The organism is Janthinobacterium sp. SUN211 (assembly GCF_030587315.1).
GTDB lineage: Bacteria > Pseudomonadota > Gammaproteobacteria > Burkholderiales > Burkholderiaceae_D > Janthinobacterium > Janthinobacterium kumbetense.
This window is the reverse complement of sequence record NZ_JAPWIC010000010.1, coordinates 57496-169910: the sequence shown is the minus strand read 5'-3', so window position 1 is coordinate 169910 and position 112415 is coordinate 57496. Positions and strand designations below refer to the sequence as shown.

The window sequence follows — 112415 nt, the reverse complement described above, 5'->3', positions numbered from 1 at the left end:
ATTTAACGCCATTTTGCCGCAAATTGCCTGAATCATGCTCACTCTTGCGTGTTGTCAGTACGCGACGCGGTTTCATGGCCTAAGCTGAAGTTTCTGTTGTACAACGCACGGATGGCTGGACAAAAAGCGAGGATAAGGTAACACTAAGATCAGACACACAGCGCATGTCCTGATCAATACCGGGAAGTTTCAATTCACGTTACCGAGATATTTATCATGCAGACCTCGTATTTTGCGCTTGCTGTGATAGGGATGGGGCCGTGGATGCTTTTTGCACCGGCCCAGGCTGCCGATGGCGCAGGCAGTGCCGCATCCACTAACGTTGCCGTGTACGGCGTGCTCGACGCGGGCATCGTGGCCGAGCGGGGCTGCGCCGCCAATTGCGCCAACACCAAGGTGTCCGGCGGCGTGGCGTCCGGCTCGCGCCTGGGCGTGCAGGGCCGCGAAGCGCTGGGCAATGACGTGTCCGCCGTATTTACCCTGGAAGCGGGCGTGCAGAACGACACGGGCCAGTCGGAAGAGGGCCGTTTGTTCGGCCGCCAGGCCTACGTGGGCCTCGACAGCCGCCTGGGCGCGCTGACCCTGGGGCGCCAGTACAATCCGCACTACCTGGCCCTGACCGACGTGGCCGACCCGTTCAAGGGCGGCATGGCCGGCAGCGCGAGCAATTTGGCCGGCTACAGCGTGAAACGCTACGACAATACCGTCAAGTACGTGACGCCCGCCTTGCGCGGCGTGACTGCCAGCGCCATCTACAGCTTTGGCGAGTCGCCGTACAGCAACGCCAGCAACCGCGCGTATGGCGCCACGCTCGGCTATTCGGCCGGCGCCGTGAATGTCAGTGTGTCGCACCAGCGCAAGAATAACCTCATCCTCGCTTCCGGCACCTTGCCCGCCATCGACATGTCGGCCCGCAACACCCTGATCGCGGCGAATGTCGACCTGAAAGTGGCCACCGTCTTTGCCGCCGTGGGCGTGAACAAGGGCTATGGCAGCTCGCCGTGGGACCCGAACAACGCCTACAGTGCGTTGGCCCTGTCGATGTCGTCGTCGGACAGCCGCGACACCTTGCTGGGCGTGTCCGTGCCCGTGGGCGGCTTCAAGCTGCTGGCGTCCTGGGTGCGCAAGGATGACCGCGACCTGGCCAACCGCGACGCCAGCCAGATGGCCGTCGGCCTCACGTATTCCCTGTCAAAGCGCAGCGATTTCTACGCGTCCTACGCGAAGATCCACAACAAGAACGGCGCCCGCTACACGGTGGGCAATGCCAGCGACAGCGGCCGCGGCGATGCGGCCTTCAACCTGGGCTTCCGTCACGGTTTCTGAATTGATGCCGCGGCAGGGGCCGGGGCAGGGCAGCTGGCGCCCAGCCACTTGCCGCTGCTCGTCACATTCACCTGTTCCGGCGCGCCGCGCGCGCTGGTCGTCACGGCCAGTTGCATGTTGAAAGCCTGGTCGCCCGTGAACATGACCTTGCCTTCGCCGCTCGATTTCGGGTTGGCGCAAGTGAACGATACCTGCATGCCGCCCGCGATGTCCGTGTTTTTCGACTTGCAATCACCGGGCTGGCCTGTGGGAATCTGCTTGCGCGCCGCCATGTCCGGCGTCACGCACGCCGTCACGCGCACGGCGCCGTCGGCGCCCACGGTGGGCATGGCCATGCCGCGGCTGGCCGCCATGCTTTCCAGCTGCTTGCGTTGATCGGGAGGAAGGTTGCCCAGTTGTTGCAGCACCATGGACATGGCGTTGTCGGTGGCGGCGTCCGGCGACGCCATCTTGCTGTCGACTTGCCACAGGCCCGGCTTGATGGTGGGCGATGGCGCGGCGGCGTGGGCGCCGGCGTGGCTGCCTAAGGCGGCGCAAGCCAGCAGGGTCAGGCGTAGCAGGGATTTTTTCATCGTGGGGTCTCCGGTATGGGCAGACCCCAGCATACGGCATGGCAAGCGGGGCACGCTTGCCATTGTGTTACAAACTGTGATCGGGCTCGATGCGGCGCACGTCCACGCAGGCGATGCGGCGCTCGTCGGCCTCGATGATTTCGTAGCGCAAATCATCGAGTTCCAGCACTTCGCCCACGGCCGGCATGTTTTCGAAATGCGCCAGCAGGAAGCCGGCCAGCGAGTTGTATTCGCCATCTTCGCTGACCAGGGTTTCCGTCTCGAACACTTGCTCCAGGTAATGCAGGTCCGTCGCGCCATCGATGCGCCAGTGGCCGGGGCCCAGCACTTCCACGTCCGGCTGCTCGTCCTCGTCGGGGAATTCGCCGGCGATGGCTTCCAGGATGTCGATGGGCGTGAGCACACCCTGCACGGTGCCGAACTCGTCGACCACCAGCACCAGCTGGCCGCGCGAGCGCTTTAACGTTTCCATGGCTTTCAGCACGCCGGCCGCTTCCGGCACGACGACGGCTTCGCGCATGCTGTCCGGGTCGATCTTGCCGCGCGACACCAGGTCCTCGATCAGGTCCTTGCTGCGCGCGATGCCGACCACGTTATCCAGGTCGTCATTGCAGACAGGAATCATGCTGTGCGGCGTTTCGCGCAGCAATTGCAGCATCTTTTCGCTGCTGTCGTTCAGGTTGACCCACGACACGTCGCCGCGCGGCGTCATGACGGAGCGGATCGAGCGTTCGGCCAGGGTCAGCACGCCGCTGACCATGTTGCGCTCTTCCACGCCGAAGGCGGAAACGTCGGGCAGTTCCTTGACTTCGTGCTCTTCCACGGCTTCGCGGCCCTTGCGTCCGCCCAGCAGGCTCAGCACGGCTTGCGCCGTGCGGTCGCGCAGCGGGGCGTTCGACTGCAGCTTGAGGAAGTTGCGGCGCGCCAGCTGATTGAAGAATTCGATGACAATCGAGAAACCGATAGCGGCGTACAAATATCCTTTCGGAATGTGGAAGCCCAGGCCTTCGGCTACCAGCGACAGGCCGATCATCAGCAGGAAGCTCAGGCACAGCACGACGACGGTGGGGTGGGCGTTGACGAAGCGCGTCAGCACTTTCGACGCCAGCATCATGACGACGATGGAAATGACGACGGCCGCCATCATCACGTACAGGTTTTCCACCATGCCGACGGCCGTGATGACGGCGTCGAGCGAAAAGACGGCGTCGAGCACGACGATCTGCGCCACCACGAGGCCGAAGCCGGCGTAGACTTTCGGGCCCGTCTGGGCGTGCGTGACCCCTTCGAGGCGCTCGTGCAGCTCGCTGGTGGCCTTGAACAGCAGGAACAGGCCACCGACGAGCAGGATCAGGTCGCGTCCCGAAAACGAGAATGTCAGTATGGAAAACAATGGCGTGGTCAGGGTGACCAGCCAGGAAATCAGCGAGAGCAGGCCCAGGCGCATGACGAGGGCCAGGGTCAGGCCCAGCACCCTGGCCTTGTCGCGCTGGTGCGGCGGCAATTTCTCGGCCAGGATGGCGATGAAAATCAGGTTGTCGATCCCCAGTACGATTTCTAGTACGACCAGCGTCAGCAGGCCGACCCAGATTGTCGGGTCAAATAACCATTCCATGTGTATAACCTTGTAAAGTCGATCAGTGTAAAGCGTGCCTGGTGGCTAAAGCCCCGGGCGCGTGGGTGCAGCATGCATGTCTTCAGGGGCGGACGCGCGGCGGCCGGGTGGCCAGCCGCACGTCCGCTTCGGCAAGTGCGCCCGGTCCCGCTTGCCAAATGATGGCGCAAAACGGCGCCCCCTGGCGCGAGGTCGGGTACAGCGTGATGGGGTCGTTGTCGCATTCTTCAGTATCGCAGCTGTCGCCAGGCTGGCCCGCATGGAGGCTGGCGTCGGCACAATCGATGCCGAAGGCGGGCGTGGCGGCAGCGCCGGCCGCGATTGCATGCTGGAATGGGGAAGGACTGGCGTAGGCCATGCTGGCGAACGCCTGGGGTAACGCGATGAAAACAAAAAGGCAGAGCAGGACGAGAGCTCGTCTCATATACAGGCAGATAGTTCTGGAACCATGGAGTATAACACGGGCACATAACAGCTCGATGACAGGACTTGCGTAAGTGATAAGTATGCCGTAAATTGCGAGAGCAATGATTTCCCTGGGCGGCGAAGACGCAGCGCGGGTCCATGGCAATTCTTGCGTTTGTATTCCATGGCGCCGCTTTTGCGCTTGTCTAAAACGTAGTGTTACCAGGACTCTGCCTTGAAACCCATTACCGCCCTCCTGCTTGCCGCCGGCATCCTCTCGCCTTCGTTCATCCTTGCCGCCACCCCGGTGGAAGCGGCGCCGACCCAGAAAGCCGGCAAGGCTGCGCCCAGCCGCGCCGCCGTCAAAGTCACGTCCGTCGAAGGCATCACGGAATACCGCCTGTCCAACGGCTTGCGCGTGCTGCTGTTCCCCGACGCCAGCAAGCCCACTTTGACCACCAACATCGTCTACCTGGTCGGTTCGCGCCATGAAAACTATGGCGAAACGGGCATGGCCCACTTGCTCGAGCACTTGCTGTTCAAGCCCAGCGCCAATTTCGGCGTCAAGAAGGGGACCAAGACCCCCGTTGAGATCCTGAACTCGACGGGCGCCCAGTTCAACGGCACCACCTGGTACGACCGCACCAATTACTACGCCACCTTCCCCGCCAACGATGACAACCTGCGCCAGATGCTGGCCATGGAAGCGGACCGCATGGTGAACGCGGCCATCGACCAGAACGACCTGTGGAATCCGAAGACGCAGAAGGGCGAAATGACCGTCGTGCGCAACGAGTTCGAAATGGGCGAAAGCGACCCGATCGGCGTGACGAGCGAACGCATCCAGGCCGTCGCCTACGACTGGCACAACTATGGCAAGTCGACCATCGGCGCCCGTTCCGACATCGAACAGGTGAATATTCCCCGCCTGCGCGCGTTTTACCATAAATATTATCAACCGGATAACGCCGTGCTGATGGTGGCGGGCCGCTTCGACGAAGCCAAGGTCTTGAAGCAGATCAATGAGCTGTTCGGCAAGATCCCGAAACCGACGCGCGTGATCGAGCCGACCTACACGGCCGAACCCGTGCAAGATGGCGAGCGCGCCGTGACGGTGCGCCGCAGCGGCGGCACGCAGTTCGTCGGCGCCGGCTACCACGTGGCGCCGTCCGGCAACCCGGACGCCGTCGCCATCGAGGTGCTGGGCCACGTGCTGACGGACGCGCCGGCCGGCCGCCTGCACAAGGCGCTGGTGGAAACCAAGCTGGCCAGCAAGATCGAATACAACTCCGTGAGCAACCTGGAGCCCGGTTACAACCTGTTCGGCGCGCTGGTGCCCGTCGATGGCAACCTTGATGCGGCGCAAGCGGCCATGCTGAAAGTGCTGGAAGACTTGAAATCGCAGCCGGTCACGGACGCGGAAGTGGCGCGCGTGAAACAGCAGCTGAACAAGCAGATCGAACTGGCCACCTCGAATACGGCGAGCCTGACGATCGCCCTGACGGAATCGCTGGCGGCCGGCGACTGGCGTTTGTTCTTCCTGCAGCGCGACCAGCTCGACAAGCTGACGACGGCGCAAGTGCAGGCGGCGGCCGAGAAATACCTGAAGAGCTCGAACCGCACCCTGGGCCGTTTCATCCCGACCGATACGCCGGACCGCACCGTCGTGCCGGCCTACGCCGACGTGGCGCCGCAACTGGCCGGCTACACGGGTCGCGCCGTCGTGGCGCAGGGCGAAGCGTTCGACCCCAGCCCCGACAATATCGAAGCGCGCACCACGCGCTTCACCTTGCCGAACGGCTTGAAGGGCGCCTTGCTGCCGAAGAAAACCAAGGGCAGCACCGTCAGCGTCGTGTTGAAACTGCGGATCGGCAGCGAAGAGAGCTTGCGTGGCAAGGGGCAAGTGGGCAGCTACACGGCGAATCTGTTGTCGCGCGGCACGGACAAACTGTCGCGCCAGGAAGTGAAGGACAAGTTCGACCAGCTGGGCATGCAGGTCGCCATCACGGGCGGCGCAGAGGGCGTCACCGCCATGCTGACGGGCAAGCGCGAAAACTTGCCGGCTGCCATGGACTTGCTGGCGCAAGTGCTGCAAAAGCCGGCCTTGAACGAGACGGAATTCCTGGAATTGCAGCGCGAGCGCGTCGGCCGCGCGGAGCAGGAGCTGCCTGAACCGCAACCGCTGGCCGTGAACGCCTTCCGCCGCCTGCTCGACGCCACGCCGGAAGGCCATGTGCGCCACGTGGCCACCTTGCCGGCCGAGCTGGCGCAATGGAAAGCCATCCAGGTGGCCGACGTGAAAGCCTTCCATGGCGCCTACTATGGCGCGTCGAACGCGACTTTCGCTGCCGTGGGCGACTTCGACCCGGCCGCGCTGAAGGCGCAAGTGGCCAGCCTGTACGGCAGCTGGAAGGCGCAGCAGCCGTATGTGCGCATTCTTGACACCGTCAAGCCCGTCAGCGGCGAGAAAGTCACATTGGAAACGCCGGACAAGGCGAACAGCGTGCTGTTCGCCATCCAGCCGATCCCCCTCAAGGATGATGCCGCCAGCTATCCCGCCTTGCTGATCGCCAATCACATGCTCGGCGGCGGCGCCTTGCGCAGCCGCCTGGCCGACCGCATCCGCCAGAAGGAAGGCCTGTCGTACGGCGTCGGCTCGCAAGTGAGCATTCCGTCGCGCGAACCGGCCGGTTACTGGATGGCGTATGCCATCAGCGCGCCGCAAAACACGGTCAAGGTGGAAGCGGCCCTGCGCGAGGAAATCGCCAAGGTGCTGGCCGACGGTTTCACGCAAGACGAATTGACGGAAGCGAAAAAGGGCTGGCTGCAATCGGAAGAAGTGGAGCGCACGCAGGATGCGGGCCTGGCGCGCGAACTGGCCGGCTACCTGGCGCAAGACCGCACCATGGCTTACAACAAGGACCTGGAAGCCAAAGTGGCCGCCTTGACCCTGGCGCAAGTAAACCAGGGCTTGCGCGACTACCTGAAGCCTTCGGCCGTGTCGATCGTGACGGCGGGCGACTTCGCCAAGGTGGCGAAAGAGGGTGAAAGCGGCGCCAAGGCAACGACGTCGAAATAAGCCGTTTTAAATAAAGAAGCCCGCTGGCAAGTTAGCTTGCCAGCGGGCTTTTTTTATGGCGATTTCCCGGTCTTAGCGGGGAGCGAGCTCTGCTACGTAGATTTCCACGCGGCGATTGCGTGCGCGTCCCGAGGCATCCGCATTCGAGGCGATCGGCTCGCGGGCGCCGCGGCCTTCCGTGACGACGCGGGTCGGCGAGACGCCGCGCATGGACAGGTAGTCGCGCGTGTGGGCCGCGCGTTCCACCGACAGCGGTTCATTGATGGAGTCGCTGCCCGTGCTGTCCGTATGGCCGATGATGCTGACCGTCGTGTTCGGGTTTTCATTCAGGGTGGCGGCAAAGCGGTCGAGAATCGGGCGGAAGTTGCCCTTGATGTCGGCGCGGTTGGTGTCGAAGGAAATATCGCTTGGAATTTCCATTTTCAGGCGGTTATCGGCCGTCTGCGACACTTGCACACCAGTACCCTGTGTCGCCTGTTCCATCGCGCGCTTCTGGTTTTCCATGCGGTTCGACCAGATATTGCCGACCACGGCGCCAGCTGCCGCACCCAGCAGGGCGCCGCCGGCCGTGCGGCCGCTGCTGCCGCCACCGGTGGTGCCGCCGATCAAGGCGCCCAGGCCCGCGCCGATGCCGGCGCCCGTGGCCGTGCCACGTTGCGTCGAGGACATGTCCGCGCAGCCGGTGGCGGCCAATGCGATCACCAGCATGCCGATCAGGGATTTGGCGCCAGGGCCTTTTTTGAATGTTTCTTTCATGGATTTTCTCCTTGTTTTGTTATGGGGACATACCCAGGACTACCCGTACACGTTACTGCAAAACGACGCCGCTTGCCAGTGCGCGCACACCGTGCGAAAAATACGGCAAAAGGCGACGCCCGTTTGCACGCGCGCCGCTCTTGTCAGACCCGGCTAAGGGCCTGGGCTATAAGCCGCGCCCGCTGATCAGGCGCAGCAGCACCATGATCACGGCGACCACCAGCAGGATGTGGATGAAGCCGCCAATGGTATAGGAAGTTACCAGGCCCAGCAGCCAAAGAATGATGAGTACGACGGCGATTGTATACAGCATGATGTGTCCTCCGAGAGTAATGTGTGGATGACGGCGACTGCCGTGGCCTTGCAGGCGCTGGCGCGTGGCGCCGTCATCGGTTCTTGTCATTGCGCGGCGACCGGGTCGCTGAACGCTGATGCCATGACTAAGTGTCTACTTTGTTTCCTATGCGTTCTGTACGCTGTCGTACACAAGGCTCAACTATCGGGGGCGGTCCGCGTGTTCGTCGGCCATGCCCGGCACCCACGCCAGCATGCCGGCCATGCCGACTGCGCCAGCCAGGCAGCTGACCATGCCGCCCGTGAGCAGCAGCATGACGCCGAATACGGGGCTGCCCGCCGGCGGCGCCAGGTCCAGCGCGCAAAAGCCCAGCGCGGTGGCCAGCAAGCCGCCGCCAATAAAGCCCAGCCAGATCCTGTTGCTGCCTGTCTTGTCGTCTTCCATGGCGTCTCCTTTGACATTCCGTTGAACTTTCCTGAATGCATCATCTCGCGGGACTGCAAGCTCATCTGTACGCCAGCGAACATTGCCAAAAAGAAAACGCCCGGACTAGCCGGGCGTGTGTTTAATTTGCAACTAATCGCGGCAGCGGCGCCGCCGCGGTTCGCTTAGCCCATGGCGCGCAAGCCGCCGTTGACGACGCGCACGCGGTCGCCCTGGCGCCAGTTCGGCGCGGCGCTCTGGTGCACGGTGCGCGTCTTGCCGTTATCGAGGCGCACGACGATGTTGTAGCTGCGCGTGGCGCGCACGCTGCCTTCGATCTGGTTGCCGGCCACGGCGCCGCCGACGGCGCCCAGCACGGTGGCCAATTGCCTGCCGTGGCCGCCGCCCACCTGGTTGCCCAGCAAGCCGCCGACGACGGCGCCGCCGGCCGCACCCACGCCGCTGCCTTCGGCGCGCGTATTGACTTCATGGATGGCTTCGATCACGCCGCAATTGGCGCATACCTGCGGCGCCGGGGCGGCCGCGTATTGCGGCTGCGGCTGGCGCACGGGTTGCTGCTGTGGCTGCTGCTGCTGCGGTGGCAGGGCGGCCAGCGGCAAGGCGCCGGCAGGCTGCAGGTTCGCTGGCGGCTGGTTCGCCTGCAGGTTGGCCATCTGCTCGGCCGAGGTGCTGGCCGCCAGCGGCTGGGTATCGCCCTGGGAAGAAGGCAACCAGCCCATCAGGGCAGCCGTGCCCACGCCGCAAAACAGCAGGACGGCGACGGCGGCGGCAAGCACCAGCGGATGGAGGGATTTGGTGGTGGTAGTCATGGAAGGCTCCTTGGTTTTTTTAAAATAGTAAAAAGGGTAGTGCGTGTTCTGCGTGTTATGTGCGTCTGTTGCCAGTGTGCTGTGCCGCTTGCTTCGCTTCCGTGCGTCACCGTACATACAGGGCCGGTACTGCACCGTAGGCTAGGTAAAAATTATGTCGAGTTGTAACGACGCCGAGGAAAAGCAATGCCACCAACGACTGCCAGCATGACCCTGCCCCGCGATGCAGGCCGATCCGGCCTGGGTTTGCCCGTGGGTGCGCCAGACGCCGGCAACCGCTTGCTGGCCAGCCTGCCCGAGCACGACTTGCGGCACCTGACGGCGCTGTTCGATACCGTCACGGTCGAGGTGGGCGAGGTGCTGTACGAACCGGGCCAGCCTATCGGCCACATCTATTTCCCCGGCGATTGCCTGATCTCGCTGCTGGCCGTGGCGGAAGGGCGGATGACCCTGGAAGTGGGCTCCGTCGGCCGCGAAGGCGTGCTGGGCGCGTCCGTCGCGCTCGGTCATGACCTGGCGCAAGTACGTGCCGTGGTGCAACGTTCCGGTACGGCCAGCCGCATCGCGCGCGCGGAGTTCTGCGCCGAGTTCGCCCAGCTCGAATCCCTGCAGCGTTTGCTGTACCGCTACACGGACACCTTGCTGGCGCAAGCCATCCAGATTGCCGTGTGCAGCCGCTTCCACGTGCTCGAGGCGCGCCTGGCCCGTTCGCTGCTGATCACGCGCGACCGCCTGCAGTCGGAAAAATTTCACCTCACGCATGAATTCCTTGCCCACACCCTGGGCGTGCGGCGGGTCGGCGTGACCAAGGCGGCCAGCGCGCTGCAACAGCAAAAACTCATCACCTATAGCCGCGGCAATATCGAGATCCTCGATTCGGCGGGCCTGGAAGCCGTTTCCTGCCGCTGCTACGAGCTGGTCAAGGATAGCGGCGCCATCGGCATGGCCAACGTCTTCGTCTGATTTCCTCGGAGTAACTTTTCAATTTCATCAACGGAAGCCGGACGCAAAAAAGCGGGGCGGGCGCCTGGGCACCCACCCCGCTTTTTCGATCAACGTTTACTTCGGCTTGACCTGGTTGCCGATCACGCCGCCGACGGCGGCGCCGCCGACTGCGCCGACAGCGCTGCCGCCCGTCAGCACGGAGCCGGCAACGGCGCCGATGCCGGCGCCGATGGCCGTGTTCTTATCCTGGCCGGACATGTTGGCGCAAGCCGTCAGGCTCAGCAGCAGGGCGGCAACGGAAGTGGTGGCGGCGATTTTTTTAATGATTTGCATGATAGTTCTCCTATGAATTCGGACCTCGTGGCGCCGGCATGGTATGGGCCGGTGGGATTTCGTATCGCCACGTCTTGGGTGTTTCAGGCACGATCACAGAATAGATTTGCGGCAAGGCAGGGTCTGTTCGGCAACGCACATAGGGGTGTAACAATTGTAAAAGCACACACGCCGCGCTTAACGGGCCTTGCGCACGGGCTTGCCCGGCTTGGGCGCCACCGGTTTCACGCGCGCCTGGGCCAGCAAGGCCGCGCATTCGCTATCCTCGACGGGGCCGGTGTTGACCAGCGGCAGCAGCGCCGCCACGGGCGCCACCACGGCCAGCGCCAGGGCGCCGCCAGCGCGCAGGGCCAGCACGCCCTTGTCGACGCTCACGTCGGGCTTGCTGAAAGTGCCATGCACATACAGGGGCGAGCGCAGCGAAAAGATGCGTAAGCCCTTGCTGTCCGGCCGCAGGGTGAGGTCCAGCCGTTCATCGGCCAGGTTCACCGTGCCATCGATATGCAGGATGGCGTCATCCGTGTCGACGATGAACTGGCGCGTGCGCATCAGCCCCTTGGTGACGGCGAAGTCGGCCGCCATGCAGTTCAGCTTGACCTGCTTGTCGCCTGCCAGCTTGGCCAGCACGATACTGCCGATATTCAAGCCCATTTCTTCCAGTAACAGCTTGCTGATGCTGCCCCGGTTGATCAGCGCGCGCACTTCGCCGTTCGAGCTGCCCAACAGGGTGGCGACGGAATTGCCCGTGGCCGACAGCGACGCATCGCCATTGATTTCGCCCACGCTCGCTTGCAGGGCCGGCAGGCGGGGGAACAGTTGCTGGATGTGCAGATGGCGGGCGCTGGCCTTGAGTTCGGCCGCGATGCCGTTGGCGATGACCTTGCCGCTGCCGTCGAGCTTGATCTGCGACGTCAGGGTGCCTCCCGCCACGTTGAAGTTGAGCGGCGTCAAGGACAGCACGCCATCCGTCAGCACGACATGCGTGTCGAGCTTGCTGATCGGCAACTCGGCATCGCGCGTGATTTTATCCGCCGTGTAGCGCACGTCGGCGTCCAGGCTGGTCCAGCGCTCCGTCTTGAAGGTTTCCACCGGCAAGACCCGGCCGGCCGGCTGCGTCGACGGCACGCCCCGTTCCTTCTTGCTGGCGCTGGAATCGGCGCCCACCAGCGGACCCAGGTCGGAAAATTGCAGCAGGCGCGAGTGGACTTCGCCCGTCAGCCGCTTGCGCGGCGTGCTGGCGGAAAAGGCCAGCTTGCCGTTGATGTCGCTGGACCCCACCTTGCCGCTGAACTGGTCGTACACCCATTCACCGCCGCGCGGCGCCAGGGTGCCCGTCAAATGGCCTTCCGTGCTGAAGTGCGGCGTTTCCGGCAGCAACACGCCCGTCAACGGATACAGGCGCGCCATGCTGGGTCCGGATAGCTTCAGGCGCACGTCGAGCGCGGCCAAGTCTGTCGGGCGGGTCAGTGTGCCTTCGATGGCCACGCTGCTGCCGCTCACGCGCATGTCGGCCTGGATGGGGAAGGGCGTGCCTTGCCGCTGCAACGACAGCACGCCGCCCGCCTTGCCGCCGCCCTTGACGGTTTCGCCGCGGTAAGTGCCGGACAGTGTCCACGCGATGCCGTAGCGCGCATCGTCTGCGATGGTGTCGACATCGGCGCGCATCGCCGTCTTGCTGACGCCATCGTCCAGGGTCACGGTGCCCTTGCTGAAGACCACGCTTTGCAATTCCAGCTGCCATGGCGATGGCTGGTCCTGCTTGTCGAAGGTCCAGTTGTTCTTGCCATCCTTGCTGCGCAGCAAGCGCACTTGCGGCGTGTCAAAGCGCAATTGCGGGATGATGATTTTCTTGTCCAGCAGGGCCAGCGGATTGAGCGAGAACGCCAGCTGGCTCACGGTGGCCAGTTGCGCCTTCTCACCCGTGTCCGCCATGGCGTTCGGGTTGCCCAGGCGCACGTCCTTTGCCTGCAGGTGCGGCCAGGGCAGATAGTCGCGCCAGGTTTTTCGCTCCGCGGTGGCTGGCTGCTGCCACGTCAGCGCCAGGTCGCCCTCGATGGCAAACGGCCGCCCCAGCGCGTCGCTGGCGCGCGCATTGAGCCAGGGCTTGGCGCGGTTCCAGTCCATGTTCAACAGGACGACGGCGGCCGTGACGGGCAGGGCGATCAGCACGGCGGTACTGGCGAGGGCGATTTTTTGACGGCGGGAGAGCGGCATGAGCTGATTCTTTCTGGACAAGTAGTCACGATGCTACAGGAATCGCTCCAAAGCCGGGCCTGTTTCAGGTTTTGCTGGCGGACACGTGCGCTGGCGCACGTTGCCCATGCAAGTATTGTCGATTTCCTACCCTATGTGCGGCACCGAACGGATATGCGGGGATGCGGGGCCTATAACGTCATACATCAAACGCAGTTCCTGATTCGTTCCATGTATGACTCATATCGTTACCTCACTCTCCAGGAGAAGAAAAATGACAAACCGAGATTCCATCAAAACCCCCTTGACCGCCCTGGCTGCCTGCATCAGCGCCGTTGTCCTGATGACGGGCTGTTCCAGCCTGAAAACGCCAGCCACGGCCGATGTCGCCGTGTCGCGCGCCGCCGTCGATAACGCCGCCAGCGCCGGCGCCGCCGACCTGGCTCCCGATGAAATGCGTTCGGCCCGCGAAAAAATGCGCATGGCTAACCAGGCCTTGAAAGACCGCGACTACAAGACGGCGCGCGACCTGGCCGACCAGGCGCAAGCGGACGCCAAGCTGGCGCAAAGCAAGGCCAACTCGGCCAAGGCGACATCGGCCGCCGATGAAATCAACGAGAACATCCGCGTCATGCGCGAAGAGCTCGACCGTGCCAATCAGCAAGCCCCAAAACAATAAGCAACAACAATAACAGGACCCCATCATGAAAAAAGCTACCTACACCACCATTCCCGGCCTGCTGGCCATGGCCGCTCTGGTTGCCGCCTGCAGCTCCGCACCGACCACCACCAGCCTGCTCGACCAGACGCGCGGCGACTACATGGCGGCGCAATCGAATCCGATCGTGTCGACCTATGCGCCACGCGAATTCCGTGAAGCGAGCGCGGCCCTGGAAGCGGCAAACGCGGCCGCCACGCGCCAGGAAGACAGCGAAAAAGTCGACAAACTGGCCTACCTGGCCAAGCAAAAGATAGCCACGGCGCAAGAAGTTGCCAAGCAAAAGGCAGCGGAAGCCGATATCGCCAACGCCGGCAAGCAGCGCGACCAGTTGCGCCTCGATGCGCGCACGCAGCAGGCTGACCAGGCCACGGCCCGCGCCCAGTCGGCGCAAGCGGATGCGGAAGCGGCCAAGGCCCAGGCGCAAGCGGCTGAAGCGTCGGCCCGCGATGCGCAAGCGCGCGCCGCCGGTCTGGAAGCGCAGCTGGCCGACCTGGCCGCCAAGAAAACGGAACGCGGCATGGTCATTACCCTGGGCGACGTGCTGTTTGGCACGGACAAGGCGAACTTGACGGCCGATGGCGCGAATACGGCGCGCAAGCTGGCCGACGTGCTGAAAAACAACCCGCAGCGCACCGTGCTGATCGAAGGCTTTACGGATAGCACGGGCGGTTCCGCGCACAACCTGGAATTGTCGCAACGCCGCGCCGAGTCCGTGCGCAATGCGCTGCTGGAGCAAGGCATCAGCCGCGACCGCATCGCCACGAAAGGCTACGGCGCCGCTTACCCGGCCGCCGGCAACGATACGGCGGCGAACCGCCAGCTGAATCGCCGGGTGGAAATTGTCTTGTCGGAAGATAACACGGCCATTCCCGCCCGCCGTTAAGCCGCGCTGACTGGCGCGGCAATAAAAAGGCAGCACCGGCCGAATGTTGGCCGGTGGATACCCATGCAAGACTTGAAAGGAAACATCATGACCCAAACATCTGTTGAGATTCCAGCTGGCATCGATACGGCCGCCATCCGTGCCGCCGCGAAAAACCTGGACGACGGCGCCGTCACGGCCGGCTATCAGGGCGACCGCCAGGAGTTGATCACCCTGTTGAATGGGGCGCTGGCCACCGAACTGGTGTGTATTGCGCGCTATAAACGCCATTACTACACGGTGAGCGGACGCGACAACGGCACCATCAAGGCCGAGTTCCTGGAACATGCGCAGCAGGAGCAGGAACATGCCGACTGGCTGGCCGAGCGCATCGTGCAATTGAATGGCAAGCCAGATTTTAATCCTGCAACATTGCTTGCGCGTAGCCATGCCGAGTATGATGACTCCGAAGACGTGCAAAGCATGGTGCGTGCCAATCTGATCGCGGAACGGGTGGCGATCGAGTCGTATCGCCAGATGATCGTGAAAATCGGCGACAAAGACCCGACCACACGCCATTTGTTGATCAAAATCATGGCTGTCGAGGAAGAGCACGCCGATGATATGCGCGATCTAATGGAATAGTGTTTTTGAGTAAAGTAGGTATAGTAACTACATTCATCCACAGCTAAGGAGCTAAACCATGTTGGAAAACAATATCACCACCGTCAATAACGATGTCAAAACCCTGGTCAAGGACGCCCAGGCCCTGTTCAGCGCTGCTGCCGCCCTGACCGGCGAAAAAGCCGACGAAGTGCGCGTCAAGGGCATGAAAACCCTGGATGCCGCGCTGGCCAAGGCACATGAAGCGCAAGCGTCGGCCATCGTCGCCACCAAGCAGATGGCTGCCCAGGCAGACGGTTATGTCAAGGAAAACCCATGGCGCACCGTGGCCGTCGCCGCTGGCGTTGGCGTGCTGGTTGGCTTCATCCTGGGCCGCAAGTAATCCACTGTCAGGAGCGATATGGACAAGTCTGCTTCGTCTCACCAGGGGCCGGGATTGATCGGCTCGGTCGCCGGCCTGGCCAAAAACGCCGTCGGACTGATGTTGTCGCGGCTGGAACTGGCCACCATCGAACTGTCGGAAGTGCGCAATCACATGCTGCAGCTGATTGTCATTTTCGCGTTGGCGACCGTGGCGGGCTTGTTTGCCATCGCTTACGGCAGCGTGCTGGTCGTCTTCCTGGCCTGGGATAGCCTGGGCTGGAAGATCCTGGCGATCATGACGGTCGTGTTCGTACTGCTGGCGATTGCCCTGGTCATGTATGCGCGCGCCATGTTGCGTCAAGGAAAGCTGTCCATGCCGGCCACCATGGCGGAATTGAAGGCCGACCGCGACATGCTGATGTAAGCGGCCTTACGAGGAGAATTCATGTCGGAAAACGACAAACTGGCGGCGCAAGCCGCCCGCAAGCGCCTGCTGATCGCCCAGGGTGAAATGTACCGCGTGGGCATCGTGCATGCGCGCGCCAACGTGGGCTACGCATTGCGTCCCGAATCGATGCTGCAGGGCGTGGTCGAAACGGCCGTCGGCTTTGCCGGCCACCGCGTCGAATCCCTGCTGGCGCCGGGCGGCATGCGTTTGCAAGGCGCCATGCCTTACGTGCTGACGGCGCTGTCCTTTATCGGACGCAAGAAGTTGGTCAAGCCGGCCCTGGTCCTCGTGGCCGTGGCCGCCGTTGCCGCCAGCTGGCTGCGCCGCAAGCGCTGAACGCCAGCCGTGTTGCACAGGAACGCCGTCATCGACGGCGTTTTTTTTGCCCGTACCCAACGTCCGGCACGTGCCGGCGCAATCCCTTACAATGATTCACGCCGCACCCGCGCGGCGGACAGAGGGCCATCTCGATGACGAATTCAAAGACACCGATCAATCAGTTAAATCCCTCGCGCCTGCGCATCGTGCTGGTGCTGCAAGGCGGCGGCGCACTGGGCGCCTACCAGGCTGGCGTCTACCACGCGCTGCACGAACATGGCCTGGCGCCCGACTGGGTGGTGGGCACCTCGATCGGCGCCATCAATGCCGCCATTCTTGCCGGCAACAAGCACGAAGACCGGCTCGTGCGCTTGAAACAGTTCTGGCAGCGCGTGGCGCACCGCGACAGCATCGACATGAACCTGGTATCGGACCAGCAACGCCGCTCGAACATCTGGCTGGCCACGCTCGATACGGTGCTGCGGGGCGTGCCCGGCTTCTTCAAGCCGCGTTCGTTCAGCATGTTTCCGGCAGGAATCGCCGTCAAGCCGGAAGAGGCCAGCTTCTATGACACCAGCGAACTGGCCGGCACCCTCGGGGATCTGGTCGATTTCGATTACCTGAACCAGCCCGGCGGCATGCGCCTGACGGTCAACGCCCTGCGCGTCAAATGCGGCAGCCTCACCAGTTTCGACAGCCAGCAGCAACCCCTGACGGCGGACCATATCCGCGCCAGCGGCGCCTTGCCGCCCGGCTTTGCCGGCGTGCGCGTCGATGGCGACTTATATTGGGATGGCGGCCTGTACTCGAACACGCCGCTGGAAACCGTGCTCGACGACACGCCCCACGTGGACACCCTCGTCTTCATGGTTGACCTGTGGAGCTCGGAAGGGCCGGAACCGACCACCCTCGACGAAGTGCAGACGCGGCAAAAGGATGTCACCTTCGCGTCGCGCTCGAAGCGGCATATCGCCGATTATGTCAATACGCATACCTTGCAGCGCAAGTTGCGCGAACTGTACGCCGGGCTGCCCGATACCAAGCACAACCGCCAGCAGACGGAAGAGCTGGTCGCGCTGGGCTGCGACAGCACCATGCACATCGTGCGCCTGCCGTACGCGGGGCGCGACTGGCACATGGCGGCCAAGGACATCAATTTTTCCAAGGGCTCCATCGAGTGGCGCTGGGAGCAGGGCTACCAGGATGGCTTGCGCGCGATCAAGGCGGCCGGCTGGCTCGCCTATGTCACGGAAGACACGCCGCTCGTGGTGCACGAACTGCCCCCTTACGAGCGCGACGCCGCCTGATTAGGCCGAGTCGCAAGAGTACGCTTCACTATTGCGGATGGGCTGCTTCGCGCAGTTTTTCCGCGTTCGCCATGTCTTGCCGGTAAGTGTCTTGCGCCTCCTTCAGGCAGGTGGCGCGCGCCGCGGAAGGTTCCGAGCGGCAGGCTTTTTTGGCTTCGGCCAGGGCGGCGGCGATTTCCTTGCGCAGGGTGCGCAGCTGGGCTTGCGCCGTGCTGTCTTCCTGATACCAGCGTTGCGGGTCGCCCGGCTGCGGCGCGGCCGTCTGGGCCAGTGCCAGCGGCGCCAGGCTGCAGGCGAACAGGGTGGCCAACAGTGTGTTGTGGATAGTCATGATATTTCCTCCTTGAAATAAAAAAGGCGCCGTAGCGCCTTTTTTTACAACCTGCCCGTCAGTAATAGCAGGATCAGTATCACTACGACGAGGCCGGCGATGCCGCTGGGGCCGTAACCCCAGTTGCGGCTATGCGGCCAGGTAGGCAGGACGCCGACCAGGGCCAGGATCAAGATGATCAGAATGATGGTGCCCATGGTATCTCCTAGTTGGTGCATGGTCCGGCGCAGGCTTGCGGGCAAGCCCGGCCAGGGGATTAATAGCGGTAGACGCGGCCGTCAACGATGCGCACGCGATTGCCGGGGCGCAAGTCATTCGCGTTGTCCTGCACCACGGTGCGGTATTCGCCGTTATCGAGGCGCACGCTGATCTGGTAGCCCTGCGCTTGCTGCCTGCGGCCTTCCACTTGGTTGCCCACGACGCCGCCGGCGACGGCGCCCGCTACAGTGGCGGCCGTGCGTCCGCCGCCCGAGCCGATGGTGTTGCCCAGCAGGGCGCCCGCGATGCCGCCCACGACGGCGCCGGCGCCGCTGGTCTGTCCGCCGCCCTGCACAAGCTGGATGGAATCGACGGTGCCGTACATGGCGGACTCAGGCTGGTTGGCTGGATAGTATGGTTGTTGTGACTGGTAAGAAGGGCCGGTGGCGCAACCGCTCAGTACGGCGGTGGCGGCGAGCATCAGTGCAGCCATGGTGGCGTTGGTTTTCATTTTATTCTCCTGACGAGGTGAGGGTGTAGTGCCATCTTAGTCATGCCCCCGTCCTCGGTCTGTACGCTGCCGCACGTACTTATTTCATGTCGAAATGGTATTTTTTACCACGGCGATTCCGCAAAACGTTGTTATTTCTCCCTGTCTGCCTCCCGCTTTCAAAATAAATTACTTGTGTACGGCAGCGTACAGAAGAGAGGCGGCGATCCACGTAAAACGGTAGTCATGCCAAGCAGACATGCTTGCTACCACCAGGGAGAAATACATGAACAAGAATAAGCTTTTCACCGCCATCGTCGTCAGCCTGGCGTGCGCCGCCTGGGGCGGCAAGGCAGTGGCTGCCACGCCGGAAGCGAAAGCAGCTTACAAGGCGGCCAACGAGCAGGCGGGCTTGAATTACAAGCTGGCGCATGCGGAATGCGAAAAAATCACGGGCAACCCGAAGGATGTCTGCATCGCCGAAGCGAAGGCCGTGCGCGCCTACGATGAAGCCGTGGCCCAGGCGCAATACACGAATACCCTGCGTGCCTACACCAAGGCGCGCATCAAGATTGCCGATGCCAACTACGACGTCGACCTGGCGCGCTGCAATGCGCTGACGGGCAACGACAAGGATGTCTGCGTCAAGCTGGCCAAGTCCACCAAGGTGGCGGCCCTGGCCGACGCCAAGGCAGACAAGAAAGTCATCGAAGCGCGCAGCGATGCGCGCGAAGCAAAAAGAAAAGCCGAGTACAAGGTCGCGACAGAAAAATGCGATGCATTAGCCGGCGCAGCCAAGGATGACTGTATCAAGGCTGCAAAAACCCAGTTCGGCTACTGAGCTCCCTCCGGGGCGCAGTCACCAGACTGGTATAAGAAGCTCATTGTGAGCACATTGATTGACCACTCCTAAGGAAACCACCATGAAATTCACTAAATCTATCGCTACTGGCCTTTTCGTCGCTTCCCTGTTCGCCGTTGCAGGTTGCGCTTCGACCCCAACCAAGGAAGGCACGGGCGAGTACATCGACGACGCGGCCATCACCACCAAGGTGAAAGCCAGCATCTTCAACGAGCCTACCCTGAAATCGACGGAAATCAACGTTGAAACCTTCAAGGGCGTGGTTCAGCTGAGCGGCTTCGTGGCCCAGCCGTCGGATGCCGCCAAAGCAGGCGAAGTCGCCCGTGGCGTCAAGGGCGTGAAGTCGGTGAAGAACGACATCCGCGTCAAGTAATGGCCTGACCTGCCGCAGCGGCCCGCCCCACGGCTGGCCCTGCGGCCCACCACCGACCGTCGCGGGAATCGCATGCATATCCAGCCTACAGATACCCCGCCCGAGCCGGTGGCGGCCGCCTCCACCGAGCCTGCCGGGCCACTTCCCGGCGCGCCCGTGGAGAATCCGGACGCATCCCTGCGTTTACCGCTGCATGTCAATGCGCGCGGCATGGCGCTGGGCATCATCGCCACCGTCAGCTTCATTTATGCGCTGCAGTGGGCACAGAAATTCCTCATTCCCGTCATCTTCGGCATTTTCATTGCCTACACCCTCAATCCCGTCGTCGCCTGGCTGGAAAAGCTGCGCCTGCCGCGCGCCATCGCCGCCACGGCCGTGACGGCCCTGATCCTGTTCGGCTCCATCGTCGTCGTCGAGCGCGTGCAGGGCGAATTCGAATCCATCGTGGAAGAATTGCCGGCCGCCACGCATAAACTGTCGCGCCTGATCGCCGCCAATACGGGCGGCAAGAACAGCACCTTCCAGAAGATGCAGGCCGTGGCCAATGAAATCGAGCAAGTGGCCGCCGGCGCCGAAGCGCGCCGCAACAACCGCCGCGCCGCCGCGGCCGAGGCGCCCAACTTCAAGATCATGGACTGGGTCTGGGCCGGCTCGCTGGGCCTGGTGGGCTTCCTCAGCCAGGCCACCATGGTCATCTTCCTCGTGTTTTTCCTGCTGCTGTCGGGCGATACCTTCAAGCGCAAGCTCGTCAAGCTGACGGGGCCGTCGCTGAGCCGCAAGAAAGTCACCGTGCACATCCTGGAAGACATCAATACCTCGATCCAGAACTATATGTTCATGCTGCTCGTCACGAATGGCTTGCTGGCCGTCCTGATGTGGATCGCTCTGCGCGTGATCGGCCTGGAAAACGCGGGCGCCTGGGCCATCGTGGCCGGCTTGCTGCACATCATGCCGTATTTCGGCCCCTTGCTCATCACCATCGCCACGGGCCTGGTGGCTTTTTTGCAGTTCGAATCGCTGGAAATGGTCTTGCTGGTAACGGGCACGTCGATGGCGATTGCCACCCTGGTGGGCACCTTTGTCACCACCTGGATGACGGGGCGCATCGCCCGCATGAATCCCACGGCCGTGTTCATCAGCCTGCTGTTCTGGGGCTGGCTGTGGGGCGTATGGGGCTTGCTGCTGGGCGTGCCCATCATCGTCATCGTGAAAGTCGTGGCCGAGCGCGTGCAGGGCATGGAAGTGGTGGCCGAGCTGCTGGGCGAATAGTTTGCGGTAACTCAAGAAAAACGGCGCCCGCGGGCGCCGTTTTGACTTGCCGCAGCCGGCTCAGGATTGGTGGCGTTTCAATATCTTGATTTGCACGTCGCCATCGTCCGTCTTCGGCATATCCTTCATGCTGCCTAGCTGCAGGGCGAACTGGCGCGTGAATTCGGCGCCCAGGAAGAAGATTTGCGCCGAGTAATACACCCACAGCAGCAGGGCCACGAGCGAACCGGCCGCGCCATAGCTGCTGGCCACGCCGCTATTGCCGATATACACGCCAATTGCATATTTCCCCAGGGAAAACATGAAGGCCGTGCCCACGGCGCCGATCACCACGTCGCGCCAGGACAGGCGCACGCGCGGCAGCATTTTATAGATGACGGCAAACAGGCTGGCGATGACGGCAAAGCCGATCAGGTTCGATAGGATGGTAAACAGCACGGCCGTGTCTTTCCACACGCCTTCCCAGAAATTGGCGAGGATGGCCATGGCCGCATTGACCACCAGCGACACCATCAGCAGGAAGGCCAGCACCAGCACCAGGCCGAAGGACAGCAAGCGCGTGCGCAGCATGTCCCAGGCGCCCGCTTCCTTCAAGGGCGGCACTTGCCAGATTTCATCCAGGCTGGCTTTCAGTTCGGCAAACACGCTGGTGGCGCCGAACAGCAGCAGGGCGCTGGCGATGAGGGTGGCGATGCGGCCCTGCTCATGATTCTTCGCGCCGGCCAGCACCAGCTGGATGGCTTCGGCGCCCTGCGTGCCCAGCAAGCCCTGCAATTGCCCCATCAGCTCGCCGCGCGCGGCGGCCGGGCCATAGAAAAAGCCCGCGATGGCGATCACCAGCACGAGGATGGGGGCGATGGAAAACAGGGTGTAATAGGCGAGGGCGGCGCCCTTGCTCGAGGCGCGGTGTTCCAGCCATTCGGTGACGGAACAGACGATGACGCTGCGCATCTGCTTGCTGAACGGCGCCAGGCCGGCCAGTCTGGGATAGCGGGGGAAAATATTCATGATGGCTTTCAATGCAAAAAAGGGGCGCGAGCCCCTTTTTCTATTCACGAGTGGCGTACCACTGTTGAGCTTACTGCACGCGGCGTTCGATGGTGATCTGTTCCACTTCAACGCGGCGGTTTGGTTCCAGGCACTTGATCAGGTCGGCACGCTTCTTGTTATCGCAGGTGACGACAGGATTGGTGGAGCCCTTGCCTTCGGCCGTCAGGCGGTTGGCGGCGACACCGTGAGCGACCAGGTATTCCTTGACTGCATCAGCGCGCTGCTGCGACAGTTTCAGGTTGTACTTGGGCGAACCGATGCGGTCGGCATAACCGCTGATGACGACGTTGTTGACGTCCGGCGCTGCGTTCAGCACGCGGGCGATTTCGTCGAGCTTGGTCTGTGTCGGACCCAGCTTGGCGCTGTCGAACGCGAACAGTTCCGTTGCCGCCATCGTCACTTTTTCAAAGCGTGGCGGCGGTGGTGGTGGCGGTGGCGGCACGACCACGACGACTTCTTCACGCACTGGCGGCGGTGGCGGTGGTGGTGGCGGTGCAGGCGGTTTGTCGAACGCGTAGTTCAGGCCCACGGTGACGTAGTAGTTGTTGGACTTGCTGCTCGGGTCGAAGGTGTTGCCACGCAGGAAGCCGTGCACATTGCGCACGTCAGCCTGGAGGGACAACTGGTCCGTGATGCTGGACTGGAAACCCAGGCCCACGCTGGCGTACGGCGAGCTCTTGCTGCGTTCACCGAAGGCGAAGCTGGTGTCCTTGTCGCGCTGCATGCCGGCACCGACCAGCAGGAAGGGGCGGAAGGCTTTGCGCGAGAACATGTACAGGCCGTCTACGCCCAGCGTATTTTGCTGGTAGCGCTGACCGCCATCCTTGGAGCGGGCATACGTGGTGCCCAGCTGGATATCCCAGTCCGGCGAAACGGGTTTACCGAAACGCAAGCCCGCGCCATAGCCGGTTTTATCCGTGGCGAAGTCGGAATCTGGCTTGAGTGCGTTGATGCTAGGTTGAATGTACCAGGAGGGATTGATTTCCTGGGCCTGTGCGCCGAGGGCGGAGCACAGTACTGCGGCGGCGACGGCGATTTTTTTTAGATTATTCACAAGTAACTCCCAACGTTGATAAGAGATTTTCTCTACTGCATCAATGCGACAACTGCCAGACATGCTATTGCTAGAGGTAGACAACAATTCCAGGTGCGCTTTCTTGCGATAAATGCACTGCTGTTGGACTAGAGAATACGGTTGCAGGTTCAACTGGTCGGTGCGTTGGCGCACAAAGCATTGTTGTATATCAATGGTGTTGCAGATTCACGACAAAGACTTCGGTGTTGAAAAAAACTAATTCGCCTCGGGAAACTTTTGCAATCACGGCCACTTCCTGGCGCCGCGACCAGAGGCAATCGTACGACTTGTTACCAGCGTGCCACTGTATATTAGCAACAATGATGAGCTTGATAACTAATATTACATTGATGTTGTATTCCTGCCGCGTTCTGTTGCCTTGCCGGGCTTCTTCCAGGCAACTTTTACGCGCCGCAGCCAGCTCCGCCACTTTTCATCAAGGAGTCACCCGTGCCTGATCACCCCCGTGTTGTTTCCTCCCCGCTGTCTGGCAAACTGGGTTCGCTATGTCTGCTGGGCCTGTTGCTGTCGCCGGGTCTGGCCATGCCGGCCTGGGCCGATAGCGGCGTGTCCCTGTTTTCGCCCAGTGGCACGGTCAAGGCCGTGCGCCAGGTGCGGGCCCAGTTCGCCACGCCGATGGTGCCGTTCGGCGACATGGGCTTGCCCGCGCCGTTCGCCATCGATTGCGGCAAGGCCGAGCCTGCCGTCGTGGCGGGCGCGGGACGCTGGGCCGACGAGCGCAACTGGAACTACGATTTCGAGCGCGACTTGCCGGCCGGCGTGGCCTGCAGCTTTACCTTGAAAGCGGGGTTGAAGGACGTGGCGGGCCAGGTCTTGCAGGGCACTGGCGCTTACCGCTTTTCCACGGGCGGGCCGGCCATCGTCGAGGCCGTACCATATGACGGCCAGCCGTATATCGATGAAAACCAGGTCTTCGTGCTGGGCCTGGACGCCGCGCCGAACGAGGCCAGCGTGGCCGCCAACGCGTATTGCCGCGCCGATGGCATCAATGAAAAGATTCCCGTGCGCTTGCTCAAAGGCAAGGAATTGGAGCAGGTATTGACCCTGCGCAAGAGTTTTCTCGACCGCTACCTGACCGTGTATTTCAAGAAGCGGGGCACGCTGTGGAAGGTGGGCATGCCCGTCGCCAGCAAGGGCGCGCCGCCGCTGCCCGTCACCGTGCTGCAATGCAAGCGCAGTTTCCCTGCCAACGCCAAGGTGTCGCTCGTGTGGGGCGAGGGCATTGCCAGCGCCAGCGGCATCGCCACGGACAAGGCGCAAACCCTGCAGTTCAAGACGCGGCCCGATTTCACGGCCAAGTTCAGCTGCGAGCGCAGCAATCCCAAGGAGCAGTGCATTCCCTTCCTGCCCATGCGCGTGCAGTTTTCCGCGCCCGTGAGCGCGGCGCAAGTGCGCGCCATGACCCTGAGGGGGGGCGGCAAGACGTATGCGCCGACGATATCAAAAGACGAGGAAAAGGCGGAATTCCTGTACGGCGCCACCTTCAACGGTCCGTTTCCCGTGCAAGCCAGCTTCGTGCTGAATTTGCCGCCGAAATTGACGGATGACGCGGGCCGCGCCTTGCTCAACCGCGCGCGCTTCCCCATGACGGTGCGCACGGGCGAACAGCCGCCGCTGCTCAAGTTCCCGGCCCCGTTCGGCATCATCGAAGCGAAGGGCGACGGCTTGCTGCCCGTGACGGTGCGCAATATCGAGCCCGTGCTGTCTGGCAAGGAAATCGCCCAGCCAGCCGCCGCCACGGGCGCCACCTTGCGCGTGCCCGACAATGACGACAAGTTCATCATCGAGTGGATGCAGCGCCTGGCCGGCAATGGCGACGGGGGAGAGTACTGGCAGCCGTACGCCCAATATGCGGGCAACATGAGCAAATCCGTGCTGGCGGACGCGGCCGGCACGCGCCCCCTCAGCCTGCCACGCCCCGATGGCAAGAAAACCTTTGAAGTGATCGGCATCCCGTTGCAGAAACCGGGCTTTTACGTGGTCGAGCTGGCCAGCCCCATCCTGGGCAAAGTGCTGCTGGGCAAACCGACGACGGCCTACATCCGCACGGCCGCGCTGGTGACCAACCTGGCGGCCCACTTCAAGCATGGCGCGCAATCGTCGCTCGTGTGGGTGACGTCGCTGGACAAGGGCGCGCCTGTTGCGAAAGCGCAAGTGGCCGTGCGCGACTGCGCCGGCAAGCTGCTGTGGCAAGGCGCCACGGGCGCGGACGGCGTGGCGCACATTTCCGGCGAGCTGGCCAATTCCAGCTGCAAGAACAATGGCCGCTATTTTATCAGTGCGCGCAGCGGCGGCGACATGACGTTCACCCTGTCGGACTGGGTGGGCGGCATCGAAGCCTGGCGCTTCAATTTGCCCACGGACGACACGCGCGCCGACAACACCTTGCTGGCCACGGTATTCGACCGCACCTTGCTGCGCGCCGGTGAAACCGTGCACATGAAGCATTTCATCCGCAAGCACACGGGCGAAGGCATGAGCCTGGTCGACAAGAACAACGGCCCCGGCAGCGCGACGTCCATCGTCATCACGCACCAGGGCCGCGACCAGAACTACCAGTTGCCCCTGCGCTGGTCGGTCAGCGGCACGGCGGAAAGCGACTGGGTCATTCCCGCCGACGCCAAGCAGGGAGAGTACAGCGTGACGATGGCGGGCCGTCCTTCCGGCAGTTTCCGCGTAGAAGCGTTCCGCGTGCCGACCATGAAAGCCGTGCTGCAGGGACCGAAAGCCCCCGCCGTGCAGGCGAAGCAGCTGGCCCTGGATGCGCAAATCACCTATTTGGCCGGCGGTGCCGCCACGAATGCGCCCGTCAAGCTGCGCACGGTGCTGCAAGACAAGAGCGTGACGTTTGCCGACTATCCCGACTATAGCTTCAGCAATGGCGACGTAAAGGAAGGCCTGGTGAAACAGGGCACGGGCTATGACGACGATGAGGGCGAATGGCAGGACGAAGGCCATGGCGCGGCCGGCGCCGGCGCGGCGGCTGCGCGCACGCAAAGCTTGACCCTGGACAAGGCGGGCGGCGCACGCATCGTCATCGACCAGCTGCCGCAGCTGTCCACGCCGCGCGACCTGGTGGCGGAAATGGCTTTCCAGGATGCGAATGGCGAGACAGCCTCGGTGGCTGCACGGGTGCCGTTGTGGCCGTCCAACTATGTGATCGGCATCAAGCCCGACGCCTGGGCCCTGAGCAAGGATGCGTTCAAGTTCACGGTGGCCGTGCTGGGCACCAATGGCAAGCCCGTGGCGAACGCCCCGGTCGCCGTGGATTTCTTCCAGCGCAACAGCTATTCGCACCGCCGGCGCCTGATCGGCGGCTTCTATGCATATGAAAACAGCAGCGAAGTGGTCAGGCTGGGCCCCGCGTGCTCGGGCAAGACGGACAACAAGGGCCTCTTGATCTGCGACGTGAAGGCGCCCGCCAGCGGCAATCTGATACTGCGCGCCCGCACGCAGGATGGTGCCGGCAATGCGGCCGTCGCCAACCGCGAAACGTGGGTGGCCGGCAGCGGCGACTGGTGGTTCAACGCCAGCGACAATGACCGCATCGACGTCTTGCCTGAAAAGAAACGCTATGAGCCGGGCCAGGAAGCGAGCTTGCAGGTGCGCATGCCCTTCCGCTCGGGCACGGCCCTGATCACGGTCGAGCGTGAAGGCATCCTCGACACCTATGTGCGCCAGCTCAATGGCCGGGAACCGGTGGTGGCTATCCCTGTCAAACCGAACTACGCGCCGAATGTGTATGTATCCGTGTTTGTCGTGCGGGGCAGGGTGGACGGCGTGCAGCCGACGGCCCTGGTCGACCTGGGCAAGCCAGCTTACAAGATGGGCATCGCACCGCTGAACGTGGGCTGGCAGGCGCATGAACTGAACGTGATGGTCGTGTCCGACAAGGAGGTGTATAAAACGCGCGACAAGGCGGAAGTGTCCGTGCGCGTGCGCCGCGCCGACGGTAAAGCCTTGCCGGCCGGCGCGGAAGTGGCGCTGGCGGCCGTCGACACGGGGCTGCTGGAATTGATGCCCAACGATAGCTGGAAGTTGCTCGATACCATGATGGCGCAGCGCAGCCTGCAGGTGGAAACGGCAACGGCGCAGATGCAGGTGATCGGCAAGCGCCACTTCGGCCGCAAGGCGTTCCCGGCCGGCGGTGGCGGCGGCAAGGGCGCCAGCCGCGAGCTGTTCGACACCCTGCTGTTCTGGAAGGGCACCGTCAAGCTCGACGCCAAGGGCGAAGCGACCGTGCAAGTGCCGCTCAACGATTCGCTGACGGGCTTCCGCATCGTTGCCATCGCCAGTGCCGGCAAGGAATTGTTTGGCACGGGCAGCACGGACATCCGCAGCTCGCAAGACTTGATCCTGCTGTCGGGCTTGCCGACCCTCGTACGCGAAGGCGATCAGTTGCGCGCCGGCTTTACGGTGCGCAACACCTCGGCCGCATCCTTGAGCGTGGATCTCAATGCCACGGCGGCCGGCAAGGCCTTGCCGCGCCAGAGTGTGACCCTGGCGGCGGGCGAGGCGCGCGAAGTGGGCTGGGATTACCAGGTGCCGCTCGGCGCGGCCAGCATTGTGTGGGAGATCGGCGCGAAAGCAGGAAACCATACGGACAAGCTGAAAATCACGCAAAAAGTGGGCCAGGCCACGCCCGTGCGCACGTATCAAGCCACCTTGCAGCAAATCGACAAGCCCGTCAATATGTCCGTGCAAATGCCGGCCGGCGCCTTGCCGGGCCGGGGCGGCATCCAGACGAGCTTTGTCGCCAAACTGGGCGGCGAACTGCCCGGCGTGCGCGAGTACATGGCTGCGTATCCGTACACCTGCTTCGAGCAAAACACGTCGAAAGCCATCGCCCTGCAAGACCAGGAGGCGTGGAACAAGCTGGCCGCCAGCCTGCCCGCCTACCTGGACAGCGATGGCATGCTGAAATACTTCCCCATCATGGAGCAGGGCAGCGACAGCTTGACGGCATATGTGCTGTCTGCAACGAGGGAGGCGGGCTATGCGATTCCCGAACAGACGAAGAACCGCATGGAAGAAGCCTTGACGGCCTTCGTGCAGGGCCGCATCGTGCGCCGTTCCGCGCTGGACACGACCGACTTGGCCGTGCGCAAGCTGGCCGCGCTGGAAGCGCTGTCGCGTTCGAACAAGGTGCCGCCCGACGCCTTGGAGAGCATCAGCATCAATCCGAACCTGTGGCCGACGTCCGCCGTCATCGACTGGAGCTTGTTGCTGCAACGCACGCCAAGCCTGGCGCGCCGCGATGCATTGCTGGCCGAGGCGCAGCAGATCCTGCGTTCGCGCCTGAACTTCCAGGGCACGACCATGGGCTTTTCCACCGAGCGCAAGGATAACTGGTGGTGGCTGATGGTGTCCGGCGACGTCAATGCCAACCGCCTGCTGCTGGCCGTGATGGACAATCCGGCGTGGAAGGACGACATCGGCCGCCTCGTGCGCGGCAGCATGGGCCGCCAGAAGAAGGGCCGCTGGGATACCACGGTGGCCAACGCCTGGGGCACCCTGGCGATTGCCAAGTTCTCGGCCAAATTCGAATCCACCCCCGTGACGGGCGCCAGCGCCGTCAAGCTGGGCGGCGATACGCAAGCGCTCGTGTGGAATGGCGCGGCGAAAGTGGGCCCCGTGCTGCAAGCGTGGCCGAAGGGTACGGACACCCTGGGCCTGGCGCACAGCGGCACGGGCAAGCCGTGGGCCACCGTGCAAAGCCTGGCCGCCATCCCGCTCAAGGCGCCCGTGTCCAGCGGCTACACGATCAAGAAAACCATTACGCCAGTGGAACAGAAGACAGCGGGCGCCTGGTCGCGCGGCGACGTCTACCGCGTGCGCCTGGACTTGTCCGCGCAGGCGGACATGAGCTGGGTGGTGGTCGACGACCCGATCCCCGCCAGCGCCACGGTGCTGGGCAATGGCCTGGGCCGCGATTCGCAGCTGCTGACGGCCGGCGAAAAATCCACGGGCTGGGTCTGGCCCACGTTCGAGGAGCGGGCCTTCGACGCCTTCCGCGCCTATTACGCCTTCGTGCCGAAGGGTAACTGGAGCGTGGAATACACGGTGCGCCTGAACAATGCCGGGGATTTCAGCCTGCCCGCCACGCGTATCGAAGCGATGTATTCGCCGGAAATGTTTGGCGAGTCGCCGAACGCGAATGTGAAGGTGGGGCAGTGAAGAGTTTGATTTTTGTCACGGGTTGCCTGTTGGCCGGCCAGGTTTTCGCCGAGGTGGTCCTGACCCCGGCCCAGGTGCAGGCCGCCTACCGCAGTTCGGAAGCGCAATTGCTGGACCGCAGCGGCGCGCCCCTGCAATCCTTGCGCGTGGACATGAAGGTGCGGCGTTTGCCGTGGGTGCCGCTGGCCGACATCTCGCCCGCCGTGCAGCAAGCCGTGCTGCTGGCGGAAGACCAGCGCTTCATGCGCCACGGCGGCGTGGATGTGTCCGCGCTGGCCACGGCCGCCTGGGACAATCTGTTTTCCAAGAAACCCCGGGGCGCTTCCACCATCACCATGCAGCTGGCGGGCCAGCTGGATGCGGACTTGCAGGCGTCCTCGGGCGGACGCAGCCTGCGCCAGAAGTGGGACCAGATGCGCGCGGCCCAGGCCATCGAGGATAGCTGGAGCAAGGCGCAGATTTTCGAAGCGTATCTGAACCTCGTGTCGTTCCGCGGCGAATTGCAAGGCATCGCGTCCGCTTCGTACAGCTTGTTCGGCAAGGCGCCGTCGGGCCTGAACCAGACGGATGGCATCATTTTGGCCAGCCTCGTGCGGGCGCCGAACGCGCCGCCGGCCACCGTCACGCGCCGCGCCTGCGCGCTGGCGAAGGAATGGCGCATGGACAGCAGTTGCCAGCTGATCGGCCAGCGCGTGCAGACGGCCTTGCAGCGCAACGCGCTGTACGCGGACCTGGCGCCGGCGCCGCAAGTGGCGCAGCAACTGTTGAAACAGCCGGGCGCGCAAGTGGCCAGCACCCTCGACGGTCCCTTGCAGCGTTTCGCGCAGGAAAACCTGCGCCAGCAACTGGCATCCTTGCGCGAGCGCAATGTCAACGATGGCGCCATCATCGTGCTCGACAACCGCAGCGGAGACATTCTCGCCTATGTCGGCAATGCGGGCGGCAGCCACGTCGATGGCGTGGCGGCCCTGCGCCAGGCTGGTTCCACCTTGAAACCATTCTTGTATGAACTGGCCATCGAGCGCCGGCTGATGACGGCCGCGTCCGTCATGGACGACTCGCCGCTCGACGTCGCCACGGCGTCCGGCATGTATGCGCCGCAAAACTATGACCGCAATTTCAAGGGCTACGTCAGCGCCCGCACCAGCCTGGCCAGTTCGCTCAATATTCCCGCCGTGCGCACGGTGCTGCTGACGGGGCAGGATGGCTTCTACAACCGTCTGAAGGACGTGGGCCTGTCCAGCCTGACGGAACCGGCCGAATACTACGGCCCTTCGCTGGCGCTGGGCTCGTCCGAAGTGACCTTGCTGGAACTGGCCAACGCCTACCGCGCGCTGGCGAATGGCGGGCTGTACAGCACGGCCAGCCTGCAGCCGGGCCAGGCGGGCAAGGACAAACGCCGCGTGATGGAATCGGGCGCCGCCTTCATCGTGGGCGACATCCTGGCCGACCGCGCCGCGCGCAGCATGACCTTTGGCTTGCGCAACGAACTGGGGACGAATTTCTGGAGCGCCGTCAAGACGGGCACGAGCAAGGACATGCGCGACAACTGGTGCATGGGCTACTCGGCGCGCTACACGGTGGGCGTGTGGGTGGGCAACTTCGACGGCAAGCCCATGTGGGACGTGTCGGGCGTGACGGGCGCCGCGCCCGTGTGGCGCGACGTCATGGATTACCTGCACAAGAACGTGCCCAGCCATGCCCCGAAAGCGCCGCCCGGCGTGCTGCAGCAAATGGTGGCGTACCAGCCCGCGCTGGAAGCGCCGCGCCGCGAATGGTTTATCGCGGGCACGGAAAGCCCCGTCATCGCCGTCGTGGGCGACACCGTGAAGCCGCCCACCATCGTGTATCCGGCCGACGACAGCATCCTCGCCATCGATCCCGACATCCCGCCCGCCCTGCAGCGCGTGTTCTTCCAGGCCCAGGGCAGCCACGTCTTGCGCTGGGTGCTCGACGGCAAGGACCTGGGCGGCGCGGCGGAGAGCATCAGCTGGCGCCCCGTGCCCGGCAAGCACGCGCTGGCCCTCGTCGACGACGCAGGCAAGACGGTGGCGCAGGTGGCGTTCCAGGTGCGGGGGAATGCGCTGGCGCAGCTTGCCGCACAGGGTAAGTAATCAGTTCGATGGATAGTTCGCCGGGTCGATGGCTGGCGTGACGTAATGTCGCAGCACATCGCCGCCGTGCGGGTGTTTTTGCGTGCGGCGTTTTTCGTCCGATGGCGGACTGACCAGCACGATGGTCGCTTCTTCCGGATTGCGCAAATTCACCACGGCGCTGACGCCGCCGTCGCGGTAGCTGCCCATCACGCCGACGGCCATTTGCACGAACAGAGTGGCCGCGCCCGTGTTGCCCAGGCGCTGGTCCGTATCGATCCACTGCTGCGGCTTGCCGCTGTCGAGTTCCGTGCCGCCATCTTCCGCATGCTTGAGCAAGGTTTTGTGTAGCGCCACCAACTGTGCCTGATTGCCGCCCGTGGCGGCGACCAGGCGCGCCGGCGCGGCGGGACGTTCGCTTTCCGGCAAGCTGCGCAGGGCCTCCTGCCAGCCCGCCTGCAAGGCCTGTTCGCGCTGGTCGCGGCGCGTGAGCGGCTTGCCGTGTTTATCCGTCATCCTGACGAACGTGGGCCTGTGGATGAAGCCGAAGGTCGGCAGGCGGTCCAGTTGCGCCAACTGTTCCTTGTTGAAGGGCACAGGAAACCAGGGCGTGGGCTGCCACTCTTTCGGCGGGTGATAGGTCTTGTGCTGGAGCCTGTCGAGCATGCTGAAGCTGCCCGTGCCACGGATGTCGGGACGCCGGGCGAATTGTGCGGCGACGGGCAGCCATTCGGCGATTGAGGGCTGGCGCTGGGTGAATGCGCTCGGGTCTTCTTTTTTGTCTGGATGGGGTACTGCCCGCTTCAATTCGTCATACGCCAGATACAGGCGCCGCGCCACGCCGTAGGTATTCAAGTCATCGACGCTATCCTCGGGCGGTGCATCGTCGTAGGCGAACTTTCGCACGGCATCGATGCGTTCGCGCCGGGCCAGCACGAACAGGGCCGAGGCGTCGGGCATTTCGGGAATGTAGCGGCCGTCATGTGTGAGCGGCGGAGAGTTGTCCGGGCTGTACAGGTTGCGCGTGGGCATGCTGTCTTCGGAATTGAGCACGATGTAAGGCACGTCGGGATGGGCATCGAAAAAGGCGAACACGTCTTCCAGGATGCGGTCCGGATGTTCGCTCAGGCGGCGTGGACCACTGGCGAACAGATGCCAGTGCAGACCGGATGACGCGGCGCCACCGGCCAGGCCTATGGCTGGCGAGTCGGGGCTGTCCAGCATGCGCGAATTAAAGATTGGTGGCTCAGCATTGAAAACGGGGACGCCAAAATACATGGGAGTATCCCTCGCCCCATTCTCCAGTGTGTCGCCACCGCGGCCACCTGCCATTCCCGCTCGCTCCATGGCATTCCAGGCGTATTTTTCCTTGTCCTGTTCACGGATGCTGGCATAGGCATTTCCCTGCTGCAGGGCTTCCCACAACTTGCCCTGCCGGTATTTGTCCAGGGTGACGCCGAGACCGATCACTTCCAGCACATATTCCCGTTTTTCCTGTTCGGTAGGCGCCGCCAGTTGCACTTGCGGCGTTACGACGGCCACGGGCTTGGACGCATGCAGCCAGCGCGAGCCAAGCAATGTGGCCGCCACAATGGGCGGGATCAGCAACAGCCATTGCAGATGTTTCCATATATTGCTGCGCATTGCGGACTCCAATAAGAAAGGTGATGGACTGGTCAGCAAGGATCCAAGCAGTGCCAGCACGAGGAGGGCTGCACCGAGTGGATATCGCAAGCGTGGAAATGAGCTTTTCATTTTGGGATATCGTCGCTTGGCTTGTGGACGACTGGCGTGACGACCGATTCGGTACGCCTGCCGTTGACTGTTTCACACACAACAGTGGATGGTAGACCCGCCTGCAAGGCAGGTAGGAAGGCTGGCAACACTCCCGAGCTGTAATAGTCGGCGTTGCCTTTGATAATGAGCTGGCGCTGCGCCGGTTCTGCCTCCAGGTAGATTGCAAATTTTTTCTTGAAGTCATTCCATCGGGGGATGGATGGTCGCACTGGATTACGGATATCGCCTTGTAATCGCCAGTCGGCAACGGCGCACAAATATTCATAAAATCTCGGATCACTGCTCGCCTTCCCGCTGCCGATGGCCACGTCATACGCCGTCACGTTGCGGTGGTTTTCCGCGTTGCCGATGATGGCGCCGTGGAAGGATTTGGGGCTGACCTCGTTCTGCCAGCGCTGGCGCGCCTCGTTCGGGGTTTCTTCGCGGTCCACGCGCAGCCTGTCGCCGCCGCCCGGGTGGCGCGAGACGCGGTCGAGCTTGCATTGGTCGCCCGCTTCCTTGTCCAGGTTCAGGGCCTTTTCCACTTGCTCGCGCTCGCCCGCGCCGAACATGCCGGCGCCGTACTCGGGAATGCGGTGTTTTAGCGGGCGCGGGTCGGCGATGATTTCCTGCTTGCGCATGCGCAAACCTTGCTTGCTGGTCACCGCGATGGCCGCGTCGATCGGGTCGACTTCCTCGCACGGTCCTTGCTGGTCGCGCGGCAGCCTGGCCTGGTCGGAATCCTTCGGGAATTGCCCAGGGCGGATCTCGCCGCCGTCCAACACGGCCTTCGTGGGTACGCGCAGCGCTTCGCCATTGATCGTGCGCAAGCCGTCGCGCCTTCCCGCTGCCGTGGAAAAGACATTCCATTTGCTGGGCTTGACGGGCGGCCAGGGCGCTTCGTCATGGCTGGCGCGGTGACCCCGGTTGGCGCCCGCCACGTGGGCATGGTCATCCTCGCCTTCCACGCGCAGGGCGAAGTCGTGCGGCGGCAGGCCCACCGGCACCGGCCCGCGGTTCTTGCCGGCCGCATCGGGGCGTTGTTTGTTGGTAAATACGCGCTGGTAAAACCCTTTGCCCAGTTCCGCCAGCGGCTGGCGGCGCTGGAATTCCTTTTCCCAGTAGGTGGGGCCGTCGCCCCAGATGCTTTTGTTCGTCTTGCCCCTGGTTTTGGACAGGCCATGGCCATCGATGTGGTCGGGTATGCCTTGCCAGCCTATGCCCTGCATATTATCCAGCGCCACAGTCATGTCTTCGGGGCAAAAGTACAGGTAAACCTTGCCCCGGTTGTCGCGGTCCGCCTCCGCGCGCCATGCGGCGCCCGCCATGCCATGGCAGATAGTGTGATCCTTGATGTGCGCAAAGGCGGGCGTGGCGTGCTTTTTTGCCACCACGCCCTGCACGATCTGTACGAGGGTTTGCAGGCGTGCATGCAGGGTCTGGCGGTTGTCGATGGCGTCGTACTGGCTTTCCATCGCAGCATCGCGGCCGCCGCCGAAGATGCGGCTCGCCTCCGCCGCGCCGAAAAACATCGTCGTGTCTTCCACCAGGCTGTAGGGCGGATGCGTGAGGATCAGGGTGTCGGCGGGGCGCTTGCCCTCATCGAGCAGGAAGGCTTGCGCCAGCAGCGAGATCAGACAGCCCTGGCTGTGCGCGACGATGGATACCACGTCGTCGCTGTCGTAGTCGCGGATCATGGCGATCAGCGCGGCCAGGCGCTTGGCCGCCAGCACCATGTACATGCGGCCCGGCGCCGTCATCAGCGGACGCACGGGGTCGCCGCCCACATCGTAGGGTGAAAACAGCCCCTTGTTCCACATGTCGGGCAGGGTGTTGGTGGCATTGCCGAACGGACCGCCGTTCTTCGACATGTCCTTGTCCAGGCGGTTGCCGTAGCGGTCAGTGTTTTGGCCGTTGATCACTTTGCTGGCGTTGCCGCGTTCGCGAAAGCCCCAGTAAAACGGAATGACGGGGCTGTACGTCGCCTCATCAGGCTTGCGCTTGAAATACACATCGTCCGGGTCGGCGATGGTTTCACGCTTGTCGGCCTCTTGCGGCAGGCGGTAGGCGGCTGGGGTGAAAACGTGGCCGCCGCCGTACATGCGCGCGTCGAGTCCCTGGCACAGCCCCTTTTCCACGGCACTGAAACTCGTGCCCACGTCATTGACGCCATGGATGACGATGACGTTGCCCGGCAGTTCGGGGCGGATGCGCACGATGGCTTCCTGCGTGCGGTCGCAGTGCAGCAGGGCGGTGCTCTTGCCGCTGATATACGGAAGTTTGGGATACGCCATCGCCGCTCCAGGCTGACCAGACAGGTCAGTGTAGAGGGGCGGGATGACTGATTAATTGCGTTTCCGCAAGCATTGCGGAAAAGAAGGCGTCCTTAGGGCGCGCTGATGATCTTCGTCAGCGCGATGCGGTACGCGGGCTGCACGTCGCCATCCTTGTCCAGCTTGTCCGTCATGATCGCGCCATAACCTTGCGCGTACCATACGTATTCACCGCTTTTACCACGGCTTTTGCCGCCCACGTCGCGCAGTTCGAACTTGCAGGCGTCGGGGAAGCGGCGGCCGCCCAGTTCCAGGCGTTCCCAGCCGAGGAAGGTGATGGAGAAATCGCGTTTATCCGTGCGCGTGGAGGTGGTGATCTTGTCGGACAGGCCCGCCAGCGGGTAGTGGGTGCTCGTTTGCGTGTCCGTGAACTGCACGCGCACTTCCTGGCCCGGGCGCATGTTGGCGGGGATGGCGGACTGCGGCGTGTAGACGTTCTTGCTGCGCACGGTGCCGTCTTCGTTGTAGTGGATGGCGCCCGTCAGGAAGACCTGGCCGTCGCGGATATCCTGGTAGGACGTGGCCAGCAGCACGCCGCCGTCGAGGATCAGCTGCGTGCCCTTTTGTTTCTTGCCTTCGAACATCTCTTCGACGTTGACTTGCGCATCGCCATTGTTCTTGCTGAACTTGATGCCTGTCGTCAATTCCATGCATTCGCCCACCGTGGGCGCCGCCTGTACGCTCGCGGCCGCGAATACGCTGGCCGCCGCCATTCCACACCATGCTGCTTTCATTGTCATCCTGAATATATTGCAAAGGCGCGATGATAACGTGCCTTGGAGCAATGTGGCGCAGCGCTGGAGGCAGACTTAGCGGGCCGGCGCGACTGGCGTCGCTGGCGGCGCGGTGGCCGGTCCGCTGGCGGCCGGGGTGCCCTGCGTGGCCACGGGCTTGCCGCGCCGCGTGCGCTTGTCCGTGCGCGTCTTGGCGGGCTTGGCGTCGTGGATCGGCTTGCCCTTGTTATCGAGCTTGTCGGACTGGTCCGATTGCTGGCCCGGATCCCTGGCATTGTTGGTGTGGTTGCCCGTCTGGTTCACATTCGTCGTCGACTGGGCTTGCACCCAGGCGCCGCCGACGGTCATCAGGGTGGCGGCCAGCAAGAGAGCGGCGGTTTTCATGGCGGTATCCTGTGAGAAATGAGGTTGAGCCTGCATTCTCACACAGGAGTCCGCCCGCACGGGTAGGACGCCGCCTCATGGCCGTGTCGGCTATTTGCTTCAGATCAACGGAACTGTTCCGTCGAGATATCGAAGCGCTTGAGCTTGTCGTACAGGGTTTTCTTCGGGATATTCAGGCTGGCAGCCGCGTCGATGACGTTGCCGTTGTGGCGGCGCAAGGCTTCTTCGATGATGGAAATCTCGAAAGTGTCCACTTGTTCGGCCAAGGATGCTTCGCGGCAGCCGGCCGGGCTCAGCGTGTCGTCGAGCAGGCCCAGCACGAAGCGGTCGGCCACATTGTGCAGCTCGCGCACATTGCCGGCCCAGCGCTGCGCCATCAGCGAGGCGATCAGCTCGCCGCTGACGAGGGCGGCCGGCTGGCCATAGCGCAAGGCTGCCTGCAGCACGAAGAATTCGAACAGCAGGGGAATATCCTCGCGCCGGTTGCGCAGCGCGGGCAAGGTCAGGCTGGCCACGTTCAGGCGGTAATACAGGTCGGGCCGGAATTTCCCTTGTTCGGCCAGCACATTCAAGTCTTCCTTGGCGGCGGCGATCACGCGGAAATTGACGGAAATTAATTTGTTGGAACCGAGCCGTTCCACTTGCCGCTCCTGCAGCACGCGCAGCAGCTTGACTTGCAGGGCCAGCGGCATGCTTTCGATTTCATCGAGGAACAAGGTGCCGCCGTTCGCATATTCGATCTTGCCGATGCGCTGGCGCTGCGCGCCCGTGAATGCGCCTTCTTCGTGGCCGAACAGTTCCGATTCGAAGATCGATTCGGGCAGGGCGCCGCAGTTGATGGCCACGAACGGGTGGTCGCGCCGCTCGCTGAAATCGTGCAGGCAGCGGGCGATGAGTTCCTTGCCGGTCCCCGTTTCGCCGAGGATGATGATGTCGGCCGACTTGGGCGCCAGGTTCAGCACCAGCTGGCGAACCTTGGCCATGGCCGCGCTGCGGCCCACGATGCGCGCCTCGATGCCGACCCGCTGTTCGAGCTGGCGGCGCAAGTTCATGTTTTCCAGCACCAAATGGCGTTTATCCAGGGCGCGGCGGCACACTTCCACCAGCAAGTCGGCGGAAAACGGTTTTTCGATGAAATCGTAGGCGCCACGGCGCATGGCGCCCACGGCCATCGACACGTCGCCGTGGCCCGTGACGAGGATGACGGGCAGGCTGGCATCCTGCGCCACGGCGATATCGAGCAGTTTCAAGCCATCCATGCCGGGCAGCTTGATATCGCTCAATAAAATGCCCGCAAATTCCGGCACCAGGTAGGGCAGTGCTTCCTCGGCCGTGGCGACGGCCGTCACTTGCAAGCCCGCCAGCTCCAGCGATTGCCGCGCGCCCTTGCGCACGACGGCGTCGTCTTCCACCAGCAGCACTTGCATGCCTTCAAAATTATTCTCGTGCATCGGGTGTTTCCTCTGTCTCTTTATTCTTTTCCCCCGGGGCGCAGCTGAGGGTGATGGTAAATTGCGCGCCGCCCCCTTCCTGCGCGCTGCGGTTGCGCACGGCCAATGCGCTGCCGGCCGCGCGCAGTATGCCAGCGCTGATCGACAATCCCAAGCCCAGCCCGTGTTCCTTGGTGGTATAGAAGGGGTCGAAAATCTTGTCCAGCGAAGCGAGCGGGATGCCGGGGCCATTATCGGTGATATGCAGCACGGCGAGGTCGCCTTCGCGGCGCACCTGGAACCAGATCTGCACGGGCTCGTTTTCCGGCACGGCATCCATGGCGTTCGTGATCAGATTGGTAAACACCTGTTCCAGGCCGATGGCGTTGCACAGGACGATGATGTCGTCCTCCAGCCAGCTTTCATGCAGGGTCAGGCGCTGCGAATGCTTGCGCGTGCGGATTTGCAGCATGGTTTGCGCAAACGCCTGGCGCACGCTGACGGGTTTGCGGGCATCGTCGCTGCGCCGCGCAAAGCCTTTCAATTGCGACGTGACGTAGCCGAGACGCTTGACGAGGTCGGAAATGGTCGACAGGTTGTCGAGCGCGTCGTCGATGCGCCCGCGCGCCAGGAACACCTTGGCATTGTCGGAAAAGGTCTGCAGGGCGGCCAGCGGCTGGTTCAGCTCGTGCGTGACGCCGGCCGCCATCTGGCCGATGGCCGCCAGCTTGCCGCTTTGCACCAATTCCGCCTGGGCATAGCGCAGGGTCTGCTCGGCCCGCTCGCGCTCGGCCACTTCCGCCTGCAGGCGGCCATTCGCATGCACGAGGTCTGCCGTGCGCTGCTCGACCTTGATTTCCAGCTGTTCATAGGCGCGTGCCAGCGTCTGTTGCGCATTGAGCTTGTCGGCGATGCGGCGCCGGCGCTGGCGCGCATACATCAGGGCCAGCAGCAGCAAGGCCCAGCCCAGCGCGGCGGCGATGGCAGCGTTGCGCGCCGCCTCGTCGACCTGGTCGAGCTCGGCCAGCACGGTGATCTGCCATTGCAGCGGGCCCAGCGCGCGGTTCACGGCCAGATAGTCGGCGCTGCCGGACAGGGCGGGCGTATCGCCCGTCTGCGGACGTTCCAGTGTCATCACGCTGGCGCCATCGGCGAACTGGCGCCGCAGCCGGTGCGGCAAGATGGGCAGATTTTCCTGCAGGAACTGGCGCTGCGCGCTGATATCGTTCTTCGCGGCCGGCGACAGGGGCGCCAGGGTCTTGAACTTGAAGGCGGGCGTGGTGGCCAGGATCAGCACGCCATTTGCATCCTTGACCCAGATCTGTTCGCCCGCGCCGGGCGTGCGCCACGATTGCTCGATCCAGTCCAGGTTGACCTTGGCGGCGACGATGCCGATGATGCGCCCGTTGCGCTGCACGGGCTGCGAAATGAAATAGCCGGCCTCGAAGGTGGAGGCGCCGATGCCGTAGAAGCGGCCGATGCCGCCCGCGATCGCATCCTTGAAGTAGGGCCGGAAACCGTAGTTGACGCCCACATACGAGCTGCGGTCTTGCCAGTTGCTCGACGCCAGAGTCGTGCCCTTGTCGTCGAGCACGTAGACGGCAAAGGCGCCCGCGCGGCGGTTCATGTCGACCAGGTAGGCGTTGATCTGCGTGACCTTGTCGGCGCTGGGCTGCTCCAGCAATTGCGCTACGGCATCGCTCTGGGCCACGGCCAGGGGCAGGAATTCGTACTTGTTGAGGGCGCCGCCGATGGACGCCGCATACAGTTCCGCGCGTGAATCGAGGGTGCGGTGCAATTCATCGAGCTGGCGCTGCTTGACCCAGGCATACGACGCCCACGTCAGCACGACCAGCGATCCCACGGCCAGCAGGGGGCCGAGCGCGGGTCTCAGGGTCCATTTGCCGAATGCCATGGTGCTCCGTGTGTCGGGTTGATGGGGCAGGCCAGACGGCACTGCCCCGGTGCTAACTAATCAGACATACTATCAGTCTGCAGTACTTGCCATGGTCTCGGCGTTATGGTGCCTTTGCTGCTCTTCCATCACCATCTCGCCCAGCATGCGCTTCAGGCGGTTGAACTCCGGGTCGCTCGGGTCGCGCGGGCGGGGCAGTTCGATGGCCACGTCGCGCTTGATGGTGCCGGGACGGTAGGTCATGACGATGGTGCGGTCGGCCAGGTAGATCGATTCCTCGATCGAGTGCGTGACGAACACGATGGTGGTGCCGAAGACTTTCCAGATTTTCAGCAATTCATCTTGCAGGTTGCGCCGCGTCAAGGCGTCCAGCGCGCCGAACGGTTCATCCATCAGCATGATCGGCGAATCGAGGGCCAGCACGCGGGCAATCGCCACGCGCTGGCGCATGCCGCCCGACAAGTCTTTCGGGTAGCGGGCACGGAATTCCGTCAAGCCCAGCATGCTCAGCAGCATGTCGACCCGTTCCTTGATTTCGGCTGGCGTCTTGCCGGCGATTTCCAGGCCGAAAGCGATATTGCTTTCGATGGTCATCCATGGGAACAGCGCGTATTCCTGGAACACCATGCCGCGGTCCGGTCCGGGTTCGGTGATCAGCTTGCCGCCGGCCAGGATCTGGCCCGAGGTCGGTTGCGAAAAGCCGGCGATGGCGTTGAGCAGGGTCGACTTGCCGCAGCCGGACGGTCCCAGCAGGCAGATGAACTCGCCGCTGGCGATTTCCAGGTTGATATCCTTCAGGGCGATGACGTCCGCGCCGCCCGTGGTGAAGATTTTATTGACTGCATTGATATTGATCGTGGTCATGGCCGTTCCTCTCAGTGTTCCAGGCCGCGATGCCACTGCAGCAAATGATTATTCAGGGCATTCATGGCCATGTCGATGGCCAGGCCGAACAGGCCGATGGTGAACATGCCGGCGATAATCTTGTCAGACCAGAAATATTCGCGCGCTTCCAGGATGCGGAAACCCAGGCCGCTATTGACGGCAATCATCTCCGCCACGATCACGACGATGAAGGCCGTGCCCATGCCGATGCGCGCACCGGCCAGGATGTAGGGCGTGGCGGCCGGCAAAATGACGCGGCGGAACATCGTCATCTGGCTGGCGCCCAGGTTGCGCGCGGCGCGGATGTAGATGCCGTCGACCTGGCGCACGCCGGCGATGGTATTCATCAGTACGGGGAAGAAGGAACCAATGCTGATCAGGAAGAAGGCGGGCGGGTTGCCCAGGCCGAACCACAGAATCGCCAGCGGAATGTAGGCGATCGGCGGAATCGGACGCAGCACCTGCACCAGCGGGTCGAACAGTTTATAGATGGTCTTGTTGGTGCCCATCAGCAAGCCCAGCGGCAATGCCAGGCCGGCGCCGATGGCGAAGCCGCCCAGCACGCGCGACAGGCTGGCCCAGGCGTCATGCGGCAACTCGCCGGAGAACATCCACACCAGGTAATTGCCCGTTTCGGGCGTGTAGGCTTCCATCGGCACCAGGTATTCATACCATTTCACCAGTACGGCCACGGGCGAGGGCAGGATTTGCGGGTTGATCCAGCCGAACGTCGACATGGCTTGCCACAGCAGCAGCACGGCCACGGGCACGGCGGCACCATGCGCGAAGCGTTTCATCATTTGAATATTCATCGTGATACTTTCAGATTAGCGTGGTCATGGTTAGCGTGGAACATAGGACTTCTTGGCTTTTTCCAGCAGGTCCAGCTTGACCCAATCCTGTGCTGCAGGCGGTTTGGCCATGCGGCCCACGCCGAATTTCACCATGTAATCGGTGGTCAGCTGCACGTGGCTTTGCGTGATGTCTTCCGTGAAGATGGCGTTGTCGATGGCGTCGCGGTAATCCTCGGTCGTGATCTGGTTCTTGAACATCGATTCGCGCACGTATTTTTCCGCCAGTTTCGGGTCGGCCAGGAAGGCGCGCGTGGCGGCGACGAAGCAATCCATGAAGCGCTGGGCCACGGCAGGTTTCTCTTTGTACATCTTTTCCGTCATCACGAGGGCGCGCACGGGCTCGCCCAGCGGCGTGTCGTAAGGCTTGATGATGGCCGCGCCGTATTTCTTGTGGATGGCCTGGGTCGAGTACGGCTCGGACTGACTCATGACGTCGATATCCTTGGTCAGCAGCGCCTGGTTCAAGTCCGGGTAGCCCATGTACAGGATCTGCACGTCCTTGCCCGGCTTGTCGGACCAGGTCAGCTTGGCCTTGGTGAGTTCGGCAAACAGCAGGATTTCCTGCGGGCCGCCGCGCGTGACGCCGACTTTCTTGCCTTTCAGGTCGGCGATGCCCTTGATGTTCAGGTCGGGACGGCCGACGATCTGCACGCCGCCCTTGGCGAAGCCGCCCACCAGGTACACGGGCAAGCCCGTGGCGCGGCCCGTGATGGCCGCTTCCAGCGCGCTGGCGGACACATCGATTTCACCGGCGATCATGGCCGGCACGATGTCGAGGCCCTTGGCGAAGATGCGCTCTTCAATTTTCAAGTCGTATTTGGGCGCGATTTCCTTCATGTAGGCGACGGCGCCGTAATGGGCGAATTTCAGGTTGCCCAGGCGGACCAGGTCGGCTGCATGGACGGCCAGCGGGAATTGCGCGGCCAGTGCGACGGCGACGGTCAGTGCCTTGGTGTTCAGGAAGGACGAGATGCGGAAGGTGCGTGCCATGCTGTTGTCTCCAAAAGGTAGATGGTTTTATATAGTGGGTCGGGCTGCCGCTCTGACGGCGGTTATGAAAATATAAAAGCATCTTCCGTGCCAGTGGAGCGCATTTTGACGTTTATTGCAAGTGATTGTTTATAAAGGTTTAATTTGAATCTAGTGAAAATGGGAAATGGCGAGATTCCGTCTTTCCGCACGACGAGGGGAAAGGCTGTGCGGATTGCCGCATTTTCGGGGCGGCCTGCCGGTGAACCTTCAGGGCGTGGCCGACTCCAATCGTAAAAAAACGCGTTGCAAACAGGCTGGCAACGCGTAACTCCCCCGTGGAGTAGGGATGGCGCCGCGCGGGCGCCCGTCTGAGGCCGTGCCGGCCTCGACTGTAGGCTTTACTTCGGCGCCGTGGCCGGCGGCAGGGCGGGCGCGGTGGCGGGATCGGTCAGCGGCGCAGGCGGCGTCGTGCTGCCGGCACCCGCTTCCGGCATGGCTGGCGCGACGGGGGCAGGCATCACTTGTGGGGTGGAAGCGGGATTGGGCGCCGTTTCGGGCAGGGGCGGCTCGGCCGGTTTTTTACAGGCGGACAGGGTGACAAGCAAGGCGGCGGCCAACAGGGCGGGCATTTTCATGATATTTCCTTTGCAAGAGTCGAAGATTCGCGATGCGGGCGGCAGGCGCCGCGCGCGAAGCTTGAATTTATTGCAATGGCGTTTCCGCTTCTGTTCGCTATTTCACTTTGCGCCACGAATGGCGGCACAGGCTCGTCATGCCGGTTTTTTAGATGTCTTTTTTAGATGCCACGAGAGAAAGAATTCAGTGGGGCAATATTTTTCACTTTCTTGCTTCTAATGTTCGTTAACGCACAGACCGCAGCCGCCGACACGGGCATTCTGTGCCCAGACGCTCAGGATTCGTGGTGTTCTGGTATAAAAATTGCCAAGAACTTAACAATCCGGGCTACCGGCAATCGTTTAAAAGGAGTATTCAAATGCATGCAATGACTCAGTCTCACGTGAAGAGCGAATTAAAGGCAGCGCACCAGGAACTTCGTAGCCCCGAAAAAGGCTCGCAAATGGTAGAACGCGCAGCACCGATCCCCCCGGAACGCATGAATCCCATTTCCATGGCACCGATCGAGCGCGTGCGTTCGACGTCGGCCACCCTGCGCCGCATCGAAAACATGCAAAAGCTGATCGGCGAATTGTCGCTGCACGAGATGCTGGCCGACGAAATCGCCTGGTTCCTCAAGTTTTCGCCATCGGGCGCCCGCAAATACATCCGCGACCTGCGCGAAGCGGGCGTGATCGAACTGGCCCGCTACATCGAAGGCACCGCCACCTACCTGGGCAAGGCAGTGTACCAGCTGACGCCAGACCCTGAGCGCGTGCGCGCCTTCCTGGCCGCCATCGTCCAGCCAAAACGCGAAGGCGCGCCACCGCGCAAGGATCGTCCAGGCTTGCGCGAGCAAAGCATGGCAGGCAGCGGCCGTCACTTCCACATCCTGGCCGATGACACGCATTACGCCATCCGCGTCAACCGTGGTCCCGTGACGCGCGATCCGCTGGTGGCAGCCCTGTTTGGTGCGCCGCAGCAGAAAGCTGCCGAGTAATAGTTACGGCGCCTGAACGGCCGCCTGGCGGCTGGCGGGCGTAATACTTGTGGTTCGTATTATCAGACGCATGTCGAAAGCCGGGTTGCGACCCGGCTTTTGGCGTTGCGCCGAACCATCCGAGGTGAGTCGATTGAACGTGGTCTGATTGAAAAGACTGCAAGCATCCCCATGTGGGCTGGACTGCTGCCCGCGCCGTGCGGGTTCACTTGAAGGAGCTTGTCCTTGTCTGCCTACGCCGTGTTCTCCTGCATCGCTCTCATTGTCCTGAAACGGGCCGCCGCATGAACCCGCTGCTGTGGATCGCCCTCGTCACGGCGGCCATCGTCTTTTCGCTGTGGTTCCCCCGCTGGCGTTTGAAGCGGGCCCTGGCGAAACCCTTGCCGGCAGAAGGCTTGGCCGTGCTGGAAAACAATATCCCCGTCTATCAGCATATGCCGGCGCCGCTGCAGGAGCAGTTGCGCCGCCTCGTCGTGCAATTCCTGTATCAAAAGAAATTCGTCGGCTGCGGCGGTCTGGAAATCACGGACGAGATGCGCTATACGATTGCCGGCCAGGCTTGCTTGCTGCTGCTGAACCGCCAGACGCAGGTGTATCCCGAACTCGACACCATCCTCGTGTATCCCACGGAATTCATCGTCACGCGCAATGAAGTGGGGCCGGGCGGCGTGGTGACGCCGTCGGCGAATGGCTTGCTGGGCGAATCCTGGGGCGATGGCCGCGTGGTGCTGGCCTGGGACCACGTGCAGCGGGGCGCGGCCGACTGGAGCGACGGCCACAATGTCGTGCTGCATGAATTCGCCCACCAGCTCGACAGCGAATCGGGCGCCGCGAATGGCGCGCCGTATTTGCCCAGCGTGTCGAGCTACCGCAGCTGGGCCACCGTGCTGTCGCGCGACTTCGACAACCTGCGCCACGACGCCATGTACCAGCAGCAAAGCGTGATGGACCATTACGGCGCCACCAATCCCGCCGAATTCTTTGCCGTGGCCACGGAAACCTTCTTTGAAAAGCCGTACCAGATGGCCGAACACCATGAAGAACTGTATGCGCAATTCTTGCAGTACTACAAGGTCGACCCGCGCGACTGGATGGCGTCGCCCGTGGAACCCGAACACATGACCTCGCCATTCCCCAATTACGCACCGCACTGGTAAGCGGGGACGTCAGCCCAGCAACCGATGTTTCAGCGCGGGATAGCTGCTGCGCGACACGGGGATGCCCGTGCTCGTCTGCGTGTCGAGCGCGTATTTGCCGCCCGCGCCGATCTGCAGCCGCTTGAAGCCCAGGCTGTTGACGATGTAGGAGCGGTGCACGCGCAGGAAGTGGGGCGGCAGCAGGGCCATGAGCTTGTCGATAGGCAAGTCGTGAAAGCATTGCTCGCCGCTGCACAACACGATATTGCTGTAGTGGCCATCGGCTTGCACGTGGTCGATGTCGGCCATGGCGATCCATTCCAGCGCCCCCCGTTTCTTGACGGACAGCGAAGCCGCTTCCGTGTGCCGCCCCGTATAGCGTTGCAGCGCCTTGTGCAGGCGTTCGCGGCTGAAAGGCTTGGCGACGAAGTCGAGCACGCCGAATTCGAAGGCCGTGATCGAGCGTTCCGCGTGGGCCGAGACGATGATGGTCTGGAAGCGCGCATCGGCGGCCAGACGCAGCAAATCATAGCCGTCCGCGCCGTGCAGGTGCAAATCCAGCAGCAGCAAGTCGATCTGCTCCTGCCCTTGCTCCTGCGCCAGGGCGGCCAGCGCTTGCGGCACATTGTCATGCAGTACGAGATTGCTGAGGCGCGCGCCGAAATGCGCGCGCACTTCGCGTTCGAGGCCTTGCGCGATCAGCGGTTCATCTTCCAGTATCAACACATTCATGGCGCCGCCGGCAAGGTAAAGGTGAGGCGCCAGCCTGCCGGATGCTGTGTGCAGGCATAGTTGGCCGCATCGCCAAACACGGCGTGCAGGCTGGCGCGGATGTACTGTTCGCCCACGCCGCTGCCCGCATGGGGGCGCGCTTCGCCTTCGGGCAGCAGCAAGGTAAGTATTTGCGTTTGCGCATGTTTTTTGATGCGCAGGATAAAGGACGCGCCGTGGCGGTAGCGGTTGTGGCTGAACGCATTTTCCAGCGCCGTCAGCAACAGGGCGGGCGGCACGGTGATGCCCGCCGCCTCGCCGTCGAGCTGCAGGCGGCACGGCTGCTGCAGCCGCGTGCCCATGATGCTCAGGTAATTCTCACACAGGGCCAGTTCCTGCGTCAGGGCAATGCTGGGTTGCTGCGCGAATTCGTTGAGCATGCGTAATTCGGCCCCCAGCGCCTCGATGAAGGTTTCGGCCGCCTGCGGCGATTGCGCGTTGAGTTCGCTGATCAGGCTGAGGGAATTCATCAGGAAGTGCGGTTGCATGCTTTTGCGCAAGAGCTGGTTTTCCAGCTGCTGGGCGCGCGCCGCCTTGCTGCGTTCGCGCAATAGCTGCGCCAGCAATTGCGCGCATACAGGCAGCAGCAGGAAGCACACGACGAGGGCGAAGCCGCCTTCGGCAAACTGGCTGCCCGTCAGCAGGAACAGGGCGCACGACGCCAGCGCGATCAAGGTGCCGCCGCGGCTGCCCGGCAGGCGGCGCCACAGTGCGCCCAGGTTGAGCGCCAAGCTCGCCGCCAGGCCCGTCAGAAACATCAGCCAGCAGCGCGCGTCGAAATGCGTGGGCAGCGCGCCGGCCAGCGCGATGCCCGCCAGCAGCACCGCCGCCGCCAGCGGCCAGCGGGGCAGGCGGTAAGCCGTATAAAAATACAGGGGCAGCAAGGCGGAAAACAGCCACGTCAGGGCGCTGACGGCGTACAGGCGCGGCATGTGCGAGGGATAGGCATAGCCGGCAAAGCTGCGCCACAGTTCCGCCACCAGCAGCAGCGCCGCCGCCAGGCACAGCGCCGCAAACATGGCCCAGTGCCGCTGCCCCTGGTACAGTACCGTCAAGGCGAGAAACAGCAGGGCGACGGCGCCCAGCGCCCCGGCCAGCAGCAGTGGCGGCAACCGGTACCAGGCCAGCGCCGCGCGGTAATCTTGCCGGTCGACCAGGTACAGCGCATAGAATGGCGATGCCAGGTGGGCCGGCACCTGCTGCGTCGACAGCAGCAGGCGCAGGTGGTGCGTGCCCATGGCCAATTGCTGCGGCCTCAGGTGGAGGGCGAAATCGACGTCGCCCGCGCGTTCCCCGCTGGCCTGGCGAGCCGGCTGGCCATTGCTGCCGATCAAGACCCCATCGAGCCACAGCTCGCTGGAAGCCAGCGCCGACAGCACCAGCAATTGCGTCGACGACGGCGTGGCGGGCAGGGCGACATCGCGCTCGACGCACAGCAGCTGGCCCGGCCGGACCAGCCGCTGCAGCGAGGCGGGCGCGGAAGCCGTGTTGCCGCAGGTGCGCCAGCCGTCGTCCAGCGAGAGCGGATGCATGGCGCAGGCGAAAGAGGGCAAGGCCAGGCAGCACAGCAACAGGTAGCGGAAGAGGGAGGGCATGGCGGGCATTGTAGCTGCTCATGTGCTACTCCTTTGCAACATTTTCATCGACGCCGGTGCCGTTCGTGCGGGCCACGTGCATTTCGTGCACGGCCCGCCAACGGCGTGTGAAAGACACATACCATGCATCAGCGCCGTGCTGTGCACACGGCCCTCACCATGGAATCATGACTATGCAAAGCAGCAAATACTACGGTTTCGCCGGCGCGCTGGCGCTGTGCTGCGGCGTGGCGCAGGCCGCCTCCGCCCCATCCTCTGTTTCACCCGCTGCTCCGTCCGCCGCGCTGGCCGCGCGTCTGGCCGATTTCGACGGCTGGGCGGCCCGGCGCATGGGCGCGGAGCGCATCCCGGGCGTGACCGTCGGTTTCAGCCAGGGCGACGTGGAATGGGTAAAAGGCTACGGCTATGCGGACCTGGAAAACCGCGTGCCGGCCACGGCCCAGTCCAGCTACCGGCTGGCGTCCGTCACCAAGCCCATGACGGCGGTGGCCATTTTGCAACTGGTCGAACAGGGCAAGATCGACCTGGATGCGCCCGTGCAAACCTATGTGCCGTATTTTCCCGTCAAGCCGTTTCCCGTGACGGTGCGCCAGCTGCTGGGCCACTTGGGCGGTATCGACGCCTACCGCGACAGCAGGGTGGAACAGCATTTCAAGGAGCACAAGGATACGCGCCAGTCGATCGCCGTCTTCGAGCAGTTCGACCTGATCGCCGAACCGGGCACGCGCTTCCGCTATACCAGCTATGGCTACAACTTGCTGGGCGCCGTCATCGAGGCCGCCTCGGGCGAAAGCTATGGCGGCTACATGCGGCGCCACGTGTGGGGGCCGCTGGGCATGGACGCCACCGTGATGGACGACCCGGACGCCGTGATCGCGCACCGCGTGCGCGGCTACCGGCTGGCCGGAAAGGAGTTGAAGAATTCGGAATTCGTCGACATCAGCAGCCGCTTTTCAGCCGGCGGCACGCGCGCCAGCGTGCCCGACATGCTGGCCTTTGGCCGGGGCGTTCACGCAGGCAAGATCTTGTCGGCGGCCAGCGTGGCCGTCATGGTGCAGCCGATGGCCACGCGCGCGGGCCGCTTGACGAATTACGGCATGGGCTGGGAAATCCTGCCGACGGGCGGGCGCTACGCCATCGCCCACAGCGGCCAGCAGCCGGAAACCGTTACCTACCTGTACAGCTTTCCTTCGCGCAAGCTCACCATTGCCGTCGCCGCCAATCTCGAGCGCGTCAATCCCGAAGCTTTCGTGCAGCGCCTGTTCGAAGTGGTCACGGGCGAACCGTGGCAGCTGAACACGTATATCGCCGACGCGGGCGCGCAGCGCGCCTACCAGGTGGCGCAAGGCCTGTTCGAGGAGGGCCGCGCCTACGCCGAACGCACGGATCAGGCGTATGCCGATGCGGCCGCCACGCGCGCAGCCTTCACGCACATCAACCGCCAGGCGCTGGCGCCCGACGCCCAGGCGGCGCGCGCCTACATCGAGGCGGCCCGCCATCCCGCGGGCGGCCGCGTGTTTCTCGTGGCCGGCGCCAGCATGGCCTGGGCATTGCGCGAATCGGGCGTCGACTTGAATACCTACTCGCGCGGCGGCGCGCTGGCGTTTGCGCGCGACTATATCCGCTTGTCGCAAGATGCAAAGGCCGGCACCGTGCCCCGTTTCGACCCCGCCTTCGAGCAAGCCATCGTGGCCCTGGCCGCCAGCTGGGACCGCACGGCCGCCATCGCCTGGCCGGCCGCGCCCGCCTCGGCATCCATCGCCGCCCTGGATAGCCAGTTGCGCACGGCCTTCCGCGGCCAGCGCGCCTATCCCGATTTCGTGCCCGAGCTGCTTGATCTGGCGCAAGCGTCGGCCGCGCGCGGCGAGGCGGATTCGGCGCTGGCGGCCAGCCGCCTGGCCGTGGAACTGTATCCGCTCAGCGACCGCGCGCATGCGCTGCACGGCTTGACCTTGTTGCGCGCCGGAAAGACGGAACCCGCCCTCGCGGCCCTGCGCCTGGCGCTGGCCCGCGACCCGCTGGGCGCGGCCAGTCCGGCGGCGCTGAACGGGGAAGCGTACCGCTTGAAAGGCGGCGGCGCCGTGGCGCAAGGCATGGCCGTGCTGCAGGCGGCCGCCAGCCTGTATCCGCGCGACGCGAATCTGCAGGATAGCCTGGCCGAGTTTTATGTGGAGCAAGGCTTGCGCCCGCAAGCGCTCGAGGCGTACAGGCAGGCGCTGCAGCTCGACCCCCGCTATCCGGGCGCCGTGGGAGCCAGGGCGGCGATCATCCGCCTCGGCGGCGAGACGAAGGCGCTGGCGCCTTAGATGACGCCTTACAACACCTAACAAAACCGTAGCGAGCGGAAGGAAGGCTCGGCGCCCCCGTTGGCTTGAGAAGCGCAACTGTACGAAGGTACGGGGGCGCCGAGCCAGTGAGCATCGCAGACCGCAAATTACGACGCGCAGTAGGTTTTGATAGGTGTTCTTAGATGAATTCTGCATAAGCAAGGGTGAAAAGATTCCTTTTTGGAAATAAGAGCGCTGCGGTCTAATGGCGGCATTCATTGTCCACCAGAGGAATTTCATGCAGACCCGCCTACACTTCGCCGCGCTTCTTTTCACCTCCATCGCCTTCACGCAGGTGGCGCAAGCGGACCAGCTGGCCGCCATCAAGGCGAAGGGCGAGCTGGTCTGCGGCACCCTGGGCACGGACGAGCCGAACAGTTTCATCGACGCCAAGTCGCGCCAGCTGGTCGGCTATGAAGTGGACCTGTGCCGCGCCATCGCCCAGGGCCTGGGCGTCAAGCCGGTGATCAAGCAGCTGGCCGTGGCCGCCCGCATTCCCGAACTGCAGCAGGGCCGCATCGATATCCTGACGGCGTCCTTGACGCACAACAAGGAACGCGAAGCGCTGGTCGATTTTTCCCTGTCCACGTTTTACACGGGCCAGCGCGTGCTGGTGAAAAAAAGCAGCAATATCACGACGGTCGCTGGCCTGGCCGGCAAGAAAGTGCTGACTGTCAAGGGCGGCACGCAGGAACCGAATATCCGCAAGGCCGTGCCCGGCGTGGACGTGGTGACGTTCGAGACGGCGGGCCAGGCCTATCTCGGCTTGCAGCAAGGCAAGGGCGTCGGCTATGTCGACGATGAAGTCTCGCTGCTCAACAACTACGCCAAACTGGGCGCTGCGCAAAAGGATTACATTGTGCTGCCGCAAAATATCAGCCAGGAAGTGTTTGCCTTCGGCATCCGCAAGGGCGAGACGGGCGTGAAAACCGCCGTCGACAAGGTGCTGCGGGAGCTGGAAAAGTCGGGCGAGGCGGAAAAACTGTTCTTCAAATGGTATGGCCCGACGAGCAATGTGAAATTCCAGAAACGCACATTTAAAATTGAATCGGACAAGATCGACGCCTGAACCTTGCCTGACTCTTCCGCATGTTTGATCTGAATTTTTTGCTGGCCGGCGACTACCGCGACTGGTTGCTGTCCGGCTTGCTGCTGTCATTGCAACTGATGGGCATCACCTTGCTCTTGTCGCTGCCGCTGGCGTGCGGCGTGGCCATGCTGCGCCTGGCGCCGTCGCGCCTGCTCAACGGGCTGGGCGCCGCGTATGTCGAGCTGATCCGCAACGTGCCCTTGCTGGCCCACTTCCTGTTCTGGTATTTCGGCGCGCCCGAACTGCTGCCCGACGCCTGGAAGGAGCGCTTGTATGCCGGCAATATCGAAGCCGTCAGCGCCGTCACGGCCCTGACTTTATATACGGCCGCCTACATGGCGGAAGACATCCGCAGCGGCATCCGCGCCATTCCTGCCCAGCAATTCGAGGCGGGCCGGGCGCTGGGTTTCGGCTTTCTCGCCACCATGCGCCTGTGCATCGTGCCGCAAGCCTTGCGCCTGGCCGCGCCGCCGCTGCTGTCGCAAACCCTGAACCTGTGGCAAAACACCAGCATCGCCACCGTCATCGGCGTGGCCGAGCTGATGTACCAGACGCAGCGCGTGGAAGCGGCTTCGTTCCGCAGCGTGGAAGCGTTCGTCTTCGCCAGCGTGGCTTATCTGGCCGTTTCCCTGGTGATCGCCAGCCTGGCGGCCTTGCTGCAAAAGAAGGTGTCCTGATGCTGGAACTGATCCACGATTACTGGCTGTATTTCCTTGTGGGACGCTATCCCGAGGGGCCGCTGGGCGGCCTGGCGTTGACGGTGCTGCTGGCCAGCCTGGCGTTGGTGCTCAGCCTGCCATTCGGCTTGCTGCTGGGGCTGGCGCGCCTGAGTCCCTGGCGCCTGCTGCGCTGGCCCGTCGCCGCGCTGATCCACGTGGTGCGGGGCATCCCCTTGTTGCTCGTCATCTTCTGGGCGTATTTCTTCCTGCCCAGCCTCACCGGCCATGAAAGCGGGCAATTCGGCACCATGCTGGCAGCCCTCGTCATCTTCGACGGCATTTATCTGGCGGAAATCGTGCGCGCCGGCGTGCAAGCGGTGCCGCGCGGCCAGGTGGAGGCGGCCCGTTCGCTGGGCTTGAACTATCTGGACAGCATGCGCACGGTGGTGTTGCCGCAGGCGCTGCGCCACATGCTGCCCTCGCTGGTGAACCAGTTCGTCTCGACCATCAAGGAAACCTCGCTCGGCACCATCATCGGCCTGGCCGAAGTGTCGTTCATCGCCTCGCAAGTCAATGGCCTGGTGCTGACGAAACCCGTGCAAGTGTATTTCTTGCTGGGCATGACGTACTTTGTTTTATGTTTCAGCCTGTCGCGCGCCGCCTTCTGGCTCGAGCGGCGCCAGGCGCGACTCTTGAAAGCGGCTGCATGATTACCTTTGACAACGTCAACAAATACTATGGCGAGTATCACGCCTTGAGCGGCATCAATGAACACGTCGCCAAGGGCGAGGTGCTGGTGGTGTGCGGCCCGTCCGGTTCCGGCAAGTCCACCCTGATCCGCACCATCAACCGGCTGGAACCGATCGCCTCGGGCCGCATCACGGTGGCGGGCCAGGACATCCACGCGCCGGGGCTGGACGTGAACGCCTTCCGTTCGCATATCGGTTTTGTTTTCCAGCAATTCAACCTGTTTCCGCACCTTTCCGTGCTGGACAATTGCGCGCTGGCGCCGCAGCGCTTGCGCGGCCTGAGCCGCAAGGAAGCGGAAGAGCGGGCGCTGGCCCTGCTGGAACGGGTGGGCCTCGCGCACAAGGCGCGCGCCATGCCGGCGGCCCTGTCGGGCGGGCAGCAGCAGCGCGTGGCGATTGCCCGCGCGCTGGCCATGCAGCCGCCGCTGATGCTGTTCGATGAACCGACCAGCGCGCTGGACCCGGAAATGGTGGGCGAAGTGCTGCAAGTGATGCGCGACCTGGCGCAGGGCGGCATGACGATGGTGTGCGTGACGCATGAAATGGGCTTTGCGCGCGAAGTGGCGGACCGCGTGTGGTTCATGGATCACGGGCAAGTGCTGGAACGGGCCGCGCCCGAGGATTTCTTTGCGCGGCCTCAACATGCGCGCGCGCAACAATTCCTGTCGGATATCCGCAGCCCCTTCAGCGCGTCTGCTTGAGTGAGCATATGATTGGGCATGGGAGTAAGCGGCTGTGTGCGTAAGCGAACGGTATCCTGGCGTTGTCTGGCGCACGCTATCGAGGCGGCGCATGGTGCGCCAGCAGCCGACGAGGAGGGCCGTATCATGTCACGCATCATCGCAGGTCATTTTCAGTTGCAGGAACAGATCGACGTCGCGCGCGCCGCGCTGAACCAGGCGGGCTTTTCCGACAGCCGCATCAGCGCCTTTTTTGTCAACCAGCCGGGGCAGCATGATCTGCACGCGCTGGGCGGCGACCGCGACATGTCGCCGGGCGCGAAGGAAACACCGGAGGGCGTGGTGGAAGGCGTGGCCGTCGGGGCCGCCTTGGGCGCGGGCATCGGCGCGGCCACCGCCCTGGCGACAGGGCCGCTGGGTCCGGTCGTCGGGGCGCTGGTGGGCGCCCACGTGGGCTCGCTCTACAGTTTCAACAAGATGAAGGAAGCGGGCGAAGCCGAGAAGAATGGCGAAGACAACGGTGAAAACCGCCGCCAGCCACGCCATCCGGGCATGCTGATCGCCGTCGCGCTGGGCGGCCTCGACGAGCGCGAACGGGCGCTCGAGGCGCTGCACCGGCTGGGCGCCGAGCATATCGAGGAAGCGGAAGGCACGATCGCCAATGGCGACTGGCATGATTTCGATCCGCTCAGCATTCCCGTGCTGGTGGCGTGAATTGGCGCTTCTGTGGCGCAAGATGCATAAATTCCGCGCTGCATGAAATTTAGGTATGATCCTTGTTAGTATGAGTAATTATTGGTAAACAATGCCGACAGGGATAGTTTCCGCGCGCCCGGAGTGACACTGGACCAAGGTGACTGCCCGTAGTACTTGCCTCGCATGCTAACGAGTATGGATAGGAGGGCGCGTCATGACACAGGCATGGTTCATTCTGACACGGGCCGATGGGCGCGACATCTGCGCGCCCTCGCCGGCACAGCTGGCCGATGCGCTGGCCGAGGTGTACCGCGGCGGCGCCGTCACGCCGGACGGCAGCCCGGCCGCCGTCCTGTTGCGCTTTGGCTACGACGATGGCTTGATGTATCAGGTCGAGGTCGCTAGCGGAGGCGAAGTCACTTTCGAGGAATGGTCGGACCGCGATTGTGAAATCGCCCTGGCCACGCCGCGCCACATGTCGGCGCTGCCGCAGGACGCCGCCCTGCAGCTGTGGCAGTGGCTGGCGCAGCGCCAGGTGGCGAAGATCCGCAGCCAGCCCTGGCAGGGCGGCTAGTCCTGCCATCAGTCCGCCCGCCTAGTGCGCCATCAGCACGGGGATCGTCATGCTTTGCAAGATCGTGCGCGTGACGCCGCCCAGGATGGTTTCGCGCAGGCGCGAATGTCCATACGCTCCCATCACCAGCAAGTCGGCCGACAGGTCGGCCGCCTGCGACAGCAGCGCTTCGCCGATATCGCCGCGCCGCACGCCACCGCCATCGAGCAAATGCAGCCGCGCTTCCACGCCGTGGCGCGCCAGGTAGTGCGTCAGTTCCGCGCCCGGCTGTTCGCCGTGCTCGGCGGCATGCACCTGGGCGTCGAAGATGGCCACGTGGACTTGTCCGGCGCGCTGCAGCAGGGGCAGGGCGGCGCTCACGGCGCGGCTCGCTTCCTTGCTGGCGTTCCAGGAAATGAGCACATTGCGCGCGGCCGCCGGCGGCGCCAGCCGGGGCAGCGGCGGCGCATACGGCACGATCAGCACGGGGCGGCCCGAATGCAGCAGCACGTACGCGGGAAAGTCGCGCATCACGGACGGCGATTTATCGCTGGCATTGTATTGGCTGATGACGACCAGGTCCGCATAGCGGGCCAGCAGGCTGATGCCGCCCGCCGCCTCGTCGTCGAGCACGCGCTGTTCGAACGAAGCGACGCCGGCCGCGCGCACCTGCGCCTCGAAACCGTCGAGGGCGCGCGTCGCCCGCTCGCGCAGAAAATTGAGGTGCAAGCTCAGGTTCGGGTCCGCATCGAGGTCGGGCTGGTTCTGGTACAGCAGGCGCGACACGCCCGTCAGCGCCACGCCCGTCAGGTGGCCGCCGCACGCCTGGGCGATGCTGGCCGCCGCGTCGATACGTGCGGCGCGCCCGGCGCTGTCGTCGATGTGGAGCAATACGGTCTTGTAGGTCATGGCCTGTCCTCTCGCTGTGCAGTAGTGGCCATTCTGGCACAGTCCCGGGTGCCGGCCGCGCACGACTGCGGCCGGTGCTTGTTGCCTCAGCTCATGGCGATGATGATGATGTCGGCGTCGCAGTTGCGGTAATGAATCACGATGACGATGACGCGCCGCAATTGCGCCGCCTTTTGCGCCACCTCCAGCATGGCGCGGCTGGCGCGGTTCTTCATCGTCACCTGCACTTGCGAGGCATCGCTGACGGGGATGCCCATGGCTTTCAGCGCCGCTTTCGGGTTGGCCATTAGGGCCAGCGCATGCTGTGGATCGAGCTCCGCCTGATGCACGGATTCCACGTCGCTCATGCCGGGATTGATATCGTTGAACAAGTCCCTCAATGCTTCTGTGTCGTCCTGGATTTCCATCGCGTTCTCCCTGTGAATCTTACCGTCAAGCAAAGTCCGCACGACTTGCCTGTCGAGGTGCCATCACCTCTCCAGGGAGTATAATTTTGATAATTGTCTCTGCATGGATGCAGCGCAGACGGACGCTGCAATACGCAGGCTCAGCCTTTGATCTGGCGCAATGCCCGCTTCAAAAGTGCCACCTACACTTGATCCCACGCAGAACAACCATAACAAGCGGGGAGAGACAGCAATGAAGGAACAAAAGGTAGCACTGGTCACGGGCGGCATGGGCGGCCTGGGCACGGCCTTGTGCCGGCGCCTGCATGCGGCGGGCTTTGCCGTCGTGGCCGCGCATACGCCGGGCAATGCGCGGGTGGGCAGCTGGCTCGACGAGCAGCAGACGCAGCAGTATTATTTCCACCCGCTGGCCGTCGACGTGAGCGATTTCGATGCCTGCAGCAAGGCCGTGGCAAGCGTGCTGGCAAAGTTCGGCCGCATCGACGTGCTGGTCAACAACGCCGGCATCACGCGCGACCAGAGCATGCGCAAGATGGAATTGCCGCACTGGTCCGAGGTCATGCGCACCAATCTCGACAGCCTGTTCAACATGAGCAAGCAAGTGCTCGAACCGATGCTGGCCAACCGCTGGGGCCGCATCATCAATATCTCGTCCGTCAATGGGCAGAAGGGCGCGTTTGGCCAGTGCAACTATGCGGCCGCCAAGGCGGGCGTGCACGGCTTCAGCAAGGCGCTGGCGCTGGAAGTGGCGCGCCACGGCATCACCGTCAACACGGTCTCGCCCGGCTACCTGCGCACGCAGATGGTGACGGCCGTGCCGGCCGATATCCTGGAAACGAAGATCCTGCCGCAGATTCCCCTGGGCCGCCTGGGCGAGCCGGACGAGGTGGCGGCCCTGGTCGCTTACCTGGCGTCCGACGAGGCGGCCTTCGTCACGGGCGCGAATATCGCCATCAATGGCGGGCAGCACATGAGTTAGGCAAGCTGGCAGCTTGCAGGAGGGCAATGGCAGTAGAGGAGACCCGTCCACCCAGCCGGCGCACAGAAGCTGGCGGGGGACGCAAGGCAGCAGCAAGGAAGGAAAGCAGGGGGCAGGGCAGCGATGCCTTGCCCTTTGTCATGATGCAACGGCTGGTGACATGCGGCACCGCTGCCCGGCCTAGCGCTGGGCTTTTTCCAGCCGCGTCTGGCAATCGATGCACAGGCGCGCTTCGGGACGCGCATTCAGGCGCGACAGGCCGATGGCTTCGCCGCAGTTGTCGCACAGGCCGTAGCTGCCGTCGGCAAACTTGGCCAGCGCGTGCTTGATGATGGCCAGCTGCGCCACGTTGTGTTCGGCCGCTTCGCTGACGAGGGCGTTCAAGGTGCGCACGCTGGCGTTGTCGGCCGGCGAGGCTTCGATTTCATTGAGCAGCGAGGCGCGCGCGTCCGCTTCGGCCGCTTCATTCTCGATCTGTTCCAGCAACGCCAGCTTGCGTTGCTCCAGCACGCCCTGCAGGCGCTGCAGCTGGTCTTGCGGCAATCCATTCATGGCCATCACCCGTTAAGAGTCTGTCCTATATGGTAGTCCAGGATGGGCGACTCTGCTTGCGCTACCACCCGCGCCGCGTTTGACGCGGCGCAGGCTGGCAGCGGCCGTTCTATGCTGGTTCTTTCAGGCAGTTGATCATCCAGGCGACGCCGAACTGGTCTTTCAGCATGCCGAAGCGCTTGGCCCAGAATGTTTCCGCCAGGGGCATCTGGATGGTGCCGTCACGCGCCAGCGCGTCGAAGGCCCGTTCCGCCTCTTCCGGCGTGTCGACGGTCAGGCAGATCGCGCTGCCGCTCATGCCCTTGGCGCCCTCGTCGCAGCCGCCGTCCGAGCCCATCAGCATGGTCGGCCCCAGTTGCACGGAGCCGTGCATGATCTTGTCGTACCAGTCTTCCTTGACTTGCTCCTGGGCCGGCGAGCCCCGATACGGCATCAGGCACAGGTCGCTGCCATGCAGGTGCTGGCGGTAATATTCCAGCGCTTGCGCGCAGTTTCCATCGAATTGCAAATACGGTTCGATACGCATGTTGGTCTCCTCTGGTCATCGTCCCGCAGGCACGATTGCCAGGCGGGGACGTCCCAGTATAGGCGCTTGCCAGCCGATTTCAATCAGTCCGGCGCCATCTCTTGCAGCCGCTCACGCACCTTGCCCAGGGCGCCGAGGATGCGCTCGGGATTGCCGGCGAGGACGGCGCTGCCCAGGTGCAACAAGCTCGTCGCCAGGCTGATCCAGTGCCGCACGTCGTCGTTGCGGGCGATGCGCAGGCGCACCGTGTCGAGCAGGCCGCTGAGCTGGCGCTGCGCCGTTTCCAGGCCCGCCACCGTGTGCCCGGCCGCATCGGCATACAGCTGGTTGGCTTGCTGGCGCAAGGCCACTTCCAGGGCGAAGACGGCTTGCGCCTGGCTCAGGCTGATGCCGTTTCCCCCCTGGCTGGCGCGCTTGCGGATGGCGCGCATGACGGCGCCGTGCAAGGTGACGGCCGCCTGCGACAGGCTGTCGGCCAATTGCTCGACGCGCATGGCACTGCTGAGAGCCGCTTCGCGGCGTTCGCTGCCTACCGATCCGTCCATCTTGCCTCCGTGGTGGTGAGGGCGGCGGCGAGCTGGGCGTGTTCGCGCCCCAGTGCCGCCAGTTGCCGGCGCGCCAGGGTATGGCGCAGGCCAGCCAGGCGGTATTCCTCGATCTTGCTTTGCTGCATGTTTTTCGCCAGCACGGCCAGCAGGCGCTGCTGCGGCGTGTCCGCATACGCGATTTCCACGTCGAGCAAGCCGAGCACCATGTCGCGCTCGTTATCGCCGCTCTTGTCGTACAGCGCCAGCAAGCTGTCGAGCGCGGCCAGCAGGGCTTGCAGCGGCGCATCGCCCTCGTGCAGCACTTGCGCCAGGTGCGCCTGCTGGCTGGCCGCGCCGCCCAGGCGCGATAGTTGCTGCAGCAACAAGGTGTAGGCGCTGACATGGCGGTCGTCGATGCCGCTGCCCGGCCAGGCGCGGATGGCGGCGCCGGCGCCGGCCAGTTCGGACTGCACGTCATACGCATCGGCATCGGCCAGCCGGCCCAGCGCCTGCAGGTACAGGCGCACGGCTTGCGCCAAACGCGCCACGTCCGCCTGCGCGGCGCGGCGCTGCGCATCGAGCAGGCGCTCGCGCGCGTCTTCGGCCGGCGACAGATAGGGGCGGGCGCGCTGGTAAGTGTCCACGTGGCGCTGCGCCAGTTCGTTGAAGGCGGTCAAGGCATCGGTGCCGGCAGCCAGGGCGCGCACTTGCGCCAGCTCGGGGCGCGCGGTGGCGCAGCCGCACAGCGCGGCAGCCAGGAAGAGGCTCAGGCAAAGGGCGCGGCGATGGCGGGCGGGCAGGGTGGACACGGCACCTCTCGACAGGAAATACTGTATGGAAAGGTATTGTCGTGCCGGCTTGCGCCGGCCGCCTTGTGCGGGCGCAAGCGCGCTGCGATCAGGCGCCCGGCGTGCCCGCTGTGCCCGTCAATTGCTCGCGCCAGCCCAGTCCCGCGACGGTGTCGCTGGCGGGGCGGTATTCGCAGCCGACCCAGCCTGCGTAGCCGACCTGGTCCAGCAGTTTGAACAGATGGCGGTAGTTGATCTCGCCCGTGCCCGGTTCGTGGCGGCCCGGCGTGTCGGCGATCTGGATGTGGCGGATCAGGGGCAGCAGGGCGCGGATGGTGTTGCTCAGTTCACCCTCCATGCGCTGCATGTGATAAATGTCGTATTGCAGGAAGACATTGCCGCGCTGGCAGTCGGCGATGATGTCGGCCGCCTGCTGGCTATGGTTCAGGAAGTAACCGGGCATGTCGTAGCGGTTGATCGGCTCGATCAGCACGTTGATGCCATGCGGACGGCATGCGTCGGCCGCATATTGCAGGTTGCCGATCAGGCTTTGCCGCGCCCGCTCCAGGCTCATGCCGGGCGGCACGATGCCGGCCATGCAGTGCAACTGCTTCGCCCCCAGCGCCAGCGCGTAATTGAGCGCCAGTTGCACGTTGCCGCGAAATTCTTCGCCCCGGCGCGGATCGCAGGCGATACCCCGCTCGCCGTGTTCCCAGTCGCCGGGCGGAAAGTTGAAGAGGGCCAGATGCAGCTGGTGGCGTTCCAGCCGCATGGCGATCTGCCGCGCCTCGACGGCATAGGGGAACAGGAATTCGACGGCATCGAAGCCCGCTTCCCTGGCGGCGGCAAAGCGGTCCAGGAAGGGCAGTTCGGTAAACATCATGCTGAGATTGGCAGCGAAGTTCGGCATGGCAGCACGCAGGTGAGGATGATGGGCACTATCCTAGCCCAAATCGGCAAATGGTGGCGTGCATAAAAAAACCGTCCCAGGAGCAAGTCCTGGAACGGTTTTTAGCGTTGCGTTCAATACATGGTTGAAAACCGTAGCGAGCGGGAGTGATATCGGTTCGAGTAGCACAGCCGTACTGAAGTACGGCGCGCAACGGAGAATCGATAGCGCCCCGCGCAGTAGGTTTGCAACCGTGTATTAACGGCCGCGGCCGCCGGAGCGATGGTTCGCCGCCGAACGCGGCGCATTGCCCGAACGGTTGCCGCCGCCACCGCCGCCCGTTGGGCCGGCGCTGCGTGGCTTGGCGCCGCTGCCACCCGTTTTCACGCGCACCACGGCGCCCGCTGGCGCGCGGCTGTTGTTGCGGTGACCACCGGTGCCGCTGCGCAGTTGCACAGGCTGGGCGCGGGCGTTCAGGTCCGGCTCGAAGCCTTCGATGACTTCGCGCGGCAGGGTTTGCTTGATCAGCTTTTCGATGTCTTTCAACATTTCGTGCTCATCCACGCAGACCAGCGACACGGCTTCGCCCTTGGCGCCGGCACGGCCCGTGCGGCCGATACGGTGCACATAGTCTTCCGGAATGTTCGGCAAGTCGTAGTTGACGACGTGCGGCAACTGGTCGATATCGATACCGCGCGCGGCGATGTCGGTGGCGACCAGCACTTGCAGGGTGCCATCCTTGAACTCGGACAGCGCGCGCGTGCGTGCCGACTGGCTCTTGTTGCCGTGGATGGCCAGGGCGCCGATGCCGTCCGCGCCCAGTTGCTCGACCAGTTTATTCGCGCCATGCTTGGTGCGCGTAAATACCAGCACTTGCGTCCAGTTGTTCGACTTGATCAGGTAGGACAGCATCGGGTGCTTCTTGTCGCGGTCGACGGGATGGATCTTTTGCTTGATCACTTCCACGGTCGAATTGCGGCGCGCCACTTCGATCATGGCCGGCTTGTTCAGCAAGCCGTCCGCCAGGGCCTTGATCTCTTCCGAGAACGTGGCCGAGAACAGCAGGTTCTGGCGTTTTGGCGGCAGCACGGCCAGCACTTTCTTGATGTCGCGGATGAAGCCCATGTCCAGCATGCGGTCGGCTTCGTCCAGGATCAGGATTTCCACTTTCGACAGGTCGACGGTGCCCTGGCCCATGTGGTCCAGCAAGCGGCCCGGCGTGGCGACGAGGATGTCGACGCCGTGTTTCAGTTGCTTGATTTGCGGGTTGATGCCGACGCCGCCGAAGATCACGGCCGAGTTCAATTTCGTGTACTTGCTGTAGGCGCGCACGCTTTCCTCGACCTGCGCGGCGAGTTCGCGCGTCGGTGCCAGGATCAGGGCGCGGATCGGGCGCGTCGAAGTGTTGCTGGTGATGGCCGCGCCATTGGCGTCGGTCGACAGGCGGTGCAGCACGGGCAGGGTGAAGCCGGCCGTCTTGCCGGTACCGGTTTGTGCGCCGGCCAGCAAGTCGCCGCCAGCCAGCACGGCGGGAATCGCCTGCGACTGGATCGGGGTCGGCACGGTGTAGCCGTGTTCGGTAACGGCACGTACGATAGCGTCGGACAATCCGAGGGAGGAAAAGGACATGGTAACTTTATTGTGAGATCGGCCTGTCGCCATCGTGGGGCGCCAGTCGCAGGCAATCAGATTAGGGGTCGAAAGACAGCGGCAAGGGGACTGGTCATATGTGCCGCACACGCGAAGTATAACAGCATGGCAAAAACGCGCCTGTTTTGTTTCAGGTTTGCAATGCCGCAAGTAAAGAAATATGCGGCAAGGGGGCGCTGCCCCGGCGTAAATCTGGGTAGAATTCCCGCCTGCACCCCTTGCGCGGGGGGATCGCCGCGCTGCCGGGGTTCTTGTTCCTGGAGGATACCATGCGCATTGCCGACCTTCGCATCGCCACCCGCCTGTACGGCGGCTTCGGCGCCATTGTCTTGCTGCTGGCCGTCCTGGTCGCAGTAGCCACCTTGAATTTCTCGAAACTGGCCGACGCCAACGCCATCAATACCCACACCTACCAGGTGCTCGGTGAAAATGACGCCATCCTGGAAAGCCTGATCAATATGGAAACGGGGCAGCGCGGCTACGTGATCACGGGCGCGGAGGCGTCGCTGGAACCCTACACCGTGGGCAAGACTTCGTTTCGCAGCCACCTCGACAAGACGCGCGCCTTGACCAGCGACAATCCTGTCCAGCAGCAGCGCCTGGCGAAACTCGATGCCGCCCAGCAAGCCTGGCTGGCCGGCGCGCTCGACCCGGTGATCGCGCTGCGGCGCGCCGTGGCGCAGGGCACGGCCCCCATCGAGCCCGTGCTGGCGCTGGAAAAAGAGGGCCGGGGCAAGTAGGGCATGGACGCCATGCGCGCGCTGCTGAAGGAAGTGGGCGATGCGGAAACGGCGCTGCTGGCGCAGCGTTCGCAGGCGCTGGCGGGCTTGCAGGCGCAGACGCGCTGGGTCTTGCTGGGCGGCGGCGCGGTGGCCGTGTTGCTGGCCGGCATGATCGCCATGTGGCTGGCCAGGAATATCAGCCGGCCCCTGCGTTCAGCCATCGAGGTGGCCAGGCAGGTGGCGCAAGGCGACTTGACGGTGCCGGTGGCGGTGGGCTCGAAGGATGAGACGGGCGAGTTGATGCAGGCCTTGCAGGACATGACGGCCAGCCTGCTGCGCATCGTCACCGAGGTGCGCAGCGGCACGCAAACCATCGCCACGGCCTCGCGCCAGATCGCTTCGGGCAACCTCGACCTGTCGGCGCGCACGGAACAGCAAGCCAGTTCGCTGGAAGAGACGGCGTCGTCGATGGAAGAACTGACGGGCACGGTCCAGCAGAATGCGCAGAACGCCCACGAAGCCAATGGCCTGGCCGCGTCGGCCGAGTCCGTGGCGGGCAAGGGCGGCGCGGTGGTGGCGCAGGTGGTCGACACCATGGGCTCGATCAACGATTCCTCGCGCAAGATCGTCGACATCATCGGCGTGATCGACGGCATCGCCTTCCAGACGAATATCCTGGCCTTGAACGCGGCCGTGGAAGCGGCCCGGGCGGGCGAGCAGGGGCGCGGCTTTGCCGTCGTCGCCACGGAAGTGCGCAACCTGGCACAACGCTCGGCCAGTGCCGCCAGGGAAATCAAGGCCCTCATCAACGATTCCGTGGCGCAGGTGGAAAGCGGCGCGCGCCTGGTCGACGAGGCGGGCCGCACGATGCACGAGATCGTCGACAGCGTGCACAAGGTCAGCAGCATCGTCGGGCATATCTCGGCCGCCAGCGACGAGCAGCGCTCCGGCATTGAGCAAGTCAACCGGGCCATCGGCCAGATGGACCAGGTGACGCAGCAAAATGCTGCGCTGGTGGAAGAGGCGGCCGCGGCGGCCGAAGCCATGCAGGAGCAGGCGGCCCGCCTGGCCGACGCCGTGGCCGTGTTCAAGACGGCGCAGGCGGCCGCCACGCCGGCGCTGGCGTCCCGTCCCGCCGCGCGCCGTCCAGTGCCGCTCAAGGCGGCGCGCGCCGCCGTCCGCCTGCCCGCCAAGGGGGCGGCGCCCCGTGCGCCGCAAGTTTCAGCCAGGAAACAGCGTCCGGAGGACGATGCGTGGGACGAGTTCTAGGGCGAGCGCCGCAAGCCTAGTCGTCGATTTCCGCGACGGCGTAGTCCACGCCCTGCGCATCGAGCCAGGCGCGCACGGCGTCCAGGCCGTGCCACGGTTCCGGGCGCAGGTACTGGCATACATACAGGCCGGCCTCCGTCAGCCTGGCGTCCGTGCCGGGCATGCCGTCGGCCGCCTGCGGCAGCGCCGCCAGCAGTTGTTCGATGTGCTGGCGCTGGCCGGCCGTCAGGCTGGCCGCGATCCTGAATTCAAATCCCATGTTTCCTCCGTGCGATTGGTTGCGGTGTGCTTATTTTATATCATCGAAAAAATCGAATATAGCTTGGCATTCTTTCCGTTTTTGTTTTCCTTTTTGTGCGTGCATACTGCCTATCACTGACACGCAACATGGCAGCGCAAGAAGGAAAGCGCAAGATTGTGCGGGCCGGATACCACTACTTTGATATTCAATTATTTTCACTGAGGAAAACATCATGCCTATCGCTACCGCCCAAGCCGCCCAAAAACTGCTGACCCCGAACGACCATACCCTGATCATGATCGACCACCAGTCGCAGATGGCGTTCGCCACGCGCTCCATCGACCTGGCCTTGCTGCGCAACAATGCGGCCCTGGTCGCCAAGGCTGCGGCGGAATTCAAGGTGCCGACGATCCTGACGACGGTGGCGGCCAAATCGTTCTCCGGCCCTATTTTTGACGAAATCCAGTCCGTCTTCCCGGAGCAGGCGCCGATCGACCGCACCAGCATGAATACCTGGGAAGATGCGCGCATCGCCGACAAGGTGAATGGCTACGGCAAGGGCAAGATCGTGCTGGCCGGCCTGTGGACGTCCGTGTGCATCGTCGGCCCCGCGCTGTCGGCGCTGGAGCAGGGCTTTGACGTGTACGTGATCGCCGACGCCAGCGGCGACGTCTCCGACGAAGCCCATGCGATGGCCATGCAGCGCATGATACAGGCGGGCGCGCAGCCGATGACGTCCGTGCAATACTTGCTGGAACTGCAGCGCGACTGGGCACGCGGCGAGACCTACAACGAGACGGTGGCGACGGCCGTGGCGCACGGTGGCGGCTATGGCCTGGGCTTGATCTACGCCAAATCCATGTTCAATGCCAGCGAAGGCCATTGAGATTTTATTGATATCGCGCCACCGCCGCCCGCCGGCGGGGGCGTATCCTTCACCTGAATCGGGAGTTCCCATGCATGCACACACGATCTTGCTCAATGGCCGTTTCCACACGGTCGACAGGGCGCAGCCGCTGGCGTCCGCCGTCGCCATCGCCGATGGCAAATTTCTCGCCGTGGGCGACGTCGAGGACGTGATGCGTCATCGCGGCCCCGCCACGCAAGTGATCGACCTGGCTGGCCGCACCGTGATTCCCGGCCTGAACGACTCGCATTTGCACCTGATCCGCGGCGGCTTGAACTACAACCTGGAATTGCGCTGGGAAGGGGTACCCTCGCTGGCCGATGCCTTGCGCATGCTCAAGGAACAGGCGCTGCGCACGCCGAACCCGCAGTGGGTGCGCGTGGTGGGCGGCTGGACGGAATTCCAGTTCGCGGAAAAGCGCATGCCGACCCTCGATGAAATCAACGCGGCCGCGCCCGACACGCCCGTCTTCATCCTGCACCTGTACGACCGCGCCCTGCTGAACCGCGCCGCCCTGCGCGCCGTCGGCTACGACAAGAACACGCCGAACCCGCCCGGCGGCGAAATCGTGCGCGACGCTGCCGGCAACCCGACCGGCCTGCTGATCGCCCGGCCGAACGCCATGATCTTATATGCGACCCTGGCGAAAGGCCCGACCCTGCCGCGCGAATTGCAAGTGAACTCCACGCGCCAGTTCATGCGCGAACTCAACCGTCTGGGTATCACCAGCGCCATCGACGCGGGCGGCGGCTTCCAGAACTATCCCGAGGATTACGCCGTCGTCGACGAGCTGGCGCAAAAGGAGCAGCTGACCATCCGCATCGCCTACAACCTGTTCACGCAGAACAAGGGCGCCGAATTGCAGGACTTCCAGAAGTGGACGGGCATGGTCAAGCCCGGCGACGGCACGGACTTTTACCGCCACAACGGCGCCGGAGAGATGCTGGTGTTTTCCGCCGCCGACTTCGAGGATTTCCTCGAACCGCGCCCGGAGCTGGCGGCCGGCATGGAAGACGAGCTGGAAAAGGTCGTGCGCCACCTGGTCGAGCAGCGCTGGCCGTTCCGCCTGCACGCCACCTATGACGAATCGATCGGCCGCATGCTCGACGTGTTCGAAAAGGTCAACCGCGACACGCCGTTCGGCGGCTTGCACTGGCTGTTCGACCACGCGGAAACCATCAGCCCGAAAAATATCGACCGGGTCAAGGCGCTTGGCGGCGGCCTGGCCATCCAGCACCGCATGGCCTTCCAGGGCGAGTACTTCGTCGAGCGCTATGGGGCCGAGGCGGCGAAGGCCACGCCGCCCGTGCAGCGCATGCTGGACGCGGGCGTGCCCGTGGGCGGCGGCACGGACGCCACGCGCGTGGCCAGCTACAACCCGTGGACGGCGCTGTACTGGCTCGTCTCGGGGCGCACCGTGGGCGGCCTGGCCCTGACGGATGCGGCGGGGCGCCTGTCGCGCGACACGGCGCTGGAACTGTGGACGGCGGGCAGCGCCTGGTTTTCCAGCGAGCAAGGCAAGAAGGGGCGCATCCGCGAGGGCATGCTGGCCGACCTGTCCGTGCTGTCGGCCGATTATTTCACGGTGCCGGAAGAGGCGATCAAGTCCATCGAATCCGTGCTGACCATGGTGGGCGGCAGGGTCGTCTACGGCCAGGCGGAATTCACGACCCTGGCGCCGCCTCCGATTCCCGTGCTGCCCGAGTGGTCGCCCGTGCGCGCGGTGCCGGGCCATTACCGGCCCGTGGCCAGGCCGGCGCAGGCGGCCATGCCGCACCAGTGCGCGGGCGCCTGCGGCGTGCACGCCCACGCCCACGACCGGGCGCGCAAGTCGGCCGTGCCGATCAGCGATTTTTCCGGCTTCTGGGGCACGCTGGGTTGCAGCTGCTTCGCTTTCTAGTAGAGGACAGAGCCATGCGCTACAAGAAAGTCATCCTGGGCCTGCTGCTGGCCTTTGTCGTGGGATTCGTCTGCCAGCTGGCGCACATCCCCGTGCCGGCGCCGCCCGTGCTGGGCGCCGCGCTGCTGGTGTTCCTGACCAGCTGCGGCTACTGGCTCACGGGCCTGTATTTGCAGCGCCGTGAAACGCAAGGGGAGGCGCCATGAATGTCATGCTGGCAGGATCGGTACTGGGATTGCTGGTGGGGGCCGTGTGCCGCTGGTTCGACCTGCCGTCGCCCACGCCGCCCACGCCCACCGGCGCGGCGATGGTGGTGGCCATGACCCTGGGTTTTGTCGTGGCGGGGCAGTGGCAGGGTTAGGCGCTTATTTGGACAGGCGCAGAATGGCCGAGGCGAGCCGGGTGAAGCAGGGACTCAGGTCGCTGTCGCTGGCCGCATAGCAATACAGGCCCACGGGTTCGGCCGGCTTGCGGCAAGCCGCTTTCGCATCGGTGGTATTGGCCAGGCAGCGCAGCAAGTCTTCGCCCAGCTCGTTGTCCGGCCCTTCCTTGGTTTTCAGCGATGCGCCCATGCCCAGGGTAAAGACGAAAATGCCTTCCTGGCGCGCCTTGGCCGCCATCGCTTCGACCAGGTTGCGCGAGGCGCGGTGCACATTCGTCCATTGCGCCTGCGCCGTAGCGGTGGACGCGGTCACGACGCGGGGCGAGTTGGTGACGATGGGAAACTCACGCAGCGCCGCGTCATTCGTCGCGTTATACCATGCGGGAAGCGCGGTGATCTGGCTGGCGGCGCAATCGCCGTATTGGAGCGAGTCGCTCACTTTCATCCTGTACAGGCCCGCCAATGCCGGGTTTTGCAGTTTCGGAAAGGTGGCGAGGCCGCCTGCGTCCTTGCATTTGTTGTCCTTGTTGGGGAAGTACGAGGAAAACGCCGCCGGCGAACCGTCGGAGAAAAACACGATGACGCGCAGGCTGGAGCGGTCGACCTGCGCGATATCGTTCAGCTGCTTGCGCGCCTGGAACATGCCGGCGGACGAGTTGGTGCCGCCGACAAAGGCGAATTGATCGATCTTTCCACCTTTCATGGTCATGCCGCCGCGGTCGAAACCGCGGTCGATCTGCCTGATCGGGACGTCGATTTGCGCTTCCGAGGCGAAGTGCAGCAAGCCGACCCGGTCGACCGTGGCGTTGAACTTGTTCAGGAAGGACTTGCCCGCCGCCCGCACGGCGTCCGCATTGTGTTCCAGCGAACGCGACGTATCCATCACCAGCACCATGTCCAGGTCCTTGCGGATGGTTTGCGCGCTGGCGGCCACGTCCAGGGTCTTGAAGCCGAGTACGCCCATCAGCGAGACGGGCAGCGAGGCGCTGGCCGAGACGTCGATGGTGACGGTACCCTTGTCGAACGTGACGTCGACGGGATGGAGGGTCGGCGTCGACAGCAGGAAGTGGTCCGGATAATTGACGTCAAAAAAATCCTTTGCCGACTGGCGCGCCCTGGTCCGCTGTTCCTCTTCCGAGTTGCCCGCGGTGACGCCGCGCGCCGCCGCCAGGCTGGCCGAGTCGACGGCCGCGTTGAGCTTGGCCTTGACGAAGTAGCCGAGGGCCGAATCGATGGCCAGGCCCACGGAGGCGATCAGGACGACGGCCGACAGCGCCACCATGACCAGGACTTGCCCGCCTTGCCGCTTGTGTGGAATGCGCATCAGAATACCGTCATCGAAGTCAGGTTGGGCGCCAGCACGGGCGTCGTGCTGTTGCCAAATTTCAATGTGCCGAACAGCATGTCGAAATTGTAGAAAGTTTCCACGGCGTAAATCAGTTCGCCGTCGCCCAGCTGGTTCTGCAGCAATGACACCGTGGGGGCGTATTCGTCCTTGGCGATGCCGGTGCACGTGCCATCGCGCCAGCTGCCGCATTGCCACACCTGGCTGGCGGGCAGGTAGCCGCTGGCCTTCGCGCCGGCGTCCCAGCGGTATTGTTCCAGCACGATATTGCGCAAGCCGCTCTGCGCCGTGTAACCCATGATCTTGGTGATGTAGATCATGCCGCGCCCGTGCATGTCCAGCGGCGGCGTGCTGGCGGCCAGCGCATTCATGATGCCCTGGCTGGAGCCGCTCAGGTCGGACGTGGCGCGCGCGGACAGGTTGGCGCCTTCGCGGCTGATATTGAGCAGGATGGTCTTGGCCTGGATGGCGCGCGACAGGTCGGCCAGCATGAACAGCAGCAAGGCCAGCAAGGGCAGCACGATGGCAAATTCGATGGCGGCGATGCCGCGCGCGGCGCGGCGCGGAAAACGGGGAGTGGGCGCGCGCATCACAGGCCGCCAAAGCTTTCATTGCGCATGGTGGCCGCCACCACGAAATGCGCCTGGCCATCGCGGAACAGGGCACGGATCATGGGCGTGGCAAACGCCCAGCGGCAATCGACGGAAATGACGACGATATCGCCGGCCTGGCCGAACATGGCGGCGCCTACCGCATCGCTGCCGTTGACGGAGATCACGGGGCTGACCTTGTCATACATGCCCATGGAGCTGTCGCGTATTTTTTGCATGACGGCGTGGTAGCGCTGCTGGTTGGCGCTGTCGGGGTCGAGGTCCTTGGCCCCCGTGACGGCATAGCGCGCCCCTTCGCGCACCGCGTGCTGCATGGTCATATTGGCAAAATAAGCCATGCTCAATTCAATGATGCCGATTATCAGCATGAGAAAGACCGGTGTTATCAGGGCCAATTCGACCAGGGTGGCGCCACCCTGTCCGCTTTGCTTGCGGAATATGCGGGAATCGGCCTGTTTTAAGCGCATGGGAATAATCCGGTTAAGTTCCGCGATGACGAATGTCGGGCGGATGGCATTGCGCCATTTGACTGGCAATTATTCTATATCGATTTTCAAGGGTGTGTCCGCCATTTAAATTATTACAGGTCAAGATAATCACAATTAACTGCGTTATTTCAAACGTGCCGGCCCCGTCGCTACAGGGCCGGGAGTAATATGCGCGGGTATGAAAACAGGCCTGGTGTCAGGATTGTCCTGCGTGCAGGCAAGGACTTGTTTTGCAAGGTGATGCAACAAAAATGCTGCAATGTAAGCAACAGCAGCGGTGGCAGCAGCGATGGCGCGCCCGTGGCGCACCCGCCCTGGCCACGCTGCCCATCCATCGGCTCACGCCCGCTATGCGGCGACCGCTGCCCTGGGGCACGCACCGCGTTGGCGCGTGCCGGCCCAAGGCCTCTTCCTTTGTGCCCCCATGACTTCTTTCCCCCGCGTGCGGCAGCAGAAGGCGCGCGCGGACGAGGCAGGCAAGCCGATTCGGATCAACAGCATTCCCCGATGGGAGTGGGCTACAAGTAAAGAGGTAAAGCATGTCAACAAACAATGTCATACGCGTCATGCTGGTGTCGGACCACAAGACCTGGCTGTGGGGCCTGGAGCAGTTGCTCGCCGGCGCCCAGCCGCCGATGCAGGTGGTGGCCAGCTCCACCGAGATCGACAGCGCGCTGCTGCTGGCGCGCACCCTGTGTCCCGACGTCATCGTGCTCGACGCCGATCTTGGCTGCGGCGGCGCCTGCGCCATCGATTATCTGCCGCAGCTGCTGGGCAATGGCGTGTCGCGCGCATTGCTGTTCAGCGGCACGCAGGACCAGGCCGCCTGCGGGCGCGCCGTGCGCAGCGGCGCGCGCGCCGTGGTGGGCAAGGAAACGCCCGTCAAGCAAATGCTCGACGCCATCGCCCGCCTGCATCACGGCGAATTGTGCCTGGATCCGGCGCTGCTCGACAGCATGCTGGGCGTGCTGAACAAGCCGGAAGCGGCGCCCGACCCGGAAGAGCAGCGCATCGCCAGGCTGACGCTGAAGGAGCGCAAGATCGTGGCCATGATGGTGGAAGGAAATGGTGCGCTGAACCGTGCGATCGCCCAGCGCGCTTTTATCTCGGAGCAAACCTTGCGTAATCATTTGACATCGATCTACAGCAAGCTCGATGTCACCAACCGCCTGGAATTATATGTGTACGCCACCCGCAACCGGCTGGCCGAACCCGTCCATGCGGAGTGACAGTACATATGTCCTGATTATAGACAAAAAATTAAGATGGTTTGTACTGCGCATAAAATGACTTTTCTCTGATTCGATTTAATGTTTGTTTATATAAAATACACGCATCAGAAATTGGCAAATAAAAACAAAGAGAATGTTTTTATTTTCAGACTGTATTTTCAGTTTTTATCATGTTTAAAACTTGACCTGAAAGGGAATAATATGAATTTCATTAAAAACTTTATCGCCGAAGAAGATGGCGTGACGGCCATCGAATATGCGCTGATCGCTGCGCTGGTGGCTGCGGCGCTGGTCACGGCCGTCGGCTATTTCACCACCGGCCTCGATGGCGCCTTCAAGGCGATCGGCACCAAGCTGACGGGCGCGGCGATCTAAGGCGCCTGCCCACCGCGCTGCACCCCGACAGGCCGGCTGCCCCTGCGCACCGGCCTGTCGACTTCCCGCCCAACGATGCGCATGCCGTCATGCCATCGGCTTGCATCAGGTACACGATGGACCCTCATTCTTTCTGGACGTTCAGCCCCGCCTTAGTCTTGTGGGGGCTGCTTGCCGCGGCTGTCTGGCATGACGTGCGCCGCCGGCGCATTCCCAACCGGCTGGTGTTTTCCGGCGCCTTGCTTGGGGTGCTGCTCAACAGCGTGGCCTGGCCCGGAGCGGCGCCGGCCGGGCCGTGGCTGGCGCTGGGCGGCCTGGCCGTCGGCCTGGGCTTGCTGCTGCCCATGCATGCGATGAAGGCGCTGGGCGCGGGCGACGTCAAGCTGATGGCGATGGTGGGGGCTTTTCTTGGCCCGCGCCCCGCCGTGTTTGCCGTGCTGTGCAGCCTGCTGGCGGGCGGCGTGCTGGCGCTGGCCGTCGCCCTGTGCCAGGGCACGCTGCGCCAGGCGATGAGCAATGCCCGGCAATTGCTGCTGCAAGGCTGGCTGCGCGCCGCCGCAGGCGAAGTGCCGCGGGTCGATGCGCCCGCCGTGCCGGGCGGCAAACTGCCGTACGCGATCGCCATTGCCGCCGGCACCGCCATCTGGCTGGCCCTGGCGGCCGGCGGCTATGCATGATGTGCTTGTCCGGAAACCCAAGTTTTACCAAGAGGAAAAATCATGAGAAATAGCCGCGTTGCGATCGTGCTGCTGCTGGCGCTGCTGATGGCGGGGGGCGCCGTGCTGGCGGCGGCGCGCTGGATGTCGGGACAAGGCGCGCCGGCCAGCCAGACGGTGATGGTCGCGCTGGTCGATATCGGCGTGGGCGCGAAGGTGACGCCAGCCATGCTGCGCGGCATGGACTGGCCGGCGGGCGCCATGCCGCCGGGGGCGTTTGGCGAGGCCGGCGCGCTGGACGGGCGCATCACGCGCACGGCCGTCAGCAAGGGCGAGCCTGTGCTGGAAAGCAAGCTCGCGCCGCCCGGCGCCACCGGCGGCCTGTCGGCCATCGTGGCTGCTGGCAAGCGCGCCATGACCGTGCGCGTCAACGACGTGGTGGGCGTGGCCGGTTTCGCCCTGCCGGGCAACTTCGTCGACATTCTCGTGCATACGCAGGATGACCGCGCCAGGCCGGCGGGCGGCGGGCCGCTGGCCATTTCCAAGATCGTGCTGGAACGCATCCTGGTGCTGGCCGTGGCGCAAGAGTCCGGCCGCGACGACAACAAGCCCAAGGTGGTCAATGCCGTGACCCTGGAGCTGACGCCGGAGCAGGTGGAAAAGCTGGACCTGGCGCGCAGCGTGGGCAGTCTGTCGCTGGTGCTGCGCAACCAGGTCGATCCGGCGCCCGTCACCACGGGCGGCGCCACCAAGGAGTCGCTGCTGGAACTGAAGGCGCCGGCGGCCGCGCCGGTGCGCGCGGCGCGGCGCCAGGCGGCCTCCCCACGCGCTCCAGCGCGCGACAGCATCACCGTCATCAAGGGCATGGATACGAGCGTCCAGCAATTTTAAAAATCAGCAGGCAAGCGAGCAAGGATGATCGATGAACAAATTTCGTAAGCACGCCGCGAGTGCGGGCATGCGCCTGGCCCTGACGCTGGGCGGCGCGGCGGCAAGCCTGGCCTGGCCAAGCGGCGCCAGCGCGGCGGCGCCGGCCAGGCAGGCCGTCATGTCGCCCGTCGCGGCGCCGGCCATGTCGCTGGGCGCCGATATCGCCCGCCTGGGCGCGCCCGTGCGCATCGCCGTGGGCAAGTCCACCTTGCGCAGCCTGAGCCTGCCGGTGTCGCAGATCGCCGTCAACGATCCGCGGGTGGCCGGCGCCAGGATGCTGGGCTCGTCCAGCCAGCTGTTCGTCTGGGGCCTGGCCCCGGGCAGCACCAACCTGATCCTGTGGGACCGGCAGCAGCGCCCCGTGATCGTCGATATTGAAGTCGAGATCGATGTCGAGGGCTTGCAGGCGCAGCTGGCCTATGTCTTCCCTGGCGAGCGCGCCGTCAAGGCCGGCGCGGCCGGCGGCAGCATCGTGCTGTCGGGGCAGGTGAGCGACAGCGTCAAGGCCAGCCAGATCCTGGACATGGCGCAAGCCTATGCGCAGCGCGGCGCCGGCGAAGCGGCAGCGCCGGCCGACGGCGCCGCCAGCGCGGCCGGCGGCGTCAAGGTCATCAACATGCTGACGATCGCGGCGCCGCAACAGGTCATGCTGGAAGTGAAAATCGCCGAAGTGTCGAAGACGCTGGTCGACCAGCTGGGCGCCAGCGTGGGCATCAGCGGCACGCGCGGCAACTGGAGCTACGGCTTGCTGTCGAACCTGCTCAGCGGCAACCCCAGCCAGCTGGGCGCCGTGCACGGCAAGAATGGCAACGGGCTGACGCTCGACGCGCAAAAGCGCGACGGCCTGGTGAAGGTGCTGGCCGAACCGAACATCATGGCCATCAGTGGCCAGGAAGCCAGTTTCCTGGCGGGCGGCAAGATTTTCATTCCGGTCGCGCAAGACAGCACCACCAACAAGATCACGCTGGAGGAAAAGGAATTCGGCATCGCCGTCAAGTTCACGCCCACCGTGCTGGAGGGCGGGCGCATCAACCTGAAGGTGGCGCCGGAAGTGTCGGAGCTGAACCGCGAAGGCATCGGCATCACCACCGGCGGGGGCGCCGCCGCCAATGCCGTGCTGCCGGCCTTTACCACGCGGCGCACCACCACCACGGTGCAGCTGTTCGACGGCCAGAGTTTTGCCGTGGGCGGTTTGATCAAGAACAATGTGACGACCAATATCAAGGCGTTGCCCTTCCTGGGCGAGATTCCCGTGCTGGGCGCGCTGTTCCGCAGCAGCGATTTCCAGACGGACCGTACCGAGCTGGTGTTCATCATCACGCCGCACCTCGTCAAGCCGCTCGACGGCACGCTCGACGGCGATATCGTCTTGCCGACCGACGCCTATGTGGCGCCCAGCCGCGGCGAGTTCTTCTTGCAAGGAAAAATGGAAGGCGCTGGCGCGCCACGGCCACGGCAGGAAGCGGCCACGCAGACGGCGCCCGCCGGCCCGGACACTCACTAGGAGCATTTCATGCAGCATTCCCTTTCCCTCTCTGTGCTGCTGGCCGCCCTGGCCGCCAGCGGCTGCGCCGCTACGCCGAACCTGGACCGCCAGTTCGGCCACAGCGTCGAGCAGCTGCGCCTGCGGCAAGTGCTGTCGCCGCAGGCGGGCGCGAACCGCGATCCCGTGGCCGGCATGGACGGCAAGGCCGCCCAGGCCGCCTACGCGGCGTACCAGAAAAGCTTTGCCGCACCCGCGCCGCAAGGGGCCGCCTTCACCATCGGCGTCGGGGCGCGCCAGTGAAGCTGGCACCGTCACCACAGAACCAGCAAGGCATATCGTGAAAATCGCCATCCATTCCACGGATCAAAAAACCCTGTCCGAACTGGGGCGGCTGCTGCGCAGCCGCAACCGGCTCGACGAGATCAACGCGGGCGGCGAAACGCTGGAACCGCTGCAGGCGGCGCAATCGCTGCCCGACGTGCTGATCTTCGACCGCCCGTCGAACGACGGCGCCGACCTGGCCGCCATCGAGCGCCTCAGCAACCAGCATCCGCGCATGGCCTTCATCGTGCTGTGCCACCAGCAGGCGCCTGAATTCCTGCTGCAAGCCATGCGCGCGGGCGTGCGCGACGTGCTGCCGTTTCCCGCCGCGCCGGCCAGCCTGTATGCGGCGCTCGAACGCATCGAGGAAAAGCTGGAGCGGCGCGAGCATGGCAACGGCAAGGTGCTGGCCTTCATCTCCTGCAAGGGCGGCAGCGGCGCCACCTTCATCGCCAGCAACCTCGGTTATGCGCTGGCCGCCGGCGGCCAGCAGCGCGTTGCCCTGATCGACATGAACCTGCATTTTGGCGACGCCTCGCTCTTCGTGTCCGAGAACAAGCCGCTGGCCACGCTGTCCGACGTCACGCGCGATATCCACCGGCTCGACGCCTCGTTCCTGGCATCGAGCATGCTGCACATCCTGCCCAACTACAGCGTGCTGGCCGCGCCCGAGGATCCGGCGCACGCCAGCGAAGTGGCGCCCGAGCACATCGACGCCGTCATCCGGCAAGCCAGGCGCCAGTACGATTTCATCGTGCTCGACGTGGGCCGCAACCTCGACGCCGTCAGCGTGCGCGCGCTGGACCACGCCGACATGATCTTCCCCGTCCTGCAGGCGACCTTGCCGTATATCCGCGACGGCAAGCGCCTGCTGGGCATGTTCCGCTCGCTCGAATACGCGAAGGACAAGGTGCATATCATCGTCAACCGCCACGACAAGGGCGGCGAAATCCGCCTGCGCGACCTGGAAGCGGCGTACGGCACGGCGGTCTACCGCACCGTGCCGAATCACTACGCCTCGGCGGCCGCCTCGGTCAACCAGGGCGTGCCTATCCTGCAGCTCGACAAGGCCAGCCCAATCACCCGCTCGCTGCAGGAGTTCGCCGCCAGCCTGGCCGGCGGCGCGGCCAGCACGGCGCGCCAGGGTTGGCTCGGCCGCGTCCTGCGGCGCGCTTGATCCAGGCGCTTGCCCCCCATCCCAGAACAGGAGCATTTCATGGCTACTTCCCCCATCGCCGCCTTGTCCATCCGCGAACGGCTCGGCAGCGCCAAGATCGCCGCGCTCGCGCCGCAACGCATGGCCGTCATCGACAACCACGGCTACCGCGACCTCAAGCTGCGCATCCATGGGCTGCTGCTCGAACGGGTCGACCTGGAAAGCATGCAGCGCCTGTCGCAGGAGCGCATCCGCGAAGAATTGCGCGGCCTGGTCGAGCGCCTGCTGGACGAAGAGGCGGTGGTCATCAACGACGCCGAGCGCCGTAGCCTGACGCGCGACATCCAGCACGAGATGCTGGGCTTCGGGCCGCTTGAAACGCTGCTCGCCGATGCCAGTGTGTCGGACATCCTGGTCAACGGCCACAAGCAGGTGTATGTGGAGCGCGGCGGCCGCCTGGAGCTGACCGACGTCAGCTTCGACGACGATGCCCATCTGATGAAGATCATCGACAAGATCGTCTCGCGCGTGGGCCGCCGCATCGACGAATCGAGCCCCATGGTCGATGCGCGCCTGCCCGACGGTTCGCGCGTCAACGCCATCATCCCGCCGCTGGCCATCGACGGCCCCGTGATGTCGATCCGGCGGTTTTCCGTCGATCCCCTGCGCCTGGCCGACCTGGTCGCCTACCACAGCATGACGGCCGAGATGGCCGAGGTGCTGCAGGGCCTGGGCAAGGCGAAGATGAATATCCTCATTTCCGGCGGCACGGGCAGCGGCAAGACCACCATGCTGAACGTGATTTCCGGCTTTATCGGCCAGACGGAACGCATCGTCACGGTGGAAGATGCGGCCGAGCTGCAATTGCAGCAGCCGCACGTGGTGCGCCTGGAAACGCGGCCCGCGAACATCGAAGGCAAGGGGGAAGTGAGCCAGCGCGCGCTGGTGCGCAATGCGCTGCGCATGCGCCCGGACCGCATCATCCTGGGCGAGGTGCGCGGCGCCGAGGCGCTCGACATGCTGGGCGCCATGAACACGGGCCATGAAGGCTCGATGGCCACCATCCACGCCAATACGCCGCGCGACGCCATCACGCGGCTGGAAAACATGATCAGCATGGCGGCGGCCAACCTGCCCAGCAAGGCCATCCGGCAGCAGATCAGCTCGGCCGTGTCGGTGGTGGTGCAAGTGTCGCGCCTGATCGACGGCAAGCGCAAGGTCACGTCGATCCAGGAAATCACGGGCATGGAAGGGGAAGTCATCACGATGCAGGAAATTTTCAGTTTCCGGCAGACGGGCGTGGCCGAGGGCGGCGCGGTGGTCGGGCATTTCTCGGCCAGCGGCATCCGCCCGCGCTTCCTCGATCGCCTGAACAGCTTTGGCATCGGCGTGTCGGCCGCCCTGTTCGAACCCACCGCGGCGGGGCGCTGACCGGCCATGCTTTCCTACCTTGTCTATCTGTTCCTTTTCCTGGCCGTGCTGCTGCTGGTGGCTGGCGCCTGGCTGGCGTGGCAAGCGGCGCGGGGAGCGGGCGCGGCGCGGGTGGCGCGGCGCCTGCAAGCCATGTACACGGCCAGCGATGGCGAACAGGCGCTGTCGATCACCAAGCAGCGCCCGCTGAGCGCCCATCCCTTGCTGCACGGCGTGCTGGAAGGCTTGCCCGGCGCGCGGCGCCTCGACCAGCTGCTGTTGCAGGCGGGCATGCGCTGGTTCGTGGCCACTTTTCTGGGCTATTGCCTGCTGGGCGGGACGGCCGGCCTGCTGCTGGCCGGCGCGCTGCCGCTGCCATGGTATGTGCGCCTGGGCCTGGGCGCGGGCGGCGCCGCGCTGCCGTATCTGCTGGTGCGCCGCGCCAGGAGCAAGCGGCTGGTGCGCATCGAGCAGCAACTGCCGGACGCGCTCGACCTGATGAGCCGCGCCATGCGCGCCGGCCATGCCTTTCCCACCGCGCTGAAAATGGTGGGCGAGGAAATGACGGGACCGCTGGCCGACGAATTCCGCGCCGTGTTCGACGAAGTCAGTTTCGGTGTCGCCATGGCCGATGCGCTGGGCAACCTGGCCGCGCGCGTGCCCAGCACGGACTTGCGCTATTTCGTCATCGCCGTGCTGATCCAGCGCGAAACGGGCGGCAACCTGACTGAATTGCTGAGCAGCATCAGCGCCATCATCCGCGACCGCCTGAAATTGCTGGGCCAGGTGCGCGTGCTGTCGGCCGAAGGGCGCATGTCGGCCTGGGTCCTGGGTTTGTTGCCATTCGGCGCGGCGTTGATGATGCATTTGATGAATCCGCAGTTTATTGCCGTGCTGTACACGGATGGGGGCGGGCGCAAGATGGTTGGAGTATCGCTGGGCTTGCTGATGCTGGGTGTGATCTGCATCAGAAGAATTATCAATATCCGGGTGTAAGATGAAAGAACAGACACGATGAGCACGATGAGTACGGCGCAGCTGGCCTTGCTGGGCCTGCTGTTCCTGATTGTTTTCGCGCTGGCCTTGCTGGTGTTGCGCCTGTGCACGGGCAGTGCCGTGCAGGAGCGGCTGCAGGCGCTGGGCGATGCGGGCGCCGGCGGCGACAGCGGGCGCCATGCCAGGCGGCGCTGGCTGGCGCACGCCGTCAGCCTGACGCGCCCGCTGGCCAGGCTGTCGCTGCCGGACGAGGGCTGGGAAAGTTCGCCCATCCGCAGCCGCTTCGTCCATGCCGGCTGGCGCAGCCAGGCCGCGCCTGCGCTGTTTTACGCGGCCAAGACAGGCTTGTTCGTGGGCTTGCCGCTGCTGGCGTATTTTCTGCTGCGCCAGGGCGGACACAATATGCTGTTGTGGCTGGTCGCGGCCGCCGCCCTCGGTTACTACCTGCCCAATGCCTGGCTGTCGCACTGCCTGAAACAGCGTCAGCGCGAAGTGTTCGAAACCTTTCCCGATGCGCTGGACCTGATGACGGTGTGTGTCGAAGCGGGGCTGGCGATGGATGCGGCGCTGGCGCGCGTGGCGCAGGAAATCGGCTTGAAAAGCGCCGTCCTGGCCGAAGAGCTGCAACTGGTGACCTTGGAATTGCGCGCCGGCAGCGCCAAGGACAAGGCCTTGCGCAACCTGGCCCTGCGCACGGGAGTGGAAGACGTGGACGCGCTGGTGACACTGCTGATCCAGGCCGAGCGCTTCGGCACGAGCATCGCCGCGTCGCTGCGCGTGCAGTCCGACCAGCTGCGCACCAAGCGGCGCCAGCGGGCCGAGGAAACGGCGGCAAGGATCGCCCTCAAGCTGCTGTTTCCGTTGATCTTTTTCATCTTCCCGTCGCTGATGGTCGTGCTGATGGGGCCGGCGTTCCTGCAGATCTACCGCGTGCTGCTGCCGGCCATGCGCGGCAGCTGAAGACTGGCCGGGGCGAAAAAAAAGCTGCCGGAGTCGCCTCCGGCAGCTTTTTTACGTCAGACCGCGCCTGGCAATCAGGCGAATGGCGTCAGCAGGGTGATCATCTGGCCAAAGATCTTCGGGCTGGCGGCGATGACGTCGCCCTTGTACAGGTAGTCCGATTCGCCGGAAAATTCACCGACGATGCCGCCCGATTCCGTGATCATCAGGGCGCCTGCGGCGATATCCCAAGGCTTCAAGCCTTTTTCGTAGAAGCCGTCCAGGCGGCCGCAAGCGACGTAGGCCAGGTCCAGCGCGGCCGAGCCGGCGCGGCGCACGCCCTGGCTGCGTTCGCCCATGATCGCGTACATCTTCAGGTATTCGTCCAGCGCGCGGGCGCTGCCGGCCACGTAGCCGGTGCCCAGCAGGGCGTTCGAGATACGGTCCAGCTTGGTGACGCGGATGCGTTTTTCGTTCAGGTAGGCGCCGGCGCCCTTGGTGGCCGTGAACAGGTCGTTGCGGACCGGATCGTAGATGACGGCTTGCGTGACGACGCCGCGATGCGCGAGGGCGATCGAGATGCAGTATTGCGGGAAACCGTGGATGAAGTTGGTGGTGCCATCGATCGGGTCGATGATCCACTGATATTCATTCTCGTCGTGCGAGTTGGCGGAAGCTCCCGATTCCTCAGCCAGGAACGCGTGGTCCGGGTAGGCTTTGGACAGCACCTCGATGATGGCTTGTTCGGCCGCCTGGTCGACGTCGGTGACGAAATCGTTATGTTGTTTTTCCGTGACGACGACGCGGTCGAGGTCAAAAGAGGCGCGATTGATGACGGCGGCGCCGCGGCGGGCGGCTTTGATCGCCGTGTTGAGCATTGGGTGCATGTGAGCTTCCGTTAAAAGCACGCGACCGCCCAGCGTCGCCTTTCGGCGCCGGTACGATAGAGTGCAAGAATGAATTAAAGAGCGGAGCGGTGCCGAAGTGGTTAAAATCCCGGCCTGGAGTCAGCGTTTTGTGACTCCGTTTCCCGAAATTTCCTGTATCGATACCGCGCAATAGCGCTATTTTAAATGAATCTGCCCGAAATCAACACGTCTCTTTTCAAACGCCTGCGATTTATTCTTGTCGAAACTAGTCGATCCGGCAACATTGGCGCCGTCGCGCGGGCCATGAAAACGATGGGTTTTTCCGATCTGGTGCTGGTCAATCCCCGCTTTCCCGATGCCTTGACGGATGCGGAAGCGGTGGCTTTCGCCAGCGGCGCGCAGGATATTCTGTCCGGCGCGCGCATCGTCGGCTCCATCGCCGAGGCGCTCGAAGGCTGCAATTACGCGGCGGCCGTCTCGGCCCGGCTGCGCGAATTTTCGCCGCCCGTCACGGCACCGCGCGCCATCGCCGCGCAGCTGGCGGCCAGCGAGGACTTGCACGCGGCCGTCATCTTCGGCAACGAACGCTTCGGCTTGCCCAACGAGATCGTCGAGCAGTGCAATGTGCTGATCAACATTCCCGCCAATCCCGAGTATTCCTCGCTGAACCTGTCGCAGGCGGCGCAGGTCGTCGCCTACGAATGCCGCGTGGCGGCCCTCGGCGACGGGCAAATCGCCAGTCCCGTCGGTTTCCACGGCGACGCGGCCAGCCTGGCGCAGGTCGACGGCATGTACGCGCACCTGGAACAGGCGCTGGTGGCCATCGATTTCCTCGACGCCGACAACCCGAAAAAACTCATGCCAAGGCTGAAACGCCTGTTTTCGCGCACGGGGCTGGAAACGGAAGAAGTCAATATCCTGCGCGGTATCGCGCGGCATATCCTGGCGGTGGCGAAAAAAGGCCCATGATAGAAACCCGGCTGCTGCGCCAGTTCATTGCCGTCGCCGAGGAACTCAATTTCCGCCGCGCGGCCGAACGGCTGCACATGGCGCAGCCGCCGTTGTCGCAGGCGATATTGCGGCTGGAAGAAGCGCTCGGCTATCCCGTATTCGAGCGCACCAACCGCAAGGTCAGCCTGACGCCGGCCGGCACGGCTTTCCTGGCCACGGCCCGCCAGGTGCTGGCCAGCCTGGAAGAGGGCGTGGCCGCCACGCGCCGCGTGGCGCAGGGCATCGAGGGCCACTTGCGCCTCAGTTTCATCCACATCACCCCGTATGCCCACGTATTGACGGCATTGCGCGCGTTTCGCGCCGCCTCGCCCGCCGTGCAATTCACCTTGCGCGAAGCGTCGACGCAGCAGCAGGTCGAGTGGCTGGAACGGGGCGAGGTCGATGTCGCCCTGCTGCGCGCGCCGGGGCGCAGCACGCCGGGACTGCGCCTCGAGCGCCTGTCCGGCGAAGACATCGTCGTGGCGCTGCCGTTGAACCACCGCTGTGCGGGCCAGGCGCGGGTGGACCTGGCGGACCTGGCCGCTGACGATTTCGTCGCCTCGCCGCGCGAGCTGGGCCAGGGTTTCCACGACCAGCTGGCCAGCCTGTGCCTGCATGCGGGCTTCGTGCCGCAGGTGGCGCAGCAGGCGCGCCGTTTGCAGACGGTGCTGGGACTGGTGGCGGCCGGTTTTGGTGCGGCCCTGCTGCCGGCCAGCTTGGCGGCGTCCATGCCGGCGGGCGTCGTCATGCTGCCGCTGGCAAGCAGCGCGCCCGCGCCGCTGCGCCAGCTCGACCTGTACATGGCGTGGGACCCGCAGCGCACATCCCCCGTGCGCGAGCGGTTGCTGGCGCAATTGCGGCACTTTTCCCCGCATTGAGACTCTGAACGTCTCGTTTCAAGATAAATAAGATATTTTACAGATGGTCATCGCGGGGCCAGCATGGCGTTTTGATTGTCAGGAACTGCCATGTCCACCATGTCCTCGCGCACTGCGCTGCCGTCCGCCGCGCTGCCACTCTCCATTTATCTGCTTTCCCTGTGCAGCTTCGCCTTCGGCTTGTGCGAATTCATCGCCGCCGGCCTGTTGACGCCCATGGCGCGCGACTTGCACGCCAGCGTGGCGGCGGCCGGCGGCGCCATCGCCGCATATGCGCTGGGGGCTGCCATCGGCGCGCCCGTGCTGACGGCCCTGCTGGCGCGCCGGCCCGTGCGCCAGGTGCTGGTGGCCACCATGCTCGTGCTGGCGGCCGGCAGCGTGGCCATGGCGGCCGCGCCGGCGCTGGGCGCGCTGCTGGGGGTGCGCTTTGCCGTCGGCCTCGCGCATGGCGTGTTCATGGCCATCGCCTCGCATGCGGCCACCAGCCTGGTCGACCCGTCGCGCGCGGGCCGGGCGCTGTCCATCGTTTGGCTGGGCCTGACCCTGGCGCTGGCGGGCGGCGTGCCGCTGGGGACGTGGCTGGGCGCCGTCGCGTCGTGGCGCTGGGTATTTGCAGTGATCGGCGTGCTGGCTCTGTGCGGCGGCGCGGGCTTGCGCCTGGCCATGCCGGCCGCGCGCCAGCAGGCCGCGGCCGTATCGGCCCTGGCCAGCCTGCGCGCCATCCTGCAACCGCCCATGCTGCTGGCGGCCGGCGTGGCGGCGCTGGTCAGCGTGGCCACCTTCAGTTTTTTCACGTATGTCTCGCCCTTCTTGCTGCAGCTGGGCGGACTCGATGCGGGCTGGCTGGGCGCCGCCATGCTGTGCTTTGGCGCGTGCGCCATCGGCGGCAACCTGCTGGGCGGCTGGTGCGCGGACCGCCCCCACGCGCTGCGCGCCACCATGCTGGCCCTGGCCGCGCTGGCGCTCAATCTGCTGGCCTTTTATCTGCTGCGCGCCCATCCCCTGGCCATGCTGGCCCTGTGCGGCACTTTGGGCTTGCTGTTCTTTGCCCTCGTCACTCTGTCGACCATGGGTTTGCTGCGCCTGGCGCGGCGGCATTGCCCGGGCAGCGACGCCGTGGCGGCGGGCTTGAATATCGCCGCCTTCAATGCGGGCACGGCGCTTGGTGGCGCGCTGGGCGGTGCGCTGATCGTTGCCTTCGGCTTGCCCAGCATCGCCATCGGCGGCGCGCTGGCGGCGCTGCTGGCCATGCTGCTGCTGTGGTTTCAGTCGCAAAAACTAGACTCTCCGCTCTAGTTTTTGCGTTCAAACGCCCACTGCCTTTGGCGTACACTGGCCTGCAAAAGGCGGTATAAAACAAGGGGAGACATGGCAATGCAACGCAGATCGTTTCTGAAACTGGGTGTGCTCGGCGCCTGCGCGCTGGCCGCCGGCGGCGCCGCGTACCGGCTGGTGCGCGGACCGGCGCCCCCTGGCCGCTTCGTGCTCGATGGCGCGGCGCGCGCGGCGCTGGCCGCCATCGTGCCGGCCATGCTGGGCAGCGCGCTGCCGCGGGAAACCCCCGCGCGGGCCGCGGCGCTCGATGGCGCCATCGCCGGCGTGGACACGGCCATCCGCGGCTTGCCGCTGGCGGCGCAGCAGGAAGTGCAGGATTTGTTCGGCCTGCTGGCGCTGGCGCCCGCGCGGCGCTTCGTCGCCGGCGTAAAAGATGGCTGGCGCGAAGCCGACCCCGCCCAGGTGGCGGCCTTCCTGCAGGCGTGGCGCACGCACCGCCTGGCCACCTTGCAGACGGCCTACCTGGCCCTGCACGACCTGATCCTCGGCGCCTGGTATGCCGATGCCGCCCACTGGGCCGCCATCGGCTATCCGGGACCGCTGCCCGAACTGAGCGCATAAGGCATCCATGAGCACATCCCCCATACCCGATCCCATCGCCATCGGCGTGGCCGGCGGCTGGAACGTCACCGACGCCAGCACCCTGAATGCCGACCGCACCCTGGAGGCGGATGTTGTCGTCATCGGCAGCGGCGCCGGCGGCGGCGTGACGGCGGAAATCCTCGCGCTGGCCGGCCTGAAGGTCTTGATCGTCGAAGAGGGCGGCTTGAAGTCTTCGCGCGACTTCAAGATGCGCGAAGCGGACGCCTATCCCGCGCTGTACCAGGAATCGGCCGCGCGCAAGACGCGCGACAAGGCCATCAACATTTTGCAGGGGCGCACCGTGGGCGGTTCGACGACCGTCAACTGGACGTCGAGCTTCCGCACGCCGCCCGGCACCCTCGATTACTGGCGCAAGCATTTTGGCTTGTCCGGCTATTCCGTGGACGCCATGGCGCCGTGGTTCGCCATGATGGAAAAACGCCTGCACGTGAGCGACTGGGCCGCGCCGCCGAATGAAAACAACGACTTGTTGCGGCGTGGCGCCGCGGCGCTGGGCATTCCCACGGCCGCCATCCGGCGCAATGTGAACGGCTGCTGGAACCTCGGCTACTGCGGCATGGGTTGCCCGACCAACGCCAAGCAATCGATGCTGGTGACGACGATCCCCTCGGCGCTGGCGCTGGGCGCGGGCCTGCTCGTGCACGCGCGCGCCGAGCGTTTCAGCTTCAAGGGCGAGCGCATCGACAGCCTGCAGGTGACGGCGCTCGATGCCGCCGGGCAGGCGCCCACGGGCGTGCGCCTCACCTTGCGCGCCAGGCACTTCGTGCTGGCCGGCGGCGCCATCAACTCTCCCGCGCTGCTGCTGCGTTCGCAGGCGCCCGATCCGCACGGCTTGCTGGGGCGGCGCACCTTCTTGCATCCGACGGTGATTTCGGCGGGTTTGTTCAAGCAGCGCGTCGACGCCTATGCGGGCGCGCCGCAGACGATTTATTCCGACCATTTCCTGCACACGGCGCCCATCGATGGCCCCATCGGCTACAAGCTCGAAGCGCCGCCCCTGCATCCGCTGCTGATGGCCACCACCATGGGCGGCTTCGGCGACGAGCATGCGCGCACCATGCGCGACTTCCCCCATGCGCACGCCTTGCTGGCGCTGCTGCGCGACGGCTTTCACCATGAAGCGGCGGGCGGCAGCGTATCGATCGACAGCTTCGGCGCGCCCGTGCTCGACTATCCGCTCACGCCCTTCATCTGGGATGGCGTGCGGCGCGCGCTGCTGTCGATGGCGGAAATCCAGTTCGCGGCCGGCGCGCGGAGCGTGTATCCCGTGCACGAGCTGGCCAGCCATTACACCAGCTGGGCGCAGGCGAAACAGGCCATCGGCGCCTTGCCGATGAAGGCACTGCTGGCGCGCGTGGTGTCGGCCCACGTGATGGGCGGCTGCGCCATGTCGGACGATGCGCGCCTGGGCGTGACGGGCGCCGACGGCCGTTACCACGGCGTGCGCAACCTGTCCGTGCACGACGGCTCGCTGTTTCCCACCTCGATAGGCGCCAATCCGCAATTGACGCTGTATGCGCTGGCCGCGCGCCTGGCCAGCGGCCTGGCGCGGGAGCTGACGGGCAAGCCGGCGCCCGTTCCCGTCGCAGGCACGGCATGATCGCGCGCATCCTCAGGTGGCTGATGCTGCTGCAAGTACTGGCCGTGCTGGCGGTGGCGTACCTGGCCATGCATGCCTGGGGCGTCGCGTCGCCGGTGCTGGCCCTGCTGCTGGCGGGCGCCATGCTGCTGGCCGTGCGCGCGCTGGTCGTGGCGCGCAATTTCCGGGAAAGCCGGCATCTTGGCAGCCCCGTGCCGGCGGAATATCAATTGGGTGCCGGGGGCGCCGCGCGGCTGTTCCTGGGCGAGCTGCGTGCCACCCTGTGGACGTCGTCGTGGGGCATGCTGCGTCCGCGTTTGCATGCTGCCGACACCGTCGCTGGCCAGGGCTTGCCGGTGCTGCTGATCCACGGCTATGTGTGCAACCGCGGCTACTGGGCGCAGCTGAGCCGGCAGCTGGCGCGGGCCGGCATCGCGCACGACGGCGTCGACCTGGAACCGATAGGCGCCGATATCGAGGAGTTCGTGCCGCAGGTCGAGCAAGCCATCGCGGCGCTGTGCGCCCGCACGGGCAGCGACCGCGCCATCATCGTCGCCCACAGCATGGGCGGCCTGGTGGCGCGCGCCTGGCTGCGCCATTACGGCGCGGCCCGCGTGGCGCGCATCATCACCATCGGCACGCCGCACCACGGCACGGCGCTGGCCAATGTGGCGGCGGGCGCCAATGCGCGCCAGATGAGCCGTATCCATGGCGCGCCCAGCGGCTGGCTGGCGCAGCTGGCCGCCAGCGAGACGCCGGAAACGCGCGCCCTGATCACCTCGATTTACTCGCACCACGATAATATTGTCGCGCCGCAATCTTCCGCGCATTTGCCCGGCGCGCGCAATCTTGCCTTCGGCGGCATCGGCCACGTGGCGCTGGCCAGCGATGCGCGCGTGCTGCGTCAGCTGTTGGAGGAAATTACTATCAAGACCGAAGTCGCCCAGCCCCCATCTTCCCCCCGTTTTGCCTGAATCCTGTTGTGTTTTATCTGCATGGCAAGACTGTCTCTTTTGACTCTGCTGTTGCCCGTGTTTAACAGCGTCACGGGCAGAAAATGCTGTTTTCCACTGGCGTACTGTATTAAGCTAACGTCAGAAGACCGCTGGCGGAAATTTGTTCCCGAGGCCGCTTGCGAAGCTCTGCAGGTACCCTGCGCACAGATATTTTTCTGGATGTATGGCAAGATGTTATAGGATTGTTATGTTAGCCGCGCATGCGGAAAGTTGAACGCAGGCGGAAAATGAGTCCATGCAGTTTTTATTGGGGGCGCTAATTGTCCGCACGTATCCTGATTATTGAAGATAACGCCACCAATATGGAATTGATGGTGTATTTGCTGCGTGCCTTCGGGTACACGCCGCTGGCAGCCTATGACGGCGAAGAGGGCGTGCGCATGGCGCGCAGCGAATTGCCGGACTTGATCATTTGCGACGTGCATTTGCCCAAGCTCGATGGCTACGGCGTGGTGGCGGAGCTGAAGAAAGACCCGCGGCTGCGCGCGATCCCGGCCCTGGCCGTGACGGCGCTGGCCATGGTGGGCGACCGCGAACGCCTGCTCGAGGCGGGCTTCAATGGCTACATCGGCAAGCCGATCGAGCCCGACCTTTTCGTCGCGGAGCTGGAGTCTTTTTTACCCGGGGCGCCGTCGACGCCAGTTAAAAACGACATAGCCACCATCCTGATCGTCGATGATCATGTGCTGAACCGCGAGTTCCTGACCGCGCTGCTGGGTTACGGCGGCCACCGCCTGCTGGAAGCGGCGAATGGCGCCGACGCGCTGGAAATCCTGCGCACCGAGCGGCCCGACCTGATCATTTCCGACATCCTCATGCCGAACATGGACGGCTACGAATTCGTCACGCGCGTGCATGCCGACCCCGCGCTGACCGACGTGCCCATCATCTTCTATACGGCCACCTACCGCGAGCAGGAAGCGATCCTGCTGGCGCAGGCGTGTGGCGTGCGCTGGGTGCTGCCCAAGCCGTCCGACCCCGAGGTCATCGTGCGCACCGTCAACGAGGCGCTGGGGCTGATGCCGGCGGCGGCACAGGTGCCGGCTGCGCCGGACGCCGGCGGCGCGGCGCTTCCCGCCGCGGGCAAGCTGGCGGGCATCGAGCACCAGGTCAGCGGCTATCTCGATGAACTCGAATCGAGCAGCCAGCAGATTTCGCAGCTGGCCAGCCAGCGCGAGGGCCAGGCCGCCATCCCCGAAGACCTGGGCGTCATGACGGAGCGCCTGTCGCGTTCGCTGTCGAGCCTGCAGGCGGTCAGCCTGCGCCTGACGGCCTTGATCGAGCTGGGCATCGAGCTGGGCGCCGAACGCGATCCGCGCGCCCTGATCGAGGCGGGCTGCAAGGTGGCGCAGAATATCTGCGTCTCGAAGTACGCCTGCATCGGCGTGCTGGAAGAGGGCGCCGAAAAGCTCAGCTATTTTTCCTCGTGCGGCGCCGAGAAAAACCTCGAGCGCATCGCCAGCGCGCCGCGCACGGGCATCCTGAACCGCTTGCTGGAGCAGCGCCAGCCCTACCGGGTCAATGGCTTGAAGGGCGACCCCGGCGCGCTGGGCTTGCCCGACACGCACCCGCCCGTGCACTCCTTCCTGGGCGTGGCCATCGCCTCGCGCGAACGCAGCCACGGCTGGCTGTACCTGGTCGACAAGCTGGGGGCGACTGAATTTTCCGAAGTCGACGAGCGGGTCGCCGCCACGGTGGCGGCGCAGATCGCCGTCGCCTACGACAACCTGCTGCTGTACGACGAGATCAAGCGCCATCACGAGCAGCTGACCCTGGACATGGCGGCGCGCATCCGCCTCGATGAAGACTTGCGCCGCTTCCGCCTGGCAATGGACGCCACGGCCGACGCGATTTTCCTCGTCGACCGCGCCGGCATGTGCTTCGTCGACGTCAACCAGACGGCTTGCCGCATGCTCGGTTTCGAGCGCGAGGATTTCCTGCGCGTGGGGCCTGGCCGCGCGCACGACGGCGAATCCCAGCTGGAAGAGCTGTACAACAAGCTGCTGGCCGGCGACCAGGGCGGGCCGATGACGGAATTGCAGTTGCAGCGCAAGGACGGCTCGCCGCTGTCGGTGGAAGTGCAGCGGCGCACCCTGCGCTCGGGGCAGAGCTGGATCCTGGTGGCTGTGGCGCGCGACATCACCGAACGCAAGGATGCCGAGCAGCGCCTGATGAAGCTGGCCCATTTCGACACCTTGACGGGCTTGCCGAACCGCAGCCAGTTCTACGTCTCGCTGACCCATTCCCTGGCCCAGGCGGCCGAACACCAGTGGGCCGTGGCCGTGCTGTTCATGGATATCGACCGTTTCAAGAATATCAACGACACCCTGGGCCACACCATCGGCGACGACCTGCTGCGCCAGTTTTCCAGCCGCCTGGTCGATTGCCTGCGCGTGCGCGATACCATCGGCCGCTTTGGCGGCGACGAATTTGCCACCATCCTGGTGCTGCCCGACGGCGCCCAGCATGCCGTGGGCGTGGTCCACAAGGTGCGCGAGGCGATGCGCAAGCCCTTCGACTTGCAGGGCCATGAAGTGACGGTAACGGTCAGCATCGGCATTTCCGTGTACCCCGACGATGGCGTCGATGCGGACACCTTGATTCAATATGCCGACACGGCCATGTACCGCGCCAAGGAGGCGGGCCGCGACGCCTTCCGCTTCTTCACGGCGGAAATGAATGCGCAGTCGATGGCGCGGCTGGACATGGAAAACGCCCTGCGGCGCGCCATCGACAACGAGGAATTCGTGCTGTTCTTCCAGCCCAAGGTGAATATCATCTCGGGGCGCATCAGCGGCGCCGAAGCGCTGATACGCTGGCGCCGTCCCGGCCACGGCATGGTCTCGCCGGCCCTGTTCATCCCCCTGCTGGAAGAAACGGGACTCATCGTGCGCGTCGGTAACTGGGTGCTCGACGAAGCGTGCAAGAAGATCAGCGAGTGGGGCGCCAGCAGCATCGGGCCCGTGCACCTGTCGGTGAACGTCTCGGGCATCCAGTTTTTCGTCGGCGGCCTGGAAGAGGAGGTGCTCAAGGCCATCCGCAAATACGAAATCGCGCCCGAACTGCTGGAGCTGGAACTGACGGAAAGCTCGCTGATGTCGAACGCCGAGGAAACCATCGCCGTGCTGCGCAACCTGAAGGCGTTGGGCATCCAGATTTCCATCGACGATTTCGGCACCGGCTATTCCAGCCTGGCCTACCTGAAGCGCTTTCCCATCGACAAGCTGAAGATCGACATCGCCTTCGTGCGCGAAGTCACCAGCAATCCGGACGACGCGGCCATCGTGCTGGCCATCATCAGCATGGCGCACAGCATGAAGCTGGAAGTGATCGCCGAAGGCGTGGAAAACGATGCGCAGCTGGCTTATTTGCGGCGCCATGGCTGCGACGAGATGCAGGGGTATTATTTCAGCCGCCCCGTGCCGCACGAGGAATTCGAGCAGATGTTGATGGGCGGCAAGTTGCTGCAGGCGCCTGAGGATGCCGCCGGCGAAGAGCAGCAAACTTTGCTGATCGTCGACGACGATGTGTTCATGCTCGACGTGCTCAGCGACTTCCTGGCGCAGGACGGCTACCGCATCCTCACGGCGCAGACGGCCGCCGAAGGCTTCGACATCCTGGCGCGCCACAAGGTGCAGGTGATCCTGTGCGACCAGTGCATGCCGCTCATGAGCGGCACCGAATTCATGGAACGGGTCAAGCACCTGTGTCCCGACACCTTCCGCATCATGCTGTCGGCCTTTGCCGACCTGACGCCCATTATGGCGGCCATCAACCGCGGCGCCGTCGACCGCTTCTACACGAAACCGTGGAAAGGCGCCGTGCTGCGCGAGAATATCCGCGAAGGCTTCCGCCTGCACAAGCTGCTGCATGGCCAGGTGAAGGCGGCGGCCTAGGCGCTGGCCACTGCGTGCGCTGGCGCACCTTCCGAGGCAGCTTTCTATCGGATTAGACTCCCGTCTCTAGTTTTGCTCACTAGAATAAAAAGTATCCATGAAGTGGCATGGCCTTTCATATGACGGGAGCTGGCGATGGTGAAGAAATTGAAGGAATTGGCGGAAGACAAGGAATTGGCGAACGCCGTGCGCTCGTCCGCGCAGCAGATCTGGCAAGCGGGTCTGGGCGCCTTCGCCAAGGCGCAGGAAGAGGGTGGACGCGTGTTTTCCCGGCTGGTGAAGGAAGGCACGGAATTCCAGAAGCGCGCCGAAGACAAGGTTTCCGGCGTCAGCGACAGTGTCAGCAAGCTGGCCGATGGCGTGGGCAAGCAGGCCAGCGGCTCCTGGGACAAGCTGGAACAGGTGTTTGAAGAGCGTGTCGCGCGTGCGCTGGCCACCATCGGCGTGCCCACGCAACAGGATATTTCCGCACTGCATGCGCAGATCGAGGCCTTGAGCCGGCAAGTGGCGGCGCTGTCGGCCCAGGCCGCGCCTGCGCCCAAGCCGAAGGCCGCGGCCAAGCCCGCCGTGAAGGCGGCGCCGAAAGTTGCACTGAAAACCGCGCCGAAAGCGATCGTCGTCAAGGCCCCGGCCAAGCCGGCAGCCCGGAGCGCGCCGCGGGCCGCGGCCAAGCCGGCCAGCAAAGCGGCAGGCAAGCCGGCAAGCAAGCCGGCGAGCAAGCCGGCGGCGAGACCGGCGGCGAAGAAAAAAGCGCCGGCCGCCTGAGCCGGTGCCGCATCCCTCCAGCCTGCGCGAGCAGGCTTTTTCTTGCCCGGGCTTTTCGCCGGCGCCCGGGGGCGGAGTGTTTCATTACAGCTATCTTAGGTGGTATGCTTGAGGCAGAACACAGAGAGATTGCCCGCCATGCTACAAAAAGCACCACGCCGTACCCGCGAACGCATCCTGGAGTTGTCGCTGCGCCTGTTCAATGAGTTTGGTGAGCCGAATATCACGACGACCGTGATTGCGGAAGAGATGAACATTTCGCCCGGCAACCTGTATTACCACTTCCGTAACAAGGACGACATCGTCAATTCCATCTTCGTCCAGTTCGAGGCGGAAATCGAACGCATCCTGACCGTGCCCGACGGGCGCCGCTCGAATATCGAGGATGTCTGGCTGTATTTGCACCTGATGTTCGAACTGATCTGGCGCTACCGCTTCTTCTATCGCGACCTCAACGATTTGCTGTCGCGCAACCGCAAGCTGGAATTGCACTTCAAGCTGATCCTGGCGCACAAGATCAAGGTGGCCACGCAGCTGTGCGAAGACTTGCGCAGCGAACAGTCGCTGGAAGCGTCGGACATGGAAGTGGCCGCGATGGCGACGAATATGGTGGTCGTTGCCACCTACTGGCTGTCGTACGAATATGTGCGCAACCCGCGCAAGTACAGCGAGCAGCAATCGATGTCCGATGCGCTGGCGCGCGGCTGTTACCAGGTGCTGTCCCTGATCGGGCCGTATTTGCGCAATGAAACGCATTTGCTGTTTCGCAAACTGTCGGAAGAGTATGTGACCAAACTCAAGAACGACTGACGCGACTGCTGGCGCCACGTCGTCATTTACAGGAGAGATATATGGCTTGGAAACAATTTCCTTATCCGGACGAAGCATATGTCTACACCCCGCAAACCCTGGAAGCGGCCTGGGCGCGCCTGCATGCGGGCGATGTGGAACCCTTTCCCACGCACCCGGCGCTGGTGCAGGCGTGGCTGGCCTTCCATGCGGGCGACTTCGAGCGGGCCGTGAAACTGGGCCTGGCTGTCGGCGTGCCCGGCTATGCGGTGGCGCACAAGGCGACTTGCATCTATGCCACGCACCTGGAAGTGGATGACAGCCGGAAACTCGACATGTACGAGGAAGTGGCGGAGCGCTGCGAACGCCAGCAGAGCGAGCAGCCGGACAACCCGGCCGGCTACTACTGGCACGCCTACAGCCTGGGCCGCTATGCGCTGGGCACGTCCGTCGTCAAGGCCCTGGCGCAGGGCATGGGCGCGCGCGTGCGCAATAGCCTGGACCGCACGATGACGGTGGCGCCCATGCATGCGGAAGCGCATATCGCGTTTGGGATTTATCATACGGAAATTATCGACAAGGTCGGCGCCATGATAGGCGGCCTGACCTACGGCGCCAACAAGGAAGATGGCTACCAGCACTTCAAGACGGCGCTGGCCCTGACGCCGTATTCGGCGCTGGCGCACAGCGAATATGCGCGCGCCTTGAATATGCTGGACGGAAAGAAAAAGCTGGCGGAAGCGCTGGCCCTGTATGAAAAGGCGGCCGAGTGCGTGGCACTGGACGCCAAGGAGCGCCTCGAGGTCGAGGCGGCGATCGATGAATTGAAAGGGTAGGGAATACTGTGATCAAGGCTTTATGTGTGTATTGCGGCGCCAACGCGGGCGTCTCGCCGGACTATGCCGTGGCGGCGCGCGAACTGGCGCGCGTGCTGGTGGCGGAAAATATCTCGCTCGTGTATGGCGGCGGCAAGGTGGGACTGATGGGCGTGATCGCCGATGAAGTGCTGCGCCTGGGCGGCGAGGTGACGGGCGTGATTCCCACCCAGCTGGTCGAGCGCGAAGTGGGGCACACGGGCTTGACGCGGCAGTTCATCGTGAAGGACATGCACGAGCGCAAGGCGATGATGGCCAGCCTGTCCGACGCCTTCATTGCCATGCCCGGCGGCTATGGCACCCTGGAAGAGCTGTTCGAGATGCTCACCTGGGCCCAGCTGGGCTTGCACGCCAAGCCCATCGGCTTGCTCAATGTCGACCGTTTTTATGACGGCTTGATCGCTTTCGTACAAAACGGCAAGGAGCAGGGCTTCATCCGCCCGCAGCACGCGGCGTTCCTGAACGCCGACGCCGATCCTGCGGCCCTGGTGCAGCGGTTGAAGGATAGTGCGCCGTAAATCTTCTTTGTGAAGTCTCATCCAGAGCCATGCATTGTGAAATGCATGGCTTTTTTATTTCTGTGCGGGAAAATTGATCAAGATCAATTAATTAATTAATATAAATATAGCCAGAATATTTCTCTAATAGCATGTTTTTTTGAAAATGAAGATGCTTTTTATGCATGAATGTGTTCTACTGCAATTGTTCAAAAGACAGGCATGTCGGACACCCAGCGAGGCGCCTCCCGTTTCCCGCTACGACGCCTAGATATTGCAAGTTGCCACAACCTCGCTACTTCATCATCTTGAAAGGATACTATTGTGAAACCAATGACTCTCTTGCGCGCGACTGCCGTCGCCGCCATTCTCGCCGCCGGCGGCGCCCATGCACAAACTACCATCATCGGATTTGATGCGCTGGAGCAACCCGGCATTCTCGGCTCCGTCTTCGATTCCTATTCCGAAGGCGGCTACGATTTCGACAGCAGCTTCCTGGGCCTGTTGAGTTCCGCACATCAAAGCAACTTTGCCTATGCCGGCTCGGCCGGTCTTGGCGCCACCGTGCTGACGACGACCACCTTGAGCCGTACCGATGGCGCCGCTTTCTCGCTGAGCTCGATCCGTCTGGCTGACTTCGTGAGCTTGCCTGGCCCCTACGACGTGACGTTCTTCGGCCATCAGGTGGGCGGCGGCACGGTGACCCAGACCTTCAGCCTCGATGGCAGCCACAACTTCAGCGATTACACGTTCACGGGTTTCAACAACCTGCTGTCGGCAACGTGGCAGGAGGGCGCCTTGCACACCTTCCAGGTCGATAATATCGCCGCCAGCGTGAGCGCCGTGCCGGAACCGGCCACCTACGGCATGATGCTGGGCGGACTGGGCTTGCTGGCCTTCCTGCGCCGCCGCAAGAACGCCGCCTGAGCTTGAGCACGCTGCCGGTCCCGCCGGCACATGCGTCATGAGCCGCCCGTCTTGCCGGGCGGCTACTCTGACCCACACCAACAATGCCGCCCAATGGATGTCCGGGGCGGCATTGTTGTTATGTGGATGTCATGACCACAGGCGCTGGCCGGACAGGTCGAGCTGGGTCAGGTACAGGCGCACGTCGAATTCGTACTGGTGGTATTGCGGTTCCATATACGTGCACAGCTTGTAGAACGCCTTGTCATGCTGCTTTTCCTTCACGTGCGCCAGTTCGTGCACGGCGATCATGCGCAGGAATTCCAGCGGCACTTCCTTGAACATGGTGGCCACGCGGATTTCATGCTTGGCCTTGAGCTTGCCACCTTGCACGCGCGAGATCGAGGTATGCAAGCCCAGCGCGTGCTGGATCACATGGATCTTGCTGTCGAACGCCACCTTGTTGATGGGCTCGGCATTGCGCAGGAACTCATTCTTCAAGTCCTGCACATACTGGTATAAAGCCTTGTCGTTGCGTACATCGTGCGCGTTCGGATAGCGTTTCAACAGGACGTCGCCCAGCTTGTCTTGCGCGATCAGTTGCTGCACTTGCGCTTGCGTTTGTTCGGAATAGGCGCTCAGGTATTTCAGGGATGGCTGCATGCGGGGAAGGGCGGGGCGTGGCGCGGAGGTGTCGGTAAGGCGAGAATGTACCATACCGCCGCCCCCCGCGCTGCGCCAGCCCTTGCGCGGGGCTACCCGGGCTGCCAGGGCCGCCCCTGCCTACCTGCCTGCATCAGGCCGCGCGCCGCAGGGGCCGCCCGGCCTGCCCCGCTCAGCCCGCTCCGCCTGCTCCGCCCTTGTCGTCTTCGTCCTTGCCGCCTTGCCGGCCGGGGCGGCCCTGCTCGGTGCCGCCGCTGCGCGCGGCCGTGCCGCTGCGGTTTTCATTGGCGCGCTGGGCCGATTGCCGGCTTTCGCCGCCCTTGCGGCCGATTTCCGCCATGTGTTCGCGGTTGCGGCTGACGGCTTCGCCGCCTTTTTGCCCGGCCCGGCGCGCTTCTTCCGAGTCGAATTCATGCGCCGTGCCCTTTTGATGGGCTGCCTGGCCGCCCTTGCTGGCGATTTCGCGTTGCTGTTCCTCGTTCATGGCGGCGAAACCGCGCTTGCTCGGGCCTTTGCCGCTGCCCGATTCGCCGGCTTTCTGGCTGCTGCCAGCGCCTTTGCCCTGTTCATTACCTTGATTGCTAGCCATGTCGCTCTCCTTGCTGTCGAGTGGGGTCAAGTGGTCAATTCAAGTGCTCAATGCGCCTGATCGGATGGCCTGCCGGTATCGCGGCTGCGGCCGGCGCCATTGCTGGGGGCCGTGGCGTGCATCTTTTCGATCATTTCACGCTGGCGCTGCGTGGCTTTTTCCGTTTCCTCGGCCGTCTTGCGCACCACTTCGTCAGCGAAGGCTACGGCCGTGCGCCTCGCTTCGGGCAGGTGGTTCTCTGCCGTGCGGTTCATTTCGACATTGGCGTTGGCGACGAGGTTGCCGAGCTGCTGCTGGTACTGCTGCAGCTTGTTGCTGCTCGGCTGCAACTGGGCCGCGGCCAGCGACATGAACTCGCCCGTGTCGCGCGCGCACAGCAGTTGCTGGCTGGCGCTGCTCCATTCCTGCAGCAAGTCTTGCGCCAGCCGCAGATGCAGCTCGCTCAGTTGCTGCGCCGTATCGACCAGCTTGCGCGATAGTTCCGTGGCGAAATTGCACTGGGCCTCCAGGTGGGACTTCAGGGCGGGGCTGAAACTGGGGGAAATACTGTTTGTGAACATGTTCTACCTCAATGAAAAACGGATCCAGGAAACACCCGGTGCACCGGATGCGGCGTATGGTGAAACAAGCAAAGGGATAGACGCCGGATGGCGTGCCAGGTTCCACGCCAGCTGCCTGTTTGGCGGGGGAATGGCGCCTGGCAGGCGGAAAAATGCGATGACTTTGTGTTAGATCAAATGAACGTGAATCGGCTTGCCGCTGCCGGCAGCCATGCTGCTTGTGTGGAAAATGCGGGTTGACTGGCCCGGCCGTGCGACAATAGCCGGCTCGCGGCAGCGCAGCCGATGGCCGGCGCGCGTGGCTGAGCCGAGCATAGCCCACTTTTTTTGCTTTATTCCGCGACCATGACGCATCCCGAATACATCCTGACCCTGTCCTGCCTGGACCAGCGCGGCATCGTGCACCGCGTGTCCGGCTTCCTGGCCGAACGCGGCTGCAACATCCTCGATTCCGCCCAGTTCGGCGACCAGGAATCCCAGCTGTTCTTCATGCGCGTGCATTTCGCGCTGGAAGACGGCGCCGTCAGCGACGCCCAGTTGCGCAGCGACTTCGCCGATCTGTCGCAAGCCATGCAGTTGAACGGCCCCTTCCACGGCCAGCTGCACGATGCGCGCGTCAAGCCGCGCGTCATGCTGATGGTGTCGAAGATCGGGCATTGCCTGAACGATTTGCTGTTCCGCTACAAGAGCGGCTTGCTGAACGTGGAAATTCCCGCCATCGTGTCGAACCACATGGAGTTCTACCAGCTGGCGGCCAGCTACAATATTCCGTTCCACCACTTGCCGCTGGCCACCGGCGCGCCGGAAGCGGCCAAGCTGGCGCAGGAAGCGAAGATCATCGACTTGATGGACACGCACAAGATCGACCTGGTGGTGCTGGCGCGCTACATGCAGATCCTGTCGCCCGGCCTGTGCCAGGCGCTCGACGGCCGCGCCATCAATATCCACCATTCCTTCCTGCCCAGCTTCAAGGGCGCCAAGCCGTATGCGCAGGCGCATCACCGCGGCGTCAAGCTGATCGGCGCGACGGCCCATTTCGTCACGGGCGACCTGGATGAAGGCCCGATCATCGAGCAGGACGTCGAGCGCGTCGACCATGCGATGGATGCGGAAACCCTGACGGCCATCGGCCGCGACGTCGAGTGCGTGGTGCTGGCGCGCGCCGTGAAATGGTTCGTCGAGCACCGCATCCTGAAAAATGGCGACAAGACCGTGGTTTTCCGCTGATACCGACTTCACAATTCACTTTACCGAGACAGAAACACGATGGCCCTCAAAGCAACAATTTTCAAAGCCGATCTGCAGATCGCCGACATGGACCGCAATTACTACCAGGATCACGCGCTGACCCTGGCGCGCCACCCGTCCGAAACGGACGAGCGCATGATGGTGCGCCTGCTGGCGTTCGCCATCCACGCCGACGAGGCGCTGACGTTTACCAAGGGCCTGTTCGACACGGAAGAGCCCGACCTGTGGCAGAAAGACTTGACGGGCGCCATCCAGCTGTGGATCGAAGTGGGCCAGCCGGACGAAAAGCGCATCCTGAAGGCGTGCGGCCGTTCGGAACAGGTCATCGTCTACAGCTATGGCGCAACCAGCCACATCTGGTGGAAGCAGATCGCGAACAAGCTGGAACGGGCGAAGAACTTGACCGTGATCAACTTGCCGTCGGAAGCGGCGCAAGACATGAGCAAGCTGGCGCAGCGCACGATGCAGCTGCAATGCACGATCCAGGATGGCCAGATCTGGCTGACGGACAGCGTCAACACGGTCCTGATCGACCGCGAACCGGTGAAGCCGGCCCGCTGATGTAGCCTGGCTGAAACGCAAAAAGCCCGGATCGCTCCGGGCTTTTGTCATTGCGGGGGCTTAATTCGGCGCCGCGCCCAGCCGCTTGATGCTGCTCGAACGCTGCATGCTGCGGCTGATGCGCGGGTCGCCGTAGTAGCTCACTTCGCCCGAGCCGCCGATGCTGATGGTCAAGTCATCCTTGGCCCACACTTGCGCCTCGCCCGAGCCGCCGATGCTCACCTGCACGTCGCGCGCGGCCAGCTTGCCCGCCTGGATATTGCCCGAGCCGCCGATCGAGGCCGTCAGTTGCTCCGTCTTGCCGCTGGCCTTGAAGTTGCCGCTGCCGCCGATGGCGATGGAAACCTGGCGGCTGTCGAGGTCGCGCGCGTGGATCGAGCCGGAGCCGCCCACGTCGAAGCGCAGATTCTCGGCGCGCAAGCCCGTGGCCGTGATGTTGCCCGAGCCGCCCACGCTGATGCGTTCCACCTGACGCGCCTGGATGACGATGTTCAGGCTGCTCTGGCGGAAGTTGGCGTTGCGCTTGGCGGGGCGGATGCGCAAGGTGCCGTTTTCCACCGCCGTCTCGATCAGCGGCAGGATATTGTCGTCGGCCTCGATGGTGATGCTGTCCGTGTTGCCGATACGCAATTCGACCGTGCCCGGCACGTTCAGCGCCACGGCATGGAAATTGCCGACTTCGCGCGTCTGCTTTTGCAGCTTGCCGCTGCCCTGGATGCTGTTGCCGGAAATCCAGTCGAGCGGCGAGGCCAGCGCCGGCACGGCCGGGAGGGCCAGCGCGCAGGCGGCCAGCAGCAGGACGGTGGCGGCGCGGGCATGGCGTGGGTGGAAAAGTGTCGGTGTCATTCTTGCTCCCTGTTTGGAATTGGTATACTTGCATGGTATGCCAGCCGGCCGCGCCTGCGTAGCGCGCTGCGACAGACTGCGCCAGCAGCGGCATGGAATGCAGGAGGATGCGACAGGATGGCATGAGGTATCATGCCGGTATTGGATATACGACGACCGGTACGCGCCGGTCACACTACTGGAATTACATGCTGATCATCACCATCAAACAGGGCAAGGAAAAGAGCTTGCTGGGCCAATCGTGGATTTACGCGTCCGCGATTGAAAAAGTCGAAGGCAAGCCGCAGGAAAAAATGAAGCCCGGCTCGACGGCCATCGTGCAAAGCTCGTCCAAGCAATTCATCGCCCGCGCCGCCTACAATTCGAAGTCGCAGATCCGCGCGCGCATCTGGAGCTTCAAGGAAGACGAACCGGTCGACCACGCGCTGATCAAGCGCCGCGTCAAGGCCGCCATCGAGAAAAAATTATCTGCCATCAAGAAGGCGGGCGAAAACCAGCTGTTGACCCTGATCAAGGGCGAAGACGAGGGCTTGCCCGGCCTGGTGGTGCAGCTGTTCGGCGGCGTGCAAGGCTATCTGATCTGCGAATTCAACGCGGGCGGCGTCGATGCGTGGAAAGTGGCCATTGTGCAATCGCTGATGGCGTCCACGGGGTGCGTCAACGTGTACGAGCGCTGCGACGACCTGATGCGCAAGGGCGAAGGCTTGCCCCTGATCGACGGCGCCCTGGCCGGCGAAGAGCCGCCCGATGAAGTCATGCTGACGGACAACGGCGTGCGTTATGCGCTGGACCTGAAGACGGGTCACAAGAGCAAGTTCCGCTGAGAACTGCTGCGTGACGTGAAAAAACCGGCGCTGGCCGGTTTTTTTCGTATGCGCGCCGGCAAAACGTTCAGGGCAAGGAGATGCAACGCCGCCATGGACGTTTTTCAGGCGCGCTACTCCAGCGGCACGCTGCGGTATTTATTGACTTCCAGGGCCGACACGGCCGGCGCGTCATTGCCCCACGAGGCGCGCAGGTACGTGACCACGGCCGCCACTTCCGCATCATCCATGACGGGGCCGAACGGCGGCATGCTGTAGGGGCGCGGGTTGCCTTTTGTTCCGGGCGCGAAGCCGCCGTTGAGCACGAGCCGGATGGCGTTGACGGCCGACTCCGTCGTCAGCGCGCGGTTGCCGGCCAGCGGCGGGTAGCCGGGCGGCACGCCCTTGCCGTCGGCCTGGTGGCAGCTTGCGCATTGCGCCTCATACAGTTTCGCGCCCAGCGCCAGTTGCTGCCGGGCTTGCTCAGAGGTGTCGCGCGGCGCCTGTTGCGCGGGCTGCGCGGGGCCGGGCAGGCTTTTCAGGTAGACGGCCATCGCTTGCACGTCGGCATTGCTCATGTGCTGCAAGCTTTGCCGCACCACTTCCGCCATGGGGCCGAAGACGGTGGCGCGTGGCGACACGCCCGTTTGCAGCAATTCCACGATATGCGCCGTGTCCCAGTCGCCCAGGCCCGCTTCCGCATCCGACGTCAGCGACGGCGCATACCAGCCCAGCACGGGGATCAGGCCGCCCGACAGGCCGTCGTCGCTGCCGCCCAGGGTCGTGCGGCTGCTATGGCAGGCGCTGCAGTGGCCCAGGCCCTGCACCAGGTAGGCGCCGCGGTTCCATTCCATGCTTTTGCCCGTCAGCGGCTGGTACACGCCCGGTTTGAAATACAGCGCGCGCCAGGCGGCCAGCGCGATCTGCTGGTTGTAGGGGAAGCGCAGCGCGTGCGGCTGGTTGGCTTGCCGGTGCGGCGGCACGCTCTGGAAATACGCGTACAGGGCGTCGCTATCCTCGCGCCGTACCTTGGTGTAGCTGGTGTAGGGAAAGGCCGGATACAGCAGCCGGCCATCCTTCGACTTGCCGTTGTGGATGGCGCGCCAGAAATCGTCGGCCGTCCAGCTGCCGATGCCTGTTTCCCTGTCGGCCGTGATGTTGGGCGAAAGCACCTTGCCGAACGGCGTCTGCAAGGCCCGGCCGCCCGCGTAGGGCACGCCGCCGCGCGTCGTGTGGCAAGCCATGCAGTCGCCCGCCTTGGCCAGGTAGGCGCCGCGCGCGACCAGCTGTTCCTGGCTCAGGGTGCTGGCGGTGGCCGGCGGTCCCACGTCGTCCGCCGGCCACAGCAGGAATTTGGCGCCGGCCGCGCCGATGGCGACGATGGCGGCCGCGAGCATCCATTTTTTCATGGCGCCACCTGCGCGCTGGAGCCGGGCACGCCGCCGCAATGCAGCGGCAGGGGCAGGGCGATGCTGGCGGCCGGACGCGCGTCGGCGCTGGCCACTTGCGTGCCGAGCCAAGCCGAGACGGCGCCCACGTCCGCGTCGGACAGGCGCTGCGCCACTTGCGCCATGCAGTCGGGCGCGTGGGCGCGGCGGATGCCGTTCTTCCACGCGCCCAGCTGGGCGTTGATATAGTCGCGCGGCAAGCCCAGTAAGCCGGGGATGGCGGGCGCCACGCCGGCCAGCTGCTGGCCGTGGCAGGCGATACAGGCGGGAATTTTTTTGCCGGCATCGCCATGCAGCACCAGCTGCTTGCCCCGCGCCAGGGCCGTCGTGCCGGCGCTGCTGGGCTGGGCAGGCGGCGGGGCAGGGTGCTGCGCCGCAAAATAGTCGGCAATCTCGCGCAGGTAATCGTCAGGCAAGTGTTCCACCATATAGTTCATCATCGGATACTGGCGCCGTCCCTCGCGAAAGTTCAGCAGCTGGTTGTACAGGTAGCCGGCCGGCTTGCCCGCGATGCGGGGAAAGAAGGCGTCGTGGCGTTCCTTTTGCGCATGACAGGCCGTGCACGCCTTGATGCGCTGTTCCAGGCTGTCGTGGCTGGCTGAAATGGCGGCGGGCGCGGCCAGCACCGTGCCGGGCAGTGCGACGGCCAGAGCCAGGGTCAGCACCGGCACGAGGGGGGAATGCAGTAGCATGGAGAGTTGCATGGAAAAGTAACCTGTCTCGTCGGTCGATTATGGCGTGCCGGTGTTGCTGCCCGGATGTTGTTACCCTAGCATATAACGGGTGCTGTCACTGTGACAGGATCAGTTGTGCAATAAAACTACGGATCAGTTTGAGGAGCAGGGTTGAAACGATATGAGGAATTGGCGGAAGAAGTCGCCGCCATGATCAGCACGCAGCTGTTGTTGCCTGGTGATAAGTTGCCTTCCGTGCGCCAGCAGCATGCGCGCAGGGGCGTGAGCCCGTCGACGGTGTTCCAGGCCTATTATTTGCTCGAAGCGCGCGGCATGATCGTCTCGCGGCCCCGCTCCGGCTACTACGTGGCGCCGCAGCGCGCCGCGCTGGCCCCCGAGCCGGACAGTTCCCGCCCGCTCGACGCCAGCACCACGGTCGATGTCAGCGACCTCGTGTTCGAAGTGCTGGGCGCCGTCGGTGCGCGCGATATCGTGCCCTTCGGCTCGGCGTTTCCCAGCCCGCATCTGTTCCCGATGGAACGGCTGGCGCGGGCCGTGTCGGCCAGCATGCGCCGCCTCGACCCGTGGAGCACGGTCACGGATTTATCACTGGGCAATGCCGAACTGCGCCGCCAGATCGCCCTGCGCTACCAGCTCGACGGGGTGCTTGTTTCCAGCGACGACATCGTCATCACGAATGGCGCGCTGGAAGCGCTGAACCTGTGCCTGCAAGCCGTCACGCGGCCCGGCGACACGGTGCTGATCGAGTCGCCCAGCTTCTATGCGTGTTTGCAGGCGCTGGAGCGGCTGGAACTCAAGGCAGTCGAGATCGCCACCAGTCCCCGCGACGGCGTCGATCTGGCGGCGCTCGAGGAATTGCTGCTGCGCCACCGGCCCAAGGCGTGCTGGCTGATGACGAATTTCCAGAATCCCCTGGGCAGCCTGATGTCGCCGGAAAAGAAGCGCGCGCTGGTCGAACTGCTGGCGCGCCATGGCGTGCCGCTGATCGAGGATGACGTGTATGGCGAGTTGTATTTCGGCAAGCAGCGCCCCGGCTTGACGAAAAGCCATGACAGCGCGGGTCTGGTGATGCATTGCAGTTCGTTTTCCAAGACTCTGGCGCCCGGCTTTCGCCTGGGCTGGGCCGTGGCGGGCCGCTACGCGCGCCAGGTCGAGCGCCTGAAGCTGACGACCAGCCTGTCTGCGCCCATCCCGCTGCAGATGGCGCTGGCCGATTACCTGGCGGCAGGCGGCTACGACCGCCATTTGCGCCAGCTGCGCCTGACCCTGGCGGCGCAGCAAAATACCATGCTGCAAGCCATCGCCGTGCATTTTCCGCCCGGCACGCGGGTCACGCGGCCGCAGGGCGGTTATTTCGTCTGGGTGGAGATGCCTGCCGGTATCGACGCGCTGGCCTTGCACCGCAGCGCGCTGGCGGCCGGCATCAGCATCGCGCCCGGCCCCATTTTTTCCGCCACGCGCGCGTTTCGCCACTGCATCCGCCTCAATTACGGCCACCCGTGGAACGCGCAACTGGAAGAAGCCATCGCCACCCTGGGGCGGCTGGCGCTGGCGGCGGCATAGCGGCGAAAAAAAAGTCCCTTGCGGCAGCAAGTGTTCCATTCCAAAAAGAAATATTACTGTTATATTGATGTATCTATAACTAATGATGGGAATCATAATGGATAACACGCAGCCGGAAGTGGGTCGTACGCAAGATACGACGATCGCCATTCTGTCCCACGTTGGCGGCCTGTTCACCAGCTGGGTGGCGCCGCTGATCATTTATTTGATCAAGAAAGATGATGCGGATAAATTCTCGGCCGAGAACGCCCGCGAAGCGCTGAATTTCCAGATCACCCTGATCATCTGGTATTTCGCCTGCTTCATCCTGTCGTTCGTGCTGATCGGCCTGTTCCTGTTCTGGATCGTGGCGCTGGCCAACCTGGTGTGCTCGATCGTCGCGGCCGTCAAGGCCAGCAATGGCGTCACTTACCGCTATCCCTTGACCTTGCGCCTCGTCAAATAGGGCTGTGCCGGCCGCCGGGTGTCAGCCCGGACGACCGGGCAGCGCGAGGAATGCGGCAAAGCCGGGCGCCACCGCGGTGGTGGCGCCTGTTTCGTGCGACCACAGCACGACCACGGGTTCGCCCGATGGCCCCGTTTGCGCATAATCAAAACAGTAGTAATCGCCCGTGCCGAACTGGGCGAAGGGCAGCAGGCTGCCGGCCTCGTCGCCTGTCCCCGCATTCTCCAGCCATTCCTGCCAGCCTTCGCGGTAATGGCGTGCTATCGATTCCCACGTCTTGCGCGCATTGGCCGCGTCGTAGACGGGAAACACGCTCAAGGCGCCCAGCGCGCGGCCATTGTTCTCCAATAACCATTGCACATGGGATGCGGGCAGCTGCCGCCCCAGCGCCTGTTCGGCGGCGGCGATCGCGTCAAGCGTGGTGCCGATGGACTTGCTCTTGCTCATGCTGCAGGAAGGCGCACCGGCTCAGGCGGCGATAGGCGGCGGGGCTGGCGGCGTGCTGGCGCGCGGGGCTTTTTGCGGCGCGACCTTGCCGCCGTCGGCGATCCAGCGGCGGTACACGCGCAGGGCCACTTGCGCATCGTCGGCCGCATACAGGATCTGCTTTTCCGTCAGGCGCGACGTGGCCCAGTTGGTGGTGGAAATCTTTTTCGATTTCTGCAGGTGCAGGCCGAAGAACTTGGCCACGGCCGTCTTCGCGCCCAGATCGTTGCGCTGGCCGCCGCGCAGGGCGACGGACAGGTCGAGCACCTGGGCCGGGGCGATGCCCAGCTTGTTGCGCAGGCGCTTGACGTCGTCGGACAGGCCGAAGCCCACCTTCAGGGTGGTGGTCGATTCGAGGATGGCCTTGAGTTCGGCCAGGGCCGGCGCCGGCGTGCTGCCCACCTGGAACAGGTAGGCGATGTCGTCGGTGGCCAGCTGGATCAGGTGCGGTCCCGTGGAGGATTCGCCCTTCACAAAGGTCGGCTTCGATTCCGTATCGAAGCCGATGGCGTCCGCTGCCAGCAAGGCGGCCATGGCCGCCTGTGCATCATCGCTGGTGCGTACCAGCTTGACGTGGTCGAGTGCAATGCCTTGATAGGGGGGCAGTGGCGGTGCGGCAGCTGTGTCCATGAAACCGGATCAGCCTTTGCGCGAGAATTTCGCGGTCAGCTGATTCAGTTTTTCCAGGCGCAAACGGTTCGCTTCTTCGGCGGCCGCGGCATCGCGCTCGGCTTTCTTGCGCTCGGCTTCCTTCTTGAAGCGCTGCTGCAATACTTGCGTGGCGTGGTCGCGGTGGGTTTGCGTCACTTCCGCGCCGGCGGTGCCGTCGAGGTCGTAGCGTACCTTGGCTTTTTCCATCACGCGCAGGTAGCGCAGCGAACCCGTGTGGATGCCCAGCGCCGTGCGCATCAGCTTGCGGTCCAGGTCCGGCAGGCGCGCGAGGATCTGCTTGTCGATACCGATCGACAAGGGCAGGCAATCGCGGAATGGCGGGAATTGCTCCTGGAACTGTTTCAGCAGCGCGCGCGCGGTCAGGCCGGCAGGCGCCGGCGTGGTCGCTGCGGCCGGTGCCGCCGCTGGGGCTGCATCGACTGGCGTGTCAGGAGTGGTGGCTTGCTGGTCTGGCGTGGAGCTGGTCATCGACATCATTGGTTGGGCTATAAAAGGGGAGCATAGCACGCGCCACAGGCAAGTGCATTGTCTTTTTTGGCAACTTGACCTGCGATAAGCGGGTTCGCACTACAGCCGGCACAGCGCGAAATACGGGAAATGTGTATAATGTCGGCTTGCGCTGATGACTGGACCCTGTTTTTGAAGGTCTGGCTCAGGTGTGCAGGGGATAGGAGCAGTGCGGCGCAGGGCCACCATTATTGATATTTTTGATATCGGTTATTCCACTTATCAATTATTCAGATAACGGGCCTTCGTGCATAATCTTGCTCTCCGCTGTGTCTTCACTGAACAACAATAGATTCAAGCCCGTTCTGGTACGGGCTTTTTTTCATTCCGCAATGTACATCGCTTATTTATCTGACCCGGCTTCGGCCCCGCGCTCCTCATGCCGGATGCGCGGGCTATGAACGTCACGATAGACAGGCGCCGCTGCCCTTGACGGCAGCCGCAACAATACGCTCCATCGAGTCCGGTTTCGCAGGCTTAGGTGGAATCATTCACTTCGCGCCGACACCATCTGGTCTCGCATTAAGAGATATCTCATGAAGAATACGCCAAAAACTTTAACGTTGTCCGCCAAGGCGCCACGCCCAGCCGCGGCGCCGCTTGCCGTACCCAAAACGACTTTATCTTACTTCATCGATAATGCGCAAGCGAATCCGGAAGCCACCGTCACGACGGCGCCGACCGTCGTCACCGTGGTGAAGAAAAGCCGCTCGCGCCTGGCTGCCGTGCCGCCGGCCGAAACGGTAGCGGAAGCCGCTGTTGCCGCGCCCGTGGCCGACGCCGCCGAAGCCGTGGAAGCTGCGCCCGTCAAGACGCCGAGCGTCAAAGTGGCGCCAAGCGCCAAGGCGGCGCCTGCGCCGCGCAAGGTCAGCGAAAGCGCCGCCACGAACAAGGTAGTGACGGCAGCCCGTTCGAAAGTCGTGCGCGCCAAGCCTGAAGCGGCGCCCGTGACCATCATCACCGGCGCGCAAGTGGTCAGCAAGACCACGGACGCCGATGCCCTGGCCGCCATCGATACCTCGAATTACTTCTTGCCGACCGTCAAGGTGCCGGGCCGCCGTGGCCGCAAACCGAGCGAATTCACGCCGGAAAACGACGAAGTGGCAGCACTGAACGCCGTCGAGCGCGCCGAACTGAAGGCCGTCTCGAAAGCGCGCGACCGCAAGGCCAAGGGCGGCCTGGCCGATGCGCTGGGCGATCCGGAAGCATCGGCAGCGGACCTGGAACGCCGCCGCAAGCAGATCACGGGCTTGATCAACATGGGCAAGGAACGCGGTTTCCTCACCTATGCCGAGATCAATGACCAGTTGCCGGAAAACATCATCGATCCGGAAGCCATCGAAGGCATCATCGCCACCTTCAACGACATGGGCATCGCCGTCTACGAGCGCGCCCCTGACGCGGAAAGCCTGTTGTTGACCGACAACGTCGCCACCGTCACCAGCGACGATGAAGTGGAAGCGGCTGCCGCGACGGCCCTGTCGACGGTCGACTCCGACTTCGGCCGCACCACCGACCCCGTGCGCATGTATATGCGTGAAATGGGCGCCGTGGCGCTGCTGACGCGCGAAGGCGAGATCGAGATCGCCAAGCGCATCGAAGGCGGCTTGAAGGACATGATCCAGGCGATTTCCGCCTGCCCGACCACCATCGGCGAAATCGTTGCGCTGTCGCAAAAAATCGCGCGCGATGAAATCAAGGTCGATGAAGTGGTCGACGGCTTCGTCGATTTGAACGAAAGCAATGCCCCGGCGCCTGCCGCTGCCGCCGCGCCCGCCGCCGCCAATGGTGACGACGAGGAAGAGGAAGAAGAAGCCGAGGAAGAAGACGGCGACGCCAATGGCGGCGCGGCCGGTTTCTCCAGCGAGCAATTGGCCCAGCTGAAAAAGAATGCGTTGGAGAAATTCAACGTCATTTCGACGCAGTACGACAAGATGCGCAAGGCGCCCGAGGGTTACAACTCGAAAGCCTACGTCAAGGCGCAGGAAGCCATTTCGCAGGAATTGCTGGGCATCCGCTTCACGGCCAAGGTCGTCGAAAAGCTGTGCGACACCCTGCGCGGCCAGATGGAAGAAGTGCGCCACATCGAGCGCGCCGTGCTGGAACTGTGCGTGAACAAATGCGGCATGCCGCGCGCCCACTTCATCAAGGTGTTCCCGGGCAATGAATGCGACCTGGAATGGGTCGACCGCGAAGTCGACTGCAAGTATCCGTACAGCGCCATCCTCAGCCGCAACGTGCCTGCCGTCAAGGAACTGCAAAAGAAGATGATCGACCTGCAAGCCCGCGTGGCCCTGCCGCTGGCAGACTTGCGCAAGATCAACAAGCAGATGGCTGCCGGCGAAAAGCGCGCGCGTCACGCGAAACGCGAAATGACGGTCGCCAACTTGCGTCTGGTTATTTCGATCGCCAAGAAATACATCAACCGCGGCTTGCAATTCCTCGACCTGATCCAGGAAGGCAACATCGGTCTGCTGAAGGCTGTCGATAAATTCGAATACCGCCGCGGCTACAAGTTCTCGACCTACGCCACGTGGTGGATCCGCCAGGCCATCACGCGTTCGATCGCCGACATGGCCCGCACCATCCGCGTGCCGGTGCACATGATCGAAACGATCAACAAGATGAACCGCATCTCGCGCCAGATCATGCAGGAAACGGGCAGCGAGCCGGACCTGGCGACCCTGGCCGTCAAGATGGAAATGCCGGAAAACAAGGTGCGCGAGATCATGAAGATCGCGAAAGAGCCGATTTCCATGGAAACGCCGATGGGCGAAGATGGCGATTCGCAACTGGGCGACTTCATCGAAGACAACACGACCCTGGCGCCGCTGGACGCCGCGCTGCACGCCTCGATGCGCAACGTGATCAAGGAAGTGCTGGACTCCCTGACGCCGCGCGAAGCGAAAGTGCTGCGCATGCGTTACGGCGTGGAAATGTCGAACGACCACACGCTGGAAGAAGTGGGCAAGCAGTTCGACGTGACACGCGAGCGCATCCGCCAGATCGAAGCGAAAGCCATGAGCAAGCTGCGCCAGCCTTCGCGTTCGGACAAGCTGAAAACCTTCTTGACGCAAAATTAAGTAGTCAGCAGGCAATAAAAAAGAGGCGCAAGCCTCTTTTTTTTCGCCCGTGCCGTGCGCGGCCTTACAGGAAATGCATGCGCTGGCCCGACACGCCGGCGCGGTGACGGCGCTGCAGCTGGTACAGCGCCACGCCGCTGGCGGAGATGAGGAAGGTGACGACCAGCCATTCCAGCGGGTTGCGGCGCGGCGGCGGCGGCGACGCTTGCGACGGCACGGCGAAGGCCTGGAATTTATGCCCCGTGTAGATGGCGCCCACCACGAGCCCGGCGTCCGTGATCTTGTTCGTCAGGTACAGGCCATCGTCGCGGCGGCGCACCGTCATCACGCCTTCCTTGTAGACAAAGGTCATCGGTTCAAAGCCATTGATGCTGACGCTGCCGACGACGTGTCCGGCCGCGTTGACTGCCGTGGCGTAGCTGTCGCCCTGGCCGATCATGGCGCCCAGGTCGAGCATGCGCTTGCCGTCCCAGGCAAAGGCGTGCCAGCGGCGCTTCTCCGTTTCCGAAGCGCCCACGATCAGGCCTGCGTCATTGATGGCGGTAGCCGAGCTGATGCGTCCGCCGGGCAGGGTGCCGATTTCCTGCATGCCCGTGCCGGGGCGGTAGACGAAGGCGCGGCGGTAGCCATCGCCGCGCTGGGCCGTGCCCACCACCACGCCATGGTTGTTCAGGCCGCTGGCATAGCTGCTGGCGCCGCCCAGGGTGCCCAGGTCTTGCAGGCTGTGATCGGCTTTCGTGACAAAGGCGTGGAAATCGCCGTCGCTGGTATCGGCATAGCCGGCCACCTGGCCGTCGCGCGCGATGGCCGTGGCATAGCTGCTGGTGCCGCCCAGGGTACCCAGGTCGCGCATGCCGCCCGCCGCATCGTAGTGGAAGGCATGCCAGGCGCCGCCGGCCGTCTGTGCCGAACCGACCACCACGCCATGGGTATTGATGGCCTTGGTGAAACCTTCATTGCCGCCCAGTGTGCCCAGCTCGCGGATGCGGCCATGCTGATATGTGACGGCGCGGCGCCGTCCTTCTTCCTCCATGATGATGCCGGCCACCAGGCCCGCCGGGTTCAGGTCGGACGCGATGCTGCCGTTGCCATCCCTCTCGCCAAAGCCGCGTTCGGCATAGATGGCGGCGCTGGCGGTGGGGACGACGGTCAGCAGGCACAGACCGAGCAGTGAGGCATGGAAGCGTAAGAACCGTGGCTGCATGATGGTTTCCTCAAAGAAAAAAACTTACTATACTTTCTTATGTTGAAAATGCATACTTAATTTGCTACTGTTTTTGCTAATTTTTGTATTTCATCATGCTCGGCCGGCGCGCCTTTCCTCGCGTGCGGCAGGTGGATTGCCAGCACCGTGCCCCGCCCCTCCTGGCTGTCGATGCGCAGTTCGCCGCCCAGCGCATGGACACGTTCGCGGATGCTCTTCAGGCCGAAGGCCGCCTTCTTGCCGTGGGCGTCCGGCTGCATGCCGATGCCGTTGTCGCTGATGCGCAGCACGATGGCATCCGTATCTTGCGCCAGCGCCACTTCCACCTCGCTGGCCTGGGCGTGGCGCACGATGTTCGACAGCGATTCCTGCAGCACGCGGAAGATGGCCGACGTCTGGCGCTGGTCCAGGCCCAGGTCGGGCGCCTCGCTGTCGAGCGAGAGCTGGTAGCGGATGGCACCGCGGCTTTCCATCTGGCGTATCAGCCATTCGGCTGCCGGGCCCAGGCCCAGCTCCAGGGTGCTGGGATGCAAGTCATTGATGATGGTGCGCACCGAGCGGATGGTGGCGTCGATGGTGTCGAGCACGCGCTGGGCGTGGCGGTGCAGGCGCGGGTGGGTCCTGGCCGTGCGCGCGTGCAGCAGCGACACGTCGATGCGCAGCACCATCAGGTTCTGGCCCAGGTCGTCATGAATGTCGAGCGCGATGCGGCGCCTTTCCTCTTCCTTGATGGTCTGCTGGTGGTCGGTCAGTTCACGCAGCTGGGCCAGGGTGCGCTGCAGGTTCTCCTCGTTGCGCTTGCTTTCCGTGATGTCGATGCCCATGGCGATGATCATCTGCGGCCGGCCTTGCGCATCGAAGATGGGTTTTTTATGCGTCTGCAGCAGGCGGTTTTCCTGCAGCCGCGCATTCCACACGAGTTCTTCGCGGATCACCACCTGGCGGCTGGCAAACGCTTCCTGGTCCGCCGCGTGGAATGCCTGGGTCTGGTCCGAGGGAAAGTGCTGCACGTCGCGTCCCTCGGCGATATCCTGGAACAGCACGCCCCATTGCTGCTCGCAAGCCTGGTTCATCAGCAGCATGCGCGAATCGGCGTCTTTCAGGAACAGCGACAGGGGCATCATGGAAATGATGTCCTGCAGCCGTTCTTCGCTGCGCGCCAGGGCCGCTTCCGTTTGCGCCCGCATGGCGATTTCCGCGGACAGTTGGAGATTGACGTCGAGCAACTGGGCCGTGCGCAGGGCCACGCGGCTTTCCAGTTCCGCATGGGCGACGGTCAGTGCATGTTCGGCCCGCTTGTGTTCGGTGATGTCGCTGGCCATGACCAGCGCTCCCGTCAGGGTGCCGCGCTGGTCGTACAGGCGGCGTCCGCTGAGCATGGCCCAGCGTTCCGAGCCGTCGCCATGCTGGTAATGCAGTTCTCCCATGCAACTATCCGTCGCCGTCTGGCGCAGCGGACACAGGCGCAGCAAGGTGGCTTCGTCGTGGAATTCGTCCATCGAGTGGTCCAGCAGCTGTTCCGCGGGGACGCCCAGCATGTCGCACAGGCGCTGGTTGACGTGCAGGATGCGGCCGTGCGCATCCGTTTGCCACATGCCGTCCTGCGCCGTTTCGCTCAGGTGCTGGTAGCGCATCAGGCTATCGTCGAGCTGCGCGCGCGTCAGGGCCAGGTGGCTGCGCAGCTTGCGCATCAGCCAGAGGACGGCGACGGCGGCGGCCAGCAGCAGCAGGGCCAGCCAGACATGCTGCCAGAAATCGAGTTCTTGCCAGGCCGCGCCGGCGAACCAGCCCAGCATGATCAGGATGAGGGCGCCGCAAGCGCCACTCAGGGTTTCAATCGACCATTTGCTCATCCGCGTCCCTGGCGTCGTGGTTGGCCGCTGCCGTGCGCCTGGCGCCGGAGAGGGGAAGGTATCCGACGCTAGTGTAATACCAATTGTTGTTTTCTTGAGAATATTTTTCCATTGGGCAAGCAAAAGGGCCGGCCCTTGCGGTGCCGGCCCTGTTTGCCGATGGCAAGGCGGTGCGATCAGCCCGTGTTGCGCAGGCCGGCCGCCACGCCATTGATCGACAGCTGGATGCCGCGGTGCACCCTTTCGTCGATCCGGCTTTCCGCCGACAGGGCGCGGTTGCGCTTGATCAACTCCACCTGCAGGTGGTTCAGCGGGTCGAGATAGGCGAAGCGGTTCTGGATCGAGCGGGCCAGCAGCGGATTGCCCGCCAGGCGTTCCGTGTTGCCGGTGATCAGCTCCAGGCAGCGCAGGGTGTTGCCGTGCTCGTCAGTGATGCGCTTGTAGATGCGTTCGCGCAAGCCCTGGTCCGCCACCAGTTCCGCATAGCGCGAGGCGATCGCCAGGTCCGTCTTGGCCAGCACCATGTCCATGTTCGACAGCAGGGTGGCGAAGAATGGCCATTCGGCGTACATGGCGCGCAGGGTGGCGATCCTGTCATCTTTCGCGGCGCCGTCGGCTTGATTGATCCACGTTTCGATGGCGCTGCCGAAGCCGAACCAGCCCGGCAGCAGCAAGCGGCACTGGCCCCAGGAAAAGCCCCAGGGAATGGCGCGCAAGTCTTCGATGCGCTGGTTGGCCTTGCGCGAGGCGGGGCGCGAACCGAGGTTCAGTTCGGCGATTTCCGCGATCGGCGTGGCCGAGAAGAAATATTCCGTAAAACCCGGCGTTTCATACACGAGGTGGCGGTAGGCGTGATAGGCGAGGTCCGACAGTTGCGCCATCACGGCTTCGAACTGCGCCAGCTGGCCGTTGCGGGCCGGATTGGCTTCCTGCGGCGCCAGGCTCGCTTCCAGGGTGGCGGCCACCAGCAATTCCAGGTTGCGCCGGCCGATTTCCGCGTTGGAAAACTTCGAGGCGATGATCTCGCCTTGCTCCGTCAGGCGGATCTGGCCGTTGACGGTGCCCGGCGGCTGGGCCAGGATGGCTTCGT

General features: G+C 64.0%; 108 protein-coding genes and 1 pseudogene (1 of these 109 running past the window's edge). 58 read left to right on the top strand and 51 right to left on the bottom strand.

The window, feature by feature from the left end; genetic code table 11:
- Positions 1 to 264: 264 nt before the first annotated feature.
- A complete protein-coding gene (locus O3301_RS26240) occupies positions 265 to 1326 on the top strand; it encodes a porin (RefSeq protein ID WP_289919120.1) in 1062 nt (353 codons plus the stop codon).
- Here the strand turns inward: O3301_RS26240 and O3301_RS26235 are convergent.
- The 3 genes from O3301_RS26235 to O3301_RS26225 all read right to left on the bottom strand — a co-directional run bounded on the left by O3301_RS26235 (position 1314) and on the right by O3301_RS26225 (position 3871).
- Positions 1314 to 1898: a DUF3617 domain-containing protein gene (locus O3301_RS26235; protein ID WP_289912008.1), complete on the bottom strand. Its 585-nt coding sequence runs from the start codon at positions 1896 to 1898 to the stop codon at positions 1314 to 1316. The two genes, O3301_RS26240 and O3301_RS26235, sit on opposite strands and share 13 nt — an antisense overlap.
- Positions 1899 to 1965: 67 nt before the next feature.
- Positions 1966 to 3513, bottom strand: coding sequence for a TerC family protein (locus O3301_RS26230; protein ID WP_251350785.1), 1548 nt, complete (start codon positions 3511 to 3513; stop codon positions 1966 to 1968).
- A gap of 82 nt (positions 3514 to 3595) precedes the next feature.
- A complete protein-coding gene (locus O3301_RS26225) occupies positions 3596 to 3871 on the bottom strand; it encodes a hypothetical protein (protein ID WP_305057888.1) in 276 nt (91 codons plus the stop codon).
- Positions 3872 to 4153: 282 nt separating this feature from the next.
- Here O3301_RS26225 and O3301_RS26220 point away from each other — a divergent pair, with 282 nt between their 5' ends.
- Entirely contained in the window at positions 4154 to 6997 is a 2844-nt protein-coding gene (locus O3301_RS26220; protein ID WP_305057887.1) for a pitrilysin family protein, read from the top strand.
- Positions 6998 to 7069: 72 nt separating this feature from the next.
- On the opposite strand, the gene O3301_RS26215 is transcribed toward O3301_RS26220, so the two are convergent.
- The 4 genes from O3301_RS26215 to O3301_RS26200 form a co-directional block, all read right to left on the bottom strand.
- Positions 7070 to 7705, bottom strand: a complete 636-nt coding sequence (locus O3301_RS26215; protein ID WP_046682530.1) for an OmpA family protein — start codon at positions 7703 to 7705, stop codon at positions 7070 to 7072.
- Between the two features lie 214 nt (positions 7706 to 7919).
- Positions 7920 to 8066 (bottom strand): lmo0937 family membrane protein, encoded by a 147-nt coding sequence (locus O3301_RS26210; RefSeq protein WP_010396376.1) that lies wholly within the window; start codon positions 8064 to 8066, stop codon positions 7920 to 7922.
- Positions 8067 to 8249: 183 nt separating this feature from the next.
- Complete coding sequence (locus tag O3301_RS26205; RefSeq protein WP_099664894.1) at positions 8250 to 8492, bottom strand: hypothetical protein; 243 nt, start codon at positions 8490 to 8492, stop codon at positions 8250 to 8252.
- A gap of 164 nt (positions 8493 to 8656) precedes the next feature.
- Positions 8657 to 9301 (bottom strand): glycine zipper 2TM domain-containing protein, encoded by a 645-nt coding sequence (locus O3301_RS26200; RefSeq protein WP_305057886.1) that lies wholly within the window; start codon positions 9299 to 9301, stop codon positions 8657 to 8659.
- A gap of 186 nt (positions 9302 to 9487) precedes the next feature.
- Here O3301_RS26200 and O3301_RS26195 point away from each other — a divergent pair, with 186 nt between their 5' ends.
- The gene (locus tag O3301_RS26195; RefSeq protein WP_289919128.1) at positions 9488 to 10264 is read left to right on the top strand and encodes a Crp/Fnr family transcriptional regulator; all 777 of its coding nucleotides are present in this window, start codon (positions 9488 to 9490) and stop codon (positions 10262 to 10264) included.
- 96 nt (positions 10265 to 10360) lie between these two features.
- On the opposite strand, the gene O3301_RS26190 is transcribed toward O3301_RS26195, so the two are convergent.
- A complete protein-coding gene (locus tag O3301_RS26190; RefSeq protein WP_010396384.1) occupies positions 10361 to 10579 on the bottom strand; it encodes a glycine zipper 2TM domain-containing protein in 219 nt (72 codons plus the stop codon).
- 177 nt (positions 10580 to 10756) lie between these two features.
- The gene (locus O3301_RS26185) at positions 10757 to 12793 is read right to left on the bottom strand and encodes an AsmA family protein (RefSeq protein ID WP_305057885.1); all 2037 of its coding nucleotides are present in this window, start codon (positions 12791 to 12793) and stop codon (positions 10757 to 10759) included.
- 253 nt (positions 12794 to 13046) lie between these two features.
- On the opposite strand from O3301_RS26185, the gene O3301_RS26180 reads away from it, so the two are divergent.
- From O3301_RS26180 to O3301_RS26150, 7 genes are all read left to right on the top strand, one after another.
- A complete protein-coding gene (locus tag O3301_RS26180) occupies positions 13047 to 13451 on the top strand; it encodes a DUF4398 domain-containing protein (RefSeq protein ID WP_099664890.1) in 405 nt (134 codons plus the stop codon).
- Between the two features lie 25 nt (positions 13452 to 13476).
- On the top strand, positions 13477 to 14376 hold the full coding sequence (locus O3301_RS26175; protein ID WP_099664889.1) for an OmpA family protein: 900 nt from the start codon (positions 13477 to 13479) through the stop codon (positions 14374 to 14376).
- A 63-nt stretch (positions 14377 to 14439) separates the two neighbouring features.
- The gene (locus O3301_RS26170; protein ID WP_369812244.1) at positions 14440 to 15000 is read left to right on the top strand and encodes a ferritin-like domain-containing protein; all 561 of its coding nucleotides are present in this window, start codon (positions 14440 to 14442) and stop codon (positions 14998 to 15000) included.
- 58 nt (positions 15001 to 15058) lie between these two features.
- Positions 15059 to 15361, top strand: a complete 303-nt coding sequence (locus O3301_RS26165) for a YqjD family protein (RefSeq protein ID WP_035826246.1) — start codon at positions 15059 to 15061, stop codon at positions 15359 to 15361.
- Positions 15362 to 15379: 18 nt separating this feature from the next.
- A complete protein-coding gene (locus O3301_RS26160) occupies positions 15380 to 15766 on the top strand; it encodes a phage holin family protein (RefSeq protein WP_251350778.1) in 387 nt (128 codons plus the stop codon).
- Positions 15767 to 15787: 21 nt separating this feature from the next.
- Positions 15788 to 16126 carry a hypothetical protein gene (locus O3301_RS26155; protein WP_035826249.1) on the top strand — a complete coding sequence of 113 codons (339 nt, stop codon included), beginning with the start codon at positions 15788 to 15790 and terminating at the stop codon, positions 16124 to 16126.
- 134 nt (positions 16127 to 16260) lie between these two features.
- Positions 16261 to 17415 carry a patatin-like phospholipase family protein gene (locus tag O3301_RS26150; RefSeq protein WP_305057884.1) on the top strand — a complete coding sequence of 385 codons (1155 nt, stop codon included), beginning with the start codon at positions 16261 to 16263 and terminating at the stop codon, positions 17413 to 17415.
- A gap of 28 nt (positions 17416 to 17443) precedes the next feature.
- Here the strand turns inward: O3301_RS26150 and O3301_RS26145 are convergent, their stop codons facing one another.
- From O3301_RS26145 to O3301_RS26135, 3 genes are read right to left on the bottom strand one after another with little or no spacing between them, the layout of a single operon-like run.
- Complete coding sequence (locus tag O3301_RS26145; protein WP_289899245.1) at positions 17444 to 17746, bottom strand: hypothetical protein; 303 nt, start codon at positions 17744 to 17746, stop codon at positions 17444 to 17446.
- Between the two features lie 44 nt (positions 17747 to 17790).
- Entirely contained in the window at positions 17791 to 17943 is a 153-nt protein-coding gene (locus O3301_RS26140; protein WP_010396415.1) for a DUF3309 family protein, read from the bottom strand.
- 59 nt (positions 17944 to 18002) lie between these two features.
- Positions 18003 to 18455 (bottom strand): glycine zipper 2TM domain-containing protein, encoded by a 453-nt coding sequence (locus O3301_RS26135; protein ID WP_077401560.1) that lies wholly within the window; start codon positions 18453 to 18455, stop codon positions 18003 to 18005.
- A 265-nt stretch (positions 18456 to 18720) separates the two neighbouring features.
- Here O3301_RS26135 and O3301_RS26130 point away from each other — a divergent pair, with 265 nt between their 5' ends.
- From O3301_RS26130 to O3301_RS26120, 3 genes are all read left to right on the top strand, one after another.
- Positions 18721 to 19275 (top strand): hypothetical protein, encoded by a 555-nt coding sequence (locus O3301_RS26130; protein ID WP_305057883.1) that lies wholly within the window; start codon positions 18721 to 18723, stop codon positions 19273 to 19275.
- A gap of 82 nt (positions 19276 to 19357) precedes the next feature.
- Positions 19358 to 19669: a BON domain-containing protein gene (locus O3301_RS26125; RefSeq protein WP_046682432.1), complete on the top strand. Its 312-nt coding sequence runs from the start codon at positions 19358 to 19360 to the stop codon at positions 19667 to 19669.
- Positions 19670 to 19741: 72 nt separating this feature from the next.
- On the top strand, positions 19742 to 20938 hold the full coding sequence (locus O3301_RS26120; protein ID WP_369811611.1) for an AI-2E family transporter: 1197 nt from the start codon (positions 19742 to 19744) through the stop codon (positions 20936 to 20938).
- Between the two features lie 60 nt (positions 20939 to 20998).
- Here the strand turns inward: O3301_RS26120 and O3301_RS26115 are convergent, their stop codons facing one another.
- Complete coding sequence (locus O3301_RS26115; RefSeq protein WP_289919133.1) at positions 20999 to 21946, bottom strand: YihY/virulence factor BrkB family protein; 948 nt, start codon at positions 21944 to 21946, stop codon at positions 20999 to 21001.
- A gap of 70 nt (positions 21947 to 22016) precedes the next feature.
- A complete protein-coding gene (locus O3301_RS26110; RefSeq protein WP_289899244.1) occupies positions 22017 to 23042 on the bottom strand; it encodes an OmpA family protein in 1026 nt (341 codons plus the stop codon).
- A 471-nt stretch (positions 23043 to 23513) separates the two neighbouring features.
- Here O3301_RS26110 and O3301_RS26105 point away from each other — a divergent pair, with 471 nt between their 5' ends.
- The gene (locus O3301_RS26105; protein ID WP_305057882.1) at positions 23514 to 29261 is read left to right on the top strand and encodes an alpha-2-macroglobulin; all 5748 of its coding nucleotides are present in this window, start codon (positions 23514 to 23516) and stop codon (positions 29259 to 29261) included.
- Complete coding sequence (gene pbpC, locus O3301_RS26100) at positions 29258 to 31375, top strand: penicillin-binding protein 1C (protein WP_369812243.1); 2118 nt, start codon at positions 29258 to 29260, stop codon at positions 31373 to 31375. Before O3301_RS26105 ends, pbpC begins: the two co-directional genes overlap by 4 nt.
- On the opposite strand, the gene O3301_RS26095 is transcribed toward pbpC, so the two are convergent.
- The 10 genes from O3301_RS26095 to O3301_RS26050 all read right to left on the bottom strand — a co-directional run bounded on the left by O3301_RS26095 (position 31376) and on the right by O3301_RS26050 (position 43272).
- A complete protein-coding gene (locus O3301_RS26095; RefSeq protein ID WP_305057881.1) occupies positions 31376 to 32998 on the bottom strand; it encodes a DUF2875 family protein in 1623 nt (540 codons plus the stop codon). It abuts the gene before it with no gap.
- A 107-nt stretch (positions 32999 to 33105) separates the two neighbouring features.
- Entirely contained in the window at positions 33106 to 35424 is a 2319-nt protein-coding gene (locus O3301_RS26090) for a DUF3274 domain-containing protein (RefSeq protein ID WP_305057880.1), read from the bottom strand.
- Between the two features lie 92 nt (positions 35425 to 35516).
- Positions 35517 to 36197, bottom strand: coding sequence for a hypothetical protein (locus O3301_RS26085; RefSeq protein ID WP_289911994.1), 681 nt, complete (start codon positions 36195 to 36197; stop codon positions 35517 to 35519).
- Positions 36198 to 36272: 75 nt separating this feature from the next.
- Positions 36273 to 36581 (bottom strand): hypothetical protein, encoded by a 309-nt coding sequence (locus O3301_RS26080; protein WP_305057879.1) that lies wholly within the window; start codon positions 36579 to 36581, stop codon positions 36273 to 36275.
- A 104-nt stretch (positions 36582 to 36685) separates the two neighbouring features.
- Positions 36686 to 38032, bottom strand: a complete 1347-nt coding sequence (locus O3301_RS26075) for a sigma-54 dependent transcriptional regulator (RefSeq protein ID WP_034758888.1) — start codon at positions 38030 to 38032, stop codon at positions 36686 to 36688.
- Positions 38019 to 39926 carry an ATP-binding protein gene (locus O3301_RS26070; protein ID WP_099664876.1) on the bottom strand — a complete coding sequence of 636 codons (1908 nt, stop codon included), beginning with the start codon at positions 39924 to 39926 and terminating at the stop codon, positions 38019 to 38021. Before O3301_RS26070 ends, O3301_RS26075 begins: the two co-directional genes overlap by 14 nt.
- 72 nt (positions 39927 to 39998) lie before the next feature.
- Positions 39999 to 40790, bottom strand: a complete 792-nt coding sequence (locus O3301_RS26065; RefSeq protein ID WP_077401587.1) for an ABC transporter ATP-binding protein — start codon at positions 40788 to 40790, stop codon at positions 39999 to 40001.
- Positions 40791 to 40801: 11 nt separating this feature from the next.
- Positions 40802 to 41611 (bottom strand): ABC transporter permease, encoded by an 810-nt coding sequence (locus tag O3301_RS26060; protein ID WP_369812242.1) that lies wholly within the window; start codon positions 41609 to 41611, stop codon positions 40802 to 40804.
- A 42-nt stretch (positions 41612 to 41653) separates the two neighbouring features.
- Positions 41654 to 42655 (bottom strand): ABC transporter substrate-binding protein, encoded by a 1002-nt coding sequence (locus O3301_RS26055; RefSeq protein WP_305057878.1) that lies wholly within the window; start codon positions 42653 to 42655, stop codon positions 41654 to 41656.
- 380 nt (positions 42656 to 43035) lie between these two features.
- Positions 43036 to 43272, bottom strand: a complete 237-nt coding sequence (locus O3301_RS26050) for a hypothetical protein (RefSeq protein WP_289911992.1) — start codon at positions 43270 to 43272, stop codon at positions 43036 to 43038.
- Positions 43273 to 43751: 479 nt separating this feature from the next.
- Here O3301_RS26050 and O3301_RS26045 point away from each other — a divergent pair, with 479 nt between their 5' ends.
- Together O3301_RS26045 and O3301_RS26040 are read left to right on the top strand one after the other, a co-directional pair.
- Positions 43752 to 44252 carry a winged helix-turn-helix domain-containing protein gene (locus tag O3301_RS26045; protein WP_010396453.1) on the top strand — a complete coding sequence of 167 codons (501 nt, stop codon included), beginning with the start codon at positions 43752 to 43754 and terminating at the stop codon, positions 44250 to 44252.
- 284 nt (positions 44253 to 44536) lie between these two features.
- Positions 44537 to 45409, top strand: a complete 873-nt coding sequence (locus tag O3301_RS26040) for a zinc-dependent peptidase (protein ID WP_305057877.1) — start codon at positions 44537 to 44539, stop codon at positions 45407 to 45409.
- Positions 45410 to 45418: 9 nt separating this feature from the next.
- On the opposite strand, the gene O3301_RS26035 is transcribed toward O3301_RS26040, so the two are convergent.
- Both O3301_RS26035 and O3301_RS26030 read right to left on the bottom strand, forming a co-directional pair.
- The gene (locus O3301_RS26035; RefSeq protein WP_305057876.1) at positions 45419 to 46120 is read right to left on the bottom strand and encodes a LytTR family DNA-binding domain-containing protein; all 702 of its coding nucleotides are present in this window, start codon (positions 46118 to 46120) and stop codon (positions 45419 to 45421) included.
- Positions 46117 to 47754: a histidine kinase gene (locus tag O3301_RS26030; RefSeq protein ID WP_305057875.1), complete on the bottom strand. Its 1638-nt coding sequence runs from the start codon at positions 47752 to 47754 to the stop codon at positions 46117 to 46119. The genes O3301_RS26035 and O3301_RS26030 overlap by 4 nt, the downstream gene beginning before the upstream one ends.
- A gap of 173 nt (positions 47755 to 47927) precedes the next feature.
- On the opposite strand from O3301_RS26030, the gene O3301_RS26025 reads away from it, so the two are divergent.
- The 7 genes from O3301_RS26025 to O3301_RS25995 all read left to right on the top strand — a co-directional run bounded on the left by O3301_RS26025 (position 47928) and on the right by O3301_RS25995 (position 54529).
- Positions 47928 to 50060 (top strand): serine hydrolase, encoded by a 2133-nt coding sequence (locus O3301_RS26025; RefSeq protein ID WP_305057874.1) that lies wholly within the window; start codon positions 47928 to 47930, stop codon positions 50058 to 50060.
- Between the two features lie 259 nt (positions 50061 to 50319).
- Positions 50320 to 51150, top strand: coding sequence for a transporter substrate-binding domain-containing protein (locus tag O3301_RS26020; RefSeq protein ID WP_289911985.1), 831 nt, complete (start codon positions 50320 to 50322; stop codon positions 51148 to 51150).
- A gap of 20 nt (positions 51151 to 51170) precedes the next feature.
- Positions 51171 to 51848 (top strand): amino acid ABC transporter permease, encoded by a 678-nt coding sequence (locus tag O3301_RS26015; RefSeq protein ID WP_305057873.1) that lies wholly within the window; start codon positions 51171 to 51173, stop codon positions 51846 to 51848.
- Entirely contained in the window at positions 51848 to 52540 is a 693-nt protein-coding gene (locus O3301_RS26010; protein ID WP_305053476.1) for an amino acid ABC transporter permease, read from the top strand. The genes O3301_RS26015 and O3301_RS26010 overlap by 1 nt, the downstream gene beginning before the upstream one ends.
- Entirely contained in the window at positions 52537 to 53280 is a 744-nt protein-coding gene (locus O3301_RS26005; RefSeq protein ID WP_099664867.1) for an amino acid ABC transporter ATP-binding protein, read from the top strand. Before O3301_RS26010 ends, O3301_RS26005 begins: the two co-directional genes overlap by 4 nt.
- 126 nt (positions 53281 to 53406) lie before the next feature.
- The gene (locus O3301_RS26000) at positions 53407 to 53973 is read left to right on the top strand and encodes a glycine zipper domain-containing protein (RefSeq protein WP_099664866.1); all 567 of its coding nucleotides are present in this window, start codon (positions 53407 to 53409) and stop codon (positions 53971 to 53973) included.
- 196 nt (positions 53974 to 54169) lie between these two features.
- Positions 54170 to 54529 carry a hypothetical protein gene (locus O3301_RS25995; protein WP_077401630.1) on the top strand — a complete coding sequence of 120 codons (360 nt, stop codon included), beginning with the start codon at positions 54170 to 54172 and terminating at the stop codon, positions 54527 to 54529.
- Between the two features lie 21 nt (positions 54530 to 54550).
- Here O3301_RS25995 and O3301_RS25990 read toward each other — a convergent pair whose 3' ends face one another.
- Positions 54551 to 55417 (bottom strand): universal stress protein, encoded by an 867-nt coding sequence (locus O3301_RS25990; RefSeq protein WP_251350762.1) that lies wholly within the window; start codon positions 55415 to 55417, stop codon positions 54551 to 54553.
- Positions 55418 to 55503: 86 nt separating this feature from the next.
- On the bottom strand, positions 55504 to 55824 hold the full coding sequence (locus tag O3301_RS25985; RefSeq protein WP_150130844.1) for a hypothetical protein: 321 nt from the start codon (positions 55822 to 55824) through the stop codon (positions 55504 to 55506).
- 232 nt (positions 55825 to 56056) lie between these two features.
- On the opposite strand from O3301_RS25985, the gene phbB reads away from it, so the two are divergent.
- The gene (phbB, locus tag O3301_RS25980; protein WP_305057872.1) at positions 56057 to 56803 is read left to right on the top strand and encodes an acetoacetyl-CoA reductase; all 747 of its coding nucleotides are present in this window, start codon (positions 56057 to 56059) and stop codon (positions 56801 to 56803) included.
- A 180-nt stretch (positions 56804 to 56983) separates the two neighbouring features.
- On the opposite strand, the gene O3301_RS25975 is transcribed toward phbB, so the two are convergent.
- From O3301_RS25975 to O3301_RS25950, 6 genes are all read right to left on the bottom strand, one after another.
- Positions 56984 to 57355 carry a TraR/DksA family transcriptional regulator gene (locus tag O3301_RS25975; protein ID WP_251350759.1) on the bottom strand — a complete coding sequence of 124 codons (372 nt, stop codon included), beginning with the start codon at positions 57353 to 57355 and terminating at the stop codon, positions 56984 to 56986.
- Between the two features lie 109 nt (positions 57356 to 57464).
- A complete protein-coding gene (locus O3301_RS25970) occupies positions 57465 to 57881 on the bottom strand; it encodes a VOC family protein (protein ID WP_289899228.1) in 417 nt (138 codons plus the stop codon).
- Positions 57882 to 57964: 83 nt separating this feature from the next.
- Complete coding sequence (locus O3301_RS25965) at positions 57965 to 58426, bottom strand: hypothetical protein (protein WP_099664860.1); 462 nt, start codon at positions 58424 to 58426, stop codon at positions 57965 to 57967.
- Entirely contained in the window at positions 58411 to 59217 is an 807-nt protein-coding gene (locus O3301_RS25960; protein ID WP_305057871.1) for a hypothetical protein, read from the bottom strand. Before O3301_RS25960 ends, O3301_RS25965 begins: the two co-directional genes overlap by 16 nt.
- An 88-nt stretch (positions 59218 to 59305) precedes the next feature.
- Positions 59306 to 60106 (bottom strand): 2-oxo-tetronate isomerase, encoded by an 801-nt coding sequence (gene otnI, locus O3301_RS25955; protein ID WP_305057870.1) that lies wholly within the window; start codon positions 60104 to 60106, stop codon positions 59306 to 59308.
- A gap of 237 nt (positions 60107 to 60343) precedes the next feature.
- On the bottom strand, positions 60344 to 61714 hold the full coding sequence (locus O3301_RS25950) for a DEAD/DEAH box helicase (RefSeq protein WP_305057869.1): 1371 nt from the start codon (positions 61712 to 61714) through the stop codon (positions 60344 to 60346).
- 290 nt (positions 61715 to 62004) lie between these two features.
- Here O3301_RS25950 and O3301_RS25945 point away from each other — a divergent pair.
- A pseudogene (locus O3301_RS25945) lies at positions 62005 to 63726 on the top strand (methyl-accepting chemotaxis protein).
- Positions 63727 to 63742: 16 nt separating this feature from the next.
- Here the strand turns inward: O3301_RS25945 and O3301_RS25940 are convergent.
- On the bottom strand, positions 63743 to 63985 hold the full coding sequence (locus tag O3301_RS25940) for a hypothetical protein (protein ID WP_305057868.1): 243 nt from the start codon (positions 63983 to 63985) through the stop codon (positions 63743 to 63745).
- A 214-nt stretch (positions 63986 to 64199) separates the two neighbouring features.
- On the opposite strand from O3301_RS25940, the gene O3301_RS25935 reads away from it, so the two are divergent.
- The 4 genes from O3301_RS25935 (at position 64200) to O3301_RS25920 (ending at position 67135) form a co-directional block, all read left to right on the top strand.
- Complete coding sequence (locus O3301_RS25935; protein ID WP_251350751.1) at positions 64200 to 64853, top strand: hydrolase; 654 nt, start codon at positions 64200 to 64202, stop codon at positions 64851 to 64853.
- 70 nt (positions 64854 to 64923) lie between these two features.
- The gene (locus O3301_RS25930; RefSeq protein WP_305057867.1) at positions 64924 to 66774 is read left to right on the top strand and encodes an amidohydrolase; all 1851 of its coding nucleotides are present in this window, start codon (positions 64924 to 64926) and stop codon (positions 66772 to 66774) included.
- Between the two features lie 14 nt (positions 66775 to 66788).
- Positions 66789 to 66980 carry a DUF1427 family protein gene (locus tag O3301_RS25925; RefSeq protein WP_099664848.1) on the top strand — a complete coding sequence of 64 codons (192 nt, stop codon included), beginning with the start codon at positions 66789 to 66791 and terminating at the stop codon, positions 66978 to 66980.
- Positions 66977 to 67135: a XapX domain-containing protein gene (locus tag O3301_RS25920; RefSeq protein WP_077401676.1), complete on the top strand. Its 159-nt coding sequence runs from the start codon at positions 66977 to 66979 to the stop codon at positions 67133 to 67135. Before O3301_RS25925 ends, O3301_RS25920 begins: the two co-directional genes overlap by 4 nt.
- A 4-nt stretch (positions 67136 to 67139) precedes the next feature.
- Here the strand turns inward: O3301_RS25920 and O3301_RS25915 are convergent, their stop codons facing one another.
- From O3301_RS25915 to O3301_RS25905, 3 genes are read right to left on the bottom strand one after another with little or no spacing between them, the layout of a single operon-like run.
- The gene (locus tag O3301_RS25915) at positions 67140 to 68480 is read right to left on the bottom strand and encodes a VWA domain-containing protein (protein WP_305057866.1); all 1341 of its coding nucleotides are present in this window, start codon (positions 68478 to 68480) and stop codon (positions 67140 to 67142) included.
- Entirely contained in the window at positions 68480 to 69091 is a 612-nt protein-coding gene (locus O3301_RS25910) for a TadE/TadG family type IV pilus assembly protein (RefSeq protein WP_305057865.1), read from the bottom strand. The genes O3301_RS25915 and O3301_RS25910 overlap by 1 nt, the downstream gene beginning before the upstream one ends.
- The gene (locus tag O3301_RS25905; RefSeq protein ID WP_251351861.1) at positions 69091 to 69579 is read right to left on the bottom strand and encodes a TadE family protein; all 489 of its coding nucleotides are present in this window, start codon (positions 69577 to 69579) and stop codon (positions 69091 to 69093) included. Before O3301_RS25905 ends, O3301_RS25910 begins: the two co-directional genes overlap by 1 nt.
- A 560-nt stretch (positions 69580 to 70139) precedes the next feature.
- On the opposite strand from O3301_RS25905, the gene O3301_RS25900 reads away from it, so the two are divergent.
- From O3301_RS25900 to O3301_RS25855, 10 genes are all read left to right on the top strand, one after another.
- Positions 70140 to 70829 (top strand): response regulator transcription factor, encoded by a 690-nt coding sequence (locus O3301_RS25900; RefSeq protein ID WP_305057864.1) that lies wholly within the window; start codon positions 70140 to 70142, stop codon positions 70827 to 70829.
- 204 nt (positions 70830 to 71033) lie between these two features.
- Positions 71034 to 71207 carry a Flp family type IVb pilin gene (locus O3301_RS25895; protein WP_071650303.1) on the top strand — a complete coding sequence of 58 codons (174 nt, stop codon included), beginning with the start codon at positions 71034 to 71036 and terminating at the stop codon, positions 71205 to 71207.
- A 116-nt stretch (positions 71208 to 71323) separates the two neighbouring features.
- On the top strand, positions 71324 to 71884 hold the full coding sequence (locus tag O3301_RS25890) for a prepilin peptidase (protein WP_305057863.1): 561 nt from the start codon (positions 71324 to 71326) through the stop codon (positions 71882 to 71884).
- A 42-nt stretch (positions 71885 to 71926) separates the two neighbouring features.
- Positions 71927 to 72754 (top strand): Flp pilus assembly protein CpaB, encoded by an 828-nt coding sequence (gene cpaB, locus O3301_RS25885; RefSeq protein WP_289919159.1) that lies wholly within the window; start codon positions 71927 to 71929, stop codon positions 72752 to 72754.
- Positions 72755 to 72785: 31 nt separating this feature from the next.
- Positions 72786 to 74297: a type II and III secretion system protein family protein gene (locus O3301_RS25880; protein WP_305057862.1), complete on the top strand. Its 1512-nt coding sequence runs from the start codon at positions 72786 to 72788 to the stop codon at positions 74295 to 74297.
- A 9-nt stretch (positions 74298 to 74306) separates the two neighbouring features.
- Entirely contained in the window at positions 74307 to 74579 is a 273-nt protein-coding gene (locus O3301_RS25875; protein WP_305057861.1) for a hypothetical protein, read from the top strand.
- Between the two features lie 37 nt (positions 74580 to 74616).
- A complete protein-coding gene (locus tag O3301_RS25870) occupies positions 74617 to 75777 on the top strand; it encodes an AAA family ATPase (protein ID WP_077401700.1) in 1161 nt (386 codons plus the stop codon).
- Between the two features lie 63 nt (positions 75778 to 75840).
- Positions 75841 to 77187, top strand: a complete 1347-nt coding sequence (locus O3301_RS25865; protein ID WP_369812245.1) for a CpaF family protein — start codon at positions 75841 to 75843, stop codon at positions 77185 to 77187.
- Positions 77188 to 77193: 6 nt separating this feature from the next.
- Positions 77194 to 78162: a type II secretion system F family protein gene (locus tag O3301_RS25860; protein WP_289899214.1), complete on the top strand. Its 969-nt coding sequence runs from the start codon at positions 77194 to 77196 to the stop codon at positions 78160 to 78162.
- Between the two features lie 18 nt (positions 78163 to 78180).
- Complete coding sequence (locus tag O3301_RS25855) at positions 78181 to 79122, top strand: type II secretion system F family protein (protein WP_369811608.1); 942 nt, start codon at positions 78181 to 78183, stop codon at positions 79120 to 79122.
- Positions 79123 to 79196: 74 nt separating this feature from the next.
- Here the strand turns inward: O3301_RS25855 and O3301_RS25850 are convergent, their stop codons facing one another.
- Complete coding sequence (locus O3301_RS25850) at positions 79197 to 79979, bottom strand: inositol monophosphatase family protein (protein WP_035826389.1); 783 nt, start codon at positions 79977 to 79979, stop codon at positions 79197 to 79199.
- Positions 79980 to 80174: 195 nt separating this feature from the next.
- Between O3301_RS25850 and O3301_RS25845 the strand changes: the two genes are divergently transcribed.
- The 12 genes from O3301_RS25845 (at position 80175) to O3301_RS25790 (ending at position 94120) form a co-directional block, all read left to right on the top strand.
- A complete protein-coding gene (locus O3301_RS25845; protein ID WP_070254993.1) occupies positions 80175 to 80939 on the top strand; it encodes an RNA methyltransferase in 765 nt (254 codons plus the stop codon).
- Positions 80936 to 81838: a LysR substrate-binding domain-containing protein gene (locus tag O3301_RS25840; RefSeq protein ID WP_305057860.1), complete on the top strand. Its 903-nt coding sequence runs from the start codon at positions 80936 to 80938 to the stop codon at positions 81836 to 81838. The genes O3301_RS25845 and O3301_RS25840 overlap by 4 nt, the downstream gene beginning before the upstream one ends.
- A 90-nt stretch (positions 81839 to 81928) precedes the next feature.
- Complete coding sequence (locus O3301_RS25835) at positions 81929 to 83134, top strand: MFS transporter (RefSeq protein WP_305057859.1); 1206 nt, start codon at positions 81929 to 81931, stop codon at positions 83132 to 83134.
- Between the two features lie 72 nt (positions 83135 to 83206).
- Positions 83207 to 83734, top strand: a complete 528-nt coding sequence (locus O3301_RS25830; RefSeq protein ID WP_289919173.1) for a hypothetical protein — start codon at positions 83207 to 83209, stop codon at positions 83732 to 83734.
- A gap of 7 nt (positions 83735 to 83741) precedes the next feature.
- A complete protein-coding gene (locus tag O3301_RS25825; RefSeq protein WP_305057858.1) occupies positions 83742 to 85376 on the top strand; it encodes a GMC family oxidoreductase in 1635 nt (544 codons plus the stop codon).
- A complete protein-coding gene (locus O3301_RS25820) occupies positions 85373 to 86329 on the top strand; it encodes a triacylglycerol lipase (protein ID WP_305057857.1) in 957 nt (318 codons plus the stop codon). Before O3301_RS25825 ends, O3301_RS25820 begins: the two co-directional genes overlap by 4 nt.
- A gap of 302 nt (positions 86330 to 86631) precedes the next feature.
- A complete protein-coding gene (locus O3301_RS25815) occupies positions 86632 to 90267 on the top strand; it encodes an EAL domain-containing protein (protein WP_305057856.1) in 3636 nt (1211 codons plus the stop codon).
- 135 nt (positions 90268 to 90402) lie between these two features.
- Complete coding sequence (locus O3301_RS25810; RefSeq protein WP_289919176.1) at positions 90403 to 91032, top strand: phasin family protein; 630 nt, start codon at positions 90403 to 90405, stop codon at positions 91030 to 91032.
- Between the two features lie 138 nt (positions 91033 to 91170).
- Positions 91171 to 91842: a TetR/AcrR family transcriptional regulator gene (locus O3301_RS25805; RefSeq protein WP_034758777.1), complete on the top strand. Its 672-nt coding sequence runs from the start codon at positions 91171 to 91173 to the stop codon at positions 91840 to 91842.
- A 41-nt stretch (positions 91843 to 91883) separates the two neighbouring features.
- On the top strand, positions 91884 to 92657 hold the full coding sequence (locus O3301_RS25800) for a hypothetical protein (protein ID WP_099664834.1): 774 nt from the start codon (positions 91884 to 91886) through the stop codon (positions 92655 to 92657).
- A gap of 11 nt (positions 92658 to 92668) precedes the next feature.
- Positions 92669 to 93214, top strand: a complete 546-nt coding sequence (locus tag O3301_RS25795; protein WP_180278808.1) for a TIGR00730 family Rossman fold protein — start codon at positions 92669 to 92671, stop codon at positions 93212 to 93214.
- 312 nt (positions 93215 to 93526) lie between these two features.
- Positions 93527 to 94120, top strand: coding sequence for a PEP-CTERM sorting domain-containing protein (locus O3301_RS25790; protein ID WP_305057951.1), 594 nt, complete (start codon positions 93527 to 93529; stop codon positions 94118 to 94120).
- A 129-nt stretch (positions 94121 to 94249) separates the two neighbouring features.
- Here O3301_RS25790 and O3301_RS25785 read toward each other — a convergent pair whose 3' ends face one another.
- From O3301_RS25785 to O3301_RS25775, 3 genes are all read right to left on the bottom strand, one after another.
- Positions 94250 to 94762: a YgjP-like metallopeptidase domain-containing protein gene (locus O3301_RS25785; RefSeq protein WP_034758768.1), complete on the bottom strand. Its 513-nt coding sequence runs from the start codon at positions 94760 to 94762 to the stop codon at positions 94250 to 94252.
- A gap of 172 nt (positions 94763 to 94934) precedes the next feature.
- Positions 94935 to 95351 carry a KGG domain-containing protein gene (locus O3301_RS25780; protein ID WP_305057855.1) on the bottom strand — a complete coding sequence of 139 codons (417 nt, stop codon included), beginning with the start codon at positions 95349 to 95351 and terminating at the stop codon, positions 94935 to 94937.
- 47 nt (positions 95352 to 95398) lie between these two features.
- A complete protein-coding gene (locus tag O3301_RS25775) occupies positions 95399 to 95911 on the bottom strand; it encodes a phasin family protein (protein WP_289919178.1) in 513 nt (170 codons plus the stop codon).
- A 345-nt stretch (positions 95912 to 96256) separates the two neighbouring features.
- Here O3301_RS25775 and purU point away from each other — a divergent pair, with 345 nt between their 5' ends.
- Together purU and O3301_RS25765 are read left to right on the top strand one after the other, a co-directional pair.
- A complete protein-coding gene (gene purU, locus O3301_RS25770) occupies positions 96257 to 97138 on the top strand; it encodes a formyltetrahydrofolate deformylase (protein ID WP_077401742.1) in 882 nt (293 codons plus the stop codon).
- Positions 97139 to 97177: 39 nt separating this feature from the next.
- The gene (locus O3301_RS25765) at positions 97178 to 97720 is read left to right on the top strand and encodes a YaeQ family protein (protein WP_070291303.1); all 543 of its coding nucleotides are present in this window, start codon (positions 97178 to 97180) and stop codon (positions 97718 to 97720) included.
- Between the two features lie 60 nt (positions 97721 to 97780).
- Here the strand turns inward: O3301_RS25765 and O3301_RS25760 are convergent, their stop codons facing one another.
- Positions 97781 to 98566, bottom strand: a complete 786-nt coding sequence (locus tag O3301_RS25760) for a head GIN domain-containing protein (protein ID WP_305057854.1) — start codon at positions 98564 to 98566, stop codon at positions 97781 to 97783.
- A gap of 188 nt (positions 98567 to 98754) precedes the next feature.
- Between O3301_RS25760 and O3301_RS25755 the strand changes: the two genes are divergently transcribed.
- The gene (locus O3301_RS25755; RefSeq protein ID WP_077409040.1) at positions 98755 to 99390 is read left to right on the top strand and encodes an SAM-dependent methyltransferase; all 636 of its coding nucleotides are present in this window, start codon (positions 98755 to 98757) and stop codon (positions 99388 to 99390) included.
- Between the two features lie 113 nt (positions 99391 to 99503).
- On the opposite strand, the gene O3301_RS25750 is transcribed toward O3301_RS25755, so the two are convergent.
- Positions 99504 to 100778: a cytochrome c gene (locus tag O3301_RS25750; RefSeq protein WP_305057853.1), complete on the bottom strand. Its 1275-nt coding sequence runs from the start codon at positions 100776 to 100778 to the stop codon at positions 99504 to 99506.
- A complete protein-coding gene (locus O3301_RS25745; RefSeq protein WP_305057852.1) occupies positions 100775 to 101509 on the bottom strand; it encodes a c-type cytochrome in 735 nt (244 codons plus the stop codon). Before O3301_RS25745 ends, O3301_RS25750 begins: the two co-directional genes overlap by 4 nt.
- Before the next feature lie 153 nt (positions 101510 to 101662).
- On the opposite strand from O3301_RS25745, the gene O3301_RS25740 reads away from it, so the two are divergent.
- Both O3301_RS25740 and O3301_RS25735 read left to right on the top strand, forming a co-directional pair.
- Positions 101663 to 103075: a PLP-dependent aminotransferase family protein gene (locus tag O3301_RS25740; RefSeq protein ID WP_305057851.1), complete on the top strand. Its 1413-nt coding sequence runs from the start codon at positions 101663 to 101665 to the stop codon at positions 103073 to 103075.
- Positions 103076 to 103172: 97 nt separating this feature from the next.
- Positions 103173 to 103520 (top strand): DUF4870 domain-containing protein, encoded by a 348-nt coding sequence (locus O3301_RS25735; protein WP_034786172.1) that lies wholly within the window; start codon positions 103173 to 103175, stop codon positions 103518 to 103520.
- Between the two features lie 21 nt (positions 103521 to 103541).
- Here O3301_RS25735 and O3301_RS25730 read toward each other — a convergent pair whose 3' ends face one another.
- The 3 genes from O3301_RS25730 to O3301_RS25720 are packed head-to-tail and all read right to left on the bottom strand — an operon-like array spanning position 103542 to position 105155.
- Positions 103542 to 103967, bottom strand: a complete 426-nt coding sequence (locus O3301_RS25730) for an SMI1/KNR4 family protein (protein WP_099664824.1) — start codon at positions 103965 to 103967, stop codon at positions 103542 to 103544.
- Positions 103968 to 103988: 21 nt separating this feature from the next.
- Positions 103989 to 104636, bottom strand: coding sequence for a 3'-5' exonuclease (locus O3301_RS25725; RefSeq protein WP_077401767.1), 648 nt, complete (start codon positions 104634 to 104636; stop codon positions 103989 to 103991).
- Positions 104637 to 104645: 9 nt separating this feature from the next.
- Complete coding sequence (locus O3301_RS25720; protein ID WP_034758713.1) at positions 104646 to 105155, bottom strand: ProQ/FINO family protein; 510 nt, start codon at positions 105153 to 105155, stop codon at positions 104646 to 104648.
- Positions 105156 to 105721: 566 nt separating this feature from the next.
- On the opposite strand from O3301_RS25720, the gene rpoD reads away from it, so the two are divergent.
- Positions 105722 to 108268, top strand: a complete 2547-nt coding sequence (rpoD, locus tag O3301_RS25715) for an RNA polymerase sigma factor RpoD (RefSeq protein ID WP_305057850.1) — start codon at positions 105722 to 105724, stop codon at positions 108266 to 108268.
- A gap of 64 nt (positions 108269 to 108332) precedes the next feature.
- On the opposite strand, the gene O3301_RS25710 is transcribed toward rpoD, so the two are convergent.
- The 3 genes from O3301_RS25710 to ppc form a co-directional block, all read right to left on the bottom strand.
- A complete protein-coding gene (locus tag O3301_RS25710; RefSeq protein ID WP_289919186.1) occupies positions 108333 to 109472 on the bottom strand; it encodes an HAF repeat-containing protein in 1140 nt (379 codons plus the stop codon).
- Between the two features lie 56 nt (positions 109473 to 109528).
- Positions 109529 to 111325, bottom strand: a complete 1797-nt coding sequence (locus O3301_RS25705) for a PAS domain S-box protein (protein ID WP_289919187.1) — start codon at positions 111323 to 111325, stop codon at positions 109529 to 109531.
- 176 nt (positions 111326 to 111501) lie between these two features.
- Positions 111502 to 112415 carry the 3' portion of a phosphoenolpyruvate carboxylase gene (gene ppc / locus O3301_RS25700; protein WP_305057849.1) on the bottom strand. 1927 nt of this gene lie beyond the right edge of the window, so 914 of the gene's 2841 nt are visible here — the last part of the coding sequence; its start codon lies off the right edge, out of view; the stop codon is at positions 111502 to 111504.

Excerpts from the sequence above, each read along its gene's own strand:
- O3301_RS26240 (WP_289919120.1), top strand. The coding sequence starts at position 265 with ATGCTTTTTGCACCGGCCCAGGCTGCCGATGGCGCAGGCAGTGCCGCA.
- O3301_RS26235 (WP_289912008.1), bottom strand. The coding sequence starts at position 1,898 with ATGAAAAAATCCCTGCTACGCCTGACCCTGCTGGCTTGCGCCGCCTTA.
- O3301_RS26230 (WP_251350785.1), bottom strand. The coding sequence starts at position 3,513 with ATGGAATGGTTATTTGACCCGACAATCTGGGTCGGCCTGCTGACGCTG.
- O3301_RS26225 (WP_305057888.1), bottom strand. The coding sequence starts at position 3,871 with ATGGCCTACGCCAGTCCTTCCCCATTCCAGCATGCAATCGCGGCCGGC.
- O3301_RS26215 (WP_046682530.1), bottom strand. The coding sequence starts at position 7,705 with ATGCTGGTGATCGCATTGGCCGCCACCGGCTGCGCGGACATGTCCTCG.
- O3301_RS26210 (WP_010396376.1), bottom strand. The coding sequence starts at position 8,066 with ATGCTGTATACAATCGCCGTCGTACTCATCATTCTTTGGCTGCTGGGC.
- O3301_RS26205 (WP_099664894.1), bottom strand. The coding sequence starts at position 8,492 with ATGGAAGACGACAAGACAGGCAGCAACAGGATCTGGCTGGGCTTTATT.
- O3301_RS26200 (WP_305057886.1), bottom strand. The coding sequence starts at position 9,301 with ATGACTACCACCACCAAATCCCTCCATCCGCTGGTGCTTGCCGCCGCC.
- O3301_RS26195 (WP_289919128.1), top strand. The coding sequence starts at position 9,488 with ATGCCACCAACGACTGCCAGCATGACCCTGCCCCGCGATGCAGGCCGA.
- O3301_RS26190 (WP_010396384.1), bottom strand. The coding sequence starts at position 10,579 with ATGCAAATCATTAAAAAAATCGCCGCCACCACTTCCGTTGCCGCCCTG.
- O3301_RS26185 (WP_305057885.1), bottom strand. The coding sequence starts at position 12,793 with ATGCCGCTCTCCCGCCGTCAAAAAATCGCCCTCGCCAGTACCGCCGTG.
- O3301_RS26180 (WP_099664890.1), top strand. The coding sequence starts at position 13,047 with ATGACAAACCGAGATTCCATCAAAACCCCCTTGACCGCCCTGGCTGCC.
- O3301_RS26175 (WP_099664889.1), top strand. The coding sequence starts at position 13,477 with ATGAAAAAAGCTACCTACACCACCATTCCCGGCCTGCTGGCCATGGCC.
- O3301_RS26170 (WP_369812244.1), top strand. The coding sequence starts at position 14,440 with ATGCAAGACTTGAAAGGAAACATCATGACCCAAACATCTGTTGAGATT.
- O3301_RS26165 (WP_035826246.1), top strand. The coding sequence starts at position 15,059 with ATGTTGGAAAACAATATCACCACCGTCAATAACGATGTCAAAACCCTG.
- O3301_RS26160 (WP_251350778.1), top strand. The coding sequence starts at position 15,380 with ATGGACAAGTCTGCTTCGTCTCACCAGGGGCCGGGATTGATCGGCTCG.
- O3301_RS26155 (WP_035826249.1), top strand. The coding sequence starts at position 15,788 with ATGTCGGAAAACGACAAACTGGCGGCGCAAGCCGCCCGCAAGCGCCTG.
- O3301_RS26150 (WP_305057884.1), top strand. The coding sequence starts at position 16,261 with ATGACGAATTCAAAGACACCGATCAATCAGTTAAATCCCTCGCGCCTG.
- O3301_RS26145 (WP_289899245.1), bottom strand. The coding sequence starts at position 17,746 with ATGACTATCCACAACACACTGTTGGCCACCCTGTTCGCCTGCAGCCTG.
- O3301_RS26140 (WP_010396415.1), bottom strand. The coding sequence starts at position 17,943 with ATGGGCACCATCATTCTGATCATCTTGATCCTGGCCCTGGTCGGCGTC.
- O3301_RS26135 (WP_077401560.1), bottom strand. The coding sequence starts at position 18,455 with ATGAAAACCAACGCCACCATGGCTGCACTGATGCTCGCCGCCACCGCC.
- O3301_RS26130 (WP_305057883.1), top strand. The coding sequence starts at position 18,721 with ATGAACAAGAATAAGCTTTTCACCGCCATCGTCGTCAGCCTGGCGTGC.
- O3301_RS26125 (WP_046682432.1), top strand. The coding sequence starts at position 19,358 with ATGAAATTCACTAAATCTATCGCTACTGGCCTTTTCGTCGCTTCCCTG.
- O3301_RS26120 (WP_369811611.1), top strand. The coding sequence starts at position 19,742 with ATGCATATCCAGCCTACAGATACCCCGCCCGAGCCGGTGGCGGCCGCC.
- O3301_RS26115 (WP_289919133.1), bottom strand. The coding sequence starts at position 21,946 with ATGAATATTTTCCCCCGCTATCCCAGACTGGCCGGCCTGGCGCCGTTC.
- O3301_RS26095 (WP_305057881.1), bottom strand. The coding sequence starts at position 32,998 with ATGCGCAGCAATATATGGAAACATCTGCAATGGCTGTTGCTGATCCCG.
- O3301_RS26090 (WP_305057880.1), bottom strand. The coding sequence starts at position 35,424 with ATGGCGTATCCCAAACTTCCGTATATCAGCGGCAAGAGCACCGCCCTG.
- O3301_RS26085 (WP_289911994.1), bottom strand. The coding sequence starts at position 36,197 with ATGAAAGCAGCATGGTGTGGAATGGCGGCGGCCAGCGTATTCGCGGCC.
- O3301_RS26080 (WP_305057879.1), bottom strand. The coding sequence starts at position 36,581 with ATGAAAACCGCCGCTCTCTTGCTGGCCGCCACCCTGATGACCGTCGGC.
- O3301_RS26075 (WP_034758888.1), bottom strand. The coding sequence starts at position 38,032 with ATGCACGAGAATAATTTTGAAGGCATGCAAGTGCTGCTGGTGGAAGAC.
- O3301_RS26070 (WP_099664876.1), bottom strand. The coding sequence starts at position 39,926 with ATGGCATTCGGCAAATGGACCCTGAGACCCGCGCTCGGCCCCCTGCTG.
- O3301_RS26065 (WP_077401587.1), bottom strand. The coding sequence starts at position 40,790 with ATGACCACGATCAATATCAATGCAGTCAATAAAATCTTCACCACGGGC.
- O3301_RS26060 (WP_369812242.1), bottom strand. The coding sequence starts at position 41,611 with ATGATGAAACGCTTCGCGCATGGTGCCGCCGTGCCCGTGGCCGTGCTG.
- O3301_RS26055 (WP_305057878.1), bottom strand. The coding sequence starts at position 42,655 with ATGGCACGCACCTTCCGCATCTCGTCCTTCCTGAACACCAAGGCACTG.
- O3301_RS26050 (WP_289911992.1), bottom strand. The coding sequence starts at position 43,272 with ATGAAAATGCCCGCCCTGTTGGCCGCCGCCTTGCTTGTCACCCTGTCC.
- O3301_RS26045 (WP_010396453.1), top strand. The coding sequence starts at position 43,752 with ATGAATCCCATTTCCATGGCACCGATCGAGCGCGTGCGTTCGACGTCG.
- O3301_RS26040 (WP_305057877.1), top strand. The coding sequence starts at position 44,537 with ATGAACCCGCTGCTGTGGATCGCCCTCGTCACGGCGGCCATCGTCTTT.
- O3301_RS26035 (WP_305057876.1), bottom strand. The coding sequence starts at position 46,120 with ATGAATGTGTTGATACTGGAAGATGAACCGCTGATCGCGCAAGGCCTC.
- O3301_RS26030 (WP_305057875.1), bottom strand. The coding sequence starts at position 47,754 with ATGCCCTCCCTCTTCCGCTACCTGTTGCTGTGCTGCCTGGCCTTGCCC.
- O3301_RS26025 (WP_305057874.1), top strand. The coding sequence starts at position 47,928 with ATGCAAAGCAGCAAATACTACGGTTTCGCCGGCGCGCTGGCGCTGTGC.
- O3301_RS26020 (WP_289911985.1), top strand. The coding sequence starts at position 50,320 with ATGCAGACCCGCCTACACTTCGCCGCGCTTCTTTTCACCTCCATCGCC.
- O3301_RS26015 (WP_305057873.1), top strand. The coding sequence starts at position 51,171 with ATGTTTGATCTGAATTTTTTGCTGGCCGGCGACTACCGCGACTGGTTG.
- O3301_RS26010 (WP_305053476.1), top strand. The coding sequence starts at position 51,848 with ATGCTGGAACTGATCCACGATTACTGGCTGTATTTCCTTGTGGGACGC.
- O3301_RS26005 (WP_099664867.1), top strand. The coding sequence starts at position 52,537 with ATGATTACCTTTGACAACGTCAACAAATACTATGGCGAGTATCACGCC.
- O3301_RS26000 (WP_099664866.1), top strand. The coding sequence starts at position 53,407 with ATGTCACGCATCATCGCAGGTCATTTTCAGTTGCAGGAACAGATCGAC.
- O3301_RS25995 (WP_077401630.1), top strand. The coding sequence starts at position 54,170 with ATGACACAGGCATGGTTCATTCTGACACGGGCCGATGGGCGCGACATC.
- O3301_RS25990 (WP_251350762.1), bottom strand. The coding sequence starts at position 55,417 with ATGACCTACAAGACCGTATTGCTCCACATCGACGACAGCGCCGGGCGC.
- O3301_RS25985 (WP_150130844.1), bottom strand. The coding sequence starts at position 55,824 with ATGGAAATCCAGGACGACACAGAAGCATTGAGGGACTTGTTCAACGAT.
- phbB (WP_305057872.1), top strand. The coding sequence starts at position 56,057 with ATGAAGGAACAAAAGGTAGCACTGGTCACGGGCGGCATGGGCGGCCTG.
- O3301_RS25975 (WP_251350759.1), bottom strand. The coding sequence starts at position 57,355 with ATGAATGGATTGCCGCAAGACCAGCTGCAGCGCCTGCAGGGCGTGCTG.
- O3301_RS25970 (WP_289899228.1), bottom strand. The coding sequence starts at position 57,881 with ATGCGTATCGAACCGTATTTGCAATTCGATGGAAACTGCGCGCAAGCG.
- O3301_RS25965 (WP_099664860.1), bottom strand. The coding sequence starts at position 58,426 with ATGGACGGATCGGTAGGCAGCGAACGCCGCGAAGCGGCTCTCAGCAGT.
- otnI (WP_305057870.1), bottom strand. The coding sequence starts at position 60,106 with ATGCCGAACTTCGCTGCCAATCTCAGCATGATGTTTACCGAACTGCCC.
- O3301_RS25950 (WP_305057869.1), bottom strand. The coding sequence starts at position 61,714 with ATGTCCTTTTCCTCCCTCGGATTGTCCGACGCTATCGTACGTGCCGTT.
- O3301_RS25940 (WP_305057868.1), bottom strand. The coding sequence starts at position 63,985 with ATGGGATTTGAATTCAGGATCGCGGCCAGCCTGACGGCCGGCCAGCGC.
- O3301_RS25935 (WP_251350751.1), top strand. The coding sequence starts at position 64,200 with ATGCCTATCGCTACCGCCCAAGCCGCCCAAAAACTGCTGACCCCGAAC.
- O3301_RS25930 (WP_305057867.1), top strand. The coding sequence starts at position 64,924 with ATGCATGCACACACGATCTTGCTCAATGGCCGTTTCCACACGGTCGAC.
- O3301_RS25925 (WP_099664848.1), top strand. The coding sequence starts at position 66,789 with ATGCGCTACAAGAAAGTCATCCTGGGCCTGCTGCTGGCCTTTGTCGTG.
- O3301_RS25920 (WP_077401676.1), top strand. The coding sequence starts at position 66,977 with ATGAATGTCATGCTGGCAGGATCGGTACTGGGATTGCTGGTGGGGGCC.
- O3301_RS25915 (WP_305057866.1), bottom strand. The coding sequence starts at position 68,480 with ATGCGCATTCCACACAAGCGGCAAGGCGGGCAAGTCCTGGTCATGGTG.
- O3301_RS25910 (WP_305057865.1), bottom strand. The coding sequence starts at position 69,091 with ATGCGCGCGCCCACTCCCCGTTTTCCGCGCCGCGCCGCGCGCGGCATC.
- O3301_RS25905 (WP_251351861.1), bottom strand. The coding sequence starts at position 69,579 with ATGCGCTTAAAACAGGCCGATTCCCGCATATTCCGCAAGCAAAGCGGA.
- O3301_RS25900 (WP_305057864.1), top strand. The coding sequence starts at position 70,140 with ATGTCAACAAACAATGTCATACGCGTCATGCTGGTGTCGGACCACAAG.
- O3301_RS25895 (WP_071650303.1), top strand. The coding sequence starts at position 71,034 with ATGAATTTCATTAAAAACTTTATCGCCGAAGAAGATGGCGTGACGGCC.
- O3301_RS25890 (WP_305057863.1), top strand. The coding sequence starts at position 71,324 with ATGGACCCTCATTCTTTCTGGACGTTCAGCCCCGCCTTAGTCTTGTGG.
- cpaB (WP_289919159.1), top strand. The coding sequence starts at position 71,927 with ATGAGAAATAGCCGCGTTGCGATCGTGCTGCTGCTGGCGCTGCTGATG.
- O3301_RS25880 (WP_305057862.1), top strand. The coding sequence starts at position 72,786 with ATGAACAAATTTCGTAAGCACGCCGCGAGTGCGGGCATGCGCCTGGCC.
- O3301_RS25875 (WP_305057861.1), top strand. The coding sequence starts at position 74,307 with ATGCAGCATTCCCTTTCCCTCTCTGTGCTGCTGGCCGCCCTGGCCGCC.
- O3301_RS25860 (WP_289899214.1), top strand. The coding sequence starts at position 77,194 with ATGCTTTCCTACCTTGTCTATCTGTTCCTTTTCCTGGCCGTGCTGCTG.
- O3301_RS25855 (WP_369811608.1), top strand. The coding sequence starts at position 78,181 with ATGAGCACGATGAGTACGGCGCAGCTGGCCTTGCTGGGCCTGCTGTTC.
- O3301_RS25850 (WP_035826389.1), bottom strand. The coding sequence starts at position 79,979 with ATGCTCAACACGGCGATCAAAGCCGCCCGCCGCGGCGCCGCCGTCATC.
- O3301_RS25845 (WP_070254993.1), top strand. The coding sequence starts at position 80,175 with ATGAATCTGCCCGAAATCAACACGTCTCTTTTCAAACGCCTGCGATTT.
- O3301_RS25840 (WP_305057860.1), top strand. The coding sequence starts at position 80,936 with ATGATAGAAACCCGGCTGCTGCGCCAGTTCATTGCCGTCGCCGAGGAA.
- O3301_RS25835 (WP_305057859.1), top strand. The coding sequence starts at position 81,929 with ATGTCCACCATGTCCTCGCGCACTGCGCTGCCGTCCGCCGCGCTGCCA.
- O3301_RS25830 (WP_289919173.1), top strand. The coding sequence starts at position 83,207 with ATGGCAATGCAACGCAGATCGTTTCTGAAACTGGGTGTGCTCGGCGCC.
- O3301_RS25825 (WP_305057858.1), top strand. The coding sequence starts at position 83,742 with ATGAGCACATCCCCCATACCCGATCCCATCGCCATCGGCGTGGCCGGC.
- O3301_RS25820 (WP_305057857.1), top strand. The coding sequence starts at position 85,373 with ATGATCGCGCGCATCCTCAGGTGGCTGATGCTGCTGCAAGTACTGGCC.
- O3301_RS25810 (WP_289919176.1), top strand. The coding sequence starts at position 90,403 with ATGGTGAAGAAATTGAAGGAATTGGCGGAAGACAAGGAATTGGCGAAC.
- O3301_RS25805 (WP_034758777.1), top strand. The coding sequence starts at position 91,171 with ATGCTACAAAAAGCACCACGCCGTACCCGCGAACGCATCCTGGAGTTG.
- O3301_RS25800 (WP_099664834.1), top strand. The coding sequence starts at position 91,884 with ATGGCTTGGAAACAATTTCCTTATCCGGACGAAGCATATGTCTACACC.
- O3301_RS25790 (WP_305057951.1), top strand. The coding sequence starts at position 93,527 with ATGACTCTCTTGCGCGCGACTGCCGTCGCCGCCATTCTCGCCGCCGGC.
- O3301_RS25785 (WP_034758768.1), bottom strand. The coding sequence starts at position 94,762 with ATGCAGCCATCCCTGAAATACCTGAGCGCCTATTCCGAACAAACGCAA.
- O3301_RS25780 (WP_305057855.1), bottom strand. The coding sequence starts at position 95,351 with ATGGCTAGCAATCAAGGTAATGAACAGGGCAAAGGCGCTGGCAGCAGC.
- O3301_RS25775 (WP_289919178.1), bottom strand. The coding sequence starts at position 95,911 with ATGTTCACAAACAGTATTTCCCCCAGTTTCAGCCCCGCCCTGAAGTCC.
- purU (WP_077401742.1), top strand. The coding sequence starts at position 96,257 with ATGACGCATCCCGAATACATCCTGACCCTGTCCTGCCTGGACCAGCGC.
- O3301_RS25765 (WP_070291303.1), top strand. The coding sequence starts at position 97,178 with ATGGCCCTCAAAGCAACAATTTTCAAAGCCGATCTGCAGATCGCCGAC.
- O3301_RS25760 (WP_305057854.1), bottom strand. The coding sequence starts at position 98,566 with ATGACACCGACACTTTTCCACCCACGCCATGCCCGCGCCGCCACCGTC.
- O3301_RS25755 (WP_077409040.1), top strand. The coding sequence starts at position 98,755 with ATGCTGATCATCACCATCAAACAGGGCAAGGAAAAGAGCTTGCTGGGC.
- O3301_RS25750 (WP_305057853.1), bottom strand. The coding sequence starts at position 100,778 with ATGAAAAAATGGATGCTCGCGGCCGCCATCGTCGCCATCGGCGCGGCC.
- O3301_RS25745 (WP_305057852.1), bottom strand. The coding sequence starts at position 101,509 with ATGCTACTGCATTCCCCCCTCGTGCCGGTGCTGACCCTGGCTCTGGCC.
- O3301_RS25735 (WP_034786172.1), top strand. The coding sequence starts at position 103,173 with ATGGATAACACGCAGCCGGAAGTGGGTCGTACGCAAGATACGACGATC.
- O3301_RS25730 (WP_099664824.1), bottom strand. The coding sequence starts at position 103,967 with ATGAGCAAGAGCAAGTCCATCGGCACCACGCTTGACGCGATCGCCGCC.
- O3301_RS25725 (WP_077401767.1), bottom strand. The coding sequence starts at position 104,636 with ATGGACACAGCTGCCGCACCGCCACTGCCCCCCTATCAAGGCATTGCA.
- O3301_RS25720 (WP_034758713.1), bottom strand. The coding sequence starts at position 105,155 with ATGATGTCGATGACCAGCTCCACGCCAGACCAGCAAGCCACCACTCCT.
- rpoD (WP_305057850.1), top strand. The coding sequence starts at position 105,722 with ATGAAGAATACGCCAAAAACTTTAACGTTGTCCGCCAAGGCGCCACGC.
- O3301_RS25710 (WP_289919186.1), bottom strand. The coding sequence starts at position 109,472 with ATGCAGCCACGGTTCTTACGCTTCCATGCCTCACTGCTCGGTCTGTGC.
- O3301_RS25705 (WP_289919187.1), bottom strand. The coding sequence starts at position 111,325 with ATGAGCAAATGGTCGATTGAAACCCTGAGTGGCGCTTGCGGCGCCCTC.